The organism is Bradyrhizobium sp. LjRoot220 (genome assembly GCF_964252915.1).
Taxonomy (GTDB): Bacteria; Pseudomonadota; Alphaproteobacteria; order Rhizobiales; family Xanthobacteraceae; genus Bradyrhizobium.
Genome location: NZ_CAXUPS020000007.1, coordinates 1 through 109,775 on the forward strand (window position 1 = coordinate 1; position 109,775 = coordinate 109,775).

A 109,775-nucleotide genomic window follows, 5' to 3' on the forward strand; every position below is an offset into this window, starting at 1 on the left:
CCAGCAAGACTCGGGCGCAATGCGTCGCGAGATCGCGAGCGTGTATTTCCCCGTCATCCTGAGGTGCGAGCCTTGCGGTGCATTTGCACCGCTGGGCGAGCCTCGAAGGATGAATCGGCCACAGGCGGGCCGTCGTCCTTCGAGGCGCGCAAGAGCGCGCACCTCAGGATGACGGGTCGAAATGCGAAGGCGGATCCAGTAAGCCAGAGGCGCCAATGATAGAACCGACGAGCCGCGGCGTACTGGGTCCCCCGCTTTCGCGGAGGACGACAGCGGTGATGGAGCTCAGCTCGCCGCTTCCAGCCGTTCCTCGGTCAACAGCCGCATCGCGGCGTCGGCGTCCATCGGCTCGCCGAAGGCAAAGCCTTGCGCGTATTCGCAGCCCAGTTGATAGAGTTCGACCGCATCCGAATCCGTTTCGGCGCCCTCGGCGACCACGTCCATGCCGAGATCGTGGGCGAGCGCGATGATCGATTTCAGGATCACCGGGCGGGTGCCGCGGCTGGTAGTCCGAACGAAGGACTGGTCGATCTTGATGGTATCGAACGGAAAGCGCTGCAGATAGGCCAGCGAGGAATGGCCGGTGCCGAAATCGTCCAGCGACAAACCCGTGCCGAGTTCGCGGATCCGCGTCAGCATCTGCGCCGCGTGCTCCGGGTTCTCCATCACCAGCGACTCGGTCAGTTCCAGCTTGAGCGTGCCGCGCGCCACCGAGGAGCGCGACAGCACGGTGCGGATGTCGTGGATCAGGTCGTGGCGCAGCAATTGGCGCGAGGAGACGTTGACGCTGGCGAAGATCGGCTCGCGCGAGCGCATCGCGCGCTGCCAGATCGCGAGCTGCTTGGCCGTCTGGTCCATCACGAACATGCCGAGATCGACGATCAGGCCGATCTCTTCGGCGATCGAGATGAATTCCGATGGCGACATCCGCCCGAGCTTGGGATGATCCCAGCGCGCCAGGGCTTCGAAGCCGGCGATCGAACGATCCTCCAGCCGCACGATCGGCTGGTACAGGATCGTGATTTCCTGGCGCTCGATGGCGCGGCGCAATTCGGACTCCAAGGTCAGCCGGTCGGTCTTGCGGGCGCGCATCGCCGGCTTGTAGACGTCGATGCGGTCGCCGCCGATGCGCTTGGAGTGATACATCGCCAGCTCGGCGTCCTTGATGATCTCGTCGGACAGCTGGGTCTGCGGATCAGAGAGCGCCAAACCGATCGAGGCCGTGAGAAAAATCTCGCGGTCGTTGAAGGCGATCGGGGCGCGGATGGTCTTGCGGATGGTCTCGGCAAACGCGGTGATGCGCGCCGAGTCCTGTTCCGACATCAGGATCAGGCCGAACTGGTCGCCGGCGAGCCGCGCCAGCGTGTCCTGCGGCTTGAGGATCCGGGTCAGCCGCCGCGCCAGCGTCAGCAGGATGGAATCGCCTACCGCGATGCCGACGGAGTCATTGACCTGCTTGAAGCGGTCGAGGTCGATCACCATCAGCGTCGGGCGCAGGTTCGGCATGGTCTTGGCGAAATTCGCCACCGCACCGAGGCGGTCGATGAACAGTTTGCGGTTCGGCAGGCCGGTGAGGTTGTCATGCACGCTGTCATGCAGCATGCGCTCCTCGGCATTCTTCTGCTCGGTGACGTCGGTGAGGGTGCCGACGACTCGGGAAACCTCGCCGTCGGAGCCGACCACCGGGCGCGCTTTCAGCGCGAACCACATGAAGTGGCCGTCGGGGGTGCGCAGCCGGAAATCCTGCACCAGCCGGCCACGGCGTTGGTCGAGCACGCTGTCCAGCGCAGCGCGGAAGCGGTCCTGATCGAGCGGATGCAGCACTTCGAGCCATTTCGCGGCCGGGCCTTCCAGCGTGCCGCGCTTGAGGCCGAGCAGGCTTTCGGTCTCGGGGCTGGTGAACACCTTGTCGGCGGAGACGTCCCAGTCCCAGATCAGGTCGCCCGAGCCGGTCAGCGCCAGCGCGCGGCGCTCGACGTCGGAGACCACGCCGGTGGTGGCGCCGCCGCCGGCGAAGGCGTGCTGCATTACCGTAAATCCGATCAGCATCACGATCAGCACGAGGCCGCCGAGCAGGGCAGGGCCGACGATGTCGTTGGTGACGTTTCCGGCCACCGCCATGCCGGCCGCGACCACCCAGACCACCAGCAGGAACCAGGTCGGGATCAACAGCACCGCGCGGTCAAAACCATGTGTGGAGAGATAGACGATGAGCGCGAAACCGGCGAAGGCGATCATGACCAGCGACATGCGCGCGATGCCGGAAGCGACCGCCGGATCGAACAGCGCCAGCGCCACCAGCGAGCCGAGGAAGGTCAGCCAGCCGACGGTGATGTGGGAATAGCGCACATGCCAGCGGCTGAGATTGAGATAGGCGAACAGGAACACCAGCAGCGTCGCGGCCAGGATCGCTTCACCCGCCGCGCGCCAGACGCGCTCGGCGTTGTTCTGCATGTCGAGGACCTTGCCCCAGAAGCCGAAATCAACGCCGATATAGACCAGCACCGCCCAGGCCAGCGCGGCGGCGGCCGGGAACATGATGCTGCCCTTGACCACGAACAAAATGGTGAGCACCAGCGCCAAAAGGCCGGAGATGCCGATCACGATGCCCTGGTAGAGCGTGAACGAGTTGACCTTGTCCTTGTACGCGTCGGGTTCCCACAGATAGAGCTGTGGCAGCTTGTCGGTGCGCAGTTCGGCGACGAAGGTGACGACGGCGCCGGGATCGAGCGTGATGCGGAAGATGTCGGCGGTGGCGCTTTCCTGGCGCTCGGGCCGGTCGCCGGTCGATGGCGTGATGGTGGCGATGCGCGACAATCCGAGATCCGGCCACAACAGGCCCGACGACACGATGCGGTAATGGGGCGCGACGATCAGGCGGTCGAGCTGGTCGTCGGTGTTGTTGGCGAGCGCGAACACCACCCAGTTCTGGCCGCCTTCACGGGCGCGCACCTCGATGCGGCGGACGATGCCGTCGGTGCCGGGCGCAGTGGAAACCTGGATACGGTCGGCGTCGCTGCGCTGATGATCGAGCACCGCCGTGAGATCGATCGCGGGCGCGTCGCTGCGGACGCTGACCGCGTCAATGGCATGCGCTTGCGGCGCGAACGCAACAATCATGAGGCCCAGCGCGAGCGGCGCAAGGCACCTGATCAGACGCAATGTCAGTACTCCGCGATCAACGAGCTTTACGGGCGCGAACGGCCCGACGTTTCCGCGATAAATGACATGAAAGCGAAGGAAATCAAAGGGTTTCCGCCTTCGCTTCGGTCCGGAGCGTTAAACCGCCAACACAATTTTGCCAATATGTGCGCTGGTCTCCATCCGCCGGTGCGCATCGGCGGCCTTTTCCAGCGGGAATGTGCTGTCCATCAGGGGTTTTACCCGCCCCTCGCGCATCAAGGGCATCACTTTGGCCTCGATCGCGGCAACCATCGCCGCTTTATCCGCATTAGTACGGGGCCGCAGCGTGGAGCCGGTATGGGTCAGCCGCTTCACCATGACCTTGGCGATGTTGACGGTAACCTTGGGTCCATTGAGTGTCGCGATCTGCACGATCCGGCCGTCCACCGCGGCGGCATCGTAATTGCGATCGACGTAGTCGCCGGCGACCATGTCGAGGATGACGTTGGCGCCCGCGCCATCGGTCGCGGCCTTGACCTCGGCGACGAAGTCCTCGGTCTTGTAATTGATGGCGCGGTCGGCGCCGAGCCTGAGACATGCGTCGACCTTGTCCTGGCCGCCGACGGTGACGATTACCTTGGAGCCAAACGCCTTGGCGAGCTGGATCGCCATGGTGCCGATGCCGGAGGAACCGCCATGGATCAACAGCGTTTCGCCGGGCTGCAACGCGCCGCGCTCGAACACATTGTGCCAGACCGTCATCAGCGTTTCCGGAATAGCACCGGCTTCCTGCATCGACAGAACAGGCGGCACGCTGATCGCCTGCGCGTCTTGCGCGATGCAATATTGCGCGTAGCCGCCGCCGGCCACCAGCGACATCACCTTGTCGCCGAGCTTGTGCTTGCTCGCACCCGCGCCGAGCGCGACCACTTCGCCCGCGATTTCGAGGCCCGGCAGATCGCTGGCGCCGGGCGGCGGCGGGTAGGCGCCGGAGCGCTGCGCGACATCGGGACGGTTGACGCCGGCGGCCGCCACCTTGACCAGGATCTCGCCGGGGCCGGGCACCGGAACGCTGCGGATTTCAGGCAACAGCACTTCGGGACCACCGGGCTTGCTGATGCCGATAACGGTCATTTGCGCGGGCAGCTTTTCCATGATTTGTCCTTGCGAAATACGGGAATTCTGAAGGCGGCCCCTGATTAGCCAGCCCTATGGCGGCTGGCAACCGCCGCGAGGCATCGCTGAGCACGGAGGAAACGCATGGCCATCGAGGATGACGACAAACCCCGGAAGAAAGTCACCCACGAGATCGGGCAGGATCTGTCGCTGCTGTCGGTCGAGGAACTGACGGAACGCATCGCGCTGATGAATTCCGAGATCGAGCGGCTGCAGGCGGCGATGGCCAAGAAGCGCGCGTCGAAAGATGCGGCGAACAGCTTTTTCAAGTCGTAGCCAGGATCGGGATGAAAATGAACGTTGGACGTCTCGTCGGCGCGATCGTGGTCGGTGTTGTGCTCGCCGGGATCGTTGCCCCGGCCGGCGCGCGGACGCCGGCGAGCTGCGTGGGCATCGACATGACCTCGGGTGAATGCAAGGCGCAGCGCTGCAGGAAACCGTTCGCGAAAAATCTCGCCGCCTGCGCCGAATTGCCATCCAACAAATCTTGTGCAGTCCTCGCCCGGCAGCAAAAGCGCCAGTGCGACCGAAACTGCGACGAGACCTATATGAAGCGGTTCCCGCCGGGGTTCACCTGCGACGAGCAATAAGCGGCCAGTGGCCTAACGCGGGCGGCGCCTGTCGTTGCATGGCAAGGGGCCTGTCCCAAACTAGGCCAATGGCCGACATGGCAAACAAAGCTTAAAGAAAATCGTTCGTTTACGATCAATTAAGCTTTCTCGTTTATGACTGGCATCGTCCTCGTTTGGACACCGAGTGGCTCCTGTCCACTCTGTTTGACGCCTCCCTGTTATCAACTTCAAAGCCGCCGGAAACGGCGGCTCTTTTTTATGCCCGCACGCGCTGGAAACCATAAATCCGGTTGCGGCTGGACTCTCGCCCGCGCAAGCGCAATGATTTGTTCATCATAAGCCGGCGGTTTTGAAAAGCCGGCAGCGTATCAGTGGCGTGAGGGCGTTAACCATGGCGGACCGTTCGTACAGCGAATCCGCGCTCGTTCAATTCAGCGAGCGGCTGACTAATTCGGCGGCATTCGGAACCCTGTTCCGCGAGGGCATGGATCTCGTCGAGGAGACCGCCGCCTATCTCGACGGTGACGGCCGCACCGAGGCCAAGGCGCTCGAACGTTCCGTCAGTCTTACCTATGCGACCGAAAGCATGCGGCTGACCACCCGCCTGATGCAGCTCGCCTCCTGGCTGTTGCTGCATCGCGCGGTGAAGGAAGGCGAGATGACGCTGACCCAGGCCAACCGCGAAAAGACCAAGGTCAAGCTCTCCGCCGCCGATCCCGGCCCGGACGACATGATCGCCAAGCTGCCGCAGCAATTGCAGGACCTGATCGAGCGTTCGATGAACCTGCAGTCGCGGGTGCGCCGGCTCGACACCTCGATCCACGCCCCGGCAGCCGAACGCGCCCCGATCGGCAATCCCCTGGTGCCGCAGCTCAATCGCCTGAAGGCGGCGTTCGAGCGGTAATTTTCGGGATTCTCTCACCCGTCATTGCGAGCCAACGGGTCGCGCGCATGCGCGCCCGATGACAGGCTCCGCGAAGCAATCCATCTGTCCACACACGGAAGCATTGATTGCTTCGTCGCCTTGCTCCTCGCAATGTCGGGATGGACTGCGTTTCAACAAAAAACGCCCCAGGAAACCGGGGCGTTTTTGCATTCCTGGGCCGAGCAGGAGAGGGTTCCGAAAACCCTCAATCCTTCTTGAGGAAACCCGAAAACTTCTTCTGGAAGCGCGACACGCGGCCGCCGCGGTCGAGCATCTGCTGGGTGCCGCCGGTCCAGGCGGGATGCGACTTGGAGTCGATGTCGAGGTTCAGCTTGTCGCCTTCCTTGCCCCAAGTGGACCGGGTCTGATACTCCGTACCGTCGGTCATAACGACCGTAATCGTATGATAATTCGGGTGAATTTCGGGTTTCATGGCATATCCTTCGGCGCGCCTGCGCCCGTCTCGAAATGTCAGGGGTACGGGATTTGGCGGGTCTATAACGCAAGAACAGCGCCAAAACAACTAGGTATGTCACCTGATTGGGGTTCGCCCGGATTTGCCAGCGCGGCCCATGGGGCCTATCTGGGGGCGTCGAAACCCGGTCCCTTTTCATGAGCGCAGCCGAACAGCTTGAAGACCCTCGCGGAACCGTTCCGCCGCGGCGCGACGCGCTGCTCGAGGAGGAGGCTTTCATCGAAAGCCAGCTGACGCAGTCGCCGGTCAAATCCGGCGCAAAACTGCGCCCGCTGCTGGCGCTGGCGCCCTACGTCGCGCGGTACCGCGGCCGGGCGCTGCTGGCCTTCATCTCGCTGACCGTTGCGGCGGTGACGACCCTCGTCGTCCCGATCGCGGTGCGGCGCATGATCGACTTCGGCTTCACGCCCGAAGGCATCGCGATGATCAACAGCTACTTCAGCGTGATGATCGCGGTGGTCGCCGTGCTGGCCTGCGCCAGCGCGTCGCGGTTCTATCTGGTCATGACGATCGGGGAGCGCATCGTTGCGGATCTGCGGCGCGATGTGTTCGCGCATCTGATTTCGCTGTCGCCGGCATTTTTCGATTCCGCCCGCAGCGGCGAACTGGTGTCGCGGCTCACCGCCGATACCACCCAGATCAAGTCGGCCGTCGGCGCGTCGGTGTCGATCGCGCTGCGCAACCTGATGCTGTTCGTCGGCGCCACCACCATGATGGTGATCACGAGCCCGAAGCTTTCGCTGTTCGTGCTGCTGGCGATCCCGGTGATCGTGATTCCGCTGGTGGCGTTCGGACGCTGGGTGCGGCGGCTGTCGCGCAACGCGCAGGATACGCTGGCGGAAGCCAGCGCCTATGCTTCCGAGCTGGTCGGCGCCATCCGGACGGTGCAGGCCTATACCAGCGAGCGGCTGGCCGCGACGCGCTTCGGCCGCGAGGTCGAACAGGCCTATGACGCCGCGCGCAGTTCGACGCGGGCGCGCGCGGTGCTGACCTTGATCATCATCTTCATCGTGTTTTCCAGTGTCGTCGTGATCCTGTGGGTCGGCTCGCACGATGTGCTGACCGGTTCGATCAGCCCGGGCCGGCTCGGCCAGTTCGTGCTGTACGCGGCGTTCGCCGCGACGGGCCTCGGCCAGCTCAGCGAGGTCTGGGGCGAAGTCTCGGCTGCTTCGGGCGCTGCCGAGCGGCTGTTCGAAATCCTGCGCGTCAAACCGCAGATCACGGCGCCGGCCTCGCCGGTCGCGCTGCCGTCGCCGGCGCGCGGCGATGTCGGCTTTGACAATGTCAGCTTCAACTATCCGACGCGCCCGGATGTGCGGGCGATCGACGGCGTCTCGCTGTCGGTGCGGGCCGGAGAGAAGGTCGCGATCGTCGGCCCGTCGGGCGCCGGCAAGAGCACGCTGTTTCATCTGCTGCTGCGGTTCTACGATCCGGCCAGCGGCACGATTTCGGTCGATGGCGTGCCGATCACAGCGGCCGATCCGCGCGAAGTGCGCGCGCGCATGGCGCTGGTGCCGCAGGACTCGGTGGTGTTCGCAGCTTCGGCGCGCGAAAACATCCGTTTCGGCCGGCCTGATGCCAGCGATGCCGAGGTCGAACGCGCGGCCGATCTGGCGCATGCCAGCGAATTTCTTCGCCGCCTGCCGGACGGTTTCGAGGCGCAGCTGGGCGAGCGCGGCGTGACGCTGTCGGGCGGCCAGCGCCAGCGCATCGCGATTGCCCGCGCCATCCTGCGCGATGCCCCGCTGTTGCTGCTCGATGAAGCAACTTCCGCCCTCGACGCCGAAAGCGAGACGCTGGTGCAGACCGCGCTGGAAGAATTGATGCGCCACCGCACCACGCTTGTCATCGCGCACCGGCTGGCGACCGTTCTGTCCTGCGACCGTATCATGGTGATGGACCAGGGCCGCATCGTCGAACAGGGCACCCATGCCTCGCTGGTTGCGGCGAACGGGCTGTATGCGCGGCTGGCGCGGCTGCAGTTCGAGGGGATTTGAGCGCACGCGGTCGTCACCCGCGAAGGCGGGTGACCCAGTATTCCAGAGACGTCAGTGATTGAATCGAGAGGCCGCGGCGTACTGGATACCCCGCCTTCGCGGGGTATGACGGCTAAGGGCGGGAGCGCGAATATCCTTCCACATCGTCTTCGACACCGCGCGCCCCGATGTCGGATTCAAATCCTACCACTCACCGTTCCGTCAGCTTCAGCTCGATGCGGCGGTTGCGCTTGTAGGCGTCCTCTGATGGCGTCGGGTCGAGCGGCTGGAATTCGGCAAAGCCTGCGGCGACCAGGCGCTGCGCTGGCACCCCGAGCGAGATCAGATATTGCACCACCGAGATCGCGCGCGCCGACGACAGCTCCCAGTTCGACTTGAACACCGGGCTGTTCAAAATCGGCCGCACGTCGGTATGGCCGTCGACCCGCAGCACCCAGGCGATTTCGCTCGGGATCTGCTTGTCGAGATCAACCAATGCGGATGCGAGCTTGTCGAGTTCGGCGCGGCCCTCGGGCAGCAGCAAGGCCTGTCCGGTGTCGAAGAACACTTCGGACTGGAACACAAAGCGGTCGCCGACGATTCGCACATCCGGCCGATTGCCGAGAATGGCGCGCAGCCGACCGAAGAATTCGGAACGGTACCGCGTCAGTTCCTGCACCCGCTGCGCCAGCGCCACGTTGAGGCGTTGCCCGAGATCGGCAATGCGGCCCTGCGATTCCTTGTCGCGCTTTTCGGAGGCGTCGAGCGCTTCTTCAAGCGCGGCCAGCTGCCGGCGCAGCGCGCTGATCTGCTGGTTCAGCACCTCGATCTGCGCCAGCGCGCGCGATGTCACGGCTTTCTCGGAATCGAGCGCCTTGTTGAGTTCGTTGGCGCGGCCCTGGGCGTCGCTGCCGGCGCCGGCGAGACCTTCATAGAGCCCCTTGATGCGGTCGCGCTCGGATTCCGCCGAGGTCAATCCCGCGCGCGCCTGCGAGAGCTGGTCGCTGAGGCTTAATCCGGTGAGTTTCTCCAGCGACAGCAGGTCGTTCAACTGCGCGATCTTGGCGTTGAGCGCCTCCAGCGCCTTGTCCTTGCCGGTGACTTCCTGCGACAGGAAGAACTGCACCACCAGAAACACCGAGAGCAGGAACACGATCGAGAGCACCAGCGTCGACAGCGCGTCGACGAAGCCCGGCCAGTAGTTCATTCCCGATTCGTTGCGGCGTGAACGCGCGAGGGCCATCGGATGAATCCCTTAACTCTTCTCGGGCTGACGCGCGATCCGCTCGAGCAGCTTCTTGATCTCGCGATTCTGCTCGCCCTGGCCGTCGGCCCATTCGCGGATCATCTGCTGCTCGGTGCGCATATGCGCGACCAGGCCCTGAATGGCTTCGGCGAGATTGGCCATCGCCGCCGTGGTGCTGCGGCTGCCGCCGCCTTCCTCGACCACGGCGCGCAGCCGCTCCATCGCGTGCTGCAACTCGCCGGAGACGCCGGTGGTGCCGTCGCCCGAATACTCGCGCACGGTCGAGGCGAGCCAGTCTTCCAGATCGGTATAGAAACGGTTCTGCGCTTGGCTTGATTGCAGGTCGAGAAAGCCCAGGATCAGCGATCCCGCGAGGCCGAACAGCGAGGACGAAAACGAGATGCCCATCCCGCCGAGCGGCGCCGCCAGACCCTCTTTCAGGGTATCGAACAGCGAGCCGGAATCGCCACCGACCTTCAGCCCCTCGATCACCTTGCCGACGGAGCCGACGGTTTCGATCAGGCCCCAGAAGGTGCCGAGCAGGCCGAGAAAGACCAGGAGGCCCGTCATGTAGCGGGAGATGTCGCGCGCTTCGTCGAGCCGGGTGGCGATCGAATCCAGCAAATGCCGCATGGTCTGCTGCGAGATCGACATCCGCCCGGTGCGTTCGCCGCCGAGTATCGCCGCCATCGGCGCCAGCAGCGTGGGACGACGCGCGATGGCGAGGCCGGGATCGGCGATGCGGAAATTGTTGACCCAGGAGACTTCCGGGTAGAGCCGGATCACCTGCCGGAACGACAGGATGATGCCGATCACGAGCACCGCGCCGATCAGGGCATTGAGGCCGGGATTGGCGAAGAAGGCGGTGACGATCTGCTTGTAGAGCACGGTCATGACCAGGCCGCACAGCACCAGGAACACCAGCATCCGCACCAGGAAAATCTGCGGCGAGGACAATTTGGTGAGCTCGATCTCCAGTTCGGAGCGGGCGGTGGGGCCTGAGGGCATTGCGGGGGTCATCCGTTGCGAAAAGCCGCGTTTGGGAGGCCAATATGGCACAGCACGGCTGGGAAAAAAGATCGGAAAAGCGCTGTTTCAGGCAGACCAGGGGGGAACTTCAAGCTGAAACCGGGCTTTGACTGGAGCGTATTTTGGAAACGTTGTTTGTCCAACCGGGATTTTTCATGACGGCCCTGTATCTCGAGGCGCCGGCGGCGCTGGCCGGTTCGCTCCTCTCGGTCCTGATGACAAGGGCGCCTGGCTGTGCAGGACCGCGCCGGCATTCCGGCTGGACGGATACGATCCGGACCGTTTCGCGACATCAGTCCGTATCAGTCCGTTCTTTCCGCTGCCGCCGCAAGCATGATCCCGATCCGGAGGGCCCGCATTAGCGCAACGTAGAAGCCGCCTTCCGGAAAAGATCATGGTCAAGATGAAGGGAGTGGTCACATGAGCTTCGTTTCCACGATCATCGGCACCGCCGAGCGGGTGCCGCTGCCTGATGTTATCATCCGCGCCGCGATCCACCGGCTGTGTTCGCGCACCGCGACGCGGCTCGCCACCGGCAACGCCGAAAGCGACGCCTGGTTTGCCGACGAGATGGCCGCACGTGCCATCGCCGAATACACCGACGAGGCCAGCGCGCCGCATCCCGAGGAGCCGGCGGCGTTCTTCGCGCTCGTCCTGGGGCCGCACCGCAAATTTTCCTCGTGCTTCTACCGCGAGCCGGCCACGACATTGCAGGAGGCCGAAGAGGAGGCGCTGCGCCAGACCGTCGAGCATGCGGATATCGCCGACGGCCAATCGATCCTCGAACTCGGCTGCGGCTGGGGGTCGCTGTCGCTGTGGATGGCGCGGCAATTCCCGCATTCGGAAGTGACCGCGGTGTCGAATTCCGCCTCGCAGCGCGAATTCGTCGAGGGCGAGGCCGGCAAGCGCGGATTGAAGAATCTGCGTGTGGTCGCCTCGGCGATCAACGTGTTTGACCCGCGGATGCAATTCGATCGCATCGTCTCCGTCGAGATGTTCGAGCACGTATTGAACTGGCGCGAATCGATGTCGCGGATCCGTTCGTGGCTGAAGCCCGACGGCCGCTTCCTCATGCACATCTTCACCCATCGCTCGGGCGCCTATCTGTTCGACCGCGCCGGCGGCGAGGACTGGATCGCGCAGCATTTCTTCACCGGCGGCATGATGCCGAGCCACCATCTGGTCCGGCAGTATGCCGATCTGCTCGAAGTCGAAAAAGAATGGCGCTGGAGCGGGCTGCATTATCACCGCACCGCGGAGGATTGGCTGGCCAATTTCGATCTGCGCCGCGAGGAGATCGAAGAGCTGTTGCGCTACGTTCATGGCGGCGAGACCGCGTTGTGGATGCGGCGCTGGCGCTGGTTCTTGCTCGCGACATCAGGCCTGTTCGGCTACGCCGACGGCAGCGAATGGGGTGTCAGCCACTACCGGATGAAGACCGCCGGTTAACGAAACACCAGCTGATTCGCGCCAGTTTTCGACAAACTCGCGCCGTGCCGCTTTCCTGGGTGCTCAACCCTGCGTTCCATTCCGGCGCGCTGAAGCAAGGCTTTGTCACAATCCGGTGAGACGGAAAAATCGCCGTTTATTCAGGGCGATAGCGTCTGTGACATTGGGCCGCCGCGATCGTGCATTGCATCGCAGCAAAGTCGTTCTATCCTTCTCTCAACAAGAACGCGATGTCTTCGCGACATATCGCGCAAACCTCCGTTTGCGCGTTAACTCGACTAAAGGGGCGATATTTTCGATGTCTGGAATTCGTGCGCAATCATGCATCGCGCTGATGCTCCTTGCGATGGCTCCGTTGTTGGCTGGATGCAACGAGCCAACGTCTGCAACGGCCGCAGTGCAGCCTTCCGAACCAGATGTCAGTGTCGTCACCGTGAGGCCGCAGGCACGCGCGATCATCCGCGAACTGCCGGGACGAATTGCACCGACGCGCGTTTCTGAAGTGCGACCGCGGGTGTCCGGCATCGTGGTCGAGCGCCTGTTCCACCAGGGCAGCGAGGTCAAAGCCGGCGACGCCCTCTACCGGATCGATCCGCGGCCGTTCGAGGTCGAGGTGCTATCGACCGAAGCGGCGCTGGCGCGCGCCCAGGCCACGCACGATCAGGCCGCTTCGCACGCGCGCCGCATCGCGACGCTGGCCAGCCAGCGCGCAGCTCCCGAGGCCGAGAACGAAAAAGCCGCCTCGGCGGAGCGGCAGGCCGCCGCCGACGTCGAGGGCCGCAAGGCCGACGTCGCCCGCGCCAAGCTCAATCTCGACTATGCGACCATCCGCGCCCCGATCGACGGCGTCGTCGGCGCCGCGCTGGTGAGCGAAGGCGCGCTCGTCGTGCAAAACGAGACCACGAGCCTTGCGACCATCCAGCAGCTCGATCCGATCTATGCCGATTTCACCCAATCGGTGAACGAACTCAACCAACTGCGCCGGGCGGTGGAGAGCGGCGATCTCGACCGTATCGCGCCTGACGCCATGAAGGTCCGCCTGGTGCTGGACGATGGCTCGGTCTATCCGATTGCCGGCCGGTTGCTGTTCTCGGATGCCAAGGTCGACGCCCATACCGGGCAGGTGACGTTGCGCGGCGAGTTTCCCAATCCGAGGCGCGAATTGCTGCCGGGCATGTATGTCCGCGTGCTGATCGAGCAGGGCATCGATACCGACGCCATCGCGGTGCCGCAGCAGGCGATCCAGCGCAATGGCGGCGGCGGCAGCGAAGTGTTCGTGGTCAAGAACGACAACCTGGTCGCCGTCCAGCCGGTACGCACCGGCTCGCTGCAGGGCGGCCAATGGTTCGTCACCGAGGGCTTGAAGGCCGGTGACAGGGTCGTCGTCGAGGGCTTCCAGAAGTTTGCCGCCGGCGACAAGGTCCGGCCGCAGCTGATGACCGAAGCCGACGCATCCGCCGACTTCGCCGGGGCCAAGCCGACCGCGCAAGCGACACGGTAGATTCCATGCCGAGTTTCTTCATCGACAGGCCCATCTTCGCCTGGGTCGTCGCGCTTTTCATTTGCCTGATCGGCGCGATCTCGATTCCGCTGCTGGCGGTCGCGCAATATCCGATCATCGCGCCGCCCTCGATCTCGATCTCGACCAGCTATCCCGGCGCGTCGCCGGAAAACCTCTACAACAGCGTCACGCGGCTGATCGAGGAAGAGCTCAACGGCGCCAACGGTATCCTGAACTTCGAATCCACCAGCGACTCGCTGGGCCAGGTCGAGATCATCGCCAATTTCGTGCCGGGCACCGAAACCAGCACGGCGTCGGTGGAAGTGCAGAACCGCATCAAGCGAGTCGAGGCACGGCTGCCGCGCGCGGTGATCCAGCAAGGCATCCTGATCGAGGAAGCCTCCAGCGCCGTGCTGCAGATCATCACGCTGCGTTCGACCGACGGCAGCCTCGACGAAATCGGCCTTGGCGATTTCATGATCCGCAGCGTGCTCGGCGAAATCAGGCGCATTCCCGGCGTCGGCCGCGCCACGCTCTATTCCACCGAACGGTCTTTACGGATCTGGGTCGATCCCGCCAAGCTGGTTGGCTATGGCCTGACCGCCGACGACGTCAACAAGGCGATCACGGCGCAGAACGCGCAGGTCGCCTCGGGCAGCGTCGGCGCCGAGCCGAGCACGGCCGACCAGAAGATTTCGGCACTGGTGCTGGTCAAGGGGCAACTCACGACGCCGGATGAATTCGGCGCGATCATCCTGCGCGCCAATGCGGACGGATCGACGGTGCGGCTGCGCGACGTCGCCCGGATCGAGATCGGCGGGCTAAGTTATCAGTTCAACACGCGGCTGGATGGCAAGCCCACCGCCGGCCTCTCGGTGCTGCTGTCGCCGACCGGTAACGCGCTGGCGACCGCGAGCGCGGTCGAAGCCAAGATGAAGGAGCTGTCGCGCTTCTTCCCGGCCAACATCGCCTATGAAATTCCCTACAACATCACGCCTGTCGTGAAGGCCTCGATCGAGAAGGTGCTGTCGACGCTGGTCGAAGCCATCGTGCTGGTCTTCATCGTGATGTTCCTGTTCCTGCAGAACATCCGCTACACCATTATCCCGACCATCGTGGTGCCGGTGGCGCTGCTCGGCACCTGCGCGATACTGCTGGCGGCCGGCTACTCCATCAACATGCTGACGATGTTCGGCATGGTGCTGGCGGTCGGCATTCTCGTCGACGACGCCATCGTGGTGGTCGAAAACGTCGAGCGCATCATGGCCGAGGAAGGCTTGCCGCCGAAGGAAGCCACCCGCAAGGCGATGTCGCAGATCACCGGCGCCATCATCGGCATCACGCTGGTGCTGATCGCGGTGTTCGTGCCAATGGCGTTCTTTCCGGGATCGGTCGGCGTCATCTATCGGCAGTTCTCGGTGACCATGGTCGCCGCGATCGCGTTCTCCGCGCTGCTGGCGATGTCGCTGACGCCGGCGTTGTGCGCGACCTTGCTCAAGCCGGTCACGGCCGGCCACGGCCATGCGAAGAAGGGTGTGTTCGGCTGGTTCAACCGCGCGCTTGACGGCACCAAGGACGGTTATTCGCGCGTCGTCGGGCATTCCCTGAAGCGCACCGGCCGCCTGATGCTGATCTATGCGGCGCTGATCGTCGGGCTGAGCTGGGCCTTTATTCGCCTGCCCGGCGGCTTCCTGCCGGTCGATGACCAGGGTTTTATCACCACCGACGTGCAGACGCCGGCTGACTCGTCCTACGCCCGTACCGAGGCAGCGGTCGAGAAGGTCGAGCAATATCTGGCCAAGCGCGAAGGCGTCGAGAACGTCACGTTCCTCACCGGCTTCAGCTTCCTCGGCCAGGGCATCAACACCGCGCAGGCCTTCATCACGCTGAAGGATTGGTCGGAGCGTGGCCCGAAGGATTCGGCGGCCGCGATCGTCAACGACATCAACCGCGATTTGTCGTCGATCCGCGACGCCCGGATCTCCGCGCTGCAGCCGCCGCCGATCGACAATCTCGGCAACTCCTCGGGCTTCTCGTTCCGCCTGCAGGACCGCGGCCAGAAGGGTTATCCGGCGCTGGTCAGCGCGGCCGAACGCCTGATCGCCGAAGCCAATGCCAGCCGTGTGCTGCAAAAGGTCTATGTCGAAGGGCTGCCGTCGGGTCCGCAGGTCAATCTCATGATCGACCGCGAAAAGGCTGGCGCGTTCGGCGTCACCTTCGAGGACATCAACAACACCATCTCGACCAATCTCGGATCGAACTACATCAACGACTTCCCGAACCGGGGCCGGATGCAGCGCGTGATCGTGCAGGCCGACCGCGGCAACCGCATGAACGCCGACGACATCCTGAACTACAACGTCAAGAACAGCCGCGGCCAGCTGGTGCCGCTGTCTTCCTTCGCCTCCGTCGAATGGTCGCGGGGGCCGACGCAGATCGCCGGCTTCAACTACTATCCCGCGGTGCGCATCAGCGGCGAAGCAAAACCCGGCTTCACCTCGGGCGATGCCATCGCCGAGATGGAGCGGCTCGCCGGCAGGCTGCCGCGCGGCTTCGGTTATGAATGGACCGGGCAGTCGCTCCAAGAAAAGCTGTCGGGCTCACAGGCGCCGTTCCTGCTCGGGCTGTCGGCGCTGGTGGTGTTTCTGTGTCTGGCGGCGCTGTATGAGAGCTGGACCATTCCACTCGCGGTGCTGCTCACGGTGCCGCTCGGGATTTGCGGCGCGGTGCTGGCGGCGACCATGCGCGGCCTCCCCAACGACGTCTATTTCACCGTCGGCCTGATCACGATCATCGGGCTCGCGGCCAAGGATGCCATTCTCATCATCGAATTCGCCAAGGATCTGCGCGCGCAGGGCAAGCCCTTGATCGAGGCGACGATCGAAGCCTGCACCTTGCGTTTCCGCCCGATCCTGATGACTGGTCTCGCCTTCGTCTGCGGCGTGCTGCCGATGGTGATCGCGACCGGCGCCGGCGGCGCCAGCCAGCAGGCGCTCGGCACCAGCGTGATGGGCGGCATGATCGCGGTGGTGATCCTGGCGCTGTTGATGGTGCCGGTGTTCTTCGTCACCGTGCAAAGGTTCTTTGCCGGCGATCGGGAAGTCGTGGAGGAAGAGAAGCAGCCGCACGCGGCGCCGACGCCGCAGAAATCCTAGGACGCAATCGATCCTCGATCGTCATGGCCTGCGAAGGCGGCCATCCAGTCCTGCGCGGCAGTGAGATTGACGACTGACGCCTCGGCGTTCTGGATCATCCGCTTTGGCGGAGATGACGGTGAACTAGCCGGACGAATTTAGGGTCCTAATTCACAGCGGCTTGAGAATCTTCACCAGTTCTTTGTGCACGAATTCGTTGCCGCAGATCACGTGCCCGGTTTTCAGCGGATCGTCATCACCCTCGATGCCCGAGATCACGCCGCCGGCTTCGCGGATCATGATCTGGCCGGCTGCGATGTCCCAGGGCTGCAAATTGCGTTCCCAGTAGCCGTCGAGGCGGCCGGCGGCGATGAAGGCGAGATCGAGCGAGGCGGCGCCGAACCTTCGAAGGCCAGCGACCTTTTGCTGGATCGCGGTCAACTCCCGCCGCGACTGCTCATGATCGCCGCGCCCGATATGCGGCAGGCCGCAGCCGATCACGCATTCGTCGAGCTTGCGGCGGCCGGCGACGCGCAGCCGCTGGTCGTTGAGGAACGCGCCCTTGCCGCGCTCGGCGATGTAGAGCTCGTCATTGGCGGGATTGTAGATCACGCCGGCGATGATGACGCCGTCGCGCTGCAGGCCGATCGAGATCGCAAATTGCGGAATGCCGTGCAGGAAGTTGGTGGTTCCGTCCAGGGGATCGACGATCCAGGTGTGGCTCTTGTCGGCGCCTTCGCGGGTGCCGCCTTCCTCGCCGATGAAGCCGTAGCCCGGCCGCGACTTGGTCAGATCCGCATAGAGCAGTTCCTCGGCGCGCTGGTCGGCTTTGGTGACGAAATTGGCCGGCCCCTTCAGCGACACCTGCAGATGCTCGATCTCGCCGAGGTCGCGCTTGAGGCTGCGGCCGGCGTTGCGCGCGGCTTTTACCATGACGTTGATAAGGGCTGAGTGCAGCATGATGTGAGGCTTATGGGTTAGGAGGGAAAACGGCAATGCCGCCCAAGGATTGAGGGACTGGGTGCCCTGACGATGTGTCGCCGTCAAGGCGTCATTTTCTTGTCGTTACCGATCCATTTGCGGGCGGCCTCCTGGGCCTTGGCGCGGTCCTCGGGACTGAGGCCTGCCAGCGCGTCATCCAGCCCGGGATCGCCCTTGCCCGCGGTTTTGGCGACAATGTGCCATTTCAGGGCTTCGACCTTGTCCACCGGCACGCCCTGTCCACTGACCAGCACGCGGGCGAGGCGGTTCTGCGCGATCGGGCTGTTCTGCCGGGCGGCCTTGCGCAACAGCGCGACGCCGGCGGCTTCGTTCTTTGGCGTGCCGGTGCCGTTATAGAGCGCGATCGCGTATTCGACCTCGGCATCGACATTGTCGGCCAGCGACGCGGCCTGCAGCAAGCGCACCGCCTTGTCGATGTCCTTGGGCACGCCGGTGCCTTCCTTGTAGAAGGTCGCGAGCGCGTATTGCGCTTCCGGATTGCCGGCATCGGCCGCGATCCGCAGCAATTCGGCGGAACGTTTCACATCCTGCGGCAGGGTCTGCCCGTCGAGATACAGCAGCGCGAGGTTATACGCCGCCTTGGGGTTGCCGAGCTTGGCGGCGGAGGCCAGCAGCTTGACCGCCTGCTCGCGGTCGACCGGGCCGCCGCGTCCGGCAAGCTTCATCATTGCCAGCGCAAACATGCCCTCGCGGTCGCCGGCGTCGGCGGCGCGCTGGTACCATTCGGCGGCTTTCGCATAGTCGCGCTTGACGCCCAGCGCGCCGGAGTAGAGCTCGCCGATCATCGTCATCGCCTTGGCGTCGCCGGCGTATTGCGCCCGCGTCAGCGCAAGATCGAGCGCGGTCTTGTAGAGACCGCGCTGATAGGCGCCATAGACGAGATCGACATTGGGATCGTCAAATGAGGGTGTGGGTGAAGCCGTTGGCGTCGGCGTCGTGGCGGGTTTGGGCGAAGCGGCAGGCTTCCTGGCGACAGCAGGCGCCTTCGGTTTCGGGGCGTCTTTGGTCGTTTCTCGGGGGGCCGCTTTGGGCGCCTCTTTCTTCGCGGCCGGCTTGCTCGCCGGCGCCTGGGCGGCTGGCGGCGTCAGCGTGATCTGCGCCGACGCGCCGGCCGCCGCCATCAGGCAGCAGCCGAGGATCGATATCGGACGCAGCAGTCTCATGCCCGGCACTATCCCTGTCCGGTCGTCCGCTCAGTGGTGTTGGCTTTTCCAAACGCTGCGGCGTGCGCTTGCGTGATCGCCTGGGCGACATCGATCAGCGCCGCCTCAGGCCCGCGCGGATCGGCCCAGATGAAATCGCCGACCAGGACGAAATCCGCACCCGCGGCGGCAAATTCGCTGGCCTCCTCGCGCGAGGCCGCAAAGCCGACGCAGGGCGGTTCGAACAATTCATCCCACCATTGCAGGCGCTCGGCAATCGCTTCCGCCGACGGCCGCTCGCCGCTGGCGTCGGGCTCGCCGAACAGCACGTAGTCCGCACCGGCTTCGCCCGCGGCCATCGAATCGTGCCGGGTGGCGAGGCCGCCGACGCCGGCGATGCGATCGGGCTTCAGGGACGGGAAGGCGTCTTCGATGGCCGCGATCCCGGTCAGATGCGCGCCGTCGGCGCCGCCGCGCGCCACCAGCTCGACATGGCCATCCAGCAGCAGCGCCGCGCCGCCGTCCTGAACGACGGGCGCCAGCGCCTTGATGCGCGAGATCATGGTGCGCTGGTCGGTCTCGCGCAGCCGCAGCAGCACCGCGGCGACGTCGGCGGCGGCGAGCAGGCCGGCGAGGCTGGCCGCAAGCTGCGACGGATCGTCCACGACCGGTGTCGCGAGATAGAGGCGCGGCACCGGGCGCTGCGGAACGGGTTTAGTGGACAATGCTATGCCACCTTCTTTTCCAGGCCGGCTTCCCACTCGCCCTTGGTGGCGAGCGCATTCATCCGTGCCCGGTGCGTGAAGGCGCGCTGGCCGGCCGCGACATTCTCGGCCTTGCCCGACCACGCCTTTTGCGGCGCCGCCTGCAGCGCGCGACCGTAGGAGAAGGTTAGCTTCCAGGGCAGGCCGCCGATCCGGTTCATGGCATTGAGATGCGCGGTCGCATCCTCGTCGGATTGTCCGCCGGAGAGGAAGGCGATGCCGGGCACGGCGGCGGGAACGCACGCCTTCAGCAGCCGGATGGTCTTCTCCGCGACTTCCTCGACGGGCGACGGCCTTGGGCTTTTCTTGCCTGATATCGCCATGTTGGGTTTCAGGATCATGCCCTCCAGCGCGACGCGCTGGATCCGCAATTCCTGGAACGTCTGGCTCAGGACACGCTCGCTCACTTCGTAACAGCGGTCGATGTCATGATCGCCATCCATCAATACCTCCGGCTCGACGATCGGCACGATCTGCGCCTGCTGGCACAGCGCGGCGTAACGGGCCAGCGCATGCGCATTGACATGGATCGCGGTCATTGAGGGGATATTGTTTCCGATGTCGATCACCGCCCGCCATTTGGCGAACCGCGCGCCGCGCTCGTAATATTTCTTCAGGCGCTCGGCGAGCTTGTCGAGCCCGGCGGTGATCAATTCGCCGGGGCAGTTCGGCAAGCCCTGGGTTCCCTCATCGACCTTGATGCCGGGGATGGCGCCTGACTGCTCGATCAGCTTGACCAGCGGGGTGCCGTCCCTGGCATTCTGCCAGATGGTTTCGTCATAGAGGATGACGCCCGAGATGCATTTGCTCATCGCCTCCTGCGAGCGAAACAGCATTTCCCGGTAGTCGCGGCGCGTCTCCTCGGTCGATTCGACGCTGATGGCGTCGAAGCGCTTCTTGATCGTGCCTGAGGATTCGTCGGCGGCGAGTACGCCCTTGCCCGGCGTGACCATGGCGAGGGCGACCTTGTTGAGGTCAGCAAGATTCATTGATCCGTTCTCCAGACACCTGCCTTGCAAACCAAAATAGGCGGTTCTCGGGCAATTGCCTAGAAAACGTTCGTCGCGGCCGGCAGCTTCCGCGGCGCGATGGCGCAGGGTCAGGCAAACCTCACGCGACCCTGGGATCGAGCTCGCCCTTGCTGTAGCGCTTGGCCATTTCGGCCGTGGTCAGCACCTTCTTGATCTTGCTGGCCTGGCCCGCGGTGTTGAATTCCTGCAGCCGCTGCTTGCACAGCTTGGTCATCGCTTCCATCGCCGGCTTGAGATATTTGCGCGGATCGAACTCTTCCGGATTGTCCTTCAGAACCTTGCGGATCTGCCCGGTCATCGCCATGCGGTTGTCGGTGTCGATGTTGATCTTGCGGACGCCGTGCTTGATGCCGCGCTGGATCTCGGAAACCGGCACGCCCCAGGTCGGCTTCATCTTGCCGCCATTGGCGTTGATGATTTCCTGCAGGTCCTGCGGCACCGAGGACGAACCATGCATCACCAGATGCGTGTTCGGCAGCTTGCGGTGGATCTCCTCGATCACTTTCATGGCGAGGATGTCGCCATCGGGCTTGCGGGTGAACTTGTAGGCGCCATGCGAGGTGCCCATCGCGATCGCCAGCGCGTCGACCTTGGTCTCCTGGACGAATTTTACGGCCTCGTCGGGGTTGGTCAGCAGCTGGTCGTGCGACAGCTTGCCCTCGGCGCCGTGGCCGTCTTCCTTGTCACCCATGCCGGTTTCGAGCGAGCCGAGCACGCCGAGTTCGCCTTCCACCGAGATGCCGCCGAGATGGGCCATGTCGGTGACGGTCTTGGTGACGCCGACATTGTAAGTCCAGTCGGCCGGGCTCTTGCCGTCGGCCTTCAGCGAGCCGTCCATCATGACGGAGGTAAAGCCGGCCTGGATCGCCGTCATGCAGGTGTCGGGACCATTGCCGTGATCGAGGTGCACGCAGACCGGGATCTGCGGATAGATTTCGGTGACGGCGTCCATCATGTGCTTGAGCATGATGTCGTTGGCGTAGGAACGCGCGCCGCGCGAGGCCTGGATGATGACGGGCGCATCGAGGCTGGAGGCGGCCTCCATGATCGCCAGCGCCTGCTCCATATTGTTGATGTTGAAGGCCGGCACGCCGTAATCATGCTCCGCCGCGTGGTCGAGCAACTGGCGCAACGTAATCCGAGCCATCCGAATTCTCCCTGTCTTTACAGCGCCCTAAGCGCTCGATCTGCTCTCGATTTGACGTACTAGCGAACTTTTAGAACCTCGACACCGGGCAGAGGTTTTCCCTCCATCCATTCAAGAAACGCGCCGCCCGCGGTCGATACATAGGAAAAATCGCCGGCCACGCCGGCCTGGTTCAGGGCCGCGACGGTGTCGCCGCCGCCGGCGACCGAGATCAGCTTTTTGGCTTTGGTGCGCTCGGCGGCGTGCCTGGCCGATACCATGGTGCCGCGGTCGAATGGCGTCATTTCGAAGGCGCCGAGCGGGCCATTCCAGACCAGCGTTGCAGCGTCGTCGATCGCGGCATGGATCCGCGCGATCGATTGCGGGCCGACGTCGAGGATCATGCCGTCGGCCGGAATGGCGTCGAGGCCATAGGCATGCGAGGGCGAATTGGCCGCGAAATGATAGGCGACAACGGCGTCCACGGGCAGGATGATGGCGCAATTGGCGGCCGTGGCCTTTTCCGTAATCCGCAGCACGGTGGCCGCCAGATCCTTCTCCGCCAGCGACTTGCCGATCCCGACGCCGAGCGCATGCAGGAACGTGTTGGCCATGCCGCCGCCGATCACCAGCGCATCGACCTTGCTGACGAGATTTTCCAGAAGATCGATCTTGGTCGAAACCTTGGCCCCGCCGATGATCGCGATCACCGGCTTGGTCGGCGCCTCCAGCGCCTTGCCGAGCGCGTCGAGTTCGGCCTGCATGGTGCGGCCGGCATAGGCCGGCAGCCTGTGGCCGAGGCCTTCGGTCGAGGCGTGGGCGCGGTGCGCGGCCGAGAACGCGTCGTTGACCCAGATGTCGCCAAGTTTTGCCAACTCGCCGACAAACGCCGGATCGTTCTTTTCTTCCTCTTTGTGGAAGCGCGTGTTTTCCAGGCAGAGGATGTCGCCATCCTTCATCGCGGCGACCGCGCTCGCAGCGGCTTCGCCAATGCAGTCATCGGCAAAACCAACCGGCTTCTTGATGACCTGCGACAGTGCGGCCGCAACCGGCTTCAGCGATTCCTTGGCGTCGCGTCCCTTCGGCCTGCCGAAATGCGCCAGCAGCACGACCTTGCCGCCCTTGCTGGAGATCTCGATGATCGTAGGGGCGACGCGCTCCAGGCGGGTGGCGTCGGTGACGCGGCCGTTTTCCATGGGCACGTTGAGGTCGACGCGCAGCAGCACGCCTTTGCCCTTCACGTCGACGTCATCGAGGGTGCGGAATGATTTTGTCATGGGGACCGTCTCTTGTCCCGGGCGCACTGCGGCGCGAAGTGCCGCTGTGCAGAACCGGGACTCATGGTGGGCTGATCGCGGTACAAGTGGGTCCCGGCTCTGCGGAGCAGCGTGAAGACACGCCGCACCGCGTCCGGGACACGAGACTTAAGCTTACAGCAGCTTGCCCATCGCCACGGCGGTGTCGCCCATGCGATTGGAAAAACCCCATTCATTGTCGTACCAGGCCATCACCCGCACCAGCGTGCCGTTCTGCACCTTGGTCTGGTCCATGTGGAACGTGGCCGAGTGGGGGTCGTGGTTGAAGTCGATTGAGACGTTGGGCGCGGTGGTATAGCCGAGGATACCCTTGAGCTGCTGCTCGGAGGCGCGCTTCATCGCCTCGTTGATCTCCTTGGCGTCGGTGGCACGCTTGGCGACGATCTTGAGGTCGATCACCGAGACGTTCGGCGTCGGCACGCGGATCGAGACGCCGTCGAGCTTGCCCTTCAGTTCCGGCAGCACCAGGCCGATCGCCTTGGCCGCACCGGTGGAGGTCGGGATCATCGACATCGCTGCCGCGCGGCCGCGATAGAGATCCTTGTGCATGGTATCCAGCGTCGGCTGGTCGCCGGTATAGGCATGGATCGTGGTCATGAAGCCGGTCTCGATGCCCACGGTCTCGTTCAGCACCTTGACGACCGGAGCCAGGCAATTGGTGGTGCAGGAGCCGTTGGAAACGACCAGATGATCCCTGGTCAGCACGTCATGATTGACGCCATAGACGATCGTCGCGTCGGCATTGTCCGCGGGCGCCGAGACCAGCACGCGCTTGGCGCCGGCGGTCAGATGGGCTGACGCCTTGTCCTTGGCGGTGAAGATGCCGGTGCACTCCATCGCGATGTCGACGCCGAGTTCCTTCCACGGCAGTTTGGACGGATCGCGCTCGGCGGAAACCTTGATCTTGCCATTGCCGAGGCTGATCGAATCGCCGTCGACGGTCACGGTGCCGGGGAAGCGGCCATGCACGGAATCGAAACGCAGCAGATGGGCGTTGGTCTCGACCGGGCCGAGATCGTTGATCCCGACGACTTCGATATCCTTGCGGCCGGATTCCGCAATCGCCCGCAAGATATTGCGGCCGATACGGCCAAATCCGTTGATCGCGACCCGGATTGCCATGCTCGTTTCTCCTTTAATAGCTGGCGCGACCCCCGCGGAATGGTTCCACGGCGGTGCTTACGGCGGATCGCCCGGTTCGGCCGGGCGAGAACGGTCAAGATAGGAGTTACCTAGTCCTTTTTCGGGGCAACCTCAACATCAGCCCAAGCGTTTCAGGGCCGCGTTAACCGCAGCCTCGGCGGTAATGCCGAAGTGCTTGAAAAGGTCCTTGGCGGGCGCGCTGGCACCGAAACCGTGCATGCCTATGAATTCACCATCCTGGCCGATCACGGCGTCCCAGCCCCAGCGCACCGCGGCCTCGATCGCGACCTTGACCGGAGCATTGCCGATCACAGCCTTCTGGCGGTCCGCCGGTTGCGCCAGCAGCAATTCGAGCGAGGGCACCGACACCACCCGTGACGGGATGCCGCGTTCCGCCAGCTGCTTCTGGGCGGCGACCGCGATCTCGACCTCGGAGCCGGAGGCGAACAATGACACTTTTGCGTCACCCTGGGCGGCGACCAGTTCATAGGCGCCGTGGCTGCACGGATTGTCTGATGGCGCCGAGGTGCGCAATTGCGGCAGGTTCTGGCGGGTCAGCGCCAGCACCGTCGGGCCGTCGATGCGGTTGAGCGCCAGCTCCCAGCATTCAGCGACCTCGACGGCGTCGCAGGGCCGGAACACGCGCATGTTGGGAATGGCGCGCAGCGCCGCCAAATGCTCGACCGGCTGATGCGTCGGTCCGTCTTCGCCAAGCCCGATCGAATCATGGGTCATGACATAGACGACGCCCGCGCCCATCAGCGCGGCAAGCCGCATCGCCGGCCGCGCGTAATCGGTGAACACCAGGAAGGTCGCGCCATTGGGCGCAAAGCCGCCATGCAGGAAGATGCCGTTCATGGCCGCCGCCATGCCGTGCTCGCGGATGCCGTAATGGATGAAGCGGCCCTTCGGCATCTTGGCGGAAAACGCCACAGCCGATTTCGCTTTGTTGTTGTTGGAGCCGGTCAGATCGGCCGAGCCGGCGAGGAATTCCATCGGCATCGCGGCTGCAATCGCCTCGATCGCCGATTCCGAGGATTTCCTTGTCGCGACATTCTGTGGCGTCTCGAGCAACTTCTTCTTGTGATCGCGCAGCGCCTTGGCGAGCGAGGCCGGGCGTTCATGGCGCAGCCGGCGCTCGAATTCGGCGCGCTTGCGCGGACCCAGTTCACCGAAGACGCCTTCCCATTCCTGGCGCGCGGCAGCGCCGCGGCTGCCGGCGGCGCGCCACGCCTTCAGGACATCGTCAGGCACCGAGAACGGCTCCAGCGAAATGCCGAGTTTTTCCTTGGCGCCCTTCAGTTCTTCAGCGCCGAGCGCCTCGCCATGGGCTTTGGCGGTGCCGGCGCGGGTCGGCGCGCCGAAGCCGATGGTGGTCTTGCAGGCGATCAGCGACGGCTTGTTGGATTTCTGCGCGCGGGTGATGGCGGCCGCGATCGCCTTCGGGTCATGGCCGTCGATCAATTCGGCGGCCCAGCCGGCCGACTTGAAGCGCTTCACCTGGTCGACGGAATCGGCGAGCGAGGTCGGGCCGTCGATCGAAATCCCGTTGCTGTCATACAGCACGATCAGCTTGTTGAGCTTCCAGTGCCCGGCCATCGCGATCGCTTCCTGCGACACGCCCTCCATCAGGTCGCCGTCGGAAGCGAGCACATAGGTGTGATGGCCGACTACCTTCTTGCCGAACTCGGCGCTAAGCATCTTCTCCGCCAGCGCCATGCCGATGGAAGTTGCAATGCCCTGTCCGAGCGGACCGGTCGTGGTTTCGATGCCCTTGGTGTGGAAGTTCTCGGGGTGACCCGGCGTCAGCGATCCCAAGGACCGGAAATTCCTGATCTGGTCGAGCGTCATGTCCTTGTTGCCGGTCAGGTACAGCAGCGCGTACAGCAGCATCGAGCCGTGCCCGGCCGACAGCACAAAACGGTCGCGGTCCGGCCAGTTCGGCTCGGCGGCGTCGAATTTCAGGAACTGGGTGAACAGCACGGTCGCGATGTCGGCGGCGCCCATCGGCAGCCCGGGATGGCCGGATTTCGCCTTCTCGACGGCATCCATGGCAAGGCCACGGATCGCATTGGCCATACGGGAGTGATCGACCTGCGTCATGATGGGAATCCGCCTGAAATGAGATGCTTGGTTGCGGGGGGTACCGGGCGCGGGGCCGCAATACTACGGGGGGTGGTAAGGGAGTCAGGGGGTGATTAGCACCTCAATTCCCCGAGTCCAAGGCAAGGAAACACCGTTCCGGTGCGAAAGGTCGCTTAATGCCTGACCCCGACCCGCAGGGCCGCGTAGCGCAAAGTGGGTACCGTTTTTCCCTCGACAAAGGCGAAGCGTTAGCTCGGGGGGCATGCTCCAGGAAGACCGGTCGGTCGGGATGACCGGTCATCCCGATCTAGCGGTGCATAGTTTCGCGCCGGCGTTGCACTGTCCTCGCTTGCCACGTAAATTTAGCGGCCTAACCGCTTGCCGAACCGCAGATTTTGCTGAGCGGCAGGCTTAACCGAAGGTGCGCGCTGTCTCTCATGAGCGATCGTCCCGCCAACGGGGCCGGCAACCCCGAGTTCGCCTTTGCCGACGTCGACGCCGCAACCCGGCGGCTGATGGCGGCGCTGGACGCGCTGGAAGCCGCGGCCGAGCGGCGCCGCGATGCCGACCGCGACGAGAACGAACTGGCGAGCCGGATCCAGGCACTCGGCGCCGACCGGTCGCGGCTCGCCGACGAACTCGACGGCTCGCTGGTGAAGACGCGGCGGCTGGAGCGCACCAACCGCGAGATATCGGAAAAACTCGACGCCGCGATCGGCACCATCCGCGCCGTGCTCACTGCCGGAGAAGGTTCATGAGCCACATCAACGTCACCATCAACGGCCGGCAGTACCGCATGGCCTGCGAGGAAGGCCAGGAGGTGCGGCTGCTCAAGCTCGCCGAGAACCTGGAAGCGCGCGTCGAATCGCTGCGCGGCAAGTTCGGCGAGATCGGCGATGCACGGCTCACCGTGATGGCGGCACTGACGGTGTGCGACGAATTGCTCGACGCCAACCACCGCATCCGTGCGCTCGAGGAAGAACTCGACGCCCTGCGTAACGTTCGCGTCGCGGCCACCGATCGCGCCCGGGCGACGCAGACCGCGGTCGCCAACGCGCTCAATGCCGCGGCCGACCGCATCGAAAAGACCACGCAAATGCTGAACCGCACCATCGGCGGCGGCGTCGCGATCGGTTGACCATCGTAAGGTTAGTGCTGGCGGATTGGACCTTTAGCCCCTACATTGGGTGGGCGAAGCTGCGTCGCGCGTCAGGAGCCATATATCCCCGGGGCCTTATCGATCCTTCAGGGAACTGTCCCTGACCGGGTCCGTGGATCCGGTCATATGGTGCCCACCTACTTTCGTAGGTGCTCCGGGATCGAGTGCTTCAACGGCCTCTGCGGCTTCGCACTTTTGTTCTGTAGATTTCTTGTTTCTGTTGATTCTGAGTCGAGCCAAAACATCACGGCTCCACAATCCGGATACAAACGGCCCTGCAACTGGATCGCTCACCTTCGTGGGCGATGACGGCGGAACAGAACGCTGCATGTCGGGAAGTGCATCAAAGGCAGAGCTTCGCGCCAGTGCGCTGGCAAAGCGCGATGCATTGAGCGAGGAGCAGCGCGCGGCGGCCGCACAAGCTCTCGCCAGGCGCAAGCTGCCGTTCGAGGTCATGCCCGGCATGGTTGTGTCAGGCTATTCGCCGATCCGCAGCGAGATCGACCCGGCGCCGTTGATGCGCGCGCTCGCGGAAGCGGGCGCCAGGCTGGCGCTGCCGGCGGTGATGGCGCGCGGCAAGTCGCTGGCGTTCCGCGCCTGGTTTCCGAACGATCGGCTGATGCTCGGCCCGCTCGGCATCCTCGAGCCGTCGCCGGCGGCCGCTGAACTCATTCCCGACATCATGCTGGTGCCGCTGGCGGCATTCGACCCCGAGGGGCACCGGATCGGCTATGGCGCCGGACATTACGATTTCACGCTGGAGCATTTGCGCAAGACGAAAGCCATTACCGCCGTCGGCACTGCGTTTGCCGTGCAGCAAATAAAGGCGGTTCCGGCCCAGCCGCACGACGTGGCGCTGGATTATGTGCTAACGGAAAAGAAAGTGTTCGATTTCCGGAGCTGAATTTTGCGCATCCTCTTCATCGGTGACGTCGTCGGCAAGACCGGCCGCACCGCTATTTCCGAGCATCTTCCCGGCATGGTCAGAGACTGGTCGCTCGATCTCGTCGTCGTCAACGGCGAGAATTCCGCCGGTGGCTTCGGCATCACCGAGGCGATCTATCAGGATTTCCTCGACGCCGGTGCTGATGCGGTGACGCTCGGCAACCACGCCTGGAATCAGAAGGAAGCGCTGGTGTTCATCGAGCGCGCGCCGCGCCTGATCCGCCCCTTGAACTTCCCGCGCCATACGCCGGGCCGCGGTGCCGCGCTGATCGACACCAAGAACGGCAAGCGCGCGCTGGTCATCAACGCCATGGGCCGCGTCTTCATGGAGCCGCTGAACGATCCCTTCAACGCGGTCGGCAAGGAGCTCGATGCCTGTCCGCTGCGCGAAGCGGTCGATGCCATCGTGGTCGATTTCCATGGCGAGGCGACCAGCGAGAAACAGGGCATGGGATTTTTCTGCGACGGCCGCGCCAGCCTCGTGGTCGGTACCCACACCCATGTGCCCACCGCCGATCACCAGGTGCTGTCCGGCGGCACCGCCTATATGAGCGACGCCGGCATGACCGGCGACTATGATTCGATCATCGGCATGCAGAAGGAAGAGCCGCTGCATCGCTTCGTGACCGGCATTCCCTCGGGCCGTTTCGAACCGGCGTTCGGCGTGGCGACACTAAGCGGCGTCGCGGTCGAAACCGACGACGCGACCGGGCTGGCGCTGCGCATAGCGCCGGTGCGGGCCGGCGGCCGGCTGGAGCCGGCGGTGCCGGGATTTTGGACCGGTCGCTGAACTGGCGTGCGAGAAGGCGTGATGCAAAGGTTTTTGATCGTCCTGCTGGCGTTGCTGCTGTCGCAGCCGGCGTGCGCGCAAAAGCTTACCCAGCGGCCGGTCTCGCAGAATCCGGTATCGCCCGAAGACATGACCGGGCGGCTGGAGAAGTCCGCGATCGACACGGCGAAGATCGCGCCGAAAGGCGCGGCAAGAGGATCCTCGGTGGATTTCTGCTGGGCGTCGAGCCCTGAGGAATACCGCGCGCTCGCCAAGCATGTACTCGTGCTGGTCAGCGTGGTGACGCAGGATTCTGCCGAACTGCCGTTGCGCCGCGTCTACGCGAACATCGACGGCCGCGAAACCGAGTTGATCAAACTGAGCAGCCAGCTCGGCGGCGTTCGCAAAGGCTCGAAGACCTATTCGATGCTCGGGCCCTATCGCGAGGACGGCTTCTACCTTGCGCCCGCCGGCAGCATGATGGCGGACGGCTACCTGCAGGCCGACTTCGCCGTACGGCGGAACGGCTTCAATCTCTATAAATTGCCTGGGACGCCGCCGGACTTCGTCAAGGCGGACAGCAATCCGATGCCCGCGCCTGACGCCAGGCCGGAAACGCCGGCGCTGAAAGCGCTGCTGCAGCGCGAATACAAGGGCTTCGAATTGCCCGCAAGCCTGCGCTGAGACGCCGTTCGGTTTCGTTCGAGCCCGCCACCGCAGTTACATACACTCAGTGCCGGCCCTTCGCTCAGTAGCGCTCCGGCACGTACATCTCCGGCGGGACCGGGCCGCGCTGGTAATCCGGATTGCGCACCCGAGGCGGCAGGATGACCGGGGCCTGCGGGACCTCCTTGTAGGGAATCTGATCAAGCAGATGCGCGATGCAGTTCAGCCGCGCCCTCTTCTTGTCGACGGCCTCGACCACATGCCACGGCGCTTCCGGAATATGGGTGCGCTCCAGCATTGCTTCCTTGGCCTTGGTGTATTGCTCCCAGCGGCTGCGCGCCTCCACGTCCATCGGGCTCAGCTTCCACTGCTTCAGCGGATCGTGGATCCGCATCGTGAAACGCAAATGCTGCTCCTCGTCGGTGATCGAGAACCAGTATTTGATCAGGATGATGCCGGAACGCACCAGCATGCGTTCGAATTCCGGCACCGAGCGGAAGAATTCCTCGACCTCGGCTTCGCTGCAAAATCCCATCACGCGCTCGACGCCGGCGCGGTTGTACCAGCTGCGGTCGAACAGCACGATCTCGCCTCCGGCCGGCAGATGCGACACATAACGCTGGAAATACCACTGCGTGCGTTCGCGCTCGTTCGGCGCCGGCAGCGCGGCGACCCGGCAGACCCGCGGATTCAGCCGCTGCGTGATGCGCTTGATGACGCCGCCCTTGCCGGCGGAATCGCGTCCCTCGAAGATCACGACCACCTTCAGCTTCTGGTGCTGCACCCAGCTTTGCAGTTTCACCAGTTCGCCCTGCAGGCGGAACAGCTCCTTGAAATAGAGCCGGCGGTCGACGGTTTCCTCGGCGCTATGCCCGGCAAATTCGTTGGTCAACGCATCGAGGCGGTCGTCGTCGATCTCGAGTTCCAGTTCCTCGTCGAAACTGTCGAGCATTTCCGCCTGGATGCGATCATGGATCGAGCCATTGAGTGGTTTTTCGGTCATCGAGGTACTCCGCCCAAGGAAACGCAGGGATCACCTGTTAGTTTCAAATGCGCATGTCAGGGGTGTGACACGCACGCCGGACGTGAAGCATGAAGAATGCGCCGTTCAGAATTTTCGCAACGCAATTTGAGCTATTTTGCTCGTCGCCATTTGCTGTCGTAATGGCCTAATCTGGTTGCGAAGATTGGCCTGGTCCCGAGCCAATGGAGGCAAGTTTCATGAGCGATGCAACTTCACAGACCCTCTATTTCTATAATCGTCATCCCATCTCCTGCGAAATCATCCTTGCGAAACTGCGCGCAAGCCGTGGCCATCTCGACGGCTTGCGTCCTGACGAGCTGTTTCCCCATGACCAGGATCATTATGGTGGCCTTGCCGCTACGGATGAATTGGCGCGAGGCGCGCAGGTCAGCCATGGATCGCGGGTAGCCGATTTCTGTGCGGGGCTTGGCGGCTCGGTGCGTTATCTGGCTCACAAATATGGGGCCGACGTCACTGGTATCGAATTGACGCCAGCGCGCGTCTCGGGCGCGCAGGAGTTAACCAGACGCGTTGGCCTTGACGGTTCTGCACGGATTGTCGAGGGCAACGTGATGGACGTTCCGCTTCCTGACGCGAGCATCGACGCTGTCGTCAGCCAGGAAGCATTTTGTCACGTTCCTGATGTGAAGAGAGCAGTTGCCGAAGCTTTTCGTATTCTGCGGACAGGCGGCCGATTGGCATTCACGGATTGGATAGTCAATCAGCCGCTTAGCGCTGCCGATGCGCAATTGATGTGGGAAGGAATGGCTATTCAGCCCCTTCGGTCGATCCCCGAATACCTCAGCCTGGTCGGAAGCGTTGGCTTTGGAGTGATTTCGACAACGGATTTGACGGAGGAATGGGGACCGATTCTGAAGGAACGACTGGCAATGTACCAACGGCTGCGTGAGGAAGCCCGACAGGCCGGCACCCCCATGGGGCACGATGCATTCCACAAGTCCTACATCCGGTTTGTTGACCTCATCCAGGAGCGCAAGATGGGCGGCGTCAGGATGGTGGCTACCAGGTAGCAAGCGTTCCGAAGCGGCCACTTGCGATATATAGACCAATTGGTCTATATATTAGCCATGCGCCGCCAAACCCCAGTGCCATTGCCCCGTGGCCGCCCCCGAGGTTTCGACGTGGAAGCCGCCGTCGAACGCGCTATGGAGGTGTTCTGGTCGCGCGGCTATCACGCCACGGCGCTGCCGGACCTTCTTCGCGCGACGAAGTTGTCGCGTGGCAGTCTTTACGCCGCTTTCGGCGACAAGCACTCGCTCTTCCTGCGGGCGGTCGATCGCTACATTGCCGATGCCCTGGCGCGGATGGATGTCGAACTTGACCCCCGCAGAGAGCCGATCGATGGCCTGCGGGCTTACCTTGCCGGCTACGTTGACCGCACCACCGGCGCCAAGGGCCGGCGCGGATGCCTGCTGGTGGCCACGGCCATGGAACTGGCCGGCGAGGATGCCGAAGTGGGTCGCCGCGTCGCAGGCTTTTTCAAAGCCATGGAGGCCAGGGTGGCCCATGCGCTTTCGTGCGCGAAGACGGCCGGCAAGTTGGCCAATGGCGTCGAGCCTTCAAGTGCGGCTCGAATTCTCGTCTGTTTCGTCGAGGGGCTGCGCGTGGTCGGTAAAACGGCGCCGCCACGGATCTCCTCGCAAGCCACCGCTGACGCTCTGCTCGACCGCTTCATCAGGTAGCCAACCCATGGACGCCTCGTTTTGCCGGCGCACTGATATCTGAACCGATCGGTCTTGAAAGGAAGAATGCCATGTCTGCCATCCAGATCGTCTGCGCGGTGGCGGTTCCCTTGCTCTGGGGTTATCAATTCGTGGCCATCAAAGTGGGCGTAACGGAGTTTCCGCCGCTCTTCTTTCTCGCACTGCGCTTCCTGGCCATCGCGTTGCTGCTGGTTCCGTTCGTGAAAAGGCCCACGCGTCAACAGCTAGGCCCTGTCGCAGCGATCTCGATTTTCCTTGGCGGGCTGAACTTCGGGCTGTTCTATGTTGGCCTTGGGCTCGGCTCGGGAAGCATGTCGGCCGTCGCATATCAACTCGCGACGCCCTTCACCATCCTGTTGGCCTGGCCGCTGCTCGCGGAGAGACCGTCTCTCACCACGTCCGCCGGCGTGCTGCTCGCATTCATCGGCGTGGTCGTGCTGGCGGCCGAGCCCGGCCTGTCGGCGAACACGCTTCCGCTGCTGCTGGTGGTCGGGGCAGCCTTCGCTTTCGCGGTGTCCAACGTCCTGACGAAACGCCACGGCCCTTTCGATCCCTTGATGTTGATGGGGTGGTCGTCGCTGCTCACGGTGCCGCAGGTCATGCTGATGTCGCTGCTCCTTGAACACGGACAACTGGCAAGCCTTGTCACGGCGGACGAACGTGGCTGGCTGGCGCTCGCCTACACCATCTTCATCGGCGGAATTGTCGGGTTCGGACTTTGGTTCTGGCTGATTGCCCGATGCTCGATGGGCCGCGTCGCGCCTTTCGGTCTGCTGCTTCCGGTGTTCGCCCTGATTTCGAGCGTGTTGTTCCTCGGCGAGCGCATGACCCCGAAGTTGATTGTCGGCGGGCTGCTCGCGATCTCCGGCGTCGCCATTACGCAAGTACGACCCAGCGCTCGACCAATTTGAAGGCGGAAGTTGCGGCGTGGCGACTTACGGGCCGCGAGCCCGTGCCGCGTCCTATCTTTGCATGGGGTTGTTTTCGCGATTTTGTGTCGGCGCCCTCTAGCTCTGCCGAAAACCCATGCGGAAGGCGCCCCAGTGGCGGCCGTGCACGTGGATGGGCGAGGAGAGGTCTTTCATCAGCACGAAATTGCCGCCGCCCATGTCGCGGCGGTAGGTCTGCAGCAGGAACGGTTTTGAGTTCGCCGCCACCTTCTTCACCGCGCGGTCGCTGAACAGGCGGCGGTTGCGGCAATTGGCGTTGTTCCAGACGGGATCGGGGCCCTGCGGATGACAATAGTTCGGATTGTGAGTCGGAAGGTATCCGCCCTTGGCCCAGGCGACGCAGAACACGATGCGCGGATCGCATTTCTGAACGGGGTCCTGGATCTCAGGCAGGACGCGGTCGGTGAAGGCGACATAGTCGGTCATAAATTGCTTCGGATCGGTGCCGGCGATTTCGCGGTATTTCTCGTCCATCAGTTGGTCGATGCTGATTTCGCCGCGCGCGACCGCGGCATCGAAGGCCTCCGAGATTTGCCGGGCGGTATCGATCACGATGCGGATCAGCGGTGCGTCCGAAGTCTCCACGCCGCTGTCGGCAATCAGCGCGATCAGCCCCTCGGAGATTTCGAGCAGCTTCGCCACCCGTCCGTCGGCCTGCTTCAGCTCGCTGGAAGACAAATCGACGCCTTGGGCGAGCTGGCCGAGTTCCTCGATCACGCGGTCGCAATGGCCGAGATTGGATGTTGCGGCCCTGGCGACGCCATCGATCTCGTGGCCGACGGATGCGATGCCCTGGTGCACGCGCGCGATGATGCCGCTGATCTGCTGTGCGCCTTCACCGGCGTTTTTGGCGCGGAGCGAGGCGTCGCTGCTCTCGCCGATCAGGCTGCCGATCTGGCCGTCGAGATCGCGCATGGTATCGGAAATCTGCTGCGTGGCCTGGCGCGTCCCCTCCGCGAGGCTCTTCACTTCGTTCGCGACCACGGCAAAGCCGCGGCCGGCGGTTCCGGCGCGCGCCGCCTCGATCGTGGCATTGAGCGCCAAAAGGTTGGTCTGCTTTGCAATCGCCTCGATCGAGCCGGAAACCTTTGCCACCTGCGACAGCGCCGAGCCGACGGCGCTGAGCCGGGCCTCGATGCGGCCGACGGCTTCGACGAGTTCGGCGATGTGCTTGACGGCCGCATCCACCGCGCTGCGCGACTGAACGATCTCACCGACGGCGGCCGACGTGGTCGATTGCACCGCCTGCGATGCATCAGCGATCTCGCGGTTGGCCGAGACCATCGTCTGGGCCGTATTCTGCAAGTGGTGGAACCGCTCCGACTGGTTCGCGACGCGGCTGGCGACCTCCTGGACGTTGCCGGCGATATCGGCAAGCTCGACGCCGAGCCCGCCGATGCGGTCGGCAAGCTGGTCAATCAGTCGTTCGCCGAGGGTCTGGTTGGATTGAGTGTCCAGGACTGCAAACTGCACAGAGGACATGCTCGGGCTTTCTCCAGTCAGAGCCGGTGATCGGCCCACCGCGGCGAGCGCATTCCAATTCCAACGGTAGAGCGCGATTCGCGCCTGGAGTCTTGCCTGAGAGCGAACTACAGCCGGTAGGCGGTACGGAACCCGCCCCAATGTCGGCCCCTGACGCGGATCGGCACGTCGATCTCGCGCATCATCACGGTGTTGCCGTTGCCCATGTCGCGGGCGTAGCTCTGCACCAGATAGGCGCGCTGGTTGCGGCCGGCGGCAAGGCCTGCGGGATCGTTGAAGATGCGGCGGTTGCGGCTGTTGGCGGTGTTCCAGGCGACATCGCCCGGCCGCTGCGGACGTGAATAGATCTTGTTGTGAACCGGCAAATAGCCGTTGGTGTCGATCATCGCGCAGAACGCCATGCGCTTGTCCTTGGCGAGGAAGGCTTCCTGAAACGGCGGCAGCGCGCGGTCTGCCCAGTCCAGAATCCTGGTGCGGTACTGCACCGGGTTGCTGCCGGATATCTCGACATAGTCGGTGTCGAACATGTCTTCCATCGAGATCGCGCCACTGGCGACGCCCTGCTCGAAGATCTTCGTCAGCGCAGCGCCGGCTTCCATGGCGCGGGTGACGAACTCGGTGTTCTCGTCGTGGATTGCCCACAGTTTGTCTTCGATCGCCTCGCGTAGCGCCGCATCCGGTCGCTCGAACACCGCCTGCGTGCCCGCCTTTGAACGCTCGCCGATGCGAACTCTGCAGGTGCCGATGTCCTGCAGCGTGGCACTGAGGCTCTGGTTTGGCGTCAGCATCTCGGCGTCGGAGCCACTGATCAGAATGCCGTCGACTGAGATCTCATAGACCGGGGCGGTGATCAGGCCGCGCGGGGTCTGGATTTCGATTTTGAGGCTGCAGGGCAATTTTTCCTGTTTGCGCTGGGTTTGCCGCTCGCCTTGGCCCAGCAGCACCGCGCAGCGCGATTTGAGCTTCTGCGCAAAGGTCGTGACCGCCCGGCCGGCCTTGGCGACGCTTTCGCCATGCGCTTCGGCCTCCTTGGTCGCGACATCGATCTCGGTGGCGCTTTCACCGACCGAGACGATGAAGCGCGAGGCGGAATCGGCATTGTCGGACATCTCGCCGGTGGTCTGGCTTTGTTCGGCGACCGCGCCGTTGACGTTGTCGAACACCGGCCGGATCAATTCGATCGCCTGCGAAATCCGATGCACGGCATCGACCGAGCCGGCGGCGTCGCGCTGCAGCGCTTCGATCTTTTTGCTGATTTCCTCGGTGGCGTTCTGGGTCTGCACCGCGAGCGCCTTCACCTCGGTGGCGACGACGGCAAAGCCGCGTCCGGCCTCGCCGGCGCGCGCGGCCTCGATCGTGGAATTGAGCGCCAGCAAGGTGGTCTGCCGCGCGATCTGCGCGATCAGGTTGACGACATTGCCGATCGCCGCCGAAGACTCGCGCAGGCGGTCCACATTGGCGCTGGCTTCGCGGGCGGCCGCGCTGGCCTGGTCGGCGAGCTTGCCGGCATCGCGCACTTGTTCGCCGATGCCTTGCGCCGAATGGGTGAATTTATCGGCAGCCTGCGAGAAGGTGGTCGCGGTGGTCTGGGCGGCGGTGGTGCGGCCGGTCAGGGCGTCGGTGCGCTGGCGGATAGTGGTCAGCGTCGCTGCGGTCGCCTCGGCGCCGCCGGCGACCGAATTGGCCGCGCGCTCGAGCTGGCGGATCATGCCGCCGAGCTCGAGTTCGAGCAGCTCGAGGATTTCCTTGGCCGAATCGCCTTCCGCGCCGGCGACATCCGCCGCGGCTACCGCTACCGGATTCTTGTGCTCGGCTGCAGGCGCGGTCGCTTCCGGCACTCGCTTTCGAAACAAACCGAAGGCCATGGTGTCTCTTATAAGTTGAATTTGGGTGGCTCATCCTCTCATCCGGGCATGAAGTCATGGTTAACAACTGCCTCATATTCCGGCATACGGGCACTACTTAAGTACCAAAACGGCCGTGAATCTTTGATTTTGGCCCGCCACCGGCCTATAAGGCCGCGTTTTCATCCAAAATCCGCTCCCGAACGAATCCAAGAGACCCCGCATGGCCGGCCATTCCCAATTCAAGAACATCATGCACCGCAAGGGGCGGCAGGATGCCCAGAAGTCGAAACTGTTCGGCAAGCTGGCGCGCGAAATCACGGTCGCGGCCAAGATGGGCCAGCCCGATCCGGCGATGAACGCGCGGCTGCGCGCGGCGATCATTTCCGCCCGCCAGGAAAACATGTCGAAGGATTCGATCGAGCGCGCCGTGAAGAAGGCGACCGGCGGCGACGGCGAGAATTACGAGGAGATTCGCTACGAAGGCTATGGCCCCGGCGGCGTCGCCGTGATCGTCGAGGCGTTGACCGACAACCGTAACCGCGCGGCCTCCGACATCCGCTCCTACTTCACGAAATCCGGCGGCAACCTCGGCGAAACCGGATCGGTCGCCTTCATGTTCGATCACACCGGCATCATCGAATATGACGCCAAGGTCGCCTCCGACGACGCGATGCTGGAAGCCGCGATCGAAGCCGGCGCCGATGACGTGATTTCGAGCGAGAACGGCCACGAAATCTACGCCTCGCAGGAAACCTTTCGCGAGGTCGCCAAGGCGCTGGAAGCGAAATTCGGCGAAGCCCGCAAGGCGGCGCTGACCTGGAAGCCGCAGAACACGGTTCCGGTGGATGACGAGACCGGCGAGAAGCTGTTGAAGCTGATCGACCATTTGAACGAGCACGACGACGTGCAGAACGTCTACGCCAATTTCGAGGTGTCCGACGCGCTGATGGCGAAGATGGGCGGGTGAACTGGGCTTCGCTACGCTGCTCCACCCACTGCTGTCGTCGCCCGGCTTGACCGGGCGATCCAGTACTCCGGCCTGTTGCGATTCATCACAGGTTTCCCGGCGTACTGGATCCCCGCCGTCGCGGGGATGACAATCGGGTTTTGTCACCAGGGCAGGGGATGACCGTTCTCTTTATGTTTCGTTCACTCCGCTCTGGCGTTATCACTACGCCATGACATCTCCCCCGATTCGCCAACCCGTCCGGATCATCGGCATCGACCCCGGCCTGCGCCGCACCGGCTGGGGCGTGATCGAGACCGAGGGTAACCGGCTGGTCTTCGTCGGCTGCGGTTCGGTGGAGCCGCCGGACGACCTGCCGCTGGCGAGCCGGCTCTTGGCGATCCATGAAGGGCTCGCCGCCGTGCTCGGCGATTTCCGCCCCGTGGAGGCCGCGGTCGAACAGACCTTTGTCAACAAGGACGGCGTCGCGACGCTGAAACTCGGCCAGGCGCGCGGCGTCGCCATGCTGGCACCGGCAATGTTCGGCATATCCGTCGCCGAATATGCGCCGAACCAGGTCAAGAAGACCGTGGTCGGTGCCGGACATGCCGACAAGAACCAGATCGCGGTGATGCTCAAGATTCTGCTGCCGAAGGCCGAACCAAGATCCGCCGACGCCGCCGACGCGCTGGCGATCGCGATCACGCACGCCCATCACCGCGCCAGCACGGCGCTGCGCCTGAAGGTGGCGGGCGGATGACAAACTATTTCGGTGGAATGCGAAGTGAGGTGGGCACGCTCGCCAGGCTCCCTCCCCCCTTGCGGGGGAGGGTTGGGGAGAGGGGTAAGCCGCGGGCTCCGGCCGACGATATCCGGCGACAATGTCTCAACGGAACGATGGATGAGGATGCCCGTCCTGTCTTCGCGATGCGTCAGGCAATCGAACAAGCGGCACCCCTCTCCCTAACCCTCCCTCGCAAGGGGGGAGGGAACCCATCTGCCGGCGTGTCCCTCACTATTGGTGCCGCCAGCGGATTCAGGTGGCCGAGATGATCGGCAAACTCAAAGGCCTGATCGATTCCTACGGCGAGGATTACGTGATCCTCGACGTCGGCGGCGTCGGCTATCAGGTGCATTGCTCGTCGCGCACGCTGCAGGCGCTGCCCGCGCCCGGCGAGGCGGCGGTGCTGTCGATCGAAACCTACGTGCGCGAGGATCAAATAAAACTGTTTGGCTTCCGCGGCGACATCGAACGCGAATGGTTTCGCCTGCTGCAGACCGTGCAGGGCGTCGGCGCCAAGGTGGCCTTGGCGGTGCTCTCGACCTTGCCGCCGGCCGAGCTTGCGAATGCGATCGCGCTGCGCGACAAGGCCGCAGTGACCCGCACGCCAGGCGTTGGCCCCAAAGTCGCCGAACGGATCGTCACCGAATTGAAGGACAAGGCGCCGGCCTTCGCCAACGTCGATCCGGCGCTGGTGCATCTTTCAGGGGCGATCGACAGCGACCGCGCGCCGCGCCCGGTCACGGATGCTATCTCGGCACTGGTCAATCTCGGCTATGGCCAGCCGCAGGCGGCGGCCGCCATCGCGTCGGCCTCGCGCAGCGCCGGCGAGAACGCCGAGACCGCGCAGCTGATCCGGCTGGGGCTGAAGGAACTGGCAAAATGAACACGGCCCGCGATTATTCGGCAGGCGCCGTCGCCGGGCGTTTCGCGCGCGCGATCGGCATCGTCCTGATTTTCTCCGTTGCCGGACCGCTGACGATCGCAGCGCTGATTTCGCTGATCGTGGTCGGTTTCGGCGCCGCGCTGCTGCAAATGTTTCTCGCACTTCTCGAACTCGAAGCGCTGCGCACCCTGCTCTCCGTCGCGATCGTGCTGCTTGCGCTTGTGACTGTTCTTGCGGCGTTCCTGCCTTCGCTCGCGGCCGGCCTGATATTCGCATTGGCGGCGGTCTATGGCGGCTTCAACATGATCTGGATGGCGTGGCTCGCCGCCGCCATTGCCGTCGCCGGCTTCGTCGTGTTCGGAATGTTCGTCGTGCCCTCGGAATCATCGGCCGTGGTGTTGCCGGATGTCCGGTCTGCACGACAGGCGCTGACGCTGTCGGCGATCCTCACCGTGCTGGCGGTCATTCCGGCCAGCCTGTGCTGGTGGCTCGCGAAACCCCTGCACCGTGCTAGAATTGCCGCATGAACACGCCCTCCCGCATCGTCACCCCCGAGCGCTACAGCGACAATGCTGGCGATACCTCGCTGCGCCTGGTGGGCAACCTGTCCGAAGCGGAAGGGGCTACTCCGAAAACGGCGCTGGTGTTTCTGATCTTCCTGGTGGCGGGTCCGCCGCTTGGTGCCCTGTTGATTTGGGCCGTTCTTCTAATATGGGCCATCATCAGCCACAATCCGCCGTCGGTGCACCATTATCATCTGCAAATGGTAGGGATTTCCGTGCTGGCTTCGTACGCTGTTGGCGGCCTGCAGTCGCTATTTGTCGGCGGCGTTGCCGCGATCGTTCAAAGCATGTCGCGTGCGGGTCTGGTGCCGTTTCGGCCGGTTCTCGTGGCTTGTCTGCTGGCGGGCGCGGCCTATCCGGTCTTCACGATCCTGAAAAACCAGAGTTTGCCGTACTGGGAAATGTTGCTTCTGTTTTTTGGCCTGAGTGTCGGCAGCGGGATACTGTGCTGGCTGATCTGCAACGCCGTGCTGTGGCCATTCCGTCGCCGCTCCGCTAATCAGGCCATGGCATGAACACGCCCTCCCGCATCGTGACCCCCGAGCGCCGCAGCGACGATGTCGGCGACACCGCGCTGCGTCCGCAATTGCTGTCCGAGTTCGTCGGCCAGGCGCAGGCGCGCAAGAATCTGTCGATCTTCATCGAGGCGGCGCGCAAACGCGGCGAGGCGCTCGATCACGTGCTGTTCGTCGGCCCCCCCGGTCTCGGCAAGACCACGCTGGCGCAGATCGTGGCGCGCGAACTCGGCGTCGGCTTTCGCGCCACCTCTGGTCCCGTCATCGCCAAGGCCGGCGACCTTGCGGCGCTCTTGACCAATCTCGAAGAGCGCGACGTGCTGTTCATCGACGAAATCCACCGCCTCAGCCCGGCGGTGGAGGAAGTGCTCTATCCCGCGATGGAGGATTTTCAGCTCGATCTCATCATCGGCGAGGGGCCGGCGGCGCGCTCGGTAAAAATCGAGTTGGCGAAATTCACCCTAGTCGGCGCCACGACGCGCGCGGGCCTGCTGACCAATCCGCTGCGCGATCGTTTCGGCATTCCGGTGCGGCTGAATTTCTACACCGTGGAAGAGCTGGAGAGGATCGTCACCCGCGGCGCCCGCGTGCTCAGCATCGGCATGACGCCTGATGGCGCCAACGAGATCGCGCGCCGCGCCCGCGGCACGCCGCGCATCGCCGGCCGCCTGCTGCGCCGGGTGCGGGATTTTGCGTCGGCGGCGGATGCGAGCTCGATCGACCGTGCCATCGCCGACCACGCGCTGAGCGCGCTGGAGGTCGATGCCGCCGGCCTCGATGCGATGGACCGGCGTTATCTCTCGACCATCGCGCTGAACTACGGCGGCGGTCCGGTCGGCGTCGAGACCATGGCGGCGGCGCTGTCGGAGCCGCGCGACGCGATCGAGGACATCATCGAGCCGTTCCTGATCCAGTGCGGCTACCTGCAGCGCACCCCGCGCGGCCGGCTGCTGACCTCGCACGCGTTCAAGCATCTCGGCCTCGCCGAGCCCGCGCGCGACCCGGCGCAGTTCGGATTGTTTGGTAACGGCGACAGCGACGATTAGCTGTCGAACCGGATCGGCCTAACCATGCACTAACGGAATATATCCGTAAGCCGCCTGCGCCCTCGCGCCGGACCGGCTGATCCTTCCGTGGAGTGCCAGATGAAACCGACAGATGACGCAGCGGCGCTTGCTCCCATCGCAGCATTGCCGGAACAAGGCTCGCCCGACGAAACCGCGCGTCTGCTCGATGCAATGCCGGTCAATGAACTGGCCTCGACATGGGCTGCGCTGCAGCGGCTGAGCCGGCGCGACCAGACATCAGGCATCTGGGAGGCCATCATGTATTTTGATCGCCTGCCGCACGACAACCCGAATCGCGCGCTCGATCTTGCGCTGGAAGTGCTACGCAGCGAATCCGACAAGCCGACCGTCATGCAGCTCAACGGCAAATTCATGATGTCGCTGACCTATGCGCACGGCGCTGATATTATCGACCGCATCGAGTCGGAGGCCAGGGATAACGCCAGGCTGCGCTGGCTGCTCGGCGGCATTCTGTTCGGCCCGGATAAACTATTCAAGCAGCGCATCCTGGCAATCGCCGACCCGGAAGCTTGGAAAGCCGACGAGATCGCGCGACGCACGCCAAAACAACCGCTCGATTGCGCAGCGATGTCGGTGCAAGAGCTGGCGCGCGCGTGGGTTGAGCAGCATTCGAAATCGGATCGCGATCGCGATGATAATTTCTTCGCGATGATGGATTATGAGGGCGAACTGCGCGGGGAGAATCCCGACAAGGCGATCGATCTGATCGTCGCAATCCTGGCGATCGAGACTAACCCGGCGCTGCTGTCGCTGCTATCAGCCGGTCCGCTCGAGGATGTCATCAGCATGGAGACCATCGACCGCATCGAGCGCGAGGCGCAGGCCAACAAACGTTTTCATGATCTTTTAGGTGGCGTCTGGTACTATCGCGCCTCCGACGAACTGAAGGCCCGGCTCGACGCGCTGGTAGGACAGGTCAGTCGGTAACCCTAATTGCAACTGCTGACGATCTGCACAAACGCACCCCAATTCCGCTCCAATGCCCGCCCATGTTTGCGATGCATCACGAATTGAACAGTCATGATTTCACGCCGACATTTCCTTAAACTTTTTGGTGGCCTGGGCGCGCTTGGCGTCACGACCACGGCATACGGGTTCTCCGAACCCGCGATGCAGCTTCGCGTCACACAGTATAACCTTGCGCCGCCGCAATGGCCCGCCGGCTTCAAGCTCAAGATCGCCGTCATCACGGACCTGCACGCCTGCGATCCCTGGATGTCGCTCGACCGCATCCAGGGAATCGTCGAGCGAACCAACGCACTGAATGCCGACGTCATCGTCATGCTCGGCGACTATGTGGCCGGGCACCGCAAGGTGACGCGCTTCATCCCGGCCGATGAATGGGCGCTGGTGCTGGCGGGCTTGAAGGCCCCGCTCGGCGTGCACGCCATTCTCGGCAATCACGACTGGTGGGAAGACAAGGAAGTGCAGCGCGAAGGCAAGGGGCACACCATCGCTCGCCGCGCGCTGGAGGCATCAGGCATTCCGGTTTACGACAATGACGCTCAGCGTCTGACCAAGGACGGGCGTTCGTTCTGGCTGGCGGGGCTCGGCGATCAGCTGGCTTATTTTCCGGCGCGCCGCTTCCGGCCGGTGCGGCGCATCGGCGTCGATGACCTCGGGTCCACGCTGGCGAAGGTCACCGATGACGCGCCGATCATTCTGCTGGCGCATGAGCCTGATATCGCCAAGCGCGTGCCGTCGCGGGTGTCGCTGCAGCTTTCCGGCCATACCCATGGCGGTCAGGTGCGGTTGTTCGGCTGGTCGCCGGTGTCGCCATCGGGGCAGAAACTGGCCTATGGCCACATCCGCATGAAGCACGACATCGTCGTCTCCGGCGGCCTCGGCTGCAGCATCATGCCGTTCCGCATCGGCGTGCCGCCCGAGATCGTGCTGGTGACGCTGGGCGGGCAGGATCCGGTGGTGGCGTAGCGGTCGCGGCCGCCACTACGCTTGCGCGGCACGCGGATTTTGCGCAAACCATGGCTTTCCGGGCGATCGAGGGCCGCAATTGACCTTACCCCACATCGACGGCGCGGTCCGCGACGGCCGCCATCACATGCAGGTCCGCGTCTACTACGAGGACACGGATTTCTCCGGCATCGTCTATCACGCCAATTACCTGCGCTTCATGGAGCGCGGCCGCACCAACCATCTGCGGCTGATGGGCGCCGACCAGCATGCACTGTTCGAACAGGCGCAGGCGGAAACCCCGGGTTTTGCGTTCGTGGTCCGCTCGATGGAGATCGATTTCCTGCGGCCGGCGCGGATGGACGATCTGCTTGACGTCGTGACCTGGCCGGTCGCGGTCAAGGGCGCCTCGATCACGCTGGCACAGGAAGTGCGGCGCGGCGCGGACGTGCTGGTGAAAGCGCAGGTGCGCGTCGCCTTCATCTGCGAGGGGCGGGCCAAGCCGATCCCGAAATCGCTGCGGCAGCTGATGAAGGCCGATCTGGATTGATTTTTCCGAATCCTTGACTCTCTGTACCAATCGGTACAATCTCCGGCTCCGTTCAGAAGCTGGAGATGCCCGATGTCGCGCCCGCCCTTGCCGCCGTTCACGCGAGAGTCCGCCACCCAAAAAGCCCGCATGGCGGAGGACGCCTGGAATTCGCGCGATCCGGTGCGCGTCTCGCTGGCCTACACCGAGGACAGCCGCTGGCGTAACCGCTCCGAATTCTTTGAAGGCCGCGCCGCGATCGTTGAATTCCTCACCCGCAAATGGGCGAAGGAGCACGAATACCGCCTGATCAAGGATCTCTGGGCCTTCGACGCCAACCGCATCGCGGTACGCTTCCAATATGAATGGCACGACGCTGCCGGGCAGTGGCATCGCTCCTACGGCAACGAGCAATGGGAGTTCGACGAACACGGCCTGATGCGCCGGCGCGAAGCCAGCATCAACGATCACGCGATCGCCGAGAAGGACCGGCGCTTCCACTGGCCCGCGCCGGGACCGCGCCCGGCGGACGTGCCGGGGTTGAGCGAGAGTCCGTTCTGACGGCGCGATGGCAAAGCCCATTTCCGAACGCGCCGATCTGTTGCCGCTGATCTCAGAGGTGTTCCGCAGCCACGGTTATGAAGGCGCGACGCTGGCGCTGATCGGCAAGGCCACCGGTCTCGGCAAGGGCAGCCTCTATCACTTTTTCCCCGACGGCAAAGCGCAAATGGCCGCCGAAGTCCTGGCCGAGATCGATCACTGGTTCGAGGTCAACATCTTCGCAGCCCTGCGCAAGTCGGATGATCCCGCACGGGCGATTGCCGAAATGACTGATGGCGTCGACCGCTATTTCCGCTCGGGCCATCGCGTCTGCCTGGTCGGCGTGATCGCGCTGGGGGCATCGCGGGATATTTTTGCGGCGCAGGTGCAGGATTATTTCAGCCGCTGGAACGATGCGCTGGCGCTAACGCTGCGGCGTGCCGGCTTCAGTACAAGCGTGGCGCGGCGGCGCGCCGCGGATGCGCTGCTGACCATTCAGGGCGCGCTCGTGCTGGCGCGGGCACTCGACGACGTCAAGGTGTTCGGGCAGGCGATGGTGGATATGAAGGCGCGCCTGCTGGCGAAATGAGATTGGCGCCGTCCTCCACACTCGTCGTCCCGGCCTTGAGCTCAGATGTGCAATTGCACATCGGGGGACCCATAACCACAGGGAGCAGTTTTGCGAAGGGCATCGACCAAAACTGCCCCAATGAAAGATTCCGCGGTATGTGTCCCGGCGTTCGCCGGGACGACGTGTAGATAGATAGCGCGCCTTACGCCGCCGCCTTGTGCCGGGCGATTTCGGCCTGGTACAGCACGAACTCTTCGGCCAGTGCCTTGGCCACGCTCGGCCGCTTCTTCATCCGCTCGAGATAATCCTTCACCGCCGGATATTTCGAAAAGTCGATCATCGGCGTCGCGACGCTCCAGTTCAGCACGGTGGTGAGATAGGCGTCCGCCACGCTGAAATGGTCGAGCAGGAACTCGCGGCCCTCCAGAGACTTGTTGAGGTAATCGAGGCGCGAGAGATACCGCTCCAGCGTATAGGCCTTGACCTCCGCCGGCACGGTCTTGCCGAGCAGCGGCGTGAACAGGCCCTTGTGAAGTTCGGTGCCGATGAAGCACAGCCATTGCTGTAGCCGGGAGCGTTCGATGCCGGGCTTGGCGCCGATACCGGACTCGGACAACCGCTCGGCGATGTGCTGCAGGATCGCGGCGTTCTCGGTCAGCGTGACGCCGTCGTCGGTCCGCACCACGGGCACGAGGCCGAGCGGATTGACCGCGTAGAAATCCGAATCGTCCTTCAACACGCGCTTGGTCTTGGGATCGACCTCGATGAAGTTGGCCTGGCTGCCGGCCTCATACAGCGCGATCCTGGTTGCCATCGAGCAGGCGAGGGGCGAGAAATAAAGGTCCATGTACGAATCTCCCTTGGGTTTCGGTCTTAGGCTCAAGCGGGTCGCGACGGCTGAGCTTGATTTATGTACCGCTTCGTATAAATAAGCGTCAAGGATTATTTGCAAGATGGTACAAAAAAGAAATCCACCGGCGCCGGGCGCCCGGCCGAAACCTGCAGGGCGCAAGCCCGCGCAGCCGCAGCTTCCCGCCGCCGGCGTCCCGCCGAAGCGCCGCGGCCGGCCGCGCGCTTATGAGCCCGACGTGGCGCTATCCCGCGCGCTCGATGTGTTCTGGAAGGACGGTTTTGCCGCCACCTCGCTCGACGATCTCAGCGCCGCCACCGGCATGAACCGGCCGAGCCTCTATGGCGCGTTCGGCGACAAGCGCGAACTCTACAAGAAGACGTATGAGAGCTATCGCAATCGCGCCCGCGCCCGCTGGGGCGAAGTCTTCGCGGCCGACCTGCCGCTGCGGGCGATGCTGCTTCGGATTTATGGCATCGCGCTCGACCTTTATCTGTCGGGCGAGAACGGCCCGCGCGGCTGCTTCACGGTCATGACGGCGGCCTCGGAAGCGGTGTTCGATCCTGATATCCGCGCCATGGCGGCCAGCGGCCTCGTCGAGATGGACCGCACCTTTGCCCGGCTGTTCAAGATCGCACAGGAGCGCGGCGAGATTTCTGCCTCAGCCGATCCGCACGTGCTGGCGAACCTGGCGTCGGCGACGCTCCACAGCATTGCAATCCGCGCCCGCACCCAGGTTCCGCGCGCGGAGCTCGAGGCTATCGTCAACGGCGCGGTCGACGTGATGCTGCGGGGGTAGCTCTGGGGATAACTCTACCGTCGTCCCTGCGAACGTGTTCGCAGGGACGACATCGTGTTGTACGTCGGCGCTAATACCCCCGCCCGCGATCGACGACATTGTCCAGCGCGCCGCCGGCCTCGAAGCGTTCGATCTGGCGCGCGACGTATTTCGAGATTTCGTCGGGATCGGTGTCGGCGGCGTTGTGCGGGGTCAGCACCACCTTCGGATGGGTCCAGAACGGGCTGTCCGCCGGCAGCGGTTCCGTCACATAGACGTCGAGCGAGGCGCCGCCGAGCGTGCCGTCTTCCAGACAGCTCAAAATGTCCGCTTCGTTCTGCAGCGCGCCGCGGCCGGCATTGATCAGCACCGGCGCGCCCATCGGGCTGCTGCGGTTGAGTTTTTCAAACATCCCGCGGTTGAGGATGCTGCGCGTATCCGCCGTCAGCGGCAGCAGGCAGACCAGGATGTCGGTCTGGCGCAGGAACGCCTCCAGTTGCTGTTCGCCGTGGAAGCACGGCACGCCGGCGATCTCCTTGGGGCTCCGGCTCCAGCCCGCCACGCGAAAGCCGACATGCCTCAGCACCCCGGCGGCATGGGCGCCCAGCGCGCCCAGCCCCATGATGCCGACCGAAATCGCGCCCGCCGCCCATTGCGGCTGCGGTGACCAGCGCTTTACGCGCTGGCTCTCGCGCAGATAAAGCTCCTGCCGGTGATGCATCAAGGCGTGCAGCACGACATATTCGGTCATTCGCTCGGTGAGGTCGGAGACCGCGACCCGCACCAGCGGCACGCCGGGCAGGGTGGAATCCGCCATCAGCGCATCGACGCCGGCGCCGAGATTGAAGATGACGCGCAGGTGAGGGAATGCGACGAGGTCCCCGGGCTTCGGCTTCCACACCGCGGCGTAATGCACCTCGGCCGGATCGAACGACGCATCCGGCATCTGGACGACAGCGCGGTCCGGGCAGACGTCGCCAAATCGCTTCATCCACCGCGCCGGCGACCAATTATCGGTCCCGCCATGCACCAGCAGCGCGAGCGCACCCTTTTTCATTGCATTTTCCTTCGTATCGCCACGCGGCGTGACCTGTAACACGTCATGGATCGAACCATTGCTCTAGCCTCCTTTCACCAAGCAAGGGAGATACCAGATGCGCAAATTCACCCCGATTTCGGCGTTCGTTTACCCGTGATGCCCAATTTCATCATGGCGGCAGTGTTCAGGCTGGCGCAAGGCTGGCAAAACCATCACCGCGTTCTCGGCTCGGCCAGCGGCCGCGGCCGGATCAGCACGATCACGAGCGTGATCTTCATCCTCTGTGTGTGCGGCCTTTGTTCCAAGGCCGCCGTCAACACTTATCGGCATTTCAATCCGCCGCCGGCACCGATCATCGGGCCCTGACCGGCCACGGAACACACGAAAATTTCCTTCGCTCCCCTGTCGGCTGCGGGCATAATCGTTCGTCATAACAAGAGAACGGAGATGCCGGTCGCATGCTGTACGCTATCCTTTGCTATCACGACGAAGACATTGTCGGTTCCTGGTCCAAGGAACAGGACGCCGCGGTCATGACCAAACTGGCCGTCGTGCACGACAAGCTCGCAAAACAAGGCCGGCTCGGCCCGGTCGCCCGCCTGCTGCCGACCACGGCGGCGACCACGCTGCGCAAGGACGATCCGCCGCTCGTGCTCGACGGTCCCTTTGCCGAGACCAAGGAGCAATTGCTCGGCTTCTATGTCGTCGATTGCGAGAATCTCGACGAGGCGCTCGATGTCGCGCGCGATCTCGGCAAGGCCAATCCCGGCGGCGCCTATGAGATCCGCCCGGTCGGCGTGTTCACGCCCGGGAGTGTGGCGAAATGACCGATACCGCCTGGATCGATAACGCGCTGACCTCGGCGCGGCCCCAGGCGGTCGGCGCGCTGCTGCGCTATTTCCGCAATCTCGACACCGCCGAGGAAGCCTTCCAGAACGCCTGCCTGCGCGCGTTGAAGAGCTGGCCGCAGAACGGCCCGCCGCGCGACCCCGCGGCGTGGCTGATCATGGTCGGGCGCAACGTCGCGATCGACGACATCAGGCGGGGTCGCAAGCAGGAACCGCTGCCCGAGGACGACCACGCGATCTCGGATACCGACGACGCCGAGGAGCAGCTTGCCGAGCGGCTCGAAGGCTCGCATTACCGCGACGATATCCTGCGCCTGCTGTTCATCTGCTGCCATCCGGATTTGCCGGCGACGCAGCAGATCGCGCTGGCGCTGCGTATCGTGTCGGGCCTCTCGGTCAAGCAGATCGCGCGCGCCTTTCTGGTCTCGGAAGCCGCGATGGAGCAGCGCATCACCCGCGCCAAGGCCCGCGTCGCGGACGCCGATGTGCCCTTTGAGACCCCGGGCGCGGTGGAGCGCAGCGAACGGCTGGCGGCGGTAGCCGCGATGATCTACCTGATCTTCAACGAGGGCTATTCGGCGAGCGGCGATACCGCCGAGATCCGCAGCCCGCTGTGCGAGGAAGCGATCCGCCTGGCGCGGCTGTTGCTGCGGCTGTTCCAGAGCGAGCCCGAGATCATGGGGCTGACGGCGCTATTGTTGCTGCAGCACGCGCGCGCGGCGGCGCGGTTCGATGCCGACGGTGCGGTGATCCTGCTCGACGATCAGGATCGTTCGCGGTGGAATAGCAAGATGATCGCCGAGGGACTGGCGCTGATCGACAAGGCGATGCGCCATCGCCGCAGCGGTCCCTATCAAATTCAGGCAGCGATCTCCGCCCTGCATGCCCGCGCCGAAAAGCCCGAGGATACCGACTGGACCCAGATCGATCTGCTATACGGCGCGCTCGAGATCATGCAGCCGTCGCCGGTGGTCACGCTCAACCGCGCGGTCGCGGTGTCCAAGGTGAAGGGGCCCGAGGCCGGGCTCGAGATGATCGAGCCCCTGGCGGCGCGGCTATCGAATTATTTTCACTATTTCGGCGTGCGTGGCGCCTTCCTGATGCAACTCGGTCGCAACGACGAAGCCCGTGTCGCGTTCGACCGCGCCATCGCGCTGGCCAACACCTCGGCCGAAGCCGCCCACATCCGCATGCACCTCGACCGCCTGATGCGCGACAGCAAGCCGCGCGGCGCCAAGGCGGGGAAGTAGGCCCGCTGCTCGCGCTGTAATTGGCGCCCGGCCCCTCGCATTGAACCCCGCCCAACCGCCCGCGACTAAGGGGTGAATGAAGGGGTTGTCATGATCGGTACCTTGCGAAAAGTCGCGTTCGGCGAGCCTGCCAGCGCGAGATTTTTCTGCCTGCGCTGGATCGCGCGGCCGATCCTGTTCGCCCTGCCCATTCCGTTCGTGGCGGCGTGGTGCGACATCCAGCCAAGCTGGAATCTGTTCGTGTGGACGGTGTTCTGCATGGCCTGGTCCGGTTGCGTGGATGGAATCGGCAAGCAGGATAGCTAGCGCTTGGAGGACGGTTTCCGCTTCGGTTGAAGTGCCGCCGGAAATGGTGCGCTCACCACCGAATCGATCTTGTCGCAAATATCCTTTCCAAGGCCGCAATAATACCGCGAGGCGGCGAGCGCGCACCTGACCCGGTTATCCCGCCGCGCCATCTTGATGATCTTGTCAACCAGTTGCGGCGGCGCGACATGAAGCAAAGACGCCAGATCCCCTCGGCCGATCTCCGCCTGCTCCTCGAGGCTTGCCCCGCGCAAGGCGATCAGGATTATCTCAAGATCCAATTCCCGATTCATGGCCTTCGGCTCTCGTGTTTCGAGATTTGCTTGAACTTGATCTATGTCGCCCGAACCGTGTTCGGGGTTCGATAGGGGCAGTCTGCCTTCAGACCGAGCGAACATTTACTTGTTCGTCTTGCCCCACTATGCTCAGGCCATGCCTCCGACTTGCTCGGTTCTTCTCGATCTCGACGGCACCTTGATCGATTCTCAGCCCGGCATTTTGGCAAGCTGCGTGGTGGCGCTGCGCAGCCTTGGGCATGAGCTGGACGAAGTTCGCGACATCAAGCGAGTGATCGGGCCGCCGCTCGAAGACGTGATGCAGTTCTTGCTGCAGCCGTATGGAGACGAACGGATCGGCGAGGCCGTATTGGCCTTTCGGCAGCACTACGGCGAAATCGGCCTGCTCGGGAGCGAGCCCTATCCGGGAATTGGCGACGCGCTGAAAGCGATGCAGCAAGCCGGAATGCGAATCTATCTGGCAACGTCGAAGCGGGCGGCGTTCGCGCGCCGCATTCTGGAGCATCTGGCGCTGACGCCGTATTTCGATGGTATCCATGGATCGGTGCCAAGCGGAGAGCTGGATCACAAGCCAGAGCTGCTTGCGCATATCCTGGCGGAGCACGGCATGTCACCCGCGCATAGTCTGATGGTCGGCGACCGTCGCTATGACATCTCTGGCGCCCATGCGGTTGGAATGCGCGGCCTTGGCGTGCTCTGGGGCTATGGCACAAGGGATGAGCTTGAAACGGCCGGCGCAGATCAGTTGGTGCAATCAACGGCTGATCTCGCCCGCACGGTCCTTTCGATGGTCGGTGGCCGGGAATAGCCGTCCGTAGGACGCGTCCCTCACGCTCGCCTGTGTCCCGCTCATCCAAGTCTTCAGCGCCGTCAGGAGAATGACGGAGAACCTCCAGAGTCGAGGCGCGCGTCGCGATTCTGCTCGGGCGTGACGAGCCGAAAAAATTTCTGCCTCCCTGTCGGCCTGCGCCTGCCCCGTTCGTCTTTGAATTGTGCAGCCATTCAAGACGACACGACAGGAGAAAGCCATGACCACCATGCCTGCGATTGCCCAGACCGCGCCGGTCGCCAAGACCGCCCGCTGGACCGGCCGCGTCCTCTCAGGCCTGGTGATCGTGTTCATGCTGTTCGACGGCGCCATCAAGCTGGTGCCGTGGCCGGTCGTCACCGAAACGATGGACAGGATGGGCTATGGTTCGAGCGAAACGCTGGCGCGCAGCCTCGGCATCATCACGATCGTCTGCACCGTGCTGTATTCGGTGCCGCCAACCTCGATCCTCGGCGCCATCCTGCTCACCGGTTATCTCGGCGGCGCGATGGCGTCCCATGTCCGGATTGACAGTCCGCTTTTCACCCACACGCTGTTCGGACTTTATCTCGGCCTGATGGTTTGGGGCGGGCTGTGGCTGCGCGATCCGACCTTGCGCAATTTCATTCCGTTCCGCCGCTGATTTTCATCGTAATCACGAACCTATTCGGAGCCAGACATGCTCGAAATCATTGCCATCATCGCCGTCGTGCTGGCGGTCGCCATCGCCGCGGTGCTGATAACAGCCGCGACCAAGCCAAATAGTTTTCGGGTGCAGCGGGCCATCAGCATCAAGGCGCCGGCGGACCGAATATTTCCGCTGATCAACGATTTTCGCCAATGGCGCAGCTGGTCGCCCTATGAGGACAGGGATCCCGCGCTGAAGCGCACCTATGGCGGCGCCGACAGTGGCAAGGGCGCGGTCTATGCCTGGGACGGCAACAAGAATGTCGGCTCCGGCCGCATGGAAATCCTGGAGACGTCAGCGCCCGCAAAGATCGTCATCAAGCTTGATTTCTTCAAGCCGTTCGAAGGCCACAACACCGCCGAATTCACAATGCTGCCGCAGGGCGATGCTACCCGTCTGACCTGGACGATGACCGGGCCCGCCGTGTTCCTGACCAAGCTGATGCAGGTGTTCATGAACCTGGACCGCATGATCGGCAAGGATTTTGAGACCGGTCTCGCCAATTTGAAGAATCTCACCGAAAAATAATCGTACACTCACTGCAAATTCGTTCACCCAAATAAATCCGTGCACCCAAGGAGCCAACGATGCAGGTCAATCCCTATCTGTTCTTCAACGGAAATTGCGAGGAAGCACTGAAGTACTATGAAAAAGTGCTCGGCGCCAAGATTGACGCGATGATGCCTTATGAAAGCGGGCCGGCCGACATGCCGACCCCGGCGGAATGGAAGAAGAAAATCATGCACGCCAGTTTCACCATCGACGGTGAGGTGGTGATGGCCTCCGACGCATTTCCCGGCGACTTCCATCAGCCGCAGGGCTTTGCGGTCGCGCTCCAGGTCGAGAATCCCGCCGACGCCGAGCGCCGCTTCAACGCACTGGCCGATGGCGGCACCGTGAAGATGCCGTTCGCCAAGACCTTCTTCTCCAACGGTTTCGGCATGTGCGTCGACAAGTTCGGCACGCCGTGGATGGTCAACTGCCCGGCGGAAGGCATGTGATCGTGTGAGTTCGTAGGGTGGGCAAAGGCGCTCTTGCGCCGTGCCCACCATCTTCATCGAGCAAGGAATGGTGGGCACGCTGGAGCCTGTCATCGGGCGCGCATTCGCGCGACCCGGTGGCTTTGCCCACCTAGAAAATCTTCACCGGCACGACGGATAAATCGCGGCGAGGTCGCGCCCGCGCAACAGCAGCATCCGCGACGACAATCCGCCGCGGCGGCTGATCCAGCCGCGGACCGGCGCCGGATAGGCTTCCAGCACGGCCTGCGAGGCCTCCGGTTCGGCATACAACCGGCCGCGCCCGTCGATCGACCGTGCACCGTGAAACCCGAGCACGGCGCGGCGCGTCACGCAGATCCGATCGTTCGGCACCGTGCTCAGCACCAGCGTACACGCTGACAGGCAGGGCCCGTCGATTACGACGCGTTCTCCGGATGCGCGCACGCGCTCGAACAGGTCGAGAAACGGGCCGACTTGTCCGCCGGGGCTGGCGAGAATGCGCACCTCGGCCCGCACGGGTAATACCGCTGCGTACAACGTCGCCGTTGCAACGATTGCTTTGATCACCGCCATTCGCATGCGCGGCTCCTTGGGTTCCCAGCGCCCTTGAATTTATCAACGCCGGCGCAGCAGGCAAGGCTAGTCATCCGCGCCGGAAACCCCGGCTTCCGCGAATGTCGCCATCCCGGTGTGGCAGGCCAGCGCCGCGCGCATCAGCAGGATCGCGACGCCGGCGCCGGAGGCTTCGCCCAGCCGCATGTCGAGATCGAGCAGCGGCGTCAGTCCGAGTTCACGCAGCAGGTCGCGATGCCCTGATTCGGCAGAGACATGCCCGGCGTGGCAGTGATCCAGCACGCCGGCGTCAAGACGCGCCAGCGGCAGTACGGCAGATGTCGCCACGAAGCCGTCGAGCAGCACCGGTATGCCGTGACGTCGTGCCGCCAGCACCGCGCCGGCGACGGCTGCCAGTTCGCGGCCGCCGAGCGCCGCCGCCACGGCCAGGGGATCGCGGAGAATATCGCGGTGAAAATCCAGGCCGGCATCGATCGCGGCGCGCTTGCGCGCCAGACCGCCATCATCGATGCCGGTGCCGCGGCCGGCCCAGCGCGCCGCGCTACCACCTATCAATGCCGCGCACAGCATCGCCGCTGACGTGGTGTTCGCGATGCCCATCTCGCCGACCGCCAGCAAGTCGCAATCGTCAGGCACGGCGCGGTAGCCGATGTCGACCGCGCCCAAAAATTCATCGGTATCCATCGCGGCGGCCATGGTGGAGTCGCGCGTCGGCCGCTCGAGCTCGATCGGCACCACGCGCAGATCGGCGCCGGCCAGTTTCGCGATCTGGTTGATGGCCGCACCTCCGGCGGTAAAATTCGCCACCATCTGCGCGGTGACTTCGGGCGGATAGGCCGAGACGCCGCGGGAAGCTACGCCATGATTGCCGGCGAACACGGCGATCGTGACCCGATCGAGCCGCGGCGATTCGCGGCCCTGCCATTGCGCCAGCCAGATCGCAAGCTCTTCGAGCCGGCCGAGGCTGCCCGGCGGCTTGGTCAGGCTCTGCTGGCGGCGCACGGCGGCTTCCGCGAATCGCACGTCGCCTTTGGGCAAGTCGCGACAGAAGGCGCGGATGTCGTCTAGACTGCCAAACTGCATGCGATTCCCCTGCGCGCGCTTCCACCAGGTCATGCCGGAAAAATTCGGGCGGATCGCAAGCTAAGACGATTCTTCAGGCTGCACCATGAATGAATGGCTCGACGATTTCAAAACCGCGGTCGCGTTCCTGACGCGGTTGCCGATGCCGCATCCGCACGGCCCGATGCCGGCCAATTTCGTGCGCGCGCACCGGATGTTTCCGGTCGTCGGCGCCCTGATCGGCGCGGCGGTGGGATTGATCTGTCTCGGCTTGCGTCATGTCGGCGTGCCTGATCTGGCCGCGGCCGCACTTGCGCTTGGCGCCAGCGCGATTCTCACCGGTGCGCTGCATGAGGACGGGCTCGCCGACGTCGCCGACGGTTTCGGCGGCGGCCGCGATCGCGCGGCCAAGCTCGAGATCATGCGCGACAGCCGGCTCGGCACTTACGGCGCACTGATCCTGCTGGTGAGTTTTGCCGCGAAACTTTCCGCGCTGGCGGCAATTCCGGACGGCGATGTCGTGCCAAGCCTGATCGCTGCGCACGCGCTCGGCCGCGGCATCCTGCCCTGGATGTCGGTGAAATTGCCTTATGCGCGCAATGACGGTCTCGCCCGCAATGCCGGGCAGCCCGATGCGGCGACGGCGACGATATCAGTCGTGCTGGCGCTGATCCTTGCGCTGCTGGCGCTGTCATGGGGCAACGCGCTGTTCGCGGCGCTGCTGGCCGGCTTGAGTGGCCTCGGCATGGCGTGGCTGGCGCGGTGGCAGATCGGCGGCCAGACCGGCGACGTGCTGGGAGGCGCCGAGCAGGTGGCCGAGACCGCCATCCTCGTGCTGCTGGCGGCGCGGCTCGCATGAGCAGCGAAACGCAGCTCTGGCTGATCCGGCACGCGCCGGTCGACGGACCGCGCGGCGTGATACATGGCCCCGATGCGCCGGCCGATGTCAGCAATGCCGCGGCCTTTGCGGCGCTGAAAGCAAGATTGCCGCCCGGCGCGCCTGCGGTCTGCAGCCCGGCGCGGCGGACGCGGGAGACCGCGCTTGCGCTCGGGCTCGACCCGGTTGAGCAGGCTTGTTTCCGCGAACAGGATTTTGGCGCCTGGACCGGGCGGCGGCACGATGATCTCACCACCGAACTCGGCGCCGCCTATCAGGCGTTCTGGAAATCGCCCGCCAGCAATCGTCCGCCCGGCGGCGAAAGCTTTGTCGATCAGATCGATCGCGCGCGGGATGGACTCTCGCGTTTGCCCGCGGGCGAGGTGGTGCTGGTGGTGCATTCCGGCACCATCCGCGCGGTGCTCGCCATCGCATTGGATCTCACACCCGACAGCGCGCTGCGCTTTGTGATCGATCCGCTGTCGTTGACCAGGATCGATCGCCTCGACGGCGGCTGGCGCGTGGTCGCGGTCAACCAGCGGTGATCTTCTTAACCTCGCCCCGCTTGCGGGGAGAGGTCGGATCGCACTTAGCGATCCGGGTGAGGGGGTACAGGTCTATCAACTGGCATCAGCGTTCGCGGAGAGAGCCCCTCACCCGACCCTCTCCCCGCAAAAGAGCGGGGAGAGGGAGAAGGAGCACTAGCCATTGCGCCGCTCGCCGCGCAGCGTCGGCAGGCCGATGCCGGCGGCGTCGAAGCCGCCGTCGACGGCGAGGATCTGCCCGGTGATGTAGCTGGCACGGTCGCTGCACAGGAAGAAAATCGCTTCCGCCAATTCCTCTTCCAGGCCGTAACGGTTGAGCGGAATGGCGCCGTGGTAATCGGCGCGGATTTCCGGCGTGTGGACCGCCTTCGCCATCGCGGTCTCGACCGGGCCGGGCGCCACACCATTGACGCGAATGCCGAGCGAGGCCAGTTCGACCGCGAGCTGCTTTGTCAAATGCGCAAGCCCGGCCTTGCTGGTGCCGTAGGCCGAGCGCAGCGTCGAGGCGCGCACCGCCGAAATGGACGTGATGTTGACGATCGCGCCGCCGCCATGCTCGCGCATCAAGGGCGCTGCCGCCTTGGTGCAGATGAACGGTCCGGTGAGATTGACCGCCAGCACCCGGTTCCAGTCGGCGTCCGACGTCTCGAGCAGCGGTGCGAACACCGCGACGCCGGCATTGTTGACCAGCGCGTCGAGCCGACCGAAACGCTGGCTCACGCCTGCCATCGCCACCGCCACCGCGCCGGCATCGCTGACGTCGCAATGCAGCGCCAGCGTCGTGTCAGGACTGGCCAGCGCCGTGACTGCGCCATCCAGCAATTGCCCCTCGATATCGAGCAGCGCCACCCGCCAGCCGTCGGCGAGAAAGCGTTTTGCGGTCGCAAGCCCGATGCCGCGCGCGGCGCCGGTGACGAGTGCGACTTTTTGCGAGGAAGGGGGCATGGGCAGGATCCGTTGCTGATTGATTCGTTCGCTCTATACCCGACGCGGTTCCGTGTGTCTCGAACCTGCAGCCGGCGCTTGCATGCTGCGCCGCATCCGGCGCACGCTGTGAAACCACGCGAGGTCTCGGCAAGCGAAAGGGCCCGGCAATGATGGTGGTCGATGTCAGGGATATGCCGCCGGAGCAGTGGCGGCTCGGCGTGGAAACCCGCATGCTGGTTTCAGCGCGCAACGGCGCCAGGCATTTGTGCATCTTTGAGCAATGGATCGCGCCCGGCGCCGGCGCGCCGACGCATTCGCACCCCGTAGAGGAGGTGCTCACGGTGCGCGAGGGCGAAGCCGAGATGTGGATCGGCGAGGAACGCGGCATCGTCACATCGGGGCAATCCCTGATCGTGCCGGCCGGGCGCATGCATGGCTTTCGCAATTCCGGCACGGCAACGCTTCACATCAATGCCGTGCTGGCGTCACCGGTGTTCGAGGCCACGGTGGAGGGTGCAACGGAAGTGACGCGGCGGTGGGGCGAGAGTGGATGAGCCCGATCAGTTAGCCGGATTCCTGGCAACGACCTTCTCATACGCCGCCTGCAACCGTTCACCGACCGACGGTCCCTTCTTGCGCCGGATCTGGCCCAGATGCGTCTCGCGCAATTCGTCCATGAACTCCGCCCACATTTTTGGGCCGCCTTCGCTCAGCAGCCTGGCGCGGATGCCGAGTTCTGCGGTAACCGGCAGATATTTGTAACCCCACGCCGCCATCTGCGCGAGGATCGGCAGCAGTTCGATGCCCTGTTCCGTCAGCGAGTAGATTCCCTTCTGCTTGTGGCTGGGATCGTCCTCGCGCCGGATGATGTCAGCGTCGAGCAGCGTCTTCAGCCGGTCGGCGAGGATGTTGGAGGAGATGCCTTCCTCGGATTTGGTCAGCAGTTCGCGAAAATGCCGCCGGTTGCCAAACATCATGTCGCGGATGATGAGCAGGCTCCATTTGTCGCCGACCACTTCCAGCGTGAGGTTGATCGGGCAACCGGAGCGTGGGTCGTCGGTCATGGAAGCATCCTCAAAAAACTACTTGCAATATTGCACCGGTTCGTCCAAGTTACAACCAGTTGCAAAACGCAATCAGTTTGAAGGATCTTTGAGATGGCAAAACTGATCATGTGGAACCTGATGACGCTGGACGGCTTCGTCGAAGGGCCGAACCGCGACATCTCCTGGCACGAAGACGTCTGGGGCGAGGAACTGGACCGGCTATCGACCGAGCAGCTGAACGCCGCCGGCGGCCTGCTGTTCGGCCGCGTCACCTATGAGCTGATGGCGGGCCATTGGCCGAATGCCACCGGCGCGGTCGCCGACTTCATGAATGCAGCGCCGAAATACGTGTTCTCGCGCACGCTGAAGCAATCCGGCTGGAACAACACGCGGATGTTCAGTGCCGATGTGGTTGAAACCGTCACACAATTGAAGCGCGATGCGCCGAAGGACCTTTTTCTGTTCGGCAGCGCCGATCTGGCGTCGCACCTGATCCCGCACGGCCTGATCGACGAATTCCGCATCGCGGTGAACCCGATCCTCCTCGGCGGCGGAACGCCGTTATTCAAGCCGGGCGAGCGGACCAAGCTGAAGCTGCTGGACAGCCGGGCGTTGTCGACCGGGATCGTGATCCTGCGCTACGCGCCGGCAGCCACGAAATAATTCGCAGCAAAATGCCGGTTGGTCAGAACCTCGTTCCGCCTCACCGGCGTGCCACCAACCACCCCTGGAGTCTCCGATGTCGCTGACGCTGTATTTTCACCCGCTCGCGTCGTTCTGCTGGAAGGCGCTGATCGCGCTCTATGAGAACGACACCCCGTTCACGCCGAAGCTGGTCGATCTCGGCAACCCGGCCGAGCGTGCCGCACTGCTGAAACTGTGGCCGATCGGAAAATTTCCGGTGCTGCAGGACGATGCCAGGGGCGAGATCGTCCCGGAATCGACCATCGTGATCGAATATCTCGACCGCCATTATCCCGGACATCAGCGATTGATCCCTGGTGACGCCGACAGGGCCCTGCAGACCCGGCTGCGCGAGCGCTTCTACGATCTCTATGTGCATCTGCCGATGCAGAAGATCATGCTCGACCGGCTTCGCCCTGATGGAAAGCAGGACCCGCACGGCGTCGAGGACGCGCGGACGCAGTTGCGCACGTCATACGTGGTGATCGAACAGCAGATGACCGGCAGACCCTGGGCGATGGGCGATGATTTCAGCCTCGCCGACTGCGCCGCGGCGCCGTCGCTGTTCTACGGCAGCATGGCGCTGCCGTTCGGCGACCACGAGAAAAACCTCGCCGCCTATTTCGAACGCCTGAAAGCCCGGCCGTCGTTCGCGCGCGTGCTGAAGGAGGCCGAGCCCTATTTCAACATGGTACCGAAGGAGCGCTGAGATGGCGTCCGCAACCAAGGCCGCAATCATCCGCAAGCTGTTTGCCGCCTATTTGTCGAACGACCGTGAGGCGATCGAGGCCGCCTTCACCGATGATTTCCGCTTCACCAGTCCCTATGACGACGAAATCGACAAGGCGACCTATTTCGCGCGGTGCTGGACCAACAGCGACTGGATCGAACGGCAGGATCTCGAGCGGATCATGGTCGAGGGCGAAGCGGCATTTGTGACCTATCGCTGTGTCACCAAAGAAGGGAAGAGTTTCCGCAATACGGAGGCCTACACCTTCGCGGGCGACCGGATTCGGCGCATCGACGTCTATTTCGGCGCGACTTATGAAAACGGGGTTTTCGTCAAGCAGCAAGGGTAGGGGCGCGCGCCGCATAGGTCCCCCTCATGGTGAGGAGCGCGTCTTCGCGCGTCTCGAACCACGCTTTGCCCTTCGGTCTACGCGTGGCGCAGCCACTCACCAAACGGCAAAGCGTGCCCGGCGAAGCCCAGCGGGCGAAGACGGGCTCCTCCAGCGACAACGGCGAAGCCGTTGCGCGGGGATGAGGGCTGAAACAATTTCCTCCAAATTTATTTCTCCGGCCATGTCGGTGCCGCAAAACCCGGTTCGTCATGTTGACGAGCGATGGTTCGGCGGACCAGCCGACCGGCCAGACAAAACGGAGCGAAACGATGCGATTCATGGTGATTGTGAAGGCCAGCAAGGATACCGAAGCCGGGGTCATGCCGAGCACGGAACTCTTGGCCGCGATGGGCAAGTTCAACGAGGAACTGGTGAAGGCCGGCATGATGGAAGCGGGCGAGGGCCTGCATCCGAGCTCGAAAGGCGCGCGGATCAAGTACCAGGGCGGGCAGGGCAGTGCGACCCGTGGACCGTTTCCTCTGACCAGCGATCTCGTCTGCGGCTTCTGGCTGATCAATGCCAAATCGCTCGATGAGGCGATCGAATGGATGAAGCGCGCGCCGTTCGATGCCGGCGCCGAGATCGAAATCCGCCAGGTGTTTGCGGCCGAGGATTTTGGCGAGGCCTTCACCCCCGAACTGCGCGAGCAGGAAGAGCTCCTGCGCGCCCAGGCTGGAAAGAAGTAATTTTTCCACCGTCATTCCGGGGCGGCTCAAAGAGCCGAACCCGGAATCCCGAGATTATGATGTCGAGATTCCGGGTTCAGCCCTGCGGGCTGCTCCGGAATGACATCAAACCCAACAAGGAAAACCCACCATGCGATTCATGATGCTGATGATCCCTCTTGGCTATGAGACCGCGGCGCCGGACGTGCAGCTCGATCCCGAGCGTGTCAAGGCGATGATGAAATACAATGAGGCGCTCAGTGAAGCGGGCGTCCTGATCGCGCTCGACGGGTTGCACCCGCCGTCGATGGGCGCGCGGGTTTCTTTCGCCACCGGCAAGCCCATCGTCACCGACGGTCCGTTCACCGAGGCCAAGGAAGTGCTCGGCGGCTACTGGATGATCGACGTCAAGTCGCGCGAGGAGGCGATCGCCTGGGCCAAAAAGTGCCCGGCTTCCGAGAACGAGATCATCGAAATCCGCCAGGTCCAGGAGATGGCCGATTGGTCGGAGGAAGTGCAGCAGGCGGCCAAGGGTTTCGAGGAACTGCAGGAGGCAAATGCGAACAAGGCGCGAAGCCGCTAGGGGCGCCTTCCTCAACCCAAAACGAGAGTGAGAACAACCATGAGCAGCAACGATACTTTCCTCGCGGTTTTCCTCGGCAGCAAGACGAGTGCGAAAGCGGTGGCGTGGAACGCGCTGCCGGAGCCGGAGCGGCGCGCGCGGGAGCAGCAGGGGATGGCGGCATGGAAGGCCTGGGCCGAAAAGCATCAGGCCGCGCTCGTCGACATCGGCGGCCCGCTCGGCAAGACCAAGAAGGTCGATTCAGCGGGGATCACCGACATCTCCAACGCGATGGGGGCTTTTGCAGTCGTGCGCGCCGGCTCGCATGAGGCGGCCGCGAAAATGTTCGAGAACCACCCGCATTTCACGATCTTTCCGGGCGAAACCATCGAGATCATGCCGGTCCTGCCGATCCCGGCCGGTTAACGGGTTATCGCGATTTAACCCGCATCGGGCAGCGGGCCACTGGTGACTTGCCGCCAGCTCATGTAAAAGTCTTTCACATGAGCTGGCGCAAGGAAACCCGCCGCGCCGAGCGCGGCTATCATCACGGCAATCTGAAAGAGGCGTTGCTGCAGGCGGCGCTCGGCCTGATCGCCGAGAAAGGCGCGGCCGGTTTCACCTTTGCCGACGCCGCGCGGATGGCCGGCGTCAGCCCGGCCGCACCGTACCGGCATTTTCGCGACCGCGATGAATTGCTGTCCTCGATCGCGCAGCGCGGCTTCGAGCAATTCGAGGCGCTGTTGCTGCAGGCCTGGGACGACGGCCGTCCGGACACCGTCACGGCATTCGAGCGGCTCGGTAAAGCCTATCTCGCCTTTGCCCGCAACGAGCCGGCGTTCTACTCGGCGATGTTCGAGTCCGGCCTTCCGATCGATCTCAGCCCCACATTGCAGGCCGCAAGCGAGCGCGCCTTCGCCGTGATCAGGGCGGCAGCCGAGCGTCTCGCCGCGCTGGTGCCGCCGGGCATGCCGCGGCCGCCGGCGATGATGATGGCGCTGCACATCTGGTCGATGTCGCATGGCGTGGCGTCGCTGTTCGCGCGGGGCGATGCGGCGCGCCGCAAGCTGCCGATGTCAGCCGAGGATCTCCTGGAAGCCGAGGTGCTGATTTATCTCCGCGGGCTCGGCTTCCCGACCGACCGCAGACCTTCCGCGAACGAGAAGCCCTCAGGCCCGCCGCCGGTGCCGCCGGCCGGCCCCTGGGGCTCTCCAAAATAATTTACCGGCGGCCGGCTGCCGCCCGCTTGACAAAAAACGTGGATGGTTTAGGTATGTAAATGTTATTTACATTCACAACGGCGTGATCGCCGTCATGGAGAGGGAAATGGCCTACACCGCAGATGTCAATCGATGGCGCGGCCCCGCTGAAGAAACCCATCGGCCTCCGCATATGCTGGACAGCCCCTGGCATCCAGGCTGGATCGCCGTCACCATCCTCGGCTTCATCATCTGGTGGCCGATCGGGCTTGCCCTTCTCTTTTTCACACTCGGGAGCAGAAAAATGGGTTGCTGGAGTCATCAGGATCGCTGGCAGAACAAGATGGAGCGGATGCAGTACAAGATGGACCGGATGCGCGGCCGCATGGAGAGCCGTGGCTTCGGCTTCGGCGGCTTCGGGACGCCCTCGAGCGGCAACCGCGCCTTCGACGAATACCGCACCGAAACGCTGCGGCGCCTCGAGGAAGAGCAGGTCGAATTCCGCAACTTCCTCGACCGCCTGCGCCACGCCAAGGACAAGGAAGAGTTCGACCAGTTCATGGCGCAGCACAAGCCGCGTCCGACCCCGCCGAACGATCAGCCGCAAGGCTGAACTTCAAAAGGCTGAACTCAGGATAGAGCTAACGCCTCGGGCGATGTGCCCCCATAGCGCCTGAAGGCTAACGAGCCGCCCGTTTGTGATCAGCACAGACGGGCGGTTTGCTTTATTGGGCGGCCGTGCCCTCGTGCAGTCGCCGTCGTCCCGGCGCCAGATTGGGATTGTCACCAAATTGGTGACATGATAACATTTTGTGATGCAGGTGATCGCCCGTCGGACGCTGAGGGAGTTTTGGGCGCGTTACCCGCATGCAGAGGGGCCGATCCGGGCGTGGTTCGCGATTGCCGCCAATGCGCAATGGAAGGGGCCAGCCGAGATAAAGCGGCAGTTTGGCGCCACCGTTGATTGCGTGGGCGACAACCGGGTCATCTTCGATCTCGGCGGCAATAAATACCGCTTGATCGTTCACGTCTCGTTTGCGTTCGGACGCGTGCTCGTGAAGTTCATCGGTACTCATGCTGAATATGATCGTATCGATCCGGAGACTGTGTCATGGCGAAAAAAATGATCCGTCCGATTCGTACCGAAACCGAATACGACGAGGCGCTCGAACAGATCGAGCAGTACTTCGAAAACGAACCGAAACCGGGTACGCCCGAAGCGGATCGCTTCGATCTTCTCGCCTTGATCGTTGAGGATTACGAACGCAAGCGCTGGTCGATTGACCCGCCCGGGACGATCGAGGCGATCCGCTACCGCATGGAAACGGGCGGCTATACCCAGGCCGATCTCGGACGTCTGCTCGGCTCACGGCAGCGCGCATCGGACATCCTGAGCAGAAAGCGTGCGCTCACGATGCGGATGGCCTGGAAACTGCATCGCGAGTGGAATATTCCAGCAGAAGCCCTGATTGCGCCACCGCAAACGCGTGCACGAAAGTCAGTGGCGTAGGCGCCGGGGCCCGGCGCAACGAACTGCTGGCGACATGGGCTTTGTGCTAGCGCGCTTCCTCGGACGGCCTATATTTCGAACGCGCATACTTCGGGACGAACAGCCATGACGCTGCATGCAATCGTACCAGTTGATCGGCTTTGGCTGTCCATTCGCCGCGAGGCCGAAAACGCGCTCGCCAGCGATCCCTTGTTCGGCGCCTCGCTGACATCCGCCATCCTCGATCATGGCGATTTCGCCAGCGCTCTTGCCCATCAGATCGGCGAACGTCTTGGCAAAGGCACGGATGACCGCGAGCTGTTCGCCCGCGTCGCCCGCGAGGCCTTTCACGCCGCGCCGGACCTGATCGACGCCGCAAGCCTCGATCTGCAAAGCATTGCCGTTCACGATCCCGCGACCAAAGCGCTGCTGCCGCCGCTGCTCAACTTCAAGGGTTACGTCGCGCTGCAGGCCTGGCGCGTGTCCAACTGGCTCTGGCGTCACGAACGCACCGATCTCGCCCTGTTGCTGCAAAGCCTGTCGTCGGATTCGCTTCAGGTCAGCATTCATCCCTCCGCCTCGATCGGCACGCAGGTGTTCCTCGACCATGCGACGGGCATCATCGTGGGTGCCTTCGCCGTCATCGGCGATGAGGTGACGATATTGCAGAACGTCACCATCGGCCGGAAGCAGGCGCTGCCGGGCCGCGCGCCCAGGATCGGCCGCGGCGTGCTGCTCAGCACCGGCGCGACTATTCTGGGCGACGTCAGCATCGGCGACTTCGCCAAAATCGGCGCCGGCGCGCTGGTCGAGCACGACGTGCCGGCCGGATGCACCGCCGTCGGCGTGCCGGCGCGATTGACCAATTGCGCGGAGGCGGGATTACCGGCGTGAGCGTCCCGGAAATGACCGAGACAATATCCGTCGCTCGCTCCCCGCTTTCAGGATTTTCCGACGCAAGTAGCCTGGGCTGAATAGTCCCTTGCCAGGAAGCCAAGGGGGCGTGATAGGCTGGCTGGGCGGGTCGAAGCGCCTGCCTGCGTGCCTGATTGATTGATCTGATTTTTTAAACCACGTGCGTGTTGCCTGTTTTGGATTTGCACGATGAGAACATTATGTCTGGCGTTGCTGTGGCTGGGATTGATCGCAGCTACCGGCGAAGCAAACGCAGCGGCCCGGGTGGCGCTGGTGATCGGAAACGGCGCCTATCAGAACGCTCCGGCATTGCCGAACCCGCTGAACGACGCGACGGATTTTTCGGCTTCGCTGCAGCGCCTCGGCTTCGAGGTGAGGACGCTGCAAAATGCATCGTTCGATGAGATGCGCCGTGCCCTGATAAGTTTTAGTCAGGGCGCCCGCGGTGCCGAATTTGCCATCATCTTTTTCGCCGGACATGGCATGGAGTTGAACGGCGAAAATTGGCTGGTGCCGGTTGACGGACAGTTGGTCAGCGACCGCGACGTTGAAAACGAGACCATCAGCCTGCAGCAGTTGATGCGGGCGGTATCCGATACCAGCCGTCTCGGGCTGGTCATTCTGGATGCCTGCCGTAACAATCCTTTCTTGAACAGGATGCAGGGAAGCAAGCGGGACAGCAGCCGCGGTCTGGGACGCGTCGAGCCCTCCGGCAATGTCCTGGTGGCATATTCCGCTCGCGCCGGAACGACCGCGAGCGACGGCCCCTCAAATGGCCGCAATAGTCCGTTTACGGCTTCGCTGCTCAGGAATATCGAGACCCCCGGCATCGAAATTCGCATGTTGTTTGGCGTTATTCGCGATGACGTGATGAAGGCAACAGGCCGCGACCAGCAGCCCTTTGACTACGGCTCGCTCGGGGGCAACGCTATTTATCTCAAGCCGCCGGCGGCAGCAGCCGGCGGCAACGTCCCAAGGCCACCGGCAGTGCCGCCGCCCGTCCCGAGCGGCACCAATCCCACTGTTGTCGCAACATTGCAGCCAAACCCCTCGCTTGCGTTGCCGATCCCACGATTCCGGGTTGTCGGGGTCGCCTCGGACGACGTGCTGAACGTCAGGTCGGACGGAGACCATGCGCAAATCGTCGGCAGGCTTTCTCCGGGCGAACGCGGCATCACCGTGGTCGCGAGGTCGGGCGACTGGTGGCAAATTCAGGCCGGCACCACCACGGGCTGGGTCGCGAGCCGCTTTCTGGAGCCTGATGCCGGGGGCAGCATCCGCAACACGCAATTCAACGGCTTTGCTTTTCAGTATACCAACGAAGTGGCGAGCACGGTTTCCGATGTTTCCGCATGCGTTGCGATGTGCAGCTCGGCTCAAAACTGCCTCGCCTACACATTCTTCGTTTCGCAGAAACTGTGCCGATTGATGGCGAAGAACGACGCCATCCGCGTGCCGAATGCCGACGCCGTCAGCGGTTTGGTGGAGGCCAGGAGGTAGACTGGTCCCCAGGTTTCATCTCTTTTTCGTCGTCGAGGACGGATGCGCGCCTGCGGCGGCGTTGCGCCCAAAACCGAAATGAAGCTGTTTTTGCCCGACGGGCAAATCAATTCTGATTTGCGGAAGTCGTGTCAAGTCCCAAAATAAAAAATATTTCGCTTTTCCAGAATTCTAAATCGGGGTATATCCTTGGCCATCCCGTCCTACTGAGAAGGGCGTCGGCCGTCGTCACGGACGTTGGGCGGGTTGCGGTGGACGCCGATGCTTGCGATTGACGATCGCGGCAAAGGCGTACGGCAAAGTCGTGTGGTCCTGACGTCGCGGTGCTGGCGTCAATGCACCTGGAGGCAATGCTTCTCAGGGCGCAACGGAGGCAAAAGAGCCGTTCTCCGGGGAGAGCACGTTATAAGCCGTAAAGCCATTGCGCAGGGAAGGCCGGGTGTTCACCGCTGCCCTGTATGCTCGTGTGCATTTTGTTTTGTGCATATCGCACACGAGACCGCGGGTGCAGCGCGCACCCGGTCTTCCCTGCGCCCTCTATGAAAGAGGGCGAGGAATTTCAAGCAAGACTCGGGCGCAATGCGTCGCGAGAAGGCAAACGTGTGTGTTAGCCGGCATCCAGAGGCGCGAGCCTTGCGGTGCACTTGCACCGCTGGGCGAGCCTCGAAGGATGAATCGGCCCGGCTGGCGGCCGTCGTCCTTCGAGGCGCGCAAGTGCGCGCACCTCAGGACGACGGGTTAGGCTGGGAACCTGAGGGAACTTAACTGGGCCCCCGTAACTGCCCGGCCTGCCTCGATTTCCGGCAGTCAAATTCTCCTTTGGTAACCTCGCGTTAACTAAGATTAGCGTCTGGTTAGGGACGTAAAGACGCGCGAATAGCCCTCGTTTTGACACGTTGGCAGGGGAAGCAGGGCCCGGCTTTGGACGGGCCCCCCATGCGACACCAATGAGGCTCTCGCGCTGGCGCATTTTCGCCGCGCCGGATGTGCGGCTGTGGAACCGGCAGCCAGTCGCTCCCGGATAGTCTGGGGATACGGCATGATCCGGAAAAGTGGAGGCCGGTTTTCCGGAGAGATCATGCCCAAACAAGCGGGCATGATCCGGAAAAGCGGAGACCGGTTTTCCGAAGAGGATCATGCTCACATGAGAGCATTGAGAGGATACGATCTGGTGGTCCGGAAATTCCTTCAGTTCGCGGTGCTGGCCGGCTTTTTGGCCACGGCTTCGGCCGCCTCCGCCCAGCAGGTCGAAACGCAGTCGCTGTCGCTGGCCGCGTCCGACGTGTCGCTAATCGCGCTGTTCCTGCAGGCGCACTGGGTCGTCAAATCGGTGATGATGGGCTTGCTGGCCTGTTCGGTCTGGGTCTGGGCGATCGCCATCGACAAGATCTTCCTCTATGCGCGCACCAAGCGCGCGATGGACCGCTTCGAACAGGCGTTCTGGTCCGGGCAGTCGATCGAGGAGCTTTACCGCTCGCTTTCCGCCAAGCCGACGCAGTCGATGGCGGCGTGCTTCGTCGCCGCGATGCGCGAATGGAAGCGCTCGTTCGAAAGCCAGACCCGCTCCTTTGCCGGCCTGCAGATGCGGATCGAGAAGGTGATGAACGTCTCGATCGCCCGCGAAGTCGAGCGGCTGGAACGGCGGCTTCTGGTGCTGGCGACGGTCGGCTCGGCCGGCCCGTTCGTCGGCCTGTTCGGAACCGTCTGGGGCATCATGTCGAGCTTCCAGTCGATCGCGGCCTCGAAGAACACCTCGCTGGCGGTGGTGGCGCCGGGCATCGCGGAGGCGCTGTTTGCCACCGCCATCGGCCTTATCGCTGCCATTCCGGCGACTATTTTCTACAATAAGTTCATTTCCGAGGTGAACCGGCAGGCCCAGCGGCTGGAGGGGTTCGCCGACGAATTTTCAGCGATCCTGTCGCGCCAGATCGACGAGCGGGCGTAAGGGGCAGCCAATTGTGAATAAAGCGGGCATCAGATCATGGCGATGAACATGGCAGGCTCGGCCAGTGGCGGTGGACGCCGCGGCCGGCGGCGCGCCGCCGTGATGGCGGAGATCAACGTCACGCCGATGGTGGACGTGATGCTGGTGCTGCTCATCATCTTCATGGTGGCGGCGCCGCTGATGACGTCGACCATCGATATCGATCTGCCGGTCGCCAGCGGCGGCAAGTCGCTGGCGTCGAACGCCCCGCCGTTGACGCTGTCGGTCAAGCGCACCGGCGGCGCCTGCAATTCGAATGTCGAATTATATCTGGGCGATACCCTGATCCCGGCCGCCGAGTTGCTGCCCAAAATCAAGGCGATAAAGGAGACCCGCTCGGAGGCCGAAAGCGTGGTCTATCTGCGCGGCGATAAGGACGTCTGTTACACGGATATGATGAAATTGCTTGGAAATATCAAAGCGTCGGGATTCAAAGCGAGTATTGTCATCGTCCCGGAGCAGGGCTCTTAGGCGATGGCTGACGGAGCGGGAAAGCCCTAAGTGAAGATCAAGGTCGACAAGACACTGGCCGCGTCGGTCGCCCTGCACGTCCTCGTGCTGGGGTACGGACTGGTGTCGTTCTCGACCAAGGCTTTCGAAATGACGCCGCAGGACTCGGTCGCCGTTGACGTCGTTTCAGATGACCAACTCGCCCATGTCATGGCCGGCATGAAGACCGGCAAGAAGGAAAATCCCAAGCCGCTGGTGGATAAAGTCGCCGAGGCCAAGCCCGTCGACGAAGCGGTCGGTAAGGTGACCCCGAAGGCACCGGTCGTGACCGATACGTCGCCGCCGCCGGAGCCGAAGGTGGAAGAAAAGCAGGTCGAGAAAAAACCCGATCCGCCGAAGATCGCCGAAAAGCCGAAGGAAGAGCCGAAGCCGGAGAAGAAGGTCGATCCGATCGCGGAAGCCATCAAGAAAGAAGAGAAGAAGCCGCCGCCGAAGCCGGTAGCCCAGGCCGCGAAGCCGCCGGAGCCCGTCAAGCCGAAGACGGAGCGGACCTACGACCAGTCAAAGATCGCAGCCTTGCTCGACAAGCGCGACCCGTCGCGCGCGGCCGTAACCGGCGAAACGCTGAATTCCAACGCTGCGCTTGGCCTCGCGAAGGGCAAGTCCGCGGACAATTCCGCGAGTTGGGGCGCGATGTTCAAGAGGCAGGTCGATCGCTGCTGGAAACCACCCTATGGTGGAATCGAAAGTCAGAATCCCCAAGCTGTTATCTATGTCAAGCTGAAGCGCGATGGCATGCTGGAAGTGGGGCCGGTGCCGGAAACACCACCGGCAACCCCGTATCTTCGTGCTTATCAGGAGAGCGCATTACGCGCGATCATCGAATGTCAGCCGTACAATCTGCCCGCAACATTTTACGATGAATGGAAATATTTCGCGCCGGTATTCTCACCTGACGGAAGAACCTGAGCGGAATTTGATTGGCTATGAACCAGAGCCGGCGAACAATAACCGAGAGATGGATTGCGTGAGATGTCATTTCGTTTGAATCGCAGGCAGTTGATCACTGGTGCGGCGGCCCTCAGTTCGCTCGCGGCCGCTCCGTTTGGCAGCGCATTGGCGCAAGGGCCGAAGAAGATCCTCATTCCGGAGGGCGAATTCACGCCGCTGCCGATCGCGATCCCGAATTTCACCGCGGGCACGCCGGCTGACGCCGAAGTCGGCGTCGGCGCGACGCAAGTCATCACCAATAACTTGAAGCGTAGCGGACTGTTCGCGCCGATCGACCAGGCGGCCTACATCGAAAAGACCATCAACATCGACGCGGCGCCGAATTTCCAGAACTGGAAAACCATCAACGCGCAGGCGCTGGTGACCGGCCGCATGACGCGGCAGGGCGACGGCCGCCTCAAGGCCGAATTCCGGCTCTGGGACGTCAACACCGGCCAGCAGCTCACCGGCCAGCAATATTTCACCTCGCCGGAATACTGGCGGCGGATCGCGCACATCATCTCCGACCAGATCTACGAGCGCCTGACCGGCGAAAAAGGCTATTTCGACAGCCGCGTGGTGTTCGTCGACGAGACCGGCTCCAAGGAACGCCGCGTCAAGCGGCTGGCCATGATGGATCAGGACGGCGCCAACGTCAGGTATCTGACCAAGGGCTCCGATCTCGTGTTGACGCCGCGGTTCTCGCCGTCGACCCAGGAAATCACCTACATGGAGTTCGGGCAGGGCGACCCGCGCGTCTATCTGTTCAACATCGAGACCGGGCAGCGCGAGATCGTCGGCAACTTCCCCGGCATGTCGTTCGCGCCGCGCTTCTCGCCGGACGGCCAGCGCGTCATCATGAGCCTGCAGCAGGGCGGCAATTCGAACCTGTTCGTGATGGACCTGCGCTCGAAATCGACCACGCGCCTGACCGATACGCCGGCGATCGACACCTCGCCGTCCTATTCGCCTGACGGCGCCCGGATCTGCTTTGAGTCCGATCGCGGCGGCAAGCCGCAGATCTATATCATGCCGGCGACCGGCGGACCGGCGCAGCGCATCTCCTTTAGCGAGGGCAGCTATTCGACGCCGGTGTGGTCGCCGCGCGGCGACTACATCGCTTTCACCAAGCAAGGCGGCGGCCAGTTCGCGATCGGCATCATGAAGCCGGACGGTTCGGGCGAACGCATCCTCACCTCGGGCTTCCACAACGAAGGCCCGACGTTTGCGCCGAATGGCCGGGTGCTGATGTTCTTCCGCGAGCCCGGCGGCAACAGCGGTCCGTCATTGTTCACCGTCGATATCTCCGGCCGTAACGAGTTGCGGGTTCCAACTCCTGGCTTCGCCTCCGATCCGGCATGGTCTCCGCTGTTGTCCTGAGAGTTCCACGGAAGCGGCGTTAATCGGCAAACATTGCCTAGCATGCTGATTTATCAGGCAGATTTCTGCAACTGGATAGTAAAAGCAACATCTTGGTAACGATGTTCCCTCAGAAAGACTTCATCTCCAGAGGGTAAGACTACGCATCCGAACAGGACGCCAGTAAACCTCAGATGCAACTCGCAAATCAGAGCGGAGAGCCCGATAAGCAGACCTCGCCGTATCTTCGCGCGGCGTTGATCGATTCGCTTTTCGAAACGTCCGCTCCGATGCTGACGGGCCTCGTCTTCGGAGCCGGCGCGGCCGCGATGACCGCGCTGAAGACCGGAGAGCCCCTGATCTGGACGTGTGTCGCGCTGCTCGTCTTCGCCGGCATGGTCCGCGCGATCGTCCTGCAGCGCTATCACGCGCGCAAATCGATCCCGACCGTCAAGGAAGCCGCACTATGGAAGACGCGCCATCAGATTGGTGCAATGATCCAGGCTGCTGCGCTCGGCATATGGTGCTCCGCCACGCTGCTGGTCACCGACGATGCCGTCGCCCATATGATTTGCCTGTCCGTCACGACAGGGATTCTGGCCTTGGGTGCGGGCCGGGCCTATGGACGGCAGTGGATATTCCAGCTGCAGGCTGCGCTCATCTTCGGTCCGACCGTGATTGCGGCGGCGCTGCGTGGCACGCCCTATTACATGGCCATGTCAGTGGTGTGCGCCGCATTCCTCGTGGCGGTTCTGCAGATTTCGGCCAATCTGCACCGAATATTCATGCAGGCGCTGGTGGCCCGCGAGCGCGAGGCGGCGCTGGCCGGCCAGTTCGATACGGCATTGAACAACATGCCGCACGGGCTGTGCATGTTCGGCGCCGACGGCCGCCTGGCCGTGATGAATCACCGGTTCAGCAAGATGATGGACCTGTCCGACGATTCCGTGCAGGGCGGCGTCAGTGCGTACGACATCATCGCTGCCTGCGTCGCCTCTGGTTCGATTTCAAACGCGAGCGGCAGCATGATCCTGTCGGAAATCGAGAGTTCGCAGGCGCGGGACATGATCACGACCGATCCCGACGCCACGCGCAACCGGTCGCTGTCATGGACGTTCCAGCCGATGGAGGGCGGCGGCGCGGTCGTCCTGCTCGAGGACATCACCGAGCGGCGCGACGCAGAAGCCAAGATCAGCCATCTGGCGCGTTACGACGAACTCACCGAGCTTCCCAACCGGGTCAATTTCCGCGACGAGATCGAGCGCCTGCTGGCGATCCAGCAGGGCGCCGACAGATTGTCGGCGCTGCTGTTCGTCGATCTCGATCAGTTCAAGCAGGTCAACGACACGCTGGGCCATCCCTGCGGCGATCAGTTGCTGTGCGCGGTCGCCGGGCGGTTGCGCGAGATGTTGCGGCCCGAGGACTTCGTGGCGCGGTTTGGCGGCGACGAATTCGTCGTGTTCCAGCAGGACATTCACTCCAGCGAGGACGCGGCGGGCCTTGCCCGGCGCATCGTCGACCGGCTGAGCGAGCGCTACAAGGTCGACAATCATCTGGTCGAGATCGGCGCCAGCGTCGGCATCGCCATGACTTCTCCCGGCGTCAGCGCCGACACGCTGCTCAAGAACGCCGACATGGCGCTGTACCGCGCCAAGGCGGACGGCCGCGGCACCTTCTGCTTCTTCCGCGACGAGATGGCGCAAACCGTCGAAGCGCGCCGCATCCTGGAGCTCGACCTGCGCAAGGCGCTGGCGAACGAGGAGTTCGAGCTGTACTATCAGCCGCTGGTCAATCTCAAGTCCGGCAAGATCTCGACCTGCGAAGCGCTGCTGCGCTGGAATCATCCGGTCCGCGGCACGGTGTCGCCGATCGACATCATTCCGGTCGCCGAGGATATGGGCCTGATCGTCGATCTCGGGCGCTGGATTTTGCGCAAGTCCTGCATGGAATGCATGAAGTGGCCCGAGGCGGTCAGCGTCGCGGTCAACTTCTCGCCGCAGCAATTCCATCAGCGCGATGTGCTGAACGAAGTTCGCTACGCGCTCGAGGTCTCCGGCCTGCCGGCGCACCGCCTCGAAATCGAGATCACCGAATCCTCGCTGCTGCGCAACACGCAGCTGACCCACGACGTGCTGTCGCAACTGCATTCGCTCGGCGTGCGGATCTCGCTGGACGATTTCGGCACCGGCTATTCGAGCCTGAGCTATCTGCACAACTTCCCATTGCAGAAGGTGAAGATCGACCGCTCCTTCCTCGAAGGCATCGATACCGATCGCCCGCTGACGCTGCTGCGCGGCGTGGCGCGGCTCTCGGCCGATCTTGGCATGTCGGTCGTGGTCGAGGGCATCGAGACCAACCAGCAATTGGAGCTGGTCAGCGCCGATGGCGCGGTAACCGAGGCGCAGGGCTATCTGTTCAGCCGGCCGGTTCCGGCGGTGCGCATCCGCCAGTTGCTGAACGCTTCCCACGGTCGCCGTTCGCCGGACGAGCCGCTCGTCGTGGTGCCTTCGCGCTCGATCGCCTGACGCAACTTCCCGGAAGCATCGCTTGACGTAACTACCCGTAATCTTACGGGTTTAAGCGCGTCCCGACGGTAACCCTAACATCTCGATAGCTTTGCAATTTTATTAAGGAGCTGTTAAGCTTTTTCGCACTCGCACAAGTTGTTTGGTCGTTGAAGTGATGGAGTACCAGATGAAGTCCGGAGCCGTACCGCGCACGACGCTCTTTGTGCCGGAATCAGGACTTTCAGATCGAGTCGATTGCCGGTTGATGGAAACTCCCGAGGAAAAAGATTCCATCTATTTGCTGCGTTACAAAGCCTACCTGCATGGTGGCGTGACCGCTCCGTGCGAGACGCAGCGCGTCTGCGATCATTACGACGATGCGCCGAATGCCTACATTATGGCTGTCTACGTTGACGGAGAACTCTGCAGTTCGATCCGCCTCAACGTCGTGACGCCGGACTGCCGGATTTCCGGTTCAGCCGACCTGTTCGGCGATATCCTTCACCCGCGCCTTGATCGAGGCGAGGTTTTCATCGATCCGCTTCGTTTTGCTGCGCTTCCCGAGAAAGCCAGACAGTTCCCCGACCTTGCCTATCTGACGGTGCGCCTGGGCTATATGGCGTGCGAGCATTTCAACGCGGATACCGGGCTCGCGCTGGTTCGTGCGGAGCACCAGGCGTTCTATCGCCGCGTTTTCCTGTCCGAGGTCATCGCCGAGCCACGTTCGTTTCCGGGCTTTTTGCCAAAGGTGGCATTGACGGCGTCCGATTACCGGGCCGTGCGGGAAAAGGTCATGACCCGTTTCCCGATCATGCGCTCGACTGCCTACGAACGGCAAATGCTGTTCCAGCGCGGCGGCGAGCGCCAGTTCTCCCCGCAGGGCGTGGTCACCCCGTTCGATTGCGCCTCGATCGTCCCGAACGCCTGATTCAGCCGGCGTCCGGGCCGATCTGAGCCCGCCGTCGGACTTGGCGAACTTTCTGAGTCCTTGGCAAGCCTCCTTGCCTGCACGCCCTGCTGTGCCTTCAACCAGCACATTTCGCGATGCCAATGCCCAACAGGGCCGATTTCGGCCCTGTCTGCGCTTGCCTTCACCGTCGCGCCACATTTACAAACCATTAACCATCGTGGTCGCTTTTCACGGTTTGTCGGCATTTGATCGGGTCTGGCAAGGTTCCGTCAAGGTTGACGGAACGTTCGCTTAACCATCGCCCTGTAGACCGGATAACAGTCGAAAAACGTGAGCGTGGAGGCTCCGGAATGAAACATCAGATGCGTACCCTCCAGGGTTTGAAGCTGGCCGCGATCCTCGCGGTGGCCCTGTCGATGGGCGCTTGCGCCAACAAGAACGTCGGCGCCGATGGCGCCATGGCGAGCGCAGCAACCCCGGGCAGCCAGCAGGACTTCGTGGTCAACGTCGGCGACCGCGTGTTCTTCGAGAGCGACCAGACCGAACTCAGCCCGCAGGCGATCGCGACCCTGGAAAAGCAGGCGCAGTGGCTGCAGACCTACAACCGCTATGCCTTCACCATCGAAGGCCATGCGGACGAGCGCGGCACCCGCGAATACAACATCGCGCTCGGTGCGCGGCGCGCCCAGTCAGTACGGAGCTATCTGGCTTCGCGCGGCGTCGATCCGAACCGGATGCGCACGATTTCCTACGGCAAGGAGCGCCCGGTCGCCGTGTGTAACGACATCTCATGCTGGTCGCAGAACCGCCGCGCCGTCACGGTGCTGAACGCCGGCGCCTGAGCGATCAGGACTTCCGAATTTCAAAACCGGCGCCCGAGGGCGCCGGTTTTATTTTGCGTAGCGTTCAAGCGAAGCGCTCCCGGAAGGGTGGGCGGGAGGCGCATCGTGTAGGGCAGCGCGACCATGCCGCCGAATGAGGCGCCCGGCACGACCGACCGGTCGACAGTGCCGGCCGCATCGCAGAACGTGCGGACGTCACCCCATTGCGCCAGGTTCCCCTCGCGGGCGGTCCTCGCTGCGGCCATTGCCGCGATGGCGAAATAGACGGTCTGGAACGATATCAGCCAACGCAGAGGAGGGATGAACGGCCCGTCCGACCAAGCCGCTTGCTTGTTCTGGAACTGGTACTAAACCATATCGAAATCCGGCTTCCGGATTCGGAAACGCCAGTCACAATTCTGGCGTACTCCGTCTCTCAATGTGTTCGGCTTTCGATGTCACGCCGAATTTTCGTCGTCAGGACAAAATGTCATTCAGGTTTTTCAACGCGATCAGCGCTGCGGTGATTGCCGCGATGCTCTTCTGGTCTTCGCAGGCCGCCTTCGCGCAGATCTCGTTCCCGTGGTCCTCCTCCCCGCAAGGCGCCCCGCCGGTTCAGGCGCAATCCGACGACGCCGACGCGGATATGCGGATCCAGCGGCTCGAGAACCAGCTGCGGCAGCTCACCGGCCAGAACGAGGAACTGCAATATCGCAACCGCCAGCTCGAGGAGCGCCTGAGGCAACTCGGCGGCGGTGCGGCGGTAGCCCCTGCCGGCCAGCCGCCGGCGGCCCCGCCCAGCGTCGCCGCGGCGCCGCCCCCGGCTCAAGCCTATCCGCCGGTGCGCCAGCCCCAGGCGCAGCCCGGCTATCCGCAAGGTCAGCCGAGCTATCCGCAAGGACAGCAGGGCTATCCGCAGGCGCAGCCGACCTATGAGCAGCCGCAGATCGCGGCACCGCCGCCGATCATGCAGGAGCAGGCCGCCGCACCGGCGCCCGGCCGCCGCCGCGGCGACGCCTTCGATCCGAACCAGAATCCGAACGCCCCCGGCGCGCCGCGCGCGCTCGGCGGTGGTCAGTTGCCCATTGCCAATGACGCGGTCGGAGCCCCCGGCGGCCGCGGACGGGGCGAGCCGCTCGACCTCGGAGCGACCAGCCCGCGCGATCCCGGCGGCACGCTGCCGCCCGGCGCTGCGCCACCGCCCGTGCGGGCGCCCGGCGCCAGCGCCGCGCTGACGACGCTGCCGCCCTCGGCGACGTCCAAGGACGAGTTCGATCTCGGCATCGGCTACATGCAGCGCAAGGACTATGCGCTCGCCGAAGAGACCATGAAGAACTTCGCGCAGAAATATCCGGCCGATCCGCTGATCGCGGATTCGCAATACTGGCTCGGCGAAAGCTACCTCCAGCGCCAGCAATATCGCGACGCTGCGGAGGCCTTTCTCGGCGTGACCACCAAATTCGACAAATCGGCCAAGGCGCCGGATTCGCTGCTGCGGCTCGGCCAGTCGCTGGCGGCGCTGAAGGAAAAGGAAGCTGCCTGCGCAGCCCTCGGCGAAGTGACGCGGAAATATCCGCGCGCTTCGGCCGGCGTGAAGGCCGCCGTGGACCGCGAGCAGAAGCGGGTGAAGTGCTAGGATGAGTTCTAATTATCGGATTGCGTCCGGCCGCGCCACGCTGGCTGCGGAAGTCGTCGGCAGTGGTGATCCTGTCGTCTTTCTGCACGCCGCCGTCTGCGATAGCCGCATGTGGCGCGCGCAACTGGATGGCGTTGGCACTACCCATAAGGCTATCGCCTACGATCAACGGGGCTTTGGCGAGACCCGCGCCGAAAAGCAGGACTTTTCTGCAGTCGCGGATTTGATGGCGGTGATTGACGCGATGGGGAACGGCGCGCCTGCGATCCTTGTTGGATGCTCGCGGGGCGGAGGAATCGTGATCGACGCCGCCCTTCGGCACCCATCACATGTCCGCGCCCTCGTTCTCATCGCGCCCAATGTGACCGGCGCGCCCGAGCCGATCTATCCGCCGGAAATCAAGGGCGTGATGACCAAGCTGAAGGAAGCCCAAGAGGTCGGAGATTTGGATCAGGTGAACGCGATTAAAGCTCGCCTTTGGCTGGACGGTCCACTGGCGCCCGAGGGGCGTGTCATGGGCCAGGCTCGCCGGCTGTTCCACGACATGCACGGCATTGCGCTCCGGTCGCCGCCGACCGGGTCGAACCTTGATGTCGCGCCCGCCTTCCATCGTCTGGACGAGATCTCGGCGCCATCGCTTGTGATCTGGGGTGACCTCGACTTTCCCTTCGTTCAAGACCGGTCCCGTCATGTTGCAACGACGATGTTGAACGGGTCGCGCCAGGAGTTGACCGGCGCCGCCCATCTGCCAAGCTTGGAGCGACCGGCGGAAATCACGGGCCTGCTCACAGAGTTCATCAATCGCTGCTCGGGCCGTCCGGGATAGGCCATCCCATATCAAGTACGCGACAGGCTTCGCCCGAAAACGCTATGGTCGGGCCCATGGCAGAGGACGACCATTCCGCGATCACGGTGAGCCAGGCGAAACTTCTGTTCGCCGACTGGAAGGCCGCGCCCGCGATCGTGCTCGCCGTTTCCGGCGGACCTGATTCCATCGCCCTGATGTGGCTCGCCGCGCGCTGGCGTCGCGGCTTGAGGCGCGGGCCGCGCTTGGTCGCGGTGACCATCGACCACGGCTTGCGGCCTGAAGCCGCGCGCGAGGCGCGTGACGTCAAAACGCTCGCCGGGCATCTCGACCTGCCGCATCGCACGCTGCGCTGGCGCGGCGCCAAGCCGACGACGGGCGTGCCGGCCGCGGCGCGCGCGGCGCGCTACCGCCTGCTGGTGCAGGCCGCGCGCGCTGATGGCGCGACCCATATCCTCACCGCGCATACCCGCGACGACCAGGCCGAGACCTTGTTGATGCGGATGCTGCGCGGCAGCGGCATTGCCGGCCTGGCGGCGATGGCGCGCCAGAGCGAACGCGACGGCGTGTGGCTGGCGCGCCCGCTGCTGGATGTTCCGAAATCGCAACTGATTGCGACGTTGAACAAGGCCAGGATCGCCTTTGCCGATGATCCGACCAACCGCGACGCCAATTACACGCGGCCTCGTTTACGCGCGCTGATGCCGGCGCTGGCTGAAGAGGGCGGCGATACCAGAAATCTGGCGCGGCTGGCGTCGCGGCTGGCGCGGGCCAATGCCGCGCTGGAAGTGCTGGTCGATGGCGCCGAGCGCTATCTGACGCTGAGGGACCGCAATGACGCTGCGCGTTTTGGATTCGAAGCCACGGCGTTTGCCGGTTTGCCCGAGGAAATCCGGCTTCGGCTGCTGATGCGGGCCATCGACCGCATCGGCCACGAGGGGCCTGCGGAACTCGGCAAGGTCGAGGCCCTGCTGTCAGTACTGGATCGGGCGGTAGCGGAAGGCCAGCCGAAGCTGAAACAGACCCTCGCCGGCGCCGCAATCAGCCTGATTGGAGGCCGGATTCACGTCGAGCCGGCGCCGCCGCGTCGTCGCAGGCCGGGATGAGAGCCATCCTTAAACCTCAATATTCGCCATAAACCGGCGGGGAGCCTTAACCACCCCGGAAAAACGCTGTTTTTCGCGCCATTATTTGACCGGGGAATCGCGCTAGCATGCGTTAAATAGTCCTGCGTGGTTCTCTTGGCATCGACCTGGGCGCCACCTAGATTGTATGCAGTGCTCCGGGGTTACTCGCCTGACGACCCAAGGTTTACTGGCCCAAGGTTTGCGGGCCCAAGGTTTACTGCCCAAGGACATACGGCCGCGATCCGCGCGACCACGAAGGAAGATCGATGAACGCCAATCTGCGCAATTTCGCCCTCTGGGTCATCATAGTTTTGTTGCTGTTGGCACTCTTCACGCTTTTCCAGAATCCGGGACAGCGCGCGTCCTCGCAGGACATTTCGTTTTCGCAGCTGCTGAGCGAGGTCGATAAGGGCACCGTTCGTGACGTCGTGATCCAAGGGCCGGAAATCCACGGCACCTTTACCAACGGCTCCAGCTTCCAGACCTATGCGCCCAACGATCCGACGCTGGTCAAGCGCCTCTATGACGGCAAGGTAGCGATCACCGCAAAGCCGCCCGGCGACAACGTGCCGTGGTTCGTGTCGCTGCTCGTCTCCTGGCTGCCCTTCATCGCGCTGATCGGCGTGTGGATCTTCCTGTCCCGCCAGATGCAGGGCGGCGCCGGCAAGGCGATGGGCTTCGGCAAGTCGCGCGCCAAGATGCTGACCGAGGCGCATGGCCGCGTCACCTTCGAGGACGTCGCAGGTGTCGACGAGGCCAAGCAGGATTTGCAGGAGATCGTCGAGTTCCTGCGCGACCCCGGAAAATTCCAGCGCCTCGGCGGACGGATTCCGCGCGGCGTGCTGCTAGTCGGCCCTCCCGGCACCGGCAAAACCCTGATCGCGCGTGCGGTCGCGGGCGAAGCCAACGTGCCGTTCTTCACCATCTCGGGCTCCGACTTCGTTGAAATGTTCGTCGGCGTCGGCGCCAGCCGCGTCCGCGACATGTTCGAACAGGCCAAGAAGAACGCGCCGTGCATCATCTTCATCGACGAAATCGACGCGGTCGGCCGCCATCGTGGCGCCGGTCTCGGCGGCGGCAATGACGAGCGCGAACAGACCCTCAACCAGTTGCTGGTCGAGATGGACGGCTTCGAGGCCAATGAAGGCGTCATCCTGATCGCGGCGACCAACCGTCCCGACGTGCTCGATCCCGCGCTGCTGCGCCCGGGCCGTTTCGACCGCCAGGTGGTGGTGCCTAACCCGGACGTTGTCGGCCGCGAGCAGATCCTCAAGGTCCACGTCCGCAAGGTGCCGCTGGCGCCGGATATCAACCTCAAGACCATCGCGCGCGGCACGCCGGGCTTCTCCGGCGCCGACCTGATGAACCTCGTCAACGAAGCTGCCTTGACCGCGGCACGCCGCAACAAGCGCATGGTGACCCAGGCCGAGTTCGAGGAAGCCAAAGACAAGGTGATGATGGGCGCCGAGCGCAAGTCGCTCGTCATGACCGAGGAAGAGAAATTGCTGACGGCCTATCACGAGGGCGGTCACGCCATCGTCGGCCTCAACGTCGTCGCGACCGATCCGATCCACAAGGCCACGATCATTCCGCGCGGCCGTGCCCTCGGCATGGTGATGCAGCTGCCCGAGCGCGACAAGCTGTCGATGTCGCTTGAGCAGATGACCTCGCGGCTCGCGATCATGATGGGCGGCCGGGTTGCCGAAGAACTGATCTTCGGCCGCGACAAGGTCACCTCGGGCGCGTCGTCCGACATCGAGCAGGCGACCCGTCTGGCGCGCATGATGGTGACGCGCTGGGGCCTCTCCGAAGCGCTCGGCACCGTGTCCTACGGCGAAAACCAGGACGAGGTCTTCCTCGGCATGTCGGTGTCGCGGACCCAGAACGCATCGGAAGCCACGGTTCAGAAGATCGACACCGAGATCCGGCGTTTTGTCGAAAACGGCTACAACGAAGCGACGCGCATTCTCACCGAAAAGCGCGCCGACCTCGAAGCGCTCGCCAAGGGTCTGCTCGAGTTCGAGACGCTTTCCGGCGACGAGATCATCGACCTGCTCAATGGCAAGAAGCCGAACCGCGAGTCGGTGCTGGAGCCGACCACGCCGCGGGCCTCGGCAGTGCCGCCCGCCGGCAAGCCGCGTCCGCGGCCCGATCCGGATCCCGGCCTGGAGCCGCAGCCGCAGGCCTGAAGCCGGTTTGCACCTTGAATTGAAAACGCGGCGGTGACGCCGCGTTTTTTTATGTCCGTTTTTTCGTCGGTGTCTTGGCCTGCCGTGCGCTGGCCGTTACGCCTTCGCCAGCGGCCCGAGATGCAGCGCCATGATCTGCTCCGGCGTTTCGGCGACCTCGATGCGCTGGCCGTCGCCGCCGACGAAGGCGAGCACGGTGCGCTCGCCGTCGCGCCACATGCTGCCGACCAGCGCGATATTGATATGGGTGCTGCGCGACGAATCCATTCACCTCAATTTCGGCATCGACGTCATCAACCAGATCAAGATCGAGAATCCGCAGCTGTGGACCAAGTCGTTCCAGGATGAGGTCCGCGACATGGTGCGGACCGCGGCGGAGCTGGAAGCGGCATATGGTCGGGACACGATGCCCCGCGGCTTTCTCGGGCTCAACGCGGCCTTGTGCGAAACCTACATGCACTTCATCGCCAACCGCCGCTGCGCCCAGCTTGGGCTGGCGCGGGTGTTCGATGAAACCGAAAACCCGTTCCCATGGATGTCGGAGGCGATGGACCTGAAGAAGGAAAAGAACTTCTTCGAGACCCGCGTGATCGAATATCAGAACGGCGGCGCGCTCACTTGGGAATGAGGGGCGCAGTAGAAGCTATTTTTGTGCTTCCGGCGCGGCGGACAGATTTGCCTTCCGCTCGTCGCGGACGTGGATGACGGCGATGTCATCCGCGTAAACCCGTTTCCAGCCCGCGATATGATCGAGCACTTTTGTGGCGGGCAGGGTCGGGGTCAGCAAGGTGGCGTCGATCTTGTAGGTATCGAGCAGGTTCAGCAGGGTGTCGACGTCCTTGGCCGTGACGGCGTCGAAGTAATCGATCACGAATTTTTCGCCATAGAGTTCGGCGCGGCCGTCGATGAAGGCCTTGATGTCGCGGGACAGGAGATAGCCGCCAAATGGCGAGGTGCTGAAGATCCGCTCGGCCTTGCGCTGCTGCAGCACGTCGACCGCCGCGACCGGCATCTGGGAGGGCAGGAACGCGAAGGGGTGGTACGCCACGAACGCCTTGGTGGTGGCCCATCCCGCGACGGTCACCGTGAGCGCGGCGAGCATCATGACATGGGCCCGCGACTGGCTGTCCCGCAGCGAAGCCAGCGGCGTCCGCAGGGTGCCGAGCTGCTCGGCGAACGGCTTGGCCAGCACCAGCGGCGCCATGAACGCGAAGATTTCGATGTTGCGGGCATGCGACAGCGCCATCCAGAGCAGGCCCAGCAGCAGGATGATCCGCGGCACCGACAGCGTTAGCCCGCGATAGAAGGCAAGGCCGATCAGCCCGAGCAGGGTGAATTCGAAGAAGCTCCAGGTGCCGAAATTGGCCGGCATCCACTCCCAGATCATGGTCAGGAGCTTGCCGAGGCCGAGAATTTTCGCTGCACCCAACAGCGTGTTCCAGCCATAGGGGGTGACGCAGCATGCCGCCACCGCGGCAACGCCGAACAGCGCCCATCGCAGGGCCAGCGTCACGCGATCCTTGCGCTCGCAGCACCAGATGGCCTCGAGACCAATCGGCCCGATCAGCGCCACTCCCAGCACGAAGCCGCCGTGCAGATTGGCCCACAGCGCCAGCAGCGGCAGCAGCAGCCACGACGGCGCGCTGCGGCGATCGGCGGCCGCCATCAGTCCGCCGAGAAACGCCACCATCACCGGGAATGCCAGCATGTGGGGACGCGCGAGGAAATGCGTGGCGGATTCCAGCACCGCCAGCGTCACCAGAAAGATCGAGCGCGCCGCGTCGAGATAGCCGTCCATCAAGTGCATGAAGATCGCAACCGTCGCGCCGATGGCGAGCGAGGTCAGGATCACCGGGCCGGCCCAGCCCAGCCATCCGTAGGAGACGGCAAAGAGCACTTGCGAGAGCCAGGAGCTCGACATCCAGGGTTCACCCAGCCGGGTAAAGGAATGAACGTCGGTGTAGGGCATGGCGCCGTGCTCGACGATCCACTGCCCGATCCTGATCTGCCAGAGCGTGTCGGAATCCCGCAGCAGGATTTCGCCGACCGACAGGAAGATCAGATAGGCGGCCGCACCGGCAAACAGCGGCACGGCCGCGCGCAGCATGTTGCGGATAGTTTCACCACGGGCGATCGGGTTGGCGAAGGAAATGGACATCGGCTTCTTGCGTTGGTGTGACCGGATTTTTCGCAACCTGATCATGGCCGCGATAGTTTTGCGTGAATTGCAGCCCTCGCGGACTGGACAATGACGATGTTTGGCGAAGGAGCCGTTAACCGGGCGGACCAGCGTTTTAGTCAGAATTTACCATCGCGATGAAGCGATAGCCGTCTAATCCAGTGCCGGAACCAGGGCTGCTTGCGGGGCCGTCGACGGCAAAGGCAGTGCGACGTTCAGAGCGTATTTGGCAAGGCAGATGCCGACCACGGCCAGCGCGACGCCGCCGAACAAGTCGATCATGTAATGCGCGCCGATCACCGGCGTCGAGGCGACCATCAGGAGATTGAGTACGACGGCGGCCCCGCCAACATAGCGCACGGGCCAAAGCGCCCAGGCATAGAGCACCGCCGATGCCGCATGAAAACTCGGGAAGGATACGATGCCGGTGATCTTGAACAATTCGAGATGCCGCAGCGAGCCGTCGCGCAGCGCCAGGATGTCGCGCAGCTGCGCGGAATACATCGAGGCATCCAGTGAGGTGAATTGCGCGGGGTCGATGTTGAGGCCGTAATAGGTTCCGACCGCCGGCGTGAACGTTGAAATCACCAGCGTCATGATCAGCGTCAGGCTGAACGCAAACACGAACACCTGCAGCCGCACAAATCGCGATGTCAGGGCAAGGACGACCGGGATCGCGAGCAGGATGATCTTGATCAGGGTGTAGCTGCGCACCAGCAAACCGCCCAGCCAGTCGTGATCGTTGACGTATCGCGCGATCATTTCCGGATCCATGCCCAGGGCGCGATCGATCGCCAGCAACGCGCGGTCCTGCAGCGGCCAATTGGTCACGCTGGCGACATAGGTCAGCGGTCCCATGATCGTCGCGATCAGCAGCAGTTGCGAAATCGCTCCGAGCGGAAAGATCAGCTTGGGGTCGGCCTGGTCGCCCTTGGCGAACGCATGGAGGTAGGCGATCAGCGCCAGCGCCGCGGATATCCCCAGGGTGATGGCCAGCGCGAAGGGCTCGATCGTGAAGCCGCAGAGCGCGCCCCCGAGCAGCACCACGATCCCCATGGCGGCAATCGGAATCCAGTTCAGCTGAAACAGCCGCCAGGCCGTGAAAGCGTTCGAATTGACCATGCCGCACCTTGCGAGGTTGTGCGGCACAGTTGCGCGGGAAGGCTTAATATTCGGGAAACGGCTATGGTTATCGCCGCATCAATTGGATGCCGCGTTCAGCTGCCGGGTGCGCCCCGGACCGTCATATTTGCTTCTTGTCATCCGGCCTGAATAGTTGTTCAGTTCTTCAAAGCGATTGGGGACAATCGCTTAAAACATTGAAGAGTTGCGCGCTCTGCGTCCCCTTCAGGGGTGCGGACGTGCCGGGGACGGGGGAAGCGCGCCATGGTGTATCGGCGAACCCATCAGGTGGTGAAACGGCTGGCGGCGCGGCGCAGCGCTATTCTGGCGGCGGCGCGGGATGCCGCGGCTGACGGCGGCATGGCGGCGGTGCAGATTGCCCCAGTGGCGGTCCGCGCCAATGTCGCGGCGGGCACCGTCTACCGCTACTTCCCCTCCAAGGCCGAGCTGATTTCCGAATTGATCGCCGAGGTCTCGCGCGACGAACTGGCCGCGATCCGCCGCGCGGCGGAGGCGGCGCCGGGGCCGTCCTCGGCATTGGCCGCGGCGGTCACGACGGTCGCCGTCCACGTGTTGTCGCAGCGCAGGCTCGCCTGGGGCATTCTGGCGGAACCGGTCGATGTCGATGTGTCGGCGTCCCGGCTCGCCAGTCGCCGCGAAATCTCCGGCGAGATTGCCGCGCGGATCGATGCCGCCGTGCGTGCCGGACATCTGCCGGCACAGGATACCGCGCTCGCCGCCACCGCGCTGCTCGGCGCGCTGCACGAGGCGCTGGTCGGCCCGCTGGCCCCGGACAACATGGACGATCCCGCAAAGCTGCGCGACGCCGTGCAGACCGTGACCTTGCTGGCGCTGCGCGCGGTCGGCGTCATGGACGCCCGCGCCCGCGGCCTCGTGGTGCAGGCGGTGCTGCCGGCCAAGGCATTGGTGGGCGCTTAAGGTCGCGAGCCGAAACCGTCTATTTTGCAATGGGTTGGTATCTTTGCATGGGGTTGTTTTCGCAATTCTGTGTCCAGGGCCGACGCGCATATGGCGATCACCGGCAATTGACATCGCTCTGACGCAACCATCGGCCAGATTGGGCGTGATCGGTCACTCACCGGTGAAGGAGCATTCCATGACGACGACATCAGGCTCGGCCAAATGGCAGGGCGGTATCAAGGACGGCAAGGGCGCGATCTCGACCAAGAGCGGCGCGCTGAATGACTATCCCTACGGGTTCGCCAGCCGCTTCGAGGGCAAGCAAGGCTCGAATCCGGAAGAATTGATCGGCGCCGCGCACGCCGCCTGTTTCACCATGGCGCTGTCGCTGATCCTCGGCGAGGCCAAGCTCACCGCCGAGCATATGGAAACCAAGGCTGACGTCACGCTGGAAAAGCAGGGCGAAGGCTTTGCGATCACCTCCGTGCATCTGACGTTGAATGCGAAGATTCCCGGCGCCGACAAGGCGAAGTTCGAGGAACTCGCGGACAAAGCAAAAGCCGGCTGTCCGGTATCGAAGCTGCTAAACACTAAGATCACGCTCGATGCGACACTTGCGTAGCAGTCCGTAACCGTAGGGCAAAGCCACCGGGTCGCGCGAATGCGCCCGATGACAGGCTCCGCGTGCCCACCGGCTAATTGCGCGGGATAGATGGTGGGCACGGCGCAAGAGCGCCTTTGCCCACCCTTCGAACGCTCACTTATCCGCTTTGCCTTCCGGGCCGACATTGGCGATGCGCACCATGTTGGTGGTGCCGGCGATGCCTAGCGGCACGCCGGCGACGATGATCACGCGCTGGCCCGCCTTGGAGAAGCCGTCGCGATAGGCAATCGAGCCGGCGCGATCGACCATGTCGTCCTGATTTTGCGCGTCTTCGGCGACCACGCAATGCACGCCCCACACCACGGACAATTTACGGCCCGTCGCAAGGTTCGGCGTGATCGCCACCACCGGCGGTTTCGGGCGCTCACGTGCCACGCGGATTGCGGTCGAGCCCGAACTGGTCCAGCAGATGATCGCGGACAGTTCCAGCGTCTCGGCGATCTGCCGCGCGGCGTCCGCGATGGCGTCGCCAACGGTCTGCTCAGGCTCGGGCCGCTGCGCCGTCAATACCGATCGATAGATCGGATCGCGCTCCACTTCCTCGCCGATGCGGTTCATGGTCGAGACTGCCTCGACCGGGAATTTGCCGGCGGCGGATTCTGCCGACAGCATGATGGCGTCGGCGCCCTCATAAACCGCGGTCGCGACGTCGGAGACTTCGGCGCGCGTCGGCACCGGCGCCTGGATCATCGATTCCAGCATTTGCGTTGCAACCACCACCGGCTTGCCGGCGCGGCGCGCCATCCGCGTCATTTGCTTCTGAAGGCTCGGCACCCGCTCCAGCGGCAACTCGACGCCGAGATCGCCGCGCGCCACCATCAGCGCGTCGGAGGCGTCGATGATCTCGGCCAGGCGGTCGATCGCCTGCGGCTTTTCGATCTTGGCCATCACGGCAGCCCGGCCGCGGATCAGCTTCTTGGCCTCGTTGACGTCCTCGGCGCGTTGCACGAATGACAATGCGATCCAATCGACGCCGGTGACGAGCGCGGCTTCCAGATCGGCGCGATCCTTCGGCGTCATCGCCGAGACCGGCAGGTCGGTATCGGGCAGGCTGACGCCCTTGCGATCCGACATCTTGCCGCCGATCACCACCCGCGTTACCGCGCGATCGGGCGAGGTTTCCTCGGCGATCAGCCGTACCTTGCCGTCGTCGAGCAGCAATGCGTGACCCGGCCGCAGCGCGGCCAGGATTTCCGGATGCGGAAGCTGGACGCGGCTGTTGTCGCCCGGTGCCTTGTCGGAATCCAGAATAAAGCTCTGACCGTTCTTGAGCTGGGTGGCGCCTTCATTGAACGAGCCAAGACGCAGCTTCGGTCCCTGCAGGTCGACCAGGATGCCGATTGGCCGGCCGTAGCTGCTCTCGACATTGCGGATGGTCGCGACCAGTTCGCGCATCTTGTCGTGCGAGGTGTGGCTCATGTTGATGCGGAACACATCGGCGCCGGCCTCGAACAGCTTGCGAATCATCGGGGCGTCCGACGATGCCGGGCCGAGGGTGGCGAGGATCTTGATACGACGGAGGCGCCTCATTGCTTGGGCGCCGACGCTGGCGGTTGGCCGGATCCGCCTCCAGGTCCGCCTTGGGGCGGTCCACCCGGCGACAGGCCCGGCACGCCGCCGGGGCCGACCGTTCCCGGAATCCCCGGCACGCGCTGCTGCGCGGGTTGTTCATTGGCTTCGGTCAATTGCACGGTCCATGCTCTCTGTTCGCCGGTGTCGACCTCGAAGAACCCGGTGCGGTCAAAACCGCGCGCCAGGCAATTCTCGGTACCCTTGATGGTGAATTCCTTGTCACGCGAACACATGAAGGCCTGTCCCGACCACTCACCGCCACGGTCGTAGTCGAGGGCGTAGATGTAATAGAATCGCGCGACAAGGGTTCCGCGCAGCAGCGTCTCGCAGCTGCGCGAGGACACGTTCCACCAGCCTTCGGTGGTCCAGCCCTCGGCGTCCTTGTAGCCGAGCGCGATGCCGACCCGGCTCGACGTGTTGTTGCACAGACGAAAGTCAGCCGCCGCCGAACTGCTCCACAGGCCCATCACCGCAAACGCCAGCGCCGCCGGCAGGAGGCCGGTGGTCAGGCGCGCGCGGAAGGGGGGCGAGGGCAGAGAATCTGTTCCAGTCATATGGCGAAGCTATATCAAATCATTGACGATTTCGCGTGCCCGGCGGGAGCTGTCAACGCCCGGCAGTTGCGTTTCCCACGATGCGGGACGGCCGGATTCAACCCGATTACGTGCTGGTTTGCGCGCCGATATGGCAAAATCTGTGACAATTCCCACCTGATATCAATATGCTCAGGAACAACCCTGCGGGACCAAGCCATGACAATTGACGACAAAACCAGAACAGAACTGGAAGCCGCCGTTTTCCGGCGCCTGGTCGACCACCTGCGTACCCGAACCGACGTCCAGAACATCGACCTGATGAATCTGGCCGGCTTCTGCCGCAACTGCCTGTCGAACTGGATGAAGGAAGCGGCCGACGGCAAGGGCGTGCCGATCAGCAAGGACGAGAGCCGCGAGGCGGTCTACGGCATGCCCTATGAGACCTGGAAGTCGAAGTTTCAGGGCAGCGCCAGCCCCGAGCAGCTCGAGGCGATGAAGAAGACCCATAGCGGGCATTAGGATTTCGACCTGTCGTCTTCGTTCCTCATTTCTTCGTCATGGCCGGGCCTGTCCGGCCATCCACGTCTTTCGTGCGGCTAGACTGTTAAGACGTGGATGCCCGGGTCAAGCCCGGGCATGACGAGTCTCCTGTGGGCGCGCTGTGGATGAGCGCGATGGTGCCTTGACGCAAGGCACCGCACTCTTGAGGGTCAACCTGCAAAAGCGCCGCGCGGGAAAGCGTGCGGCGCTTGATCTTTCAGTCCTACCATTCAGTTCCATTCAGGAGTACCCGATGGCCACCTCTGCCGCCGCCGTCCAGGAAGAACCCGCGACGAAATTCGCAAAAGACCAGCTCAAGGCCATCGTCGAGCGCATCGAGCGGCTGGAAGAGGAAAAGAAGACGATCTCGGACGATATCCGCGACGTCTATGCCGAAGCCAAGGGCAACGGCTACGACGTCAAGGCGTTGCGCACCATCGTGCGCCTGCGCAAGCAGGACGCCAACGAGCGCGCCGAGCAGGAGACCATCCTGGAGACGTACATGCAGGCGCTCGGAATGCTGTGAGGCGTCAGCCGGCAGGCATTTCCGGCGCAAACAAGCTTGGGCGACGGCCCCGCGTCTGTTAGGCTACCCGCCAGGGAGCCCCAGAAATGGACGTGCCTGGACCAGAGCGGAGGCTCGCAGCGGTCCTTGCCGCCGACATGGTCGGCTATAGTCGGCTCATGGAGGTTGACGAGACGGGGACACTTGCGCGCCTCAAGACCCACCGGATCGAACTTATCGATCCGGCCATCACGAAGAACCATGGCCGCATCATCAAGACCACGGGCGACGGCATGCTGGTCGAATTCCGCAGCGTCGCCGACGCCGTGCTGTGTGCTGCCGAGATTCAGCGCCGGATGGCGCGGCGCAACGCCGACGTCTCGCCGGCGCGCTGGATACAGTTCCGGATCGGCATCAATCTGGGCGACGTAATCGTCGAGGACAACGACATCTTTGGCGACGGCGTCAACGTGGCCGCGCGCCTCGAAATGCTCGCCGAGCCCGGCGGCATCTGTGTCTCGGGCGCAGTGCGCGATCAGGTCGGCCAACGACTGGATGACGTCGCATTCGAGGATCTCGGCGAGCAGAGAGTCAAGAATATTGCCCGTCCGATTCGCGTCTTCCGGGTTCGACTCGAGGCCAATTCAGAAGCCACACCAGAAGCCGCGAAGGACGCTGCGGTCGCGGCGCCGGTCTCCAGGAAGCCGTCGATCGCCGTGCTGCCGCTCGCCAACATGAGCGGCGATCCGGAGCAGGAATTCTTCGCGGACGGCCTCACCGAGGACATCATTACCGAGCTGTCACGCTTTCGCGATTTGCTCGTCATCTCGCGCAACTCGACGTTCGTGCACAAGGGTAAGGCGGTGAACGTGCGGGAGATCGCGCGAGAGTTTGGCGTCGATTACGTCCTCGAGGGGAGCGTGCGCAAGGCGCGCGATCGCGTCCGCGTCACGGTACAGCTGATCGATGCGGAAACTGACCAGCACGTCTGGGCCGAACGTTACGACCGCGAGCTTGAGGATATATTCGCCATCCAGGACGAGATCACGCACGCGATCGTCGCGACGCTCCCCGGCAGGGTCGAGGCCGCCACGCACGACCGCGCGAAACGCAAGCCGACCGATAGCATGGCGGCTTATGAGTGCGTGCTGGCTGCCAAGGTGCGGCACCACCGCTCGACGCGGGACGACAACGCCGAAGCGCAGCGCCTGCTTGACCGCGCGCTTGCGCTCGACCCGAACTATGCGCATGCCCACGCCTGGAAAGCATGCGTCCTGGGCCAGACGTGGGTCTATGGCTGGTGTGCCGATCGCGATGCCACCTTCGAGCAGGTGGCCGCGGAGCTGGAGGTCACACTCGCGCTCGACGACAATGATAGCGACGTGCACCGGATTCTCGCCGCGCTGAACCTGAACCGTGACGACCACGACAAGGCTGCGTATCACCAGGAGCGGGCGCTCGCGCTGAACCCCAACTACGACCTTGTCGTGGTGCAGCAGGGCGAGCTTCTAACCTGGCTCGGGCGGCCGGAGGAAGGCATCGACTGGATCAGGAAGGCGATGCGCCTCAACCCGTACCACCCGGAGCGCTTCTGGAGCCACCTCGGGCGCGCCTGCTATTGCGCCGAGAAATATGCCGAAGCCATCGAGGCCTTCTCGCGGATCACGCGGCCCGACTACACCCATCATGCCTTCCTCGCAGCCACGTTTGCGCAAATGGGCAACGCGGTCGCGGCCGCCGCGCACGCGGCAGAGGTTCTGAAGTTTGAGTCGAACTTCTCGGTGGCCGCTTACCTCGCCACCCAGCACTACAAGCACGCCATCGACCGCGAGCGTCACGAGGCTGGCCTGCTCAAGGCAGGCTTGCCGGCCTGATGCAGCGAAGCGCAACCACGCGGTCGGTAAGGCCACGTGGAGGAGGCCGCGCGCTCGCGAGGCCGATATCCAGACTAATGGAAGTTGTGCGCGCTTAGCGCAGTGACGCCGTGCGCACCACGAAGGACTGCGTGGCGAGCCTGGCGGTCGCCGATCCGGTAAACTGGTCGGTGGTCATCCCCAGCATCGGATCTTCCGAGAAGCCCATCGTGATCGCGAAGTGCGGCTTGATGAAATAGCTGCGCATCAGCGTCATGTCGGTATCGCCGAGCACGGTCGTCGACATCGCGTTGCTCGCGCTCGGCGCCAGCATCACGACCCGCATCCAGACATCGTTGCCCTTGGCGGCGGCAAGCCGCGTCGAGGTCGAGATCACGCTGCCTTGACCCTGCGATCCCCCCTGTGATCCCTTGGCGACGACAGTGTTGATCTCGGTGCCGGCAACGGCGCCATTGCGCGCCGGGCGCACGGTGCGCGGGATCGGCGCGGAGGCGGCGACCACGTTGGCGCGGTCAACCGGCGAGGATGCCGCCGGTGCGTAGGCCAGTGCCTTGTTGAAAGCCTCGGTAACGCTGGCGGTCGGCTGCGGATCAGCGGCGCCGACGGCCTGACGTGCCCTGAGGGCCGCGACCTGCGCGGGCGTGGCTTGGTTGGCCGTCGTCGGCGCATCGCCCCAGAAGCCGCGGGCGTTGATGATGTCGGCGGGTGTCTGCGGTTTCGGCTCAGCCTTGTCCGTGGAAGGCTTGTCGGCGGAAGCCTGTACGGCCGGCTTGGACTCCGGCTTGGATTTGGGCGCCGGAACGATCTGCGCATCCGCCGAGGCCAGCTGAATCGTTGCCGCAACCGGCGGCTTAGCGCGCGGTATCGGGACGATGTCGGCAGCTTTCGGGGCCGCTGCTGCGACCACGACGGAAGGAGCCGGCTTCTCGTTCTTGGCGGCGACGGGAGCGCTGCCCTCATCCTCTTCTTCGCTGGACTTGCCGCCTCTGAACAGCGAGGCGAACAGGCCCGGCTTCTTGCCGACGGTTGCGGCGTCGTCGCCGCTTCCGCGCTTCTCGATGTCGGCGCGGGCCAGCTCATAACCCTTCAGCGGACCGCCATTCGAGGGCAGATGGACGGTACGGCCATTGGGGAACACCCTAGCCAGCTGATCATGGGTCATGCGCGGCCAGTGACGGACGCTGCCGGTATCGAGATGAACGAACGGTGATCCCGAGGTCGGATAGAAACCGACGCCGCCGCGCTGCAGGCGAAGTCCGGCGGCGCGGATCTGCTCGAGCGGAATGCCTGGAATGAAGAAGTCCATCGCGTGGCCGAGCGTGTGCTGGCTGAAGCGGGCCACGCCGGAAGAGCGGCGGCGGAGCATGGAATTGGTGGCGGGGGAGCGGTAGGCGGAGATGATCTGGATTGGCTGCTTGCCGTCGACGTCGCGGTAGACTTCCCAGAGGATGTCGAAGAGGTGACGATCCATCGTGGTTTGGTCCTGGCTGCGCCAGTCGCGGAGGAAGTGATTGAGTTTCTTCAGCGCCTCTTCGTCGTAGCGCCCATCGCGCTTGAAGGTGACGGTGAGGTCTTCGTTGGAATGGGTATGGTGGAAGGAAAGCGTGCGGGTTTCGTTCAGCGCGGTCGCATCGTGCACCGACCCGGCCCCAGCGAGGAGCAACAGGGAAGTCAGGCCGATTTGATACCCGGCCTTCGGCAGACACAGCGAATTGAATTGGCGCGCGAAACCAGCCAGCACGTATGAGCCCACCCAGTCGACCAGCGGTCACGAAGCTCTCTTTCGCAGACCCCGGCGAAAGAGGGTGAACGCTTTATTAAAGCGGGAGGGTTAACCGAAGTTTACCGACCCGCCCCCAAGTTAGGCTTAACCTAACCCGTCGACTGTGGCGAAAAAGTGCCCAGTGCTAAAACCGGGATGGATAATGGTTAACGTAAACGATCTCGCCAAAGTCGGGAGATCGTTGATTTTACTTAAAAATTTCGACAGACGCGCGAGCGCGGTGAATTAAGACCCCGGGGATTAACGGGTAATCACCCGACGCTGCGGTTGCTGTTGCGACCGGCGGCCGACCGGAGCCGGGGGCGTGACGGACGGTCCGCCGCCGAACAGCCGTTCGAAGAACGAAGGGCCAGAGCTGCCGCTGAAATCGCTGTTGAAGGCGACGTTGGAGGGCAGCGACGCCCCGCTCGGCCGGGCGTAGCTCGGATTGGCATGAGCGACGACGTTCTCGAGATCCCTGGAGCCGGAGTTCTTGAGCAGCGGCAGCATCCTGGCGTCGCGGCCGTAGACGTCCTTGCGCAACTGCAGCTTGCCGGCATCATCGACAAACGCGGTCTGATAGGTGATGTGGACCGGGATCGGCGTCGGGAATCTCAGGTCGATCTCGCTGCGGCCATACATGCTGCGGATTTTTTCCGGCGTGTATTTGTCGTTCGGCATGACGATGTTGAGCAGCGTCGAGGCGTATTGATCCGGATTCTGCACCCGCATGCAGCCATGGCTGAAGGCGCGCTCTTCCTTGGCAAACAGGTTCTTGTCCGGGGTGTCGTGCTGATAGACCAGGAACTTGTTCGGGAAGTTGAAGCGGATCCGGCCGAGCGCATTGGCTTCGCCCGGCGGTTGCGAGATGTGGATCGAGCCGTCGCGGTTGCGTTCGAGCTTCAGTCCCATGCGTTGCAACACGGTCGGATCCTGCTGCAGCGCCGGCAGATATTCGTTGTAGATGATCGAAGGCGGCACATTCCAGGTCGGATTGACGGTGATGAACTTCATGGTCTCGGTCAGCATCGGCGTGGCGTGGTTTCCCGGCTTTCCGGTCACCACGCGGGTGGTCCAGACCTGGGCGCCGTTCTGCATCACCTTGAGCGTGAAGTCAGGGACGTTGAGAATGACATAGGCGTTGCCAAGCGACGACGCCCCGAGCTGGCGCGGCAGCCAGCGCAAGCGCTCCATGTTGACGATCACGGTGTCGATCTGGCGGTCGCGCTTCGGGCTGTTGATCGCCTTGACGGTCTTGTCGTCGAGCACGCCGGTCGGCTTGAGGTCGGCGCTTTCCTGGAATTTTCGTACGGCTGCGGCGACTTTGGCGTCGTATTTCGTGTCGTCAGGATTTTCCGTGACGCCGAGCTTGGCGCGCAGTTGCGGCACGCGCGGATCGTCGGGCGCCACCTCCGGCTGCTTCTTGGTGGCGGCCTTGAATGCGAGCGGAACGCCTTCGGCGATCTGCACCACCGGTCCGTCGCCCTGACCGCGCAGTTCGGCAAGCTTGGCCTTCAGATCCTTATAGAGCTTGAATGGCGGGTTGTAGCCCTCGAGCGCCGCGGAAGCATCCTTGGCGGTGGAGATATTGGCCAGCACTTCGGCCGGATCGGTCGGATGCTCGGGATAGAGGATGTCGGACGCGAGCTGCGACCAGTGCATCCGGCTGCTCTGCGCCTGGCGTGCATAATCGAGCATGCTGGCGGTGAGCTTCAGTTCGGCATCGGCCAGCTGGTCGGGCGAGGTGGCGGCGGCGAAGTCCGGGACCGGATAGTCGGCGGGATTGAGGCCGTCCGCAGCTGCATCCTTCAGGCGCGCGACGACGCCCTTGGCACTGGCGGTCAGCTTGCCGGCCTGGGTCCACTGCGGCGCATATTCGCGGGCGCTGTAGAATTTCTCGACCGCGGCGCGCTCGCCCTTGCGGTCGAAGGTGCGCAGCGTCTTGCTGGCAAGCAAGTCGCGCAATTTGTCGGCGACCGGCTGATCAGCCGGCGCGACATTGCTCGCCGCCTTCACCGGCTCCGTGGCGGGGGCCGCAGCGGTTGCGGGCGCAGGCGTTGCCGGCGCCGTCGTTGCCGGCGTCGTGGCTGCGGTGTCGCTCTTGGGCTTGTCGGCTGCGGGCGCGGTGACGGTTTCGGCCGGCTTCGGATCGGGAGCGGTTGCCGTCGTGCCGGGTGCGGGCGCCGCCGCCTTGGCCGGATCGGGCACCGACGCGGTGGCGTCGATCTTGAAATCGCCGATGGTCGGGGGTGGCACGTTGGCCGGTTCGGGACGCGGGACCGCGGCGTCGATCGCGAGCTCTGCAGCACTGGTCCGGGGCGTATCGCTCTGAGCGGCCAGTGCAGAGGTCGCGGATACCGCGAGGAAGGTTGCCGCGACAGCGATCAGTACGCGGTCAAATCCAGCACGGTTAGTCGAACAGTCACGCATCGTCACACCCCCTTGGGCGGAACTACCCCGGCATGGAGCAGTCCTTTAGGTATCGTTCGTCACAGCTTGCGCGAAAGCGCCGGCCTCGATCGCTTTAAGTCGGTACGCCTGCACGCAACGATTCAAACGCAGACGATACATGCGCCCCTTTCATGCAGCCAGCGCCACACGGGGGCAAGTCACGACAAACTGACCTCGAACGATTCAAATCAATTGCATTCGGGTGGCGTGGTTTTGCCACGCCACCCGGCGTTTGTCTGTCACCGCCAAGCCACGGTCCAAAGGTTCCCGAATCGCCGGCGGCGCTCACGCCTTGCCACCGCAGCGCCACAATCGCTCCATCGGGGGTCAGGCTGGCTCAATTGGTATCTTGCGCGCCGTCGGCGGGATCGTTGGCGGCGGCCTCATCGAGTTTGCGGTAGAGCGTGGAGCGGCCGATTTTAAGCCGGCGCGCCACTTCCGACATCTGCCCGCGGTAATGCGAGATCGCGAAGCGGATGATCTCGTTTTCCATTTCTTCGAGCGGCCGCACCTCGCCGCCGGGTGTCAGCATTGCGAGACTGCCGGCATTGCTCAACGGGGCAATCGGTATCTCACTACCCGACACCATCGCAGGCGCCGTCGACGGGGCGACGATCAGCGGTTCGCTGTGCAGCGCTTGGGTGTGCGGGGACTGGGTGTCCGGGACGATATGATGGGCGGCGGCATGCGGGAAGTCCGACAGGCCGAGCTGGTCGCTCTCGCTCAGCACCACGGCGCGGTACACGGTGTTTTCCAGCTGGCGGATATTGCCGGGCCAATCGAGCTGCGCCAGATGCGCCATGGCCTCGCCGCTGATGCCGGTGATGGTGCGGTTTTCTTCGGCGCTGAACCGCGCCAGGAAATGCCGCAACAGATGCGGGATGTCTTCGCGCCGCGAGCGAAGCGGCGGAATGGTCAGCGGCAGCACGTGCAGGCGATAGAACAGGTCCTCGCGGAACGCGCCGTTCTTGACGAGGTCGAGCAATTTGCGATTGGTCGCCGAAATGATGCGGACGTCGACCTTCACCGGCTTGCGGCCGCCGACGGCCTCAACCATGCCTTCCTGCAATGCGCGAAGCAGTTTCACCTGGGCCGCCAGCGGCAGTTCGCCGACCTCGTCGAGGAACAGCGTGCCGCCGGAAGCTTCGACGAACTTGCCCATGTGGCGTTCGGTGGCGCCGGTGAAGGCGCCTTTCTCGTGACCGAACAGGATCGATTCCACCAGATTGTCGGGGATCGCGCCGCAATTGACGGCGACGAACGGTTTGGCCTTGCGCTCGCTGCTGCCGTGGATCGCGCGGGCGAACAATTCCTTGCCGACGCCGGACTCGCCTTCGATCAGCACCGGAATGCCCGACGAGGCGGCCTTCTGCGCGGTGCGCAGCACGCCTGCCATGGTTTCGCTGCGGGTAATGATATCGGCAAACGTCAGGCGGCCTTCGCGGCTGTGACGGATGCGCTGCAATTCGCCCTTCAAGGCCTGCGTGTTGAGCGCATTGCGCAGCGATACCTGCAGCCGCTCGAAGCCGACCGGTTTGACGACGAAATCCTGCGCGCCGGCGCGCATCGCCGAAACCACATTGTCGATGCCGCCATGGGCGGTCTGCACGATGACGGGGACGGTCAATCCTGCATCACGAATTTTTGCGAGCACGCCGAGGCCGTCGAGGCCGGGCATCACGAGATCGAGAACGACCGCATCGATCGTCTGCGCATCGGGAGCGGTCAGCAAGGCCACGGCGGCGTCGCCGCTGTCGACGACGAGGGACTCATAACCGCACTTCTGCACCATGTTTTCAACGAGACGGCGCTGCACCGCGTCGTCATCGGCAATCAGAATGGTAGCAGCCATGGTTTACCCCGCACGTTACGCTAACTGTATCGAATCGGGGCACTCTCGCCTATGGCGATTAACACACACTTAATTGTTGGAGGGCGGCTGTGTGGCGAGCCGCTAAGCGTTGAGGTGCGGCCAAACCTCCAGAACGCCGCGATAGCACATGTCGAAAGCCACATAGAGTATGATCGCGAGGCCGACATAAGCGATCCAGCGATGCTTTTCCAGCAGGCGCGCAATGAAGTTGGCGGCGAGCCCCATCAGCGCAATGGAAAGTGTCAGACCGAATATCAGGATCATGGGATGCTCGCGCGCCGCACCGGCGACGGCGAGCACATTGTCGAGCGACATCGACACGTCGGCGAGCGTGATCTGCCAGACGGCCTGGCCAAGCGTCTTCTGGCGGCCCGCACCGGGTGATGTATCGATCGTGCTTGCGGACGACAAACTCTGAAACGTCGGGTGATGCGACGTATGCAGCTCGCGCCACATCTTCCAGCATACCCAAAGCAGAAGGACGCCGCCCGCGAGCAGCAGTCCAATGATTTGCAGCAACTGAACCGTGACGGAAGCGAAGCCGATGCGCAGCAGCGTGGCGGCCAGGATGCCGATCAAAATCGCCTTCTTGCGCTGACCCTCGGGTAGCCCGGCGGCTGCGAGCCCGATGACGATCGCATTGTCGCCAGCGAGCACCAGATCGATCATCACGACCTGGAAAAGTGCTGCCATGGATTGTGAGGAGATTATCTCTAGCATGCGGGCCTCTCCGTAAAAGGTCCAATCCGACATCGCAGTTCGCTAGAAACTGCCAGAGGGGCCCGGGCTTGGACGTGCAGACAAAAACGCAGTCAGACTGCGGAAAACGCTTCTGGTTACTGAGGTTGATCCGAAAGGGCGAAGAGCCTGATCATCTGGTCCGGCTCGATCAGAACGGACAGCACGACGCCGATGAAAGTCAGGCCGCCGGCGAGGTCGAGCCACATGACGCGGAAACGGTCGCTCCGGCACAGCAGTGCGAATCCTGCCGTCGTCGCGCCGATCGCAAACAGCAGGGTGACAATCGCAGGCGCCAGCGCATCGACAGGCACGAGGTTGCGGATTCCGAGAGCCGCGACCAGCGCCACCAGCAGGATGCCGGCCATCAGTTCCTTGCCGCGGGCGGTGTTTTCCTGGCCCTTGGTTCGGACAATCCGACTGCGATCTGCGATAGCCATAGATTATTGTCCTCCCCGAACTGAGGGAAACCGCGAAACTGTGGTAGGGAACACTACCTGTCGCGGAATTCAATCTAGGTAGTTAAGTAATCATGAAACAAGCAAAACATCAAGATGTTTTAGCTGGACGGCTGCCGGGCAAGGTCGCCACGGAAGCCCGGCAATTGCGGAAACAGGCGGGGGATTGGCTGAAGCTGCACCGGGCCGATGCCGGATTGTCGCAGGCTGACTTGGCCGCGCGGCTCGGTCTCAAATATTATACGTTCATCTCACAGGTCGAGAACGGGTTCAGCCGCGTTCCGACTGAAATTATGGGCGCGTGGGCCAGCGAGCTGGGTCTTGAACAGGCGGCGTTCGCTAGGCATCTATTAATGTACTACGAGCCGGAACTGCACCGGCTGCTGTTCGGAGCGGAGAGCAAATGAGCGTGGTTGCGTTCGAGCGCGCACAGGAAACCGGGGTCTGGAGCGAACGGGAACTCAACATCATCGTCGCGGCATTGCAGGCTGCGCTGGCGCCGTCGACCGGCCGCGGATGGGAAACCGGCACGACCGAACGAGGCGATGCCCAGTTCTATCTGTTGGGCCCGCTTCCGGATCAGGCCTGCGAGCTGTGTGTGTCGCGGATCGGGGCGCGCTATATTCTGGAAGACGGATCGGGCCGGCTGCTGTTCGAGCATCGAAACCTCGATATCGTCGCGCTGCACGCCAGGGCGGCGGTCTCGTCCACGTCGTGGCTGATGGTTCGCGCGATCGTGCTGTGGTGTGCGATTCGGAACAGCGTTGACGAAAAGCTCGAGCCGATGATCGCAGAAACCGAAGAGCTGCTGGTGCAACTCGCCCCCCAGCTTGCGGCGTTCGCCTGATCGCCTCGTCAATTCAATCATCACGTTGATCATCCCGCCAATTTGAAAGTTTTCATGACCGCGAAATCTGCGTCCGCCCGCGCCCGCAAGCCATCTCGCAAAGCCGCAATGAGCAAGGGATCTGCCGTCAGCAAGGCCGCCGCAGCCAAACCAAAAGCCGGAAAACTGCCGGAATGGAATCTGTCCGACCTCTATTCCGGCATCGACGCCCCCGAAGTCGCGCAAGACTTGCAAAAGATGGACGCCGAATGCATCGCGTTCGAAACGGACTACAAAGGCAAACTGGCCGAAAACGCTGCAAAGGATAATGGCGGGCACTGGCTCGCCGAAGCGGTCAAGCGCTACGAGGCGATCGACGACCTCGCCGGCCGCCTTGGCTCCTACGCCGGCCTGGTTCACGCCGGTGACAGCCTCGATCCCGCAATCTCCAAATTCTATGGCGACGTTTCGGAGCGGCTAACGGCCGCGTCGGTGCATCTGCTGTTCTTCGGGCTCGAACTCAACCGCGTTGACGATGCCGTGATTGAGAGCGCCTTGCAGACGCCCGAACTCGCCTATTATCGCCCGTGGATCGAGGATCTGCGCAAGGACAAGCCGTATCAGCTCGAGGATCGCGTCGAGCAATTGTTTCACGAAAAATCCCAAAGCGGCTATGCCGCCTGGAACCGGCTGTTCGACCAGACCATCTCCGGCCTGCGCTTCAAAGTCGGCGGCAAAGAACTGGCGATTGAGCCGACGCTCAATTTCCTGCAGGACCGCGCGCCGGAAAAGCGTAAAGCCGCAGGCCAGGCGCTGGCGAAAACCTTCAAGGACAATGAGCGCACTTTTGCGCTCGTCACCAACACGCTCGCCAAAGACAAGGAAATTTCCGATCGCTGGCGCGGCTTTGCGGATGTCGCGGATTCCCGGCATCTCAACAACCGCGTCGAGCGCGAGGTGGTCGATGCGCTGGTCGGATCGGTGCGCGCGGCCTATCCACGGCTGTCGCACCGTTATTACGCGCTCAAGGCCGGCTGGTTCAAAAAGAAGAAGCTCGCGCATTGGGACCGCAACGCGCCGCTGCCGTTCGCCGCGACCGGCACGATCGCCTGGCCCGAGGCCCGCAGCATGGTGCTGACCGCCTATCGCGGCTTCTCGGGCGAGATGGCCGATATTGCCGAGCGTTTCTTCACAGACCGCTGGATCGACGCGCCGGTGCGGCCGGGCAAGGCGCCCGGCGCGTTCTCGCATCCGACCACGCCGTCGGCGCATCCCTATGTGCTGATGAACTACCAGGGCAAGCCGCGCGATGTGATGACGCTGGCGCATGAGCTCGGCCATGGCGTGCACCAGGTGCTGGCCGCCAAGAACGGTGCGCTGATGGCGCCGACGCCGCTGACGCTCGCCGAGACCGCCAGCGTGTTCGGCGAAATGCTGACCTTCAAGCGCCTGTTGGGGCAGACCAGAAACGCCAGGCAGCGCCAGGCGCTGCTCGCCGGCAAGGTCGAGGACATGATCAACACCGTGGTGCGGCAGGTCGCGTTCTATTCGTTCGAGCGCGCCATCCACACCGAACGCAAGAACGGCGAATTGACCGCCCAGCGCATCGGCGAGATCTGGCTCAGCGTGCAGGGCGAAAGCCTCGGGCCGGCCATCGACATCCGCCCGGGCTACGAGAATTTCTGGATGTATATCCCGCACTTCATCCATTCGCCATTCTACGTCTATGCGTATGCGTTCGGCGATTGCCTGGTGAACTCGCTCTACGCGGTCTACGAGACCGCCTCCGACGGCTTTGCCGACCGCTATCTCGCGATGCTCGCGGCCGGCGGCACCAAGCATTATTCCGAGCTGCTGAAGCCGTTCGGGCTCGACGCCAGGGATGCCAAATTCTGGGACGGCGGGCTGTCGGTCATCGCAGGCATGATCGACGAACTGGAAACGATGGGCTGACGGAAGGCGCCGCGGCGACAAACTTCGGCCGCCGTCGCATCCCATCATGATGGCGACGTCAGGAGTGGAGGTGGCTCATGGTCGACACGCCGACACGACGCGCAGTGCTTGGAGCGGGCGCTTTCGCGGCCGGTTCGCTGTTCGGGATCGAAAGCCCTGTTGCCCAGGCGCCGCTTCCGCCCACCCCCGCCTGCCACGACGGCGACGCGGCAACCTTGGCGCAGACCGAAGGGCCGTTCTTCAAGCCGTCCTCGCCCGAGCGGGTTGAACTGTTTGAGGAGGGGATGGCGGGGCAGCCGATCGAACTGATCGGGTTGGTGCTCACCCGCGACTGCAAGCCGATCTCCGGTGCATTGCTGGATTTCTGGCAGGCCGATGCCAAGGGCCAATACGACGATTCGGGCTTCCGGCTGCGCGGCCATCAATTCACCGATACGGAAGGGCGCTATCGATTGCGCAGTGTGGTGCCCGGCGTCTATCCCGGCCGCACCCGCCACATCCACGTGAAGGTGCAGCCGCGCGGCGGAAAGCTGCTGACGACCCAGCTCTATTTCCCCGGCGAGTCGCAAAACCGTTCCGATGGCCTGTTCCGTAAGGAACTGCTGGTGCGAACCGCCAAGAATGCCGGGTGGCTCGCCGGGCGGTTCGATTTCGTGGTTGGCTAGGATATTCGGAAGACGCTCCGACGATGGAAGGTAAGGAAGGCGGCCGGAAGGGCTATCGGAGTTTTGTAAAACATTTGTTGAACGGCTGTGATCGGCGTGTTATACATTCCGTATAACGGAGCCGATGCCATGACCAAAACCCCTCGCGGCCTGAACGAGGCCCCTCGTGAGTACAAGCTCGAGGACACCGCCCTTCAAATTCGGAAGATTGGCAATTCGGTCGGCGTGATCCTGCCGAAAGAACTCCTTGCCCGGCTGAATCTCAAGGAGGGCGATAAGTTCTATCCGGTCGAGCAACCCGATGGCAGCCTGCGGCTTTCGCCATACAACCCCAAGCACGCGCGGACGATGGAAATCGCCCGCAAGGTCATGCACGAATATCGCGATACGTTTGCCGCGCTTGCAAAATGAGTGAGCCGATTTGGCTCGATGTCGACGAGGTCATCGACATGCATGCCGAGCAACTGGCGATATTCGGCGGACCGGAGGGCCTCCGGGATCATGGCCTGCTGGAGTCGGCGGTGATGCGGCCGGTCAACCAGTGGAGTTACGGGCAGACCGATATGGCCGGGCTCGCCGCTGCCTACGCGTTCGGACTTGCCCGCAACCACGCCTTTGTGGACGGCAACAAGCGCACCGCGTTCCACGCCATGATGGTCTTTTTGCGGGTCAACGACATCCCGTTTGCGCCCGACCCGGCGCACGCCACCGCCATCATCCTTTCGCTGGCCGCGGGCGAGGTCAGCGAGCAAAGCCTGACCCGCTGGATCCGGGATAATTGGCCTTCCGAATGACCCGATAGGCTTTGTCCCGTTGCCCTGCCTGCGGCTTTGCGGTAATTGCACGCCAGATCGAAGGATTGACCGGGGATACCGATGGCAGACCATAGCGAAGTGGCTTACACGACCGCTGACGGCAATGATTATCCGGCCCATGAGCAGACCTATGAAGGGTTCATCATGCTGGTCAAATACGGCACCGCGGCCGTCGTCGTGATCGTCGCGCTGATGGGCTACTTCCTGACCTGATGCGTCGCCGGCTGCACCGCCAAGGCGGCGGTGGCCAGAAATATTTGCGCGTCGCCCGGTTATGAAACCGGTATCCAACTAAGCGGAAATAACGCTAGTTTGCTTGCGCGCGCGCCCCTCGCGCCGCCGGAGGCCCCATGAAGATTGCCGTTGCCAAGGAAATCGATCCGTCCGAACCGCGGGTAGCCGCTTCCCCGGACACCGTGAAGAAATTCAAGGCGTTAGGCATTGATATCGCGGTCGAGCCGGGCGCGGGCATCAAGTCGGGCCTGCCGGATTCCGAGTTTACTGCGGCCGGCGCCACCGTCGATGCGGACGCATTGAAGGATGCCGATATCATCATCAAGGTGAAGCGGCCGGAGGCTTCTGAACTCGGCCAATACAAGCGCGGCGCGCTGGTGATCGCCATCATGGACCCCTACGGCAACGAGGCCGCGCTGAAGACAATCGCCGACGCCGGCGTCGCGGCATTCGCGATGGAATTGATGCCGCGCATCACCCGCGCGCAGGTGATGGACGTGTTGTCTTCGCAGGCCAATCTCGCCGGCTACCGCGCCGTGATCGAGGCCGCCGAGGCCTTCGGCCGCGCCTTCCCGATGATGATGACCGCAGCGGGCACAGTTCCCGCGGCAAAGGTGTTCGTGATGGGCGTCGGCGTTGCCGGCCTGCAGGCGATCGCGACCGCGCGCCGGCTCGGCGCCGTCGTCACCGCGACCGACGTGCGGCCCGCCACCAAGGAACAGGTCGAAAGTCTCGGCGCCAAATTCCTCGCGGTCGAGGACGAGGAATTCAAGAACGCCCAGACCGCCGGCGGCTACGCCAAGGAAATGTCGAAAGAGTATCAGGCCAAGCAGGCCGCGCTGACCGCCGAACACATCAAGAAGCAGGACATCATCATCACGACCGCGCTGATCCCGGGCCGCCCGGCGCCGAGGCTTGTCAGCGCCGACATGGTGAAATCGATGAAGCCCGGCTCGGTCCTGATCGATCTGGCGATCGAGCGCGGCGGCAATGTCGAGGGCGCCAAGCCCGGCGTGATCGTCGATGCCGATGGCGTCAAGATCGTCGGCTACACCAATGTCGCCGGCCGCGTCGCGCAGTCCGCCTCGAGTCTGTACGCCCGCAATTTGTTCTCGTTCATCGAGACCATGATCGACAAGCCGAACAAGGCGCTCGCGGTCAATTGGGACGATGAACTGGTGAAGGCGACCGCGCTGACCAAAGACGGCGCCGTCATCCATCCGAACTTCCAGCCCAAATAGACAGCGTAGGAGAGCCGCCATGGATCATGTTGCGCAGGCCGTCAGTCCATTCGTGTTCCAGCTCTCGATCTTCGTGCTTGCCGTGTTCGTCGGCTATTTCGTGGTCTGGTCGGTGACACCGGCGCTGCATACGCCGCTGATGTCGGTGACCAATGCGATCTCCTCGGTGATCGTGGTCGGCGCATTGCTCTCGGTCGGCGTTCCCATGATCTCGAGCGGCTCGGGCTGGGCGCGCGGTTTCGGTTTCGTCGCGCTGATCTTCGCCTGCGTGAATATCTTCGGCGGCTTCCTTGTCACCCAGCGCATGCTGGCGATGTACAAGAAAAAGGTAAAGTGAGCGGCGTGCACCTCGGTGTGACGAAGGAAAATGGGGACCTGAGATGAACGCCAATCTGGCTGCAGCGCTGTATCTCGTGGCGGGTGTGCTCTTCATCCTGTCGCTGCGGGGACTGTCCAGTCCCGCCTCATCGCGCCAAGGCAATTTCTTCGGCATGATCGGCATGGGAATCGCGGTTGCGACCACGCTCGCCAGTCATCCGCCGGCTGACGGCTTGGCCTGGCTCCTGGTGATATCAGGCATCGCCATCGGCGGCGGCATCGGCGCCGTCATCGCCCGACGGGTGCCGATGACGTCGATGCCTGAACTGGTCGCGGCCTTCCACTCGCTGGTCGGCATGGCCGCGGTGCTGGTGGCGGCCGGCGCGTTCTACGCGCCCGAGGCCTTTGGCATCGGCACCCCCGGAAACATCCACGGCGCGAGCCTCGTTGAGATGTCGCTCGGCGTCGCCATCGGTGCGCTGACCTTCACCGGCTCCGTCATCGCGTTTGCAAAGCTGTCGGGGCGCATGAGCGGCGCGCCGATCATCCTGCCTGCGCGGCACATCATCAACGTCGCGCTCGGCGTGGCGCTCCTCTTCTTCATTTTCGGCCTGGTGCGATCCGGCAGCGCGCTCGATTTCTGGCTGATCACGATCATCGCGCTGGTGCTCGGCGCGCTCCTGATCATCCCGATCGGCGGCGCCGACATGCCGGTCGTGATCTCGATGCTGAACTCCTATTCCGGCTGGGCCGCCGCCGGCATAGGCTTCACGCTCGGCAATTCCGCGCTGATCATCACCGGCGCGCTGGTCGGATCAAGCGGCGCGATCCTGTCCTACATCATGTGCCATGCGATGAACCGTTCCTTCATCTCGGTCATCCTCGGCGGCTTCGGCGGCGAGACCGCCGCGGCCGGCGGCGCGGCCGGCGAACAGAAGCCCGCAAAGCTCGGCTCGGCCGATGACGCGGCCTTCATCATGAAGAACGCGCAGAAGGTGATCATCGTGCCCGGCTACGGCATGGCGGTGGCGCAGGCCCAGCACGCGCTGCGCGAAATGGGCGACATCCTGAAGAAGGAAGGCGTCGAGGTGAAGTACGCCATCCACCCGGTCGCAGGCCGCATGCCCGGCCATATGAACGTGCTGCTGGCGGAAGCCAACGTGCCCTATGACGAGGTGTTCGAACTCGAGGACATCAACTCCGAATTCGCCCAGGCCGACATCGCCTTCGTGATCGGCGCCAACGACGTCACCAATCCGGCCGCCGAGGACGACAAGACCTCGCCGATCTACGGCATGCCGGTGTTGCAGGTCTGGAAGGCCGGCACCGTGATGTTCATCAAGCGCTCGCTGGCGTCGGGCTATGCCGGCATCGACAATCCGTTGTTCTACCGCGACAACACCATGATGCTGCTCGGCGACGCCAAGAAGGTCACCGAGAACATCGTCAAGGCGATGTAACCCGCTGCTGGAAAGCATGACCGTCCTGAAATGGCTCCTGATCGTGGTTTCGGTCGGCTATGCCTGCGGCCTGGCCGTGCTGTTCCTGGTGCAGCGCTCGTTCCTGTTTCCGATACCCACCACCGAGCGCACGTCGCCGCAGGCGGCCGGTTCGCCGGAAGCCGAAGAGCACATGCTGGCTACCGCGGACGGTGAAAAAGTCATCGTCTGGCATGTTCCGGCCAGGCCCGGTCGTCCCGTCATTCTCTACTTCCACGGCAACGGGGATTTCCTCGCCGGCTTTTTTGGCCGTTTTCGTCAGCTGATCGCCGACGGCACCGGCGTCGTCGCGCTGTCCTATCGCGGCTATGCGGGTTCGAGCGGGCACCCGAGCGAGCACGGATTGCTGCAGGATGCAGCTACGGCCTACGCCTTCACGACGGAGCGATACAGCGCCAACAGGATCGTGGTCTGGGGCTTTTCGCTCGGCACCGGCGTCGCGGTCGCTCTTGCTGCGGAGCAGCCCGTCGGCAGGCTGATCCTGGAAGCACCCTACACCTCGACCGCTGACCTAGCCGCATCGATGTTCTGGTTCATGCCGGTGCGCCTTGTGATGCGGGATCAGTTTCGGTCTGACGAGCGCATCGCGCGCGTGAGGATGCCGCTACTGGTCATGCACGGCAGCAACGATCAGGCAATTCCGGTCGTCTTTGGCGAACGGCTGTTTGCACTAGCCCATGAACCAAAGCAGTTCGTGCGGTTTCCCGGCGGTGGTCACGAAAATCTCGGCAATTTCGGCGCGATCGAAACCGCGCGGCAATTCATCGACGCCGCAAAGGGCTGACGGCGGCGATTGTTTACTGCATAGTCGGAACGCAGTGACTTTAAGGATCTGATCGCATGAGCGTGCACGGCCCGATGCCGAAATCGTCATGGATTTTCCCCGCATTGGCGATCGCGCTCTTTGCGGTCGGGACCGCACTCGGGCTGACGTTCACGCCCTCGGCCGGCGGATTGCTGTTTGCGGTACTGCTGCTGACAATCCTGTTCGGCACCGTTTTTGCGGCCGTGCATCACGCGGAGGTGATCGCGGAGCGGATCGGCGAGCCCTACGGCACGCTGCTGCTGACACTGGCGGTAACCATCATCGAGGTCGCGCTGATCGCGACTATCATGCTCGGTGACAAGCCGGTGCCCGCGCTGGCGCGCGACACCGTGTTCGCGGTGGTGATGATCGTATGCAACGGCCTGGTCGGTCTCTGCATCTTCATTGGCGGGCTGCGCTACCGCGAACAGGATTTTCAGGTCGCGGGCGCCAACCTCTATCTCAGCGTGCTGTTCGTGATGGCGACCATCACCCTGATCATGCCGAATTATACGCTGACGGCGCTGGGGCCGGTCTATTCTGCGGCGCAGCTTGGCTTTGTCAGCGTCGTCACCATCCTGCTTTACGGCGTGTTCCTCTACACCCAGACCATTCGGCACCGCGACTATTTCGTCGGCGGTGCTACGGGCGACGTGGCCGACGGATCGCTATTGTCGAACCGGATGCTGGCGCTGAGCATTGCGCTGCTGCTGCTGTCGCTTCTGGCGGTGGTGTTGCTGGCCAAGAAATTCTCCGCGGTGGTCGATATCGCCATTGCCAGCATCGGCGCGCCGCCGGCCTTCGCGGGCGTACTGGTGGCGCTGTTGATCCTGCTGCCGGAAAGCGTCGCCGCGATTTCCGCCGCGCGCAAGAACGACTTGCAGAAGAGCATCAACCTGGCGCTCGGCTCGTCGCTTGCGACCATCGGGCTGACGGTTCCCGCGGTGGCGGTCGCCGCCTACACGCTCGACAGGCAATTGGTGCTCGGCCTCAATATGCAGGAAATGGTGCTGCTGGTGCTGACCTTCGTGCTCAGCATGCTCACCTTCGGCAGCGGGCGCACCAACATCCTGTTCGGGCTGGTGCACATGGTGGTGTTTGCGATCTTTGTGTTCCTCGTGTTCGTGCCGTAAGTCCGGGCCCAAACCCGATATCAATCGAGGCCCGGTCGCATGTTCTCACTGGTGTTTTCGTTTTCAGTGACCTTCAGGAGGTCCTCGGCATTGGCGCTCGCCGCGCTGTTGCTGGCCGTCCTGCCGCACTCTGCACATGCAGCCACGCTCGACGGTACGGCGCTGAACTGGCCGTTCGCGCTTCCTTTCACGGGTTTGTTGTTCTCGATTGCGATCTGGCCGCTGCTGTTTCCGAAGTTCTGGCATTCGCATTACGGAAAGATCGCCGCGGCCTGGTCCCTGGTGACGCTGGCGTCGATTGCCTGGCTTGCGGGCGGCTCGGTGATGCTTGCGGCATTCGTGCATGCCATGCTGGGTGAATATCTAAGCTTCATCATCCTGCTTTTCGCGCTCTACACCGTCGCCGGCGGCATCCTTGTGACCGGCCACATCAGGGGCACACCGGGGAACAACGCGGTCATTCTCGCGATCGGTACCGCGATGGCCAGCATCGTCGGCACCACCGGTGCTGCCATGATTCTGGTCCGGCCGCTGATCCGCGCCAACATCTCACGCCCGCACAACACGCATGTCGTGATTTTCTTCATCATTCTCGTCGCCAATGTTGGCGGCGCCCTGAGCCCGCTGGGTGACCCGCCATTATTCGTCGGCTTTCTGCAGGGCGTTGATTTTTTCTGGACGACGCGGAATCTGTGGATCCAGACGATTGTCGTTGCCGGATTATTGCTCGCGATTTTCATCGTCGTCGATCTCTGGCGCTTTCGCGGCGAACCGGTTGCAGTACAGGTTGAAGCGCCGGATCCGGTTCGAATTCGTGGCCTGGTCAATCTCGTTCTGATCGCAGCCATCATCGCCAGCATCCTGATGTCGGCGAGCTGGCGGCCGGGCGTCGCCGTCGATGTTCTGGGCACCCGACTGGAGCTGCAGAACCTGGTTCGCGATGGACTGTTGGTGGTTATCGCTTTCCTGTCGCTGTGGCTGACTCGGGACGAACATCGTGAGGCGAACGGATTTAGCTGGGAGCCAATTCGAGAGGTTGCCAAGCTGTTTGCCGCCATATTCACCGCCATCATTCCTGTTCTGGCGATGCTTGACGCGGGCAAGGACGGCACGTTCGCATGGTTGCTGTCGGCGGTAACGGAGCGTGACGGCAGCCCGCATCAGGTTGCCTACTTCTGGTACACTGGGTTGATGTCGGCTTTCCTCGACAATGCGCCAACCTATTTGCTGTTTTTCAAGCTCGCCGGGGGCGATGCGACGGTCCTGATGGGGGAATTGTCCGGAACGTTGGCGGCGATTTCGATGGGCGCGGTCTATATGGGGGCGCTCACCTACATCGGAAACGCGCCCAATTTCATGGTCGCTGCTATCGCAATCGAAAGCGGCATCAAGATGCCGAGTTTCTTCGGGTACCTGTTCTGGGCCGCGGCAATTTTGATCCCCATGTTCCTGCTGCTTACCTTCCTGCCGGTTGCGCCTGTTCTCAGCTGACGGCAAACGCGTTATCGGTGTCCCAAGCGATCGAAATTGCAGCCATTGGAGAGTGGGGCCATGCTCAGCGCCACGTCAGACGTTCAGGTCGACACATCGGAAGTTCGCGTCACCGAATGGCGGCTGGCGCCGGGCAGCGCCACCGGTCACCACACCCATGGGATGGACTACGTGATCGTGCCGGTGACATCGGGCGAAATGACCATCGTGGCGCCGAACGGCGAGCGCTCCAAGGCGCAACTCGCCGCCGGCAAATCCTATTTCCGCAAGGCGGGTGTCCAGCACGACGTGCTCAACGAAACGGCCAGCGAGATCGTGTTCCTGGAAGTTGAGCTGAAGCCCTGACCGCCAGTGTCGCTCAGGCGCCGGAACCGGCCAATTTCGGCCGCAGGACCTGACGAACTGTTAATGGGACAGATTGGGAACTGCCCTGCAACCGGGCGTTTGGCGTTCGGATGCGACACGAAACGTCGCGTGGCCTAGTCAATTGCCACCGATCCGTCGCAGTTGATCCCTCAATATGCCCAGAAGTTCCCGCATCAAACTCGCCGCGGGGAGTGGCCGGCATGCTAAAAAAGTATCTTACTAAATTCACGATCGACATCCTACCTTCGGTGGCAGCGACCGTCATCGGGGCTTACATCGTCAACCATTACATCGTGACCAGGCCGGGCACAGACGC

At 63.5% G+C, this 109,775-nt stretch carries 114 protein-coding genes, 1 other RNA gene and 1 pseudogene (1 of these 116 running past the window's edge); 83 read left to right on the plus strand and 33 right to left on the minus strand.

Annotated elements, in window-relative coordinates; translation table 11 throughout:
* Window positions 1–285: 285 nt before the first annotated feature.
* Together ACSQ84_RS25650 and ACSQ84_RS25655 are read right to left on the minus strand one after the other, a co-directional pair.
* The gene (locus tag ACSQ84_RS25650) at window positions 286–3,162 is read right to left on the minus strand and encodes an EAL domain-containing protein (protein WP_436214511.1); all 2,877 of its coding nucleotides are present in this window, start codon (window positions 3,160–3,162) and stop codon (window positions 286–288) included.
* A 117-nt stretch (window positions 3,163–3,279) separates the two neighbouring features.
* Window positions 3,280–4,278, minus strand: a complete 999-nt coding sequence (locus tag ACSQ84_RS25655; RefSeq protein ID WP_436214512.1) for an NAD(P)H-quinone oxidoreductase — start codon at window positions 4,276–4,278, stop codon at window positions 3,280–3,282.
* A 105-nt stretch (window positions 4,279–4,383) separates the two neighbouring features.
* Here ACSQ84_RS25655 and ACSQ84_RS25660 point away from each other — a divergent pair, with 105 nt between their 5' ends.
* The 3 genes from ACSQ84_RS25660 (at window position 4,384) to rcdA (ending at window position 5,775) form a co-directional block, all read left to right on the plus strand.
* Entirely contained in the window at window positions 4,384–4,575 is a 192-nt protein-coding gene (locus ACSQ84_RS25660; protein ID WP_212292990.1) for a DUF1192 domain-containing protein, read from the plus strand.
* 17 nt (window positions 4,576–4,592) lie between these two features.
* Window positions 4,593–4,889: a hypothetical protein gene (locus ACSQ84_RS25665; RefSeq protein WP_436214513.1), complete on the plus strand. Its 297-nt coding sequence runs from the start codon at window positions 4,593–4,595 to the stop codon at window positions 4,887–4,889.
* 373 nt (window positions 4,890–5,262) lie between these two features.
* Window positions 5,263–5,775 (plus strand): protease adaptor protein RcdA, encoded by a 513-nt coding sequence (gene rcdA, locus ACSQ84_RS25670; RefSeq protein ID WP_436214514.1) that lies wholly within the window; start codon window positions 5,263–5,265, stop codon window positions 5,773–5,775.
* A 226-nt stretch (window positions 5,776–6,001) separates the two neighbouring features.
* Here the strand turns inward: rcdA and rpmE are convergent, their stop codons facing one another.
* Window positions 6,002–6,229, minus strand: coding sequence for a 50S ribosomal protein L31 (rpmE, locus tag ACSQ84_RS25675; RefSeq protein ID WP_436214515.1), 228 nt, complete (start codon window positions 6,227–6,229; stop codon window positions 6,002–6,004).
* A gap of 179 nt (window positions 6,230–6,408) precedes the next feature.
* Here rpmE and ACSQ84_RS25680 point away from each other — a divergent pair, with 179 nt between their 5' ends.
* Window positions 6,409–8,268 (plus strand): ABC transporter ATP-binding protein/permease, encoded by a 1,860-nt coding sequence (locus tag ACSQ84_RS25680; protein ID WP_436214516.1) that lies wholly within the window; start codon window positions 6,409–6,411, stop codon window positions 8,266–8,268.
* Between the two features lie 190 nt (window positions 8,269–8,458).
* On the opposite strand, the gene ACSQ84_RS25685 is transcribed toward ACSQ84_RS25680, so the two are convergent.
* Both ACSQ84_RS25685 and ACSQ84_RS25690 read right to left on the minus strand, forming a co-directional pair.
* On the minus strand, window positions 8,459–9,490 hold the full coding sequence (locus ACSQ84_RS25685; protein WP_436214517.1) for a peptidoglycan -binding protein: 1,032 nt from the start codon (window positions 9,488–9,490) through the stop codon (window positions 8,459–8,461).
* Window positions 9,491–9,502: 12 nt separating this feature from the next.
* Window positions 9,503–10,501, minus strand: coding sequence for a flagellar motor protein MotA (locus tag ACSQ84_RS25690; protein WP_436214518.1), 999 nt, complete (start codon window positions 10,499–10,501; stop codon window positions 9,503–9,505).
* Between the two features lie 441 nt (window positions 10,502–10,942).
* Between ACSQ84_RS25690 and ACSQ84_RS25695 the strand changes: the two genes are divergently transcribed.
* From ACSQ84_RS25695 to ACSQ84_RS25705, 3 genes are all read left to right on the plus strand, one after another.
* Window positions 10,943–11,971, plus strand: coding sequence for an SAM-dependent methyltransferase (locus ACSQ84_RS25695; RefSeq protein ID WP_436214519.1), 1,029 nt, complete (start codon window positions 10,943–10,945; stop codon window positions 11,969–11,971).
* 298 nt (window positions 11,972–12,269) lie between these two features.
* The gene (locus tag ACSQ84_RS25700; protein ID WP_436214520.1) at window positions 12,270–13,472 is read left to right on the plus strand and encodes an efflux RND transporter periplasmic adaptor subunit; all 1,203 of its coding nucleotides are present in this window, start codon (window positions 12,270–12,272) and stop codon (window positions 13,470–13,472) included.
* Between the two features lie 5 nt (window positions 13,473–13,477).
* Entirely contained in the window at window positions 13,478–16,627 is a 3,150-nt protein-coding gene (locus ACSQ84_RS25705) for a multidrug efflux RND transporter permease subunit (protein ID WP_436214521.1), read from the plus strand.
* A gap of 150 nt (window positions 16,628–16,777) precedes the next feature.
* On the opposite strand, the gene ACSQ84_RS25710 is transcribed toward ACSQ84_RS25705, so the two are convergent.
* The 8 genes from ACSQ84_RS25710 to tkt form a co-directional block, all read right to left on the minus strand.
* A complete protein-coding gene (locus ACSQ84_RS25710) occupies window positions 16,778–17,566 on the minus strand; it encodes an inositol monophosphatase family protein (protein WP_436214522.1) in 789 nt (262 codons plus the stop codon).
* An 83-nt stretch (window positions 17,567–17,649) separates the two neighbouring features.
* Window positions 17,650–18,771, minus strand: coding sequence for a tetratricopeptide repeat protein (locus tag ACSQ84_RS25715; RefSeq protein ID WP_436214523.1), 1,122 nt, complete (start codon window positions 18,769–18,771; stop codon window positions 17,650–17,652).
* 8 nt (window positions 18,772–18,779) lie between these two features.
* Window positions 18,780–19,475 carry a thiamine phosphate synthase gene (locus ACSQ84_RS25720; RefSeq protein ID WP_436214524.1) on the minus strand — a complete coding sequence of 232 codons (696 nt, stop codon included), beginning with the start codon at window positions 19,473–19,475 and terminating at the stop codon, window positions 18,780–18,782.
* Between the two features lie 2 nt (window positions 19,476–19,477).
* Window positions 19,478–20,503 carry a class I fructose-bisphosphate aldolase gene (locus ACSQ84_RS25725; protein ID WP_436214525.1) on the minus strand — a complete coding sequence of 342 codons (1,026 nt, stop codon included), beginning with the start codon at window positions 20,501–20,503 and terminating at the stop codon, window positions 19,478–19,480.
* Between the two features lie 121 nt (window positions 20,504–20,624).
* Window positions 20,625–21,692, minus strand: coding sequence for a class II fructose-bisphosphate aldolase (gene fba / locus ACSQ84_RS25730; RefSeq protein WP_436214526.1), 1,068 nt, complete (start codon window positions 21,690–21,692; stop codon window positions 20,625–20,627).
* A gap of 59 nt (window positions 21,693–21,751) precedes the next feature.
* Entirely contained in the window at window positions 21,752–22,948 is a 1,197-nt protein-coding gene (locus tag ACSQ84_RS25735) for a phosphoglycerate kinase (RefSeq protein WP_436214527.1), read from the minus strand.
* A 153-nt stretch (window positions 22,949–23,101) separates the two neighbouring features.
* Window positions 23,102–24,109, minus strand: a complete 1,008-nt coding sequence (gene gap / locus ACSQ84_RS25740) for a type I glyceraldehyde-3-phosphate dehydrogenase (RefSeq protein ID WP_436214528.1) — start codon at window positions 24,107–24,109, stop codon at window positions 23,102–23,104.
* A gap of 138 nt (window positions 24,110–24,247) precedes the next feature.
* On the minus strand, window positions 24,248–26,233 hold the full coding sequence (gene tkt, locus ACSQ84_RS25745) for a transketolase (protein ID WP_436214529.1): 1,986 nt from the start codon (window positions 26,231–26,233) through the stop codon (window positions 24,248–24,250).
* Between the two features lie 419 nt (window positions 26,234–26,652).
* On the opposite strand from tkt, the gene ACSQ84_RS25750 reads away from it, so the two are divergent.
* From ACSQ84_RS25750 to ACSQ84_RS25775, 6 genes are all read left to right on the plus strand, one after another.
* Window positions 26,653–26,973 carry a DUF4164 domain-containing protein gene (locus tag ACSQ84_RS25750; RefSeq protein ID WP_436214530.1) on the plus strand — a complete coding sequence of 107 codons (321 nt, stop codon included), beginning with the start codon at window positions 26,653–26,655 and terminating at the stop codon, window positions 26,971–26,973.
* Window positions 26,970–27,353: a cell division protein ZapA gene (locus tag ACSQ84_RS25755; RefSeq protein ID WP_436214531.1), complete on the plus strand. Its 384-nt coding sequence runs from the start codon at window positions 26,970–26,972 to the stop codon at window positions 27,351–27,353. Before ACSQ84_RS25750 ends, ACSQ84_RS25755 begins: the two co-directional genes overlap by 4 nt.
* Window positions 27,354–27,406: 53 nt before the next feature.
* A non-coding RNA gene (ssrS, locus tag ACSQ84_RS25760) (6S RNA) lies at window positions 27,407–27,566 on the plus strand.
* A 136-nt stretch (window positions 27,567–27,702) separates the two neighbouring features.
* Entirely contained in the window at window positions 27,703–28,278 is a 576-nt protein-coding gene (locus ACSQ84_RS25765; RefSeq protein ID WP_436214532.1) for a 5-formyltetrahydrofolate cyclo-ligase, read from the plus strand.
* A 3-nt stretch (window positions 28,279–28,281) separates the two neighbouring features.
* Window positions 28,282–29,109 (plus strand): TIGR00282 family metallophosphoesterase, encoded by an 828-nt coding sequence (locus ACSQ84_RS25770; protein ID WP_436214533.1) that lies wholly within the window; start codon window positions 28,282–28,284, stop codon window positions 29,107–29,109.
* Window positions 29,110–29,130: 21 nt separating this feature from the next.
* Window positions 29,131–29,772, plus strand: a complete 642-nt coding sequence (locus ACSQ84_RS25775; RefSeq protein ID WP_436214534.1) for a hypothetical protein — start codon at window positions 29,131–29,133, stop codon at window positions 29,770–29,772.
* A 64-nt stretch (window positions 29,773–29,836) separates the two neighbouring features.
* Here ACSQ84_RS25775 and ppk2 read toward each other — a convergent pair whose 3' ends face one another.
* The gene (gene ppk2 / locus ACSQ84_RS25780; protein WP_436214535.1) at window positions 29,837–30,757 is read right to left on the minus strand and encodes a polyphosphate kinase 2; all 921 of its coding nucleotides are present in this window, start codon (window positions 30,755–30,757) and stop codon (window positions 29,837–29,839) included.
* Window positions 30,758–30,975: 218 nt separating this feature from the next.
* Between ppk2 and ACSQ84_RS25785 the strand changes: the two genes are divergently transcribed.
* From ACSQ84_RS25785 to ACSQ84_RS25795, 3 genes are all read left to right on the plus strand, one after another.
* Entirely contained in the window at window positions 30,976–31,809 is an 834-nt protein-coding gene (locus tag ACSQ84_RS25785) for a class I SAM-dependent methyltransferase (protein ID WP_436214536.1), read from the plus strand.
* A 57-nt stretch (window positions 31,810–31,866) separates the two neighbouring features.
* Window positions 31,867–32,481, plus strand: a complete 615-nt coding sequence (locus ACSQ84_RS25790) for a TetR/AcrR family transcriptional regulator (RefSeq protein WP_436214537.1) — start codon at window positions 31,867–31,869, stop codon at window positions 32,479–32,481.
* Window positions 32,482–32,552: 71 nt separating this feature from the next.
* Window positions 32,553–33,413, plus strand: a complete 861-nt coding sequence (locus ACSQ84_RS25795) for a DMT family transporter (RefSeq protein WP_436214538.1) — start codon at window positions 32,553–32,555, stop codon at window positions 33,411–33,413.
* A 96-nt stretch (window positions 33,414–33,509) separates the two neighbouring features.
* On the opposite strand, the gene ACSQ84_RS25800 is transcribed toward ACSQ84_RS25795, so the two are convergent.
* Together ACSQ84_RS25800 and ACSQ84_RS25805 are read right to left on the minus strand one after the other, a co-directional pair.
* Window positions 33,510–34,934, minus strand: coding sequence for a methyl-accepting chemotaxis protein (locus tag ACSQ84_RS25800; RefSeq protein ID WP_436214539.1), 1,425 nt, complete (start codon window positions 34,932–34,934; stop codon window positions 33,510–33,512).
* Between the two features lie 107 nt (window positions 34,935–35,041).
* Window positions 35,042–36,799 carry a methyl-accepting chemotaxis protein gene (locus ACSQ84_RS25805; protein ID WP_436214540.1) on the minus strand — a complete coding sequence of 586 codons (1,758 nt, stop codon included), beginning with the start codon at window positions 36,797–36,799 and terminating at the stop codon, window positions 35,042–35,044.
* A gap of 202 nt (window positions 36,800–37,001) precedes the next feature.
* Here ACSQ84_RS25805 and ACSQ84_RS25810 point away from each other — a divergent pair, with 202 nt between their 5' ends.
* From ACSQ84_RS25810 to ACSQ84_RS25860, 11 genes are all read left to right on the plus strand, one after another.
* Window positions 37,002–37,748, plus strand: coding sequence for a YebC/PmpR family DNA-binding transcriptional regulator (locus ACSQ84_RS25810; RefSeq protein ID WP_436214541.1), 747 nt, complete (start codon window positions 37,002–37,004; stop codon window positions 37,746–37,748).
* Window positions 37,749–37,959: 211 nt separating this feature from the next.
* On the plus strand, window positions 37,960–38,487 hold the full coding sequence (gene ruvC, locus ACSQ84_RS25815; protein ID WP_436214542.1) for a crossover junction endodeoxyribonuclease RuvC: 528 nt from the start codon (window positions 37,960–37,962) through the stop codon (window positions 38,485–38,487).
* Between the two features lie 289 nt (window positions 38,488–38,776).
* Entirely contained in the window at window positions 38,777–39,394 is a 618-nt protein-coding gene (gene ruvA, locus ACSQ84_RS25820; protein WP_436214543.1) for a Holliday junction branch migration protein RuvA, read from the plus strand.
* Window positions 39,391–39,921: a hypothetical protein gene (locus ACSQ84_RS25825; RefSeq protein ID WP_436214544.1), complete on the plus strand. Its 531-nt coding sequence runs from the start codon at window positions 39,391–39,393 to the stop codon at window positions 39,919–39,921. The genes ruvA and ACSQ84_RS25825 overlap by 4 nt, the downstream gene beginning before the upstream one ends.
* Entirely contained in the window at window positions 39,918–40,472 is a 555-nt protein-coding gene (locus ACSQ84_RS25830) for a hypothetical protein (RefSeq protein ID WP_436214545.1), read from the plus strand. The genes ACSQ84_RS25825 and ACSQ84_RS25830 overlap by 4 nt, the downstream gene beginning before the upstream one ends.
* Window positions 40,469–41,518 (plus strand): Holliday junction branch migration DNA helicase RuvB, encoded by a 1,050-nt coding sequence (gene ruvB / locus ACSQ84_RS25835; RefSeq protein WP_436214546.1) that lies wholly within the window; start codon window positions 40,469–40,471, stop codon window positions 41,516–41,518. The genes ACSQ84_RS25830 and ruvB overlap by 4 nt, the downstream gene beginning before the upstream one ends.
* Before the next feature lie 99 nt (window positions 41,519–41,617).
* The gene (locus ACSQ84_RS25840; RefSeq protein WP_436214547.1) at window positions 41,618–42,487 is read left to right on the plus strand and encodes a DUF6869 domain-containing protein; all 870 of its coding nucleotides are present in this window, start codon (window positions 41,618–41,620) and stop codon (window positions 42,485–42,487) included.
* A gap of 93 nt (window positions 42,488–42,580) precedes the next feature.
* Entirely contained in the window at window positions 42,581–43,492 is a 912-nt protein-coding gene (locus tag ACSQ84_RS25845) for a metallophosphoesterase (RefSeq protein WP_436214548.1), read from the plus strand.
* Window positions 43,493–43,571: 79 nt separating this feature from the next.
* A complete protein-coding gene (ybgC, locus tag ACSQ84_RS25850) occupies window positions 43,572–44,021 on the plus strand; it encodes a tol-pal system-associated acyl-CoA thioesterase (RefSeq protein WP_436214549.1) in 450 nt (149 codons plus the stop codon).
* Window positions 44,022–44,093: 72 nt separating this feature from the next.
* Complete coding sequence (locus tag ACSQ84_RS25855) at window positions 44,094–44,561, plus strand: DUF1348 family protein (RefSeq protein WP_436214550.1); 468 nt, start codon at window positions 44,094–44,096, stop codon at window positions 44,559–44,561.
* A gap of 7 nt (window positions 44,562–44,568) precedes the next feature.
* On the plus strand, window positions 44,569–45,129 hold the full coding sequence (locus tag ACSQ84_RS25860) for a TetR/AcrR family transcriptional regulator (RefSeq protein ID WP_436214551.1): 561 nt from the start codon (window positions 44,569–44,571) through the stop codon (window positions 45,127–45,129).
* Between the two features lie 184 nt (window positions 45,130–45,313).
* Here ACSQ84_RS25860 and ACSQ84_RS25865 read toward each other — a convergent pair whose 3' ends face one another.
* Window positions 45,314–45,958: a glutathione binding-like protein gene (locus tag ACSQ84_RS25865; protein ID WP_436214552.1), complete on the minus strand. Its 645-nt coding sequence runs from the start codon at window positions 45,956–45,958 to the stop codon at window positions 45,314–45,316.
* Window positions 45,959–46,064: 106 nt separating this feature from the next.
* Here ACSQ84_RS25865 and ACSQ84_RS25870 point away from each other — a divergent pair, with 106 nt between their 5' ends.
* The gene (locus ACSQ84_RS25870; protein ID WP_436214553.1) at window positions 46,065–46,760 is read left to right on the plus strand and encodes a TetR/AcrR family transcriptional regulator; all 696 of its coding nucleotides are present in this window, start codon (window positions 46,065–46,067) and stop codon (window positions 46,758–46,760) included.
* 70 nt (window positions 46,761–46,830) lie between these two features.
* On the opposite strand, the gene ACSQ84_RS25875 is transcribed toward ACSQ84_RS25870, so the two are convergent.
* The gene (locus ACSQ84_RS25875; protein ID WP_436214554.1) at window positions 46,831–47,796 is read right to left on the minus strand and encodes a 2-hydroxyacid dehydrogenase; all 966 of its coding nucleotides are present in this window, start codon (window positions 47,794–47,796) and stop codon (window positions 46,831–46,833) included.
* A gap of 45 nt (window positions 47,797–47,841) precedes the next feature.
* On the opposite strand from ACSQ84_RS25875, the gene ACSQ84_RS25880 reads away from it, so the two are divergent.
* The 4 genes from ACSQ84_RS25880 (at window position 47,842) to ACSQ84_RS25895 (ending at window position 50,182) form a co-directional block, all read left to right on the plus strand.
* Window positions 47,842–48,144, plus strand: a complete 303-nt coding sequence (locus ACSQ84_RS25880; RefSeq protein ID WP_436214555.1) for a hypothetical protein — start codon at window positions 47,842–47,844, stop codon at window positions 48,142–48,144.
* A gap of 92 nt (window positions 48,145–48,236) precedes the next feature.
* Window positions 48,237–48,605 (plus strand): YciI family protein, encoded by a 369-nt coding sequence (locus ACSQ84_RS25885; RefSeq protein ID WP_436214556.1) that lies wholly within the window; start codon window positions 48,237–48,239, stop codon window positions 48,603–48,605.
* On the plus strand, window positions 48,602–49,876 hold the full coding sequence (locus ACSQ84_RS25890; RefSeq protein WP_436214557.1) for an RNA polymerase sigma factor: 1,275 nt from the start codon (window positions 48,602–48,604) through the stop codon (window positions 49,874–49,876). Before ACSQ84_RS25885 ends, ACSQ84_RS25890 begins: the two co-directional genes overlap by 4 nt.
* A 90-nt stretch (window positions 49,877–49,966) precedes the next feature.
* Window positions 49,967–50,182: a hypothetical protein gene (locus ACSQ84_RS25895; RefSeq protein ID WP_436214558.1), complete on the plus strand. Its 216-nt coding sequence runs from the start codon at window positions 49,967–49,969 to the stop codon at window positions 50,180–50,182.
* Here the strand turns inward: ACSQ84_RS25895 and ACSQ84_RS25900 are convergent.
* On the minus strand, window positions 50,179–50,580 hold the full coding sequence (locus tag ACSQ84_RS25900) for a hypothetical protein (protein ID WP_436214883.1): 402 nt from the start codon (window positions 50,578–50,580) through the stop codon (window positions 50,179–50,181). The two genes, ACSQ84_RS25895 and ACSQ84_RS25900, sit on opposite strands and share 4 nt — an antisense overlap.
* Before the next feature lie 34 nt (window positions 50,581–50,614).
* On the opposite strand from ACSQ84_RS25900, the gene ACSQ84_RS25905 reads away from it, so the two are divergent.
* The 4 genes from ACSQ84_RS25905 to ACSQ84_RS25920 all read left to right on the plus strand — a co-directional run bounded on the left by ACSQ84_RS25905 (window position 50,615) and on the right by ACSQ84_RS25920 (window position 52,975).
* The gene (locus ACSQ84_RS25905) at window positions 50,615–51,286 is read left to right on the plus strand and encodes an HAD hydrolase-like protein (protein ID WP_436214865.1); all 672 of its coding nucleotides are present in this window, start codon (window positions 50,615–50,617) and stop codon (window positions 51,284–51,286) included.
* A gap of 220 nt (window positions 51,287–51,506) precedes the next feature.
* The gene (locus ACSQ84_RS25910) at window positions 51,507–51,929 is read left to right on the plus strand and encodes a DoxX family protein (RefSeq protein WP_436214559.1); all 423 of its coding nucleotides are present in this window, start codon (window positions 51,507–51,509) and stop codon (window positions 51,927–51,929) included.
* 36 nt (window positions 51,930–51,965) lie between these two features.
* Window positions 51,966–52,502, plus strand: a complete 537-nt coding sequence (locus ACSQ84_RS25915) for an SRPBCC family protein (protein WP_436214560.1) — start codon at window positions 51,966–51,968, stop codon at window positions 52,500–52,502.
* Between the two features lie 59 nt (window positions 52,503–52,561).
* Window positions 52,562–52,975: a VOC family protein gene (locus ACSQ84_RS25920; protein WP_436214561.1), complete on the plus strand. Its 414-nt coding sequence runs from the start codon at window positions 52,562–52,564 to the stop codon at window positions 52,973–52,975.
* Between the two features lie 141 nt (window positions 52,976–53,116).
* On the opposite strand, the gene ACSQ84_RS25925 is transcribed toward ACSQ84_RS25920, so the two are convergent.
* Window positions 53,117–53,548, minus strand: a complete 432-nt coding sequence (locus ACSQ84_RS25925) for a hypothetical protein (RefSeq protein WP_436214866.1) — start codon at window positions 53,546–53,548, stop codon at window positions 53,117–53,119.
* 66 nt (window positions 53,549–53,614) lie between these two features.
* Window positions 53,615–54,631 carry a nicotinate-nucleotide--dimethylbenzimidazole phosphoribosyltransferase gene (gene cobT / locus ACSQ84_RS25930; protein ID WP_436214562.1) on the minus strand — a complete coding sequence of 339 codons (1,017 nt, stop codon included), beginning with the start codon at window positions 54,629–54,631 and terminating at the stop codon, window positions 53,615–53,617.
* Between the two features lie 85 nt (window positions 54,632–54,716).
* Between cobT and cobS the strand changes: the two genes are divergently transcribed.
* Together cobS and ACSQ84_RS25940 are read left to right on the plus strand one after the other, a co-directional pair.
* Complete coding sequence (cobS, locus tag ACSQ84_RS25935; RefSeq protein WP_436214563.1) at window positions 54,717–55,469, plus strand: adenosylcobinamide-GDP ribazoletransferase; 753 nt, start codon at window positions 54,717–54,719, stop codon at window positions 55,467–55,469.
* The gene (locus tag ACSQ84_RS25940) at window positions 55,466–56,032 is read left to right on the plus strand and encodes a histidine phosphatase family protein (RefSeq protein WP_436214564.1); all 567 of its coding nucleotides are present in this window, start codon (window positions 55,466–55,468) and stop codon (window positions 56,030–56,032) included. The genes cobS and ACSQ84_RS25940 overlap by 4 nt, the downstream gene beginning before the upstream one ends.
* 156 nt (window positions 56,033–56,188) lie before the next feature.
* Here the strand turns inward: ACSQ84_RS25940 and ACSQ84_RS25945 are convergent, their stop codons facing one another.
* Window positions 56,189–56,977, minus strand: a complete 789-nt coding sequence (locus tag ACSQ84_RS25945; protein WP_436214565.1) for an SDR family NAD(P)-dependent oxidoreductase — start codon at window positions 56,975–56,977, stop codon at window positions 56,189–56,191.
* A 149-nt stretch (window positions 56,978–57,126) separates the two neighbouring features.
* Here ACSQ84_RS25945 and ACSQ84_RS25950 point away from each other — a divergent pair, with 149 nt between their 5' ends.
* On the plus strand, window positions 57,127–57,513 hold the full coding sequence (locus ACSQ84_RS25950) for a cupin domain-containing protein (protein WP_436214566.1): 387 nt from the start codon (window positions 57,127–57,129) through the stop codon (window positions 57,511–57,513).
* A gap of 6 nt (window positions 57,514–57,519) precedes the next feature.
* Here ACSQ84_RS25950 and ACSQ84_RS25955 read toward each other — a convergent pair whose 3' ends face one another.
* Window positions 57,520–58,023: a winged helix-turn-helix transcriptional regulator gene (locus tag ACSQ84_RS25955; RefSeq protein ID WP_436214567.1), complete on the minus strand. Its 504-nt coding sequence runs from the start codon at window positions 58,021–58,023 to the stop codon at window positions 57,520–57,522.
* Window positions 58,024–58,116: 93 nt separating this feature from the next.
* Here ACSQ84_RS25955 and ACSQ84_RS25960 point away from each other — a divergent pair, with 93 nt between their 5' ends.
* The 23 genes from ACSQ84_RS25960 (at window position 58,117) to ftsH (ending at window position 80,918) form a co-directional block, all read left to right on the plus strand.
* Window positions 58,117–58,668 carry a dihydrofolate reductase family protein gene (locus ACSQ84_RS25960; protein ID WP_436214568.1) on the plus strand — a complete coding sequence of 184 codons (552 nt, stop codon included), beginning with the start codon at window positions 58,117–58,119 and terminating at the stop codon, window positions 58,666–58,668.
* Between the two features lie 76 nt (window positions 58,669–58,744).
* Complete coding sequence (locus ACSQ84_RS25965; RefSeq protein ID WP_436214569.1) at window positions 58,745–59,398, plus strand: glutathione S-transferase family protein; 654 nt, start codon at window positions 58,745–58,747, stop codon at window positions 59,396–59,398.
* Window position 59,399: 1 nt separating this feature from the next.
* Window positions 59,400–59,768 carry a nuclear transport factor 2 family protein gene (locus ACSQ84_RS25970; protein ID WP_436214570.1) on the plus strand — a complete coding sequence of 123 codons (369 nt, stop codon included), beginning with the start codon at window positions 59,400–59,402 and terminating at the stop codon, window positions 59,766–59,768.
* Between the two features lie 311 nt (window positions 59,769–60,079).
* Window positions 60,080–60,496, plus strand: a complete 417-nt coding sequence (locus ACSQ84_RS25975) for a YciI family protein (RefSeq protein WP_436214571.1) — start codon at window positions 60,080–60,082, stop codon at window positions 60,494–60,496.
* A 130-nt stretch (window positions 60,497–60,626) separates the two neighbouring features.
* Window positions 60,627–61,058 (plus strand): YciI family protein, encoded by a 432-nt coding sequence (locus ACSQ84_RS25980; protein ID WP_436214572.1) that lies wholly within the window; start codon window positions 60,627–60,629, stop codon window positions 61,056–61,058.
* Window positions 61,059–61,097: 39 nt separating this feature from the next.
* Window positions 61,098–61,463 carry a hypothetical protein gene (locus ACSQ84_RS25985; protein ID WP_436214573.1) on the plus strand — a complete coding sequence of 122 codons (366 nt, stop codon included), beginning with the start codon at window positions 61,098–61,100 and terminating at the stop codon, window positions 61,461–61,463.
* Window positions 61,464–61,540: 77 nt separating this feature from the next.
* Complete coding sequence (locus tag ACSQ84_RS25990; protein ID WP_436214574.1) at window positions 61,541–62,257, plus strand: TetR/AcrR family transcriptional regulator; 717 nt, start codon at window positions 61,541–61,543, stop codon at window positions 62,255–62,257.
* A 106-nt stretch (window positions 62,258–62,363) separates the two neighbouring features.
* Complete coding sequence (locus ACSQ84_RS25995) at window positions 62,364–62,849, plus strand: DUF2852 domain-containing protein (RefSeq protein WP_436214575.1); 486 nt, start codon at window positions 62,364–62,366, stop codon at window positions 62,847–62,849.
* 202 nt (window positions 62,850–63,051) lie between these two features.
* Window positions 63,052–63,363, plus strand: coding sequence for a type II toxin-antitoxin system HigB family toxin (locus ACSQ84_RS26000; RefSeq protein WP_436214576.1), 312 nt, complete (start codon window positions 63,052–63,054; stop codon window positions 63,361–63,363).
* Window positions 63,348–63,746 carry a helix-turn-helix domain-containing protein gene (locus tag ACSQ84_RS26005; RefSeq protein ID WP_436214577.1) on the plus strand — a complete coding sequence of 133 codons (399 nt, stop codon included), beginning with the start codon at window positions 63,348–63,350 and terminating at the stop codon, window positions 63,744–63,746. The genes ACSQ84_RS26000 and ACSQ84_RS26005 overlap by 16 nt, the downstream gene beginning before the upstream one ends.
* Window positions 63,747–63,851: 105 nt before the next feature.
* Window positions 63,852–64,619, plus strand: coding sequence for a serine O-acetyltransferase (locus ACSQ84_RS26010; RefSeq protein WP_436214578.1), 768 nt, complete (start codon window positions 63,852–63,854; stop codon window positions 64,617–64,619).
* A gap of 285 nt (window positions 64,620–64,904) precedes the next feature.
* Window positions 64,905–66,140 (plus strand): caspase family protein, encoded by a 1,236-nt coding sequence (locus ACSQ84_RS26015; RefSeq protein WP_436214579.1) that lies wholly within the window; start codon window positions 64,905–64,907, stop codon window positions 66,138–66,140.
* Window positions 66,141–67,284: 1,144 nt separating this feature from the next.
* Window positions 67,285–68,085 carry a protein TolQ gene (tolQ, locus tag ACSQ84_RS26020; protein WP_436214580.1) on the plus strand — a complete coding sequence of 267 codons (801 nt, stop codon included), beginning with the start codon at window positions 67,285–67,287 and terminating at the stop codon, window positions 68,083–68,085.
* A gap of 36 nt (window positions 68,086–68,121) precedes the next feature.
* Entirely contained in the window at window positions 68,122–68,595 is a 474-nt protein-coding gene (locus ACSQ84_RS26025; RefSeq protein WP_436214581.1) for a biopolymer transporter ExbD, read from the plus strand.
* A 36-nt stretch (window positions 68,596–68,631) separates the two neighbouring features.
* Window positions 68,632–69,543, plus strand: coding sequence for a protein TolA (locus tag ACSQ84_RS26030; protein ID WP_436214867.1), 912 nt, complete (start codon window positions 68,632–68,634; stop codon window positions 69,541–69,543).
* Between the two features lie 63 nt (window positions 69,544–69,606).
* Complete coding sequence (gene tolB, locus ACSQ84_RS26035) at window positions 69,607–70,944, plus strand: Tol-Pal system beta propeller repeat protein TolB (RefSeq protein ID WP_436214582.1); 1,338 nt, start codon at window positions 69,607–69,609, stop codon at window positions 70,942–70,944.
* Window positions 70,945–71,117: 173 nt separating this feature from the next.
* Complete coding sequence (locus ACSQ84_RS26040; RefSeq protein WP_436214583.1) at window positions 71,118–73,448, plus strand: putative bifunctional diguanylate cyclase/phosphodiesterase; 2,331 nt, start codon at window positions 71,118–71,120, stop codon at window positions 73,446–73,448.
* Window positions 73,449–73,617: 169 nt separating this feature from the next.
* Window positions 73,618–74,358 (plus strand): N-acyl amino acid synthase FeeM domain-containing protein, encoded by a 741-nt coding sequence (locus ACSQ84_RS26045; RefSeq protein ID WP_436214584.1) that lies wholly within the window; start codon window positions 73,618–73,620, stop codon window positions 74,356–74,358.
* A gap of 332 nt (window positions 74,359–74,690) precedes the next feature.
* Entirely contained in the window at window positions 74,691–75,182 is a 492-nt protein-coding gene (gene pal, locus ACSQ84_RS26050) for a peptidoglycan-associated lipoprotein Pal (RefSeq protein ID WP_436214585.1), read from the plus strand.
* A gap of 466 nt (window positions 75,183–75,648) precedes the next feature.
* Window positions 75,649–76,797, plus strand: a complete 1,149-nt coding sequence (ybgF, locus tag ACSQ84_RS26055; RefSeq protein ID WP_436214586.1) for a tol-pal system protein YbgF — start codon at window positions 75,649–75,651, stop codon at window positions 76,795–76,797.
* Between the two features lies 1 nt (window position 76,798).
* A complete protein-coding gene (locus ACSQ84_RS26060; protein ID WP_436214587.1) occupies window positions 76,799–77,623 on the plus strand; it encodes an alpha/beta fold hydrolase in 825 nt (274 codons plus the stop codon).
* A 56-nt stretch (window positions 77,624–77,679) separates the two neighbouring features.
* Window positions 77,680–78,708 carry a tRNA lysidine(34) synthetase TilS gene (gene tilS / locus ACSQ84_RS26065; RefSeq protein ID WP_436214588.1) on the plus strand — a complete coding sequence of 343 codons (1,029 nt, stop codon included), beginning with the start codon at window positions 77,680–77,682 and terminating at the stop codon, window positions 78,706–78,708.
* A 287-nt stretch (window positions 78,709–78,995) separates the two neighbouring features.
* On the plus strand, window positions 78,996–80,918 hold the full coding sequence (gene ftsH / locus ACSQ84_RS26070; RefSeq protein WP_436214589.1) for an ATP-dependent zinc metalloprotease FtsH: 1,923 nt from the start codon (window positions 78,996–78,998) through the stop codon (window positions 80,916–80,918).
* Window positions 80,919–81,014: 96 nt separating this feature from the next.
* Here the strand turns inward: ftsH and ACSQ84_RS26075 are convergent, their stop codons facing one another.
* Window positions 81,015–81,185 (minus strand): hypothetical protein, encoded by a 171-nt coding sequence (locus tag ACSQ84_RS26075; protein WP_436214884.1) that lies wholly within the window; start codon window positions 81,183–81,185, stop codon window positions 81,015–81,017.
* Here ACSQ84_RS26075 and ACSQ84_RS26080 point away from each other — a divergent pair.
* Window positions 81,163–81,546: pseudogene (locus ACSQ84_RS26080) on the plus strand (ribonucleotide-diphosphate reductase subunit beta); the annotation flags it as partial. The gene ACSQ84_RS26075 and the pseudogene ACSQ84_RS26080 sit on opposite strands and share 23 nt — an antisense overlap.
* A 15-nt stretch (window positions 81,547–81,561) precedes the next feature.
* Here the strand turns inward: ACSQ84_RS26080 and ACSQ84_RS26085 are convergent.
* Entirely contained in the window at window positions 81,562–83,076 is a 1,515-nt protein-coding gene (locus ACSQ84_RS26085) for a hypothetical protein (protein ID WP_436214590.1), read from the minus strand.
* A 174-nt stretch (window positions 83,077–83,250) separates the two neighbouring features.
* Complete coding sequence (locus ACSQ84_RS26090) at window positions 83,251–84,219, minus strand: phosphatase PAP2 family protein (RefSeq protein WP_436214591.1); 969 nt, start codon at window positions 84,217–84,219, stop codon at window positions 83,251–83,253.
* A 264-nt stretch (window positions 84,220–84,483) separates the two neighbouring features.
* Here ACSQ84_RS26090 and ACSQ84_RS26095 point away from each other — a divergent pair, with 264 nt between their 5' ends.
* Together ACSQ84_RS26095 and ACSQ84_RS26100 are read left to right on the plus strand one after the other, a co-directional pair.
* Window positions 84,484–85,158, plus strand: coding sequence for a helix-turn-helix domain-containing protein (locus tag ACSQ84_RS26095; RefSeq protein ID WP_436214592.1), 675 nt, complete (start codon window positions 84,484–84,486; stop codon window positions 85,156–85,158).
* Between the two features lie 178 nt (window positions 85,159–85,336).
* Window positions 85,337–85,762, plus strand: a complete 426-nt coding sequence (locus tag ACSQ84_RS26100) for an OsmC family protein (protein ID WP_436214593.1) — start codon at window positions 85,337–85,339, stop codon at window positions 85,760–85,762.
* 135 nt (window positions 85,763–85,897) lie between these two features.
* On the opposite strand, the gene pyk is transcribed toward ACSQ84_RS26100, so the two are convergent.
* Window positions 85,898–87,334: a pyruvate kinase gene (gene pyk / locus ACSQ84_RS26105; RefSeq protein WP_436214594.1), complete on the minus strand. Its 1,437-nt coding sequence runs from the start codon at window positions 87,332–87,334 to the stop codon at window positions 85,898–85,900.
* Complete coding sequence (locus tag ACSQ84_RS26110; RefSeq protein ID WP_436214595.1) at window positions 87,331–87,930, minus strand: DUF1036 domain-containing protein; 600 nt, start codon at window positions 87,928–87,930, stop codon at window positions 87,331–87,333. The genes pyk and ACSQ84_RS26110 overlap by 4 nt, the downstream gene beginning before the upstream one ends.
* Window positions 87,931–88,128: 198 nt before the next feature.
* Between ACSQ84_RS26110 and ACSQ84_RS26115 the strand changes: the two genes are divergently transcribed.
* From ACSQ84_RS26115 to ACSQ84_RS26125, 3 genes are all read left to right on the plus strand, one after another.
* Window positions 88,129–88,431, plus strand: a complete 303-nt coding sequence (locus ACSQ84_RS26115) for a DUF1244 domain-containing protein (protein ID WP_436214596.1) — start codon at window positions 88,129–88,131, stop codon at window positions 88,429–88,431.
* Window positions 88,432–88,705: 274 nt separating this feature from the next.
* The gene (locus ACSQ84_RS26120) at window positions 88,706–88,978 is read left to right on the plus strand and encodes a DUF2312 domain-containing protein (RefSeq protein WP_079600063.1); all 273 of its coding nucleotides are present in this window, start codon (window positions 88,706–88,708) and stop codon (window positions 88,976–88,978) included.
* Window positions 88,979–89,064: 86 nt separating this feature from the next.
* Window positions 89,065–90,831, plus strand: a complete 1,767-nt coding sequence (locus ACSQ84_RS26125) for an adenylate/guanylate cyclase domain-containing protein (RefSeq protein ID WP_436214597.1) — start codon at window positions 89,065–89,067, stop codon at window positions 90,829–90,831.
* Window positions 90,832–90,925: 94 nt separating this feature from the next.
* On the opposite strand, the gene ACSQ84_RS26130 is transcribed toward ACSQ84_RS26125, so the two are convergent.
* The 5 genes from ACSQ84_RS26130 to ACSQ84_RS26150 all read right to left on the minus strand — a co-directional run bounded on the left by ACSQ84_RS26130 (window position 90,926) and on the right by ACSQ84_RS26150 (window position 98,095).
* Window positions 90,926–92,584: a DUF882 domain-containing protein gene (locus ACSQ84_RS26130; RefSeq protein ID WP_436214598.1), complete on the minus strand. Its 1,659-nt coding sequence runs from the start codon at window positions 92,582–92,584 to the stop codon at window positions 90,926–90,928.
* A gap of 270 nt (window positions 92,585–92,854) precedes the next feature.
* Window positions 92,855–95,023 (minus strand): L,D-transpeptidase family protein, encoded by a 2,169-nt coding sequence (locus tag ACSQ84_RS26135; RefSeq protein ID WP_436214599.1) that lies wholly within the window; start codon window positions 95,021–95,023, stop codon window positions 92,855–92,857.
* A gap of 358 nt (window positions 95,024–95,381) precedes the next feature.
* Entirely contained in the window at window positions 95,382–96,896 is a 1,515-nt protein-coding gene (locus ACSQ84_RS26140; RefSeq protein ID WP_436214600.1) for a sigma-54-dependent transcriptional regulator, read from the minus strand.
* 102 nt (window positions 96,897–96,998) lie between these two features.
* Window positions 96,999–97,637, minus strand: a complete 639-nt coding sequence (locus tag ACSQ84_RS26145; protein ID WP_436214601.1) for a TerC family protein — start codon at window positions 97,635–97,637, stop codon at window positions 96,999–97,001.
* A gap of 116 nt (window positions 97,638–97,753) precedes the next feature.
* Window positions 97,754–98,095: a hypothetical protein gene (locus ACSQ84_RS26150; protein ID WP_436214602.1), complete on the minus strand. Its 342-nt coding sequence runs from the start codon at window positions 98,093–98,095 to the stop codon at window positions 97,754–97,756.
* A 92-nt stretch (window positions 98,096–98,187) separates the two neighbouring features.
* Here ACSQ84_RS26150 and ACSQ84_RS26155 point away from each other — a divergent pair, with 92 nt between their 5' ends.
* The 15 genes from ACSQ84_RS26155 to ACSQ84_RS26225 all read left to right on the plus strand — a co-directional run.
* On the plus strand, window positions 98,188–98,520 hold the full coding sequence (locus ACSQ84_RS26155) for a helix-turn-helix domain-containing protein (RefSeq protein WP_436214603.1): 333 nt from the start codon (window positions 98,188–98,190) through the stop codon (window positions 98,518–98,520).
* A complete protein-coding gene (locus ACSQ84_RS26160; protein WP_436214604.1) occupies window positions 98,517–98,960 on the plus strand; it encodes a hypothetical protein in 444 nt (147 codons plus the stop codon). Before ACSQ84_RS26155 ends, ACSQ84_RS26160 begins: the two co-directional genes overlap by 4 nt.
* 54 nt (window positions 98,961–99,014) lie before the next feature.
* The gene (locus ACSQ84_RS26165; protein WP_436214605.1) at window positions 99,015–100,892 is read left to right on the plus strand and encodes a M3 family oligoendopeptidase; all 1,878 of its coding nucleotides are present in this window, start codon (window positions 99,015–99,017) and stop codon (window positions 100,890–100,892) included.
* A 77-nt stretch (window positions 100,893–100,969) separates the two neighbouring features.
* Complete coding sequence (locus ACSQ84_RS26170) at window positions 100,970–101,557, plus strand: intradiol ring-cleavage dioxygenase (RefSeq protein ID WP_436214606.1); 588 nt, start codon at window positions 100,970–100,972, stop codon at window positions 101,555–101,557.
* Between the two features lie 129 nt (window positions 101,558–101,686).
* A complete protein-coding gene (locus ACSQ84_RS26175) occupies window positions 101,687–101,968 on the plus strand; it encodes an AbrB/MazE/SpoVT family DNA-binding domain-containing protein (protein ID WP_436214868.1) in 282 nt (93 codons plus the stop codon).
* Entirely contained in the window at window positions 101,965–102,351 is a 387-nt protein-coding gene (locus tag ACSQ84_RS26180) for a type II toxin-antitoxin system death-on-curing family toxin (protein WP_436214607.1), read from the plus strand. The genes ACSQ84_RS26175 and ACSQ84_RS26180 overlap by 4 nt, the downstream gene beginning before the upstream one ends.
* Before the next feature lie 81 nt (window positions 102,352–102,432).
* The gene (locus ACSQ84_RS26185; protein WP_436214608.1) at window positions 102,433–102,585 is read left to right on the plus strand and encodes an aa3-type cytochrome c oxidase subunit IV; all 153 of its coding nucleotides are present in this window, start codon (window positions 102,433–102,435) and stop codon (window positions 102,583–102,585) included.
* A 137-nt stretch (window positions 102,586–102,722) separates the two neighbouring features.
* Window positions 102,723–103,847 (plus strand): Re/Si-specific NAD(P)(+) transhydrogenase subunit alpha, encoded by a 1,125-nt coding sequence (locus ACSQ84_RS26190; protein WP_436214609.1) that lies wholly within the window; start codon window positions 102,723–102,725, stop codon window positions 103,845–103,847.
* Window positions 103,848–103,866: 19 nt separating this feature from the next.
* Window positions 103,867–104,184, plus strand: coding sequence for a proton-translocating transhydrogenase family protein (locus ACSQ84_RS26195; protein ID WP_436214610.1), 318 nt, complete (start codon window positions 103,867–103,869; stop codon window positions 104,182–104,184).
* Between the two features lie 43 nt (window positions 104,185–104,227).
* A complete protein-coding gene (locus ACSQ84_RS26200; protein ID WP_436214611.1) occupies window positions 104,228–105,625 on the plus strand; it encodes an NAD(P)(+) transhydrogenase (Re/Si-specific) subunit beta in 1,398 nt (465 codons plus the stop codon).
* A gap of 16 nt (window positions 105,626–105,641) precedes the next feature.
* Window positions 105,642–106,448, plus strand: coding sequence for an alpha/beta hydrolase (locus ACSQ84_RS26205; RefSeq protein ID WP_436214612.1), 807 nt, complete (start codon window positions 105,642–105,644; stop codon window positions 106,446–106,448).
* Between the two features lie 56 nt (window positions 106,449–106,504).
* A complete protein-coding gene (locus ACSQ84_RS26210) occupies window positions 106,505–107,602 on the plus strand; it encodes a calcium:proton antiporter (protein ID WP_436214613.1) in 1,098 nt (365 codons plus the stop codon).
* Window positions 107,603–107,641: 39 nt separating this feature from the next.
* A complete protein-coding gene (locus ACSQ84_RS26215) occupies window positions 107,642–109,093 on the plus strand; it encodes a sodium:proton antiporter (RefSeq protein WP_436214614.1) in 1,452 nt (483 codons plus the stop codon).
* 60 nt (window positions 109,094–109,153) lie between these two features.
* Window positions 109,154–109,438, plus strand: a complete 285-nt coding sequence (locus ACSQ84_RS26220; RefSeq protein WP_436214615.1) for a cupin domain-containing protein — start codon at window positions 109,154–109,156, stop codon at window positions 109,436–109,438.
* Between the two features lie 221 nt (window positions 109,439–109,659).
* A protein-coding gene (locus tag ACSQ84_RS26225) for a hypothetical protein (RefSeq protein WP_436214616.1) crosses the window boundary here: on the plus strand, window positions 109,660–109,775 show its 5' portion. It continues 976 nt past the right edge of the window; 116 of the gene's 1,092 nt are visible here — the first part of the coding sequence; the start codon lies at window positions 109,660–109,662; its stop codon lies beyond the right edge, outside the window.

What these genes read in the sequence shown, in the direction of transcription:
- ACSQ84_RS26180 (WP_436214607.1), top strand. Translation starts at nt 101,965, where the DNA reads ATGAGTGAGCCGATTTGGCTCGATGTCGACGAGGTCATCGACATGCAT.
- ACSQ84_RS25810 (WP_436214541.1), top strand. Translation starts at nt 37,002, where the DNA reads ATGGCCGGCCATTCCCAATTCAAGAACATCATGCACCGCAAGGGGCGG.
- ACSQ84_RS26185 (WP_436214608.1), top strand. Translation starts at nt 102,433, where the DNA reads ATGGCAGACCATAGCGAAGTGGCTTACACGACCGCTGACGGCAATGAT.
- ACSQ84_RS26060 (WP_436214587.1), top strand. Translation starts at nt 76,799, where the DNA reads ATGAGTTCTAATTATCGGATTGCGTCCGGCCGCGCCACGCTGGCTGCG.
- tkt (WP_436214529.1), bottom strand. Translation starts at nt 26,233, where the DNA reads ATGACGCAGGTCGATCACTCCCGTATGGCCAATGCGATCCGTGGCCTT.
- ACSQ84_RS25895 (WP_436214558.1), top strand. Translation starts at nt 49,967, where the DNA reads ATGATCGGTACCTTGCGAAAAGTCGCGTTCGGCGAGCCTGCCAGCGCG.
- ACSQ84_RS25855 (WP_436214550.1), top strand. Translation starts at nt 44,094, where the DNA reads ATGTCGCGCCCGCCCTTGCCGCCGTTCACGCGAGAGTCCGCCACCCAA.
- ACSQ84_RS25680 (WP_436214516.1), top strand. Translation starts at nt 6,409, where the DNA reads ATGAGCGCAGCCGAACAGCTTGAAGACCCTCGCGGAACCGTTCCGCCG.
- ACSQ84_RS25870 (WP_436214553.1), top strand. Translation starts at nt 46,065, where the DNA reads ATGGTACAAAAAAGAAATCCACCGGCGCCGGGCGCCCGGCCGAAACCT.
- ACSQ84_RS25665 (WP_436214513.1), top strand. Translation starts at nt 4,593, where the DNA reads ATGAACGTTGGACGTCTCGTCGGCGCGATCGTGGTCGGTGTTGTGCTC.
- ACSQ84_RS25910 (WP_436214559.1), top strand. Translation starts at nt 51,507, where the DNA reads ATGACCACCATGCCTGCGATTGCCCAGACCGCGCCGGTCGCCAAGACC.
- ACSQ84_RS25975 (WP_436214571.1), top strand. Translation starts at nt 60,080, where the DNA reads ATGCGATTCATGGTGATTGTGAAGGCCAGCAAGGATACCGAAGCCGGG.
- ACSQ84_RS25705 (WP_436214521.1), top strand. Translation starts at nt 13,478, where the DNA reads ATGCCGAGTTTCTTCATCGACAGGCCCATCTTCGCCTGGGTCGTCGCG.
- ACSQ84_RS26145 (WP_436214601.1), bottom strand. Translation starts at nt 97,637, where the DNA reads ATGCTAGAGATAATCTCCTCACAATCCATGGCAGCACTTTTCCAGGTC.
- ACSQ84_RS26115 (WP_436214596.1), top strand. Translation starts at nt 88,129, where the DNA reads ATGACAATTGACGACAAAACCAGAACAGAACTGGAAGCCGCCGTTTTC.
- ppk2 (WP_436214535.1), bottom strand. Translation starts at nt 30,757, where the DNA reads ATGACCGAAAAACCACTCAATGGCTCGATCCATGATCGCATCCAGGCG.
- ACSQ84_RS26005 (WP_436214577.1), top strand. Translation starts at nt 63,348, where the DNA reads ATGGCGAAAAAAATGATCCGTCCGATTCGTACCGAAACCGAATACGAC.
- ACSQ84_RS26010 (WP_436214578.1), top strand. Translation starts at nt 63,852, where the DNA reads ATGACGCTGCATGCAATCGTACCAGTTGATCGGCTTTGGCTGTCCATT.
- ACSQ84_RS26025 (WP_436214581.1), top strand. Translation starts at nt 68,122, where the DNA reads ATGGCGATGAACATGGCAGGCTCGGCCAGTGGCGGTGGACGCCGCGGC.
- ACSQ84_RS26045 (WP_436214584.1), top strand. Translation starts at nt 73,618, where the DNA reads ATGAAGTCCGGAGCCGTACCGCGCACGACGCTCTTTGTGCCGGAATCA.
- ACSQ84_RS25700 (WP_436214520.1), top strand. Translation starts at nt 12,270, where the DNA reads ATGTCTGGAATTCGTGCGCAATCATGCATCGCGCTGATGCTCCTTGCG.
- tolB (WP_436214582.1), top strand. Translation starts at nt 69,607, where the DNA reads ATGTCATTTCGTTTGAATCGCAGGCAGTTGATCACTGGTGCGGCGGCC.
- ACSQ84_RS26125 (WP_436214597.1), top strand. Translation starts at nt 89,065, where the DNA reads ATGGACGTGCCTGGACCAGAGCGGAGGCTCGCAGCGGTCCTTGCCGCC.
- ACSQ84_RS25690 (WP_436214518.1), bottom strand. Translation starts at nt 10,501, where the DNA reads ATGCCCTCAGGCCCCACCGCCCGCTCCGAACTGGAGATCGAGCTCACC.
- ACSQ84_RS25920 (WP_436214561.1), top strand. Translation starts at nt 52,562, where the DNA reads ATGCAGGTCAATCCCTATCTGTTCTTCAACGGAAATTGCGAGGAAGCA.
- ACSQ84_RS25990 (WP_436214574.1), top strand. Translation starts at nt 61,541, where the DNA reads ATGAGCTGGCGCAAGGAAACCCGCCGCGCCGAGCGCGGCTATCATCAC.
- ACSQ84_RS25980 (WP_436214572.1), top strand. Translation starts at nt 60,627, where the DNA reads ATGCGATTCATGATGCTGATGATCCCTCTTGGCTATGAGACCGCGGCG.
- gap (WP_436214528.1), bottom strand. Translation starts at nt 24,109, where the DNA reads ATGGCAATCCGGGTCGCGATCAACGGATTTGGCCGTATCGGCCGCAAT.
- ACSQ84_RS25905 (WP_436214865.1), top strand. Translation starts at nt 50,615, where the DNA reads ATGCCTCCGACTTGCTCGGTTCTTCTCGATCTCGACGGCACCTTGATC.
- ACSQ84_RS26220 (WP_436214615.1), top strand. Translation starts at nt 109,154, where the DNA reads ATGCTCAGCGCCACGTCAGACGTTCAGGTCGACACATCGGAAGTTCGC.
- ACSQ84_RS26090 (WP_436214591.1), bottom strand. Translation starts at nt 84,219, where the DNA reads ATGGTCAATTCGAACGCTTTCACGGCCTGGCGGCTGTTTCAGCTGAAC.
- ACSQ84_RS26140 (WP_436214600.1), bottom strand. Translation starts at nt 96,896, where the DNA reads ATGGCTGCTACCATTCTGATTGCCGATGACGACGCGGTGCAGCGCCGT.
- ACSQ84_RS26120 (WP_079600063.1), top strand. Translation starts at nt 88,706, where the DNA reads ATGGCCACCTCTGCCGCCGCCGTCCAGGAAGAACCCGCGACGAAATTC.
- ACSQ84_RS25655 (WP_436214512.1), bottom strand. Translation starts at nt 4,278, where the DNA reads ATGGAAAAGCTGCCCGCGCAAATGACCGTTATCGGCATCAGCAAGCCC.
- ACSQ84_RS25785 (WP_436214536.1), top strand. Translation starts at nt 30,976, where the DNA reads ATGAGCGATGCAACTTCACAGACCCTCTATTTCTATAATCGTCATCCC.
- ACSQ84_RS25875 (WP_436214554.1), bottom strand. Translation starts at nt 47,796, where the DNA reads ATGAAAAAGGGTGCGCTCGCGCTGCTGGTGCATGGCGGGACCGATAAT.
- ACSQ84_RS26165 (WP_436214605.1), top strand. Translation starts at nt 99,015, where the DNA reads ATGACCGCGAAATCTGCGTCCGCCCGCGCCCGCAAGCCATCTCGCAAA.
- ACSQ84_RS25765 (WP_436214532.1), top strand. Translation starts at nt 27,703, where the DNA reads ATGTCGGGAAGTGCATCAAAGGCAGAGCTTCGCGCCAGTGCGCTGGCA.
- ruvB (WP_436214546.1), top strand. Translation starts at nt 40,469, where the DNA reads ATGAACACGCCCTCCCGCATCGTGACCCCCGAGCGCCGCAGCGACGAT.
- ACSQ84_RS26085 (WP_436214590.1), bottom strand. Translation starts at nt 83,076, where the DNA reads ATGTCCATTTCCTTCGCCAACCCGATCGCCCGTGGTGAAACTATCCGC.
- ybgF (WP_436214586.1), top strand. Translation starts at nt 75,649, where the DNA reads ATGTCATTCAGGTTTTTCAACGCGATCAGCGCTGCGGTGATTGCCGCG.
- ACSQ84_RS25945 (WP_436214565.1), bottom strand. Translation starts at nt 56,977, where the DNA reads ATGCCCCCTTCCTCGCAAAAAGTCGCACTCGTCACCGGCGCCGCGCGC.
- ACSQ84_RS26095 (WP_436214592.1), top strand. Translation starts at nt 84,484, where the DNA reads ATGGTGTATCGGCGAACCCATCAGGTGGTGAAACGGCTGGCGGCGCGG.
- rpmE (WP_436214515.1), bottom strand. Translation starts at nt 6,229, where the DNA reads ATGAAACCCGAAATTCACCCGAATTATCATACGATTACGGTCGTTATG.
- ACSQ84_RS25960 (WP_436214568.1), top strand. Translation starts at nt 58,117, where the DNA reads ATGGCAAAACTGATCATGTGGAACCTGATGACGCTGGACGGCTTCGTC.
- ACSQ84_RS26170 (WP_436214606.1), top strand. Translation starts at nt 100,970, where the DNA reads ATGGTCGACACGCCGACACGACGCGCAGTGCTTGGAGCGGGCGCTTTC.
- ACSQ84_RS25840 (WP_436214547.1), top strand. Translation starts at nt 41,618, where the DNA reads ATGAAACCGACAGATGACGCAGCGGCGCTTGCTCCCATCGCAGCATTG.
- ACSQ84_RS26000 (WP_436214576.1), top strand. Translation starts at nt 63,052, where the DNA reads ATGCAGGTGATCGCCCGTCGGACGCTGAGGGAGTTTTGGGCGCGTTAC.
- ACSQ84_RS25805 (WP_436214540.1), bottom strand. Translation starts at nt 36,799, where the DNA reads ATGGCCTTCGGTTTGTTTCGAAAGCGAGTGCCGGAAGCGACCGCGCCT.
- pyk (WP_436214594.1), bottom strand. Translation starts at nt 87,334, where the DNA reads ATGAGGCGCCTCCGTCGTATCAAGATCCTCGCCACCCTCGGCCCGGCA.
- ACSQ84_RS26215 (WP_436214614.1), top strand. Translation starts at nt 107,642, where the DNA reads ATGTTCTCACTGGTGTTTTCGTTTTCAGTGACCTTCAGGAGGTCCTCG.
- ACSQ84_RS25800 (WP_436214539.1), bottom strand. Translation starts at nt 34,934, where the DNA reads ATGTCCTCTGTGCAGTTTGCAGTCCTGGACACTCAATCCAACCAGACC.
- ACSQ84_RS25955 (WP_436214567.1), bottom strand. Translation starts at nt 58,023, where the DNA reads ATGACCGACGACCCACGCTCCGGTTGCCCGATCAACCTCACGCTGGAA.
- ACSQ84_RS25880 (WP_436214555.1), top strand. Translation starts at nt 47,842, where the DNA reads ATGGATCGAACCATTGCTCTAGCCTCCTTTCACCAAGCAAGGGAGATA.
- ACSQ84_RS25915 (WP_436214560.1), top strand. Translation starts at nt 51,966, where the DNA reads ATGCTCGAAATCATTGCCATCATCGCCGTCGTGCTGGCGGTCGCCATC.
- ACSQ84_RS26205 (WP_436214612.1), top strand. Translation starts at nt 105,642, where the DNA reads ATGACCGTCCTGAAATGGCTCCTGATCGTGGTTTCGGTCGGCTATGCC.
- cobS (WP_436214563.1), top strand. Translation starts at nt 54,717, where the DNA reads ATGAATGAATGGCTCGACGATTTCAAAACCGCGGTCGCGTTCCTGACG.
- ACSQ84_RS25795 (WP_436214538.1), top strand. Translation starts at nt 32,553, where the DNA reads ATGTCTGCCATCCAGATCGTCTGCGCGGTGGCGGTTCCCTTGCTCTGG.
- ruvC (WP_436214542.1), top strand. Translation starts at nt 37,960, where the DNA reads ATGACATCTCCCCCGATTCGCCAACCCGTCCGGATCATCGGCATCGAC.
- ACSQ84_RS25695 (WP_436214519.1), top strand. Translation starts at nt 10,943, where the DNA reads ATGAGCTTCGTTTCCACGATCATCGGCACCGCCGAGCGGGTGCCGCTG.
- ACSQ84_RS26150 (WP_436214602.1), bottom strand. Translation starts at nt 98,095, where the DNA reads ATGGCTATCGCAGATCGCAGTCGGATTGTCCGAACCAAGGGCCAGGAA.
- ACSQ84_RS26190 (WP_436214609.1), top strand. Translation starts at nt 102,723, where the DNA reads ATGAAGATTGCCGTTGCCAAGGAAATCGATCCGTCCGAACCGCGGGTA.
- ACSQ84_RS26075 (WP_436214884.1), bottom strand. Translation starts at nt 81,185, where the DNA reads ATGGATTCGTCGCGCAGCACCCATATCAATATCGCGCTGGTCGGCAGC.
- ACSQ84_RS26040 (WP_436214583.1), top strand. Translation starts at nt 71,118, where the DNA reads ATGCAACTCGCAAATCAGAGCGGAGAGCCCGATAAGCAGACCTCGCCG.
- ftsH (WP_436214589.1), top strand. Translation starts at nt 78,996, where the DNA reads ATGAACGCCAATCTGCGCAATTTCGCCCTCTGGGTCATCATAGTTTTG.
- ACSQ84_RS25885 (WP_436214556.1), top strand. Translation starts at nt 48,237, where the DNA reads ATGCTGTACGCTATCCTTTGCTATCACGACGAAGACATTGTCGGTTCC.
- ACSQ84_RS25790 (WP_436214537.1), top strand. Translation starts at nt 31,867, where the DNA reads ATGCGCCGCCAAACCCCAGTGCCATTGCCCCGTGGCCGCCCCCGAGGT.
- rcdA (WP_436214514.1), top strand. Translation starts at nt 5,263, where the DNA reads ATGGCGGACCGTTCGTACAGCGAATCCGCGCTCGTTCAATTCAGCGAG.
- ACSQ84_RS25965 (WP_436214569.1), top strand. Translation starts at nt 58,745, where the DNA reads ATGTCGCTGACGCTGTATTTTCACCCGCTCGCGTCGTTCTGCTGGAAG.
- ACSQ84_RS25940 (WP_436214564.1), top strand. Translation starts at nt 55,466, where the DNA reads ATGAGCAGCGAAACGCAGCTCTGGCTGATCCGGCACGCGCCGGTCGAC.
- tilS (WP_436214588.1), top strand. Translation starts at nt 77,680, where the DNA reads ATGGCAGAGGACGACCATTCCGCGATCACGGTGAGCCAGGCGAAACTT.
- ACSQ84_RS25755 (WP_436214531.1), top strand. Translation starts at nt 26,970, where the DNA reads ATGAGCCACATCAACGTCACCATCAACGGCCGGCAGTACCGCATGGCC.
- ACSQ84_RS26175 (WP_436214868.1), top strand. Translation starts at nt 101,687, where the DNA reads ATGACCAAAACCCCTCGCGGCCTGAACGAGGCCCCTCGTGAGTACAAG.
- ACSQ84_RS26160 (WP_436214604.1), top strand. Translation starts at nt 98,517, where the DNA reads ATGAGCGTGGTTGCGTTCGAGCGCGCACAGGAAACCGGGGTCTGGAGC.
- pal (WP_436214585.1), top strand. Translation starts at nt 74,691, where the DNA reads ATGAAACATCAGATGCGTACCCTCCAGGGTTTGAAGCTGGCCGCGATC.
- ACSQ84_RS26200 (WP_436214611.1), top strand. Translation starts at nt 104,228, where the DNA reads ATGAACGCCAATCTGGCTGCAGCGCTGTATCTCGTGGCGGGTGTGCTC.
- ACSQ84_RS26210 (WP_436214613.1), top strand. Translation starts at nt 106,505, where the DNA reads ATGAGCGTGCACGGCCCGATGCCGAAATCGTCATGGATTTTCCCCGCA.
- tolQ (WP_436214580.1), top strand. Translation starts at nt 67,285, where the DNA reads ATGAGAGCATTGAGAGGATACGATCTGGTGGTCCGGAAATTCCTTCAG.
- ACSQ84_RS25900 (WP_436214883.1), bottom strand. Translation starts at nt 50,580, where the DNA reads ATGTTCGCTCGGTCTGAAGGCAGACTGCCCCTATCGAACCCCGAACAC.
- ACSQ84_RS25950 (WP_436214566.1), top strand. Translation starts at nt 57,127, where the DNA reads ATGATGGTGGTCGATGTCAGGGATATGCCGCCGGAGCAGTGGCGGCTC.
- cobT (WP_436214562.1), bottom strand. Translation starts at nt 54,631, where the DNA reads ATGCAGTTTGGCAGTCTAGACGACATCCGCGCCTTCTGTCGCGACTTG.
- ACSQ84_RS25715 (WP_436214523.1), bottom strand. Translation starts at nt 18,771, where the DNA reads ATGAGACTGCTGCGTCCGATATCGATCCTCGGCTGCTGCCTGATGGCG.
- fba (WP_436214526.1), bottom strand. Translation starts at nt 21,692, where the DNA reads ATGGCTCGGATTACGTTGCGCCAGTTGCTCGACCACGCGGCGGAGCAT.
- ACSQ84_RS25710 (WP_436214522.1), bottom strand. Translation starts at nt 17,566, where the DNA reads ATGCTGCACTCAGCCCTTATCAACGTCATGGTAAAAGCCGCGCGCAAC.
- ACSQ84_RS25985 (WP_436214573.1), top strand. Translation starts at nt 61,098, where the DNA reads ATGAGCAGCAACGATACTTTCCTCGCGGTTTTCCTCGGCAGCAAGACG.
- ACSQ84_RS25970 (WP_436214570.1), top strand. Translation starts at nt 59,400, where the DNA reads ATGGCGTCCGCAACCAAGGCCGCAATCATCCGCAAGCTGTTTGCCGCC.
- ACSQ84_RS25860 (WP_436214551.1), top strand. Translation starts at nt 44,569, where the DNA reads ATGGCAAAGCCCATTTCCGAACGCGCCGATCTGTTGCCGCTGATCTCA.
- ACSQ84_RS25995 (WP_436214575.1), top strand. Translation starts at nt 62,364, where the DNA reads ATGGCCTACACCGCAGATGTCAATCGATGGCGCGGCCCCGCTGAAGAA.
- ACSQ84_RS25865 (WP_436214552.1), bottom strand. Translation starts at nt 45,958, where the DNA reads ATGGACCTTTATTTCTCGCCCCTCGCCTGCTCGATGGCAACCAGGATC.
- ACSQ84_RS26110 (WP_436214595.1), bottom strand. Translation starts at nt 87,930, where the DNA reads ATGACTGGAACAGATTCTCTGCCCTCGCCCCCCTTCCGCGCGCGCCTG.
- ACSQ84_RS25660 (WP_212292990.1), top strand. Translation starts at nt 4,384, where the DNA reads ATGGCCATCGAGGATGACGACAAACCCCGGAAGAAAGTCACCCACGAG.
- ACSQ84_RS25750 (WP_436214530.1), top strand. Translation starts at nt 26,653, where the DNA reads ATGAGCGATCGTCCCGCCAACGGGGCCGGCAACCCCGAGTTCGCCTTT.
- ACSQ84_RS25845 (WP_436214548.1), top strand. Translation starts at nt 42,581, where the DNA reads ATGATTTCACGCCGACATTTCCTTAAACTTTTTGGTGGCCTGGGCGCG.
- ruvA (WP_436214543.1), top strand. Translation starts at nt 38,777, where the DNA reads ATGATCGGCAAACTCAAAGGCCTGATCGATTCCTACGGCGAGGATTAC.
- ACSQ84_RS25925 (WP_436214866.1), bottom strand. Translation starts at nt 53,548, where the DNA reads ATGGCGGTGATCAAAGCAATCGTTGCAACGGCGACGTTGTACGCAGCG.
- ACSQ84_RS25825 (WP_436214544.1), top strand. Translation starts at nt 39,391, where the DNA reads ATGAACACGGCCCGCGATTATTCGGCAGGCGCCGTCGCCGGGCGTTTC.
- ACSQ84_RS25830 (WP_436214545.1), top strand. Translation starts at nt 39,918, where the DNA reads ATGAACACGCCCTCCCGCATCGTCACCCCCGAGCGCTACAGCGACAAT.
- ACSQ84_RS26155 (WP_436214603.1), top strand. Translation starts at nt 98,188, where the DNA reads ATGAAACAAGCAAAACATCAAGATGTTTTAGCTGGACGGCTGCCGGGC.
- ACSQ84_RS25725 (WP_436214525.1), bottom strand. Translation starts at nt 20,503, where the DNA reads ATGAATCTTGCTGACCTCAACAAGGTCGCCCTCGCCATGGTCACGCCG.
- ACSQ84_RS25735 (WP_436214527.1), bottom strand. Translation starts at nt 22,948, where the DNA reads ATGACAAAATCATTCCGCACCCTCGATGACGTCGACGTGAAGGGCAAA.
- ACSQ84_RS25890 (WP_436214557.1), top strand. Translation starts at nt 48,602, where the DNA reads ATGACCGATACCGCCTGGATCGATAACGCGCTGACCTCGGCGCGGCCC.
- ACSQ84_RS26195 (WP_436214610.1), top strand. Translation starts at nt 103,867, where the DNA reads ATGGATCATGTTGCGCAGGCCGTCAGTCCATTCGTGTTCCAGCTCTCG.
- ACSQ84_RS25685 (WP_436214517.1), bottom strand. Translation starts at nt 9,490, where the DNA reads ATGGCCCTCGCGCGTTCACGCCGCAACGAATCGGGAATGAACTACTGG.
- ACSQ84_RS26100 (WP_436214593.1), top strand. Translation starts at nt 85,337, where the DNA reads ATGACGACGACATCAGGCTCGGCCAAATGGCAGGGCGGTATCAAGGAC.
- ACSQ84_RS26135 (WP_436214599.1), bottom strand. Translation starts at nt 95,023, where the DNA reads ATGCGTGACTGTTCGACTAACCGTGCTGGATTTGACCGCGTACTGATC.
- ACSQ84_RS25775 (WP_436214534.1), top strand. Translation starts at nt 29,131, where the DNA reads ATGCAAAGGTTTTTGATCGTCCTGCTGGCGTTGCTGCTGTCGCAGCCG.